Source organism: Arthrobacter rhizophilus (assembly GCF_026241105.1).
GTDB lineage: Bacteria > Actinomycetota > Actinomycetes > Actinomycetales > Micrococcaceae > Arthrobacter.
Window position 1 is genome coordinate 1 of sequence record NZ_JAPFFT010000009.1, and the last position, 115,343, is coordinate 115,343.

Sequence of the window (115,343 nt, forward strand, 5' to 3'; positions counted from 1 at the left end):
TCGTGAATTTCCTCCTGTGTCCATTCTCGGACACGAAACTCACACAAACACTGGACTTCTACCCGGGGACCCAACCAAATATCTACCGCGTACGAGTAAATACGCGACTTACTATCGGGCCGTCGCCCAGAGGAACCACAAAAGGGCCGTTCCGTCCTGATCCATGAGCAGGACTACGAAGTGACTAGGCTAAGGGAGGCTGGTCGACCGCCCATAGCCATTCATCTACGAGCAATACCAACGGACTTGACGGGTGGACCTGAGCTGCCGCGGAGATCTCGGACAGTGGGCCCTCTTAAAATGGGGGTCTACCGAAAGTAGAGATCAGCATGACCGCATCACGCAAGCGATTTACCCAGGAGTTCAAGGACGAGCTGTGCCGCGAGGTGATCAACACATCCAAGCCGATCAAGGACGTGGCCACCGCGTACGGTGTCGGCCCCGAGACGCTCCGCAATTGGCTGGTCAAGTACCGCGAGGCGAACGGCGGCACGGAGGTGGATCTGACGGTTTCGGAACGGGCACGGCTGAAGGAGCTCGAGCGTGAAGTTCAAGAGCTGCGGGCGGAGACTGCCTTCCTGAAAAAAGCCAGCGCTTACTTCGCGCGGGAGCAGCGGTAGTGAGCAAGTATGAATTCATCGATTCCCAAAAAGCTGAGCCCGCCAATCTGAATTCGGTCGTGAAAATGTGGCGACAGAACAATTTGGCTGAAGAAGGGGAGCATCTCGCAGGTGCAAGTTTCCCACAAACCGTCCGCGGTGTCAGTCTCCTTTGACGAGCCCAACCTTGTTTCGGCCGCCGGGCTGCACGAGCTCGCCGACGAACGGCTGACGGTCCCGACGGATAAGGGCGCGAACGCCGGGCTGAAGGTCGCATCGCTGGTGGCGGGGATGGTTGCCGGCGCGGACAGCATTGATGCCATGGCGCTGCTGCGCCACGGCGGGATGACGCGGCTTTTCACCGCCTGCTACGCGCCCTCCACCCTGGGCTCATTCCTACGGGCCTTCACGTTCGGACACGTCCGGCAACTGGACGCTGTCGCCTCCCGTTTCCTGGCCAACCTTTCGGCCCGGGCACGGCTGCTCGGGACCCCCGGAGCGGAAGACCTGGTGTTCGTCGACGTGGACGACACGATCATCGAGGTCCACGGCTACGCCAAGCAGGGTTCGGGCTACGGGTATTCCGGGATCCGTGGCCTGAACGCGCTGCTGGCCACAGTCTCCACCAAAGACACCGCCCAGGTGATCGCCGCCCAGTGGCTGCGCAAGGGCGCGGCGAACTTGGCCCGCTGCGCCAAACGCCTGATCACCGACGCCTTGTCCACCCTCAAAAGCCTCCAGGCCGAAGGTCACAGCCACGGGCCTGTGCTCTGCCGGTTCGATTCGGCCTTCTACCTCCATGCAGCCTTTTCCGCCGCCCAGGCAGGAGGTGCCGAGGTCTCGGTGACCGTGCGCATGGACCCGGCCGTCAAACGCGCCATCGCCGGGATCCCTGAAACGGCGTGGACAACGATCGAATACACCGACGCGGTCTTCGACGAACCACCAACACCTGGGTATCCCGGGCAGAGGTCGCCGAAACCATGTTCACCGCGTTCAGCTCCCGCAAGAAGAACGAGCAGGTCACCGGCAGGCTGGTGGTGCGCCGCATCCCGGAACTGAACAAGAAAGCCGGTGACGGGCAGGAAACCCTGTTCGACACCCACCGGCACCACGCGTTCTTCACCACCGCGGACGCGAAGGTTCTGGACACCGTCGCGGCGGACAAAACCCACCGCAAACACGCCCAGATCGAGCAGGTCAACGCCGATCTGAAGGACAGTGCTCTGGCTCATATGCCCTCAGGTGTTTTCGCGGCGAACTCGGTCTGGCTCGTTGACGCCGCGGTCATGGCCTACAACCTCACCCGCGCCGCCGGGCTCCTGGCCCCAGGCCCGTTCGGCAAAGGCCAGAACCGGCACGATCCGGGCCAAACTCATCCACGTTCCGGCACGCATCGCCACCAGCGCCCGGAAAATCTGTCTTCACCTGCCCGAATCCTGGCCATGGCAACCACCATGGCAGGCCCTGTTCGAGCACCTCTACCCGCCGCCGCAACCGGCCTGAACCCCCATCAACCCAGCCACACGACGTAACCAGGACCACCAGTGGAACACCCACGGCAGCGAGGCCGGCCACCTCGGCGCGCCCTCAACCCGCAAAACCCCCGAAACCGGATTCAGATCATCCAGCCGGGCAGATCGTTGGATCAAGGCTAAGCGAGGCTAAGCGATCCGCGCTCTTATTAATGCCCAGGGTTTCTCCATCCGCCGGGTGGAGACCCCGAGCAGGTAGCAGGTCGCGACCACGGTCGTGAGGGCGGCCTCGGCCCGGCGGCGGCGTTCGAGCAGCCAGTCCGGAAAATACGAGCCCTGCCGGAGCTTGCGGACGGCGACGTCCGGGGTTCCGGTGCGGGTATCGAAGTCCCTGTGCCGGTAACCGTTGCGGGAGTTGGTGCGGGCCTCCGAACGCGCACCGTATTCGGCGCCGCAGACGCATCGGCCTCGACGCTCATCAGCACGTTGATGAACGGGCTCAGCATGGATCGCATCAGATCCGGAGAAGTCTGCTCGAGTTGCTCGGACAGGGTCGATAACAAGGGGTGCGGTCATCGCGTGGTAACTCCTTGAGAGAAGACTTTGGTCGGTCTTTCCAAGAATCACGCGATGGCCGCCTCACGTTCGGGAACAACACGCCCGGGGCCGGGCCCTTACACCACGCTAATGGGCACTAACTCTCCTTCGACCATAAGTTCGAATACTGGCTACTACCCGCTCCATAGCCTTGTGGTCTCTAGAGAGTGGCCAAGTGAGCGGTCCTGAAACGGGCAACCCTCCTCAATCCGCATCTTCAGTCCGGCAGCGGCAGCAAGCAGACCTGGAGTGAATATCCGATTGTCCGTCGTGATCCCTACCGCTTCAACTACCGACCTCGTGGGCCTGCGCACGCTCCTCCGATTAGGGGCGGATCGAGCGACTCGACGACACGGCCGCCGAGTTCAATAGACATTCGCTGAGCCGCCAAAATTACCTCGTCTGCAATTGGGCCTTGAAGGGTCGCAGCTCGCACCGACGGTCCGCTTACGGCGATGGAGCCAGCCACGCGGCCGTCCGCGCCGAAGTATGGTGCGGCAACACAGCAAATTCCGGGCTCGAAAGCTTCGTTTTCGAATGCAAAGCCTGCTGTTCGCACACTCGAGAGTTCACCCCTCAAAGAGCGAACGCGACGTTCAGCTTGCTGTTCTGATTCATTAGGGTGAAGCGAGTGAAGTATTCCGCGCACATCGCTGTCGCTGAGGAATGCAAGGATCGCTTTCCCCGAGGCTCGTCGATCCTCGGAGCCGGAGAAATCAGATTCAAGCCCGGTTACGCGCAGCGATTGATTGCCGTCGAGGACGCTTTGGATGACTACCCGCTGGCCGATGAGACGCGTCAGATATACGGTCTCTCCGCTGACGCGGTTAACGTGCTCCACGTAAGGGCGAAGGACTCTCGCGTAATCGTTTGCCCGCTCAAGTGCGTTGGTTAGCACTGCCACCTTGGCACCCAATCGAAGTAGACCTTCGTTGTCCTTGGACAGATAGCCCGAGCTCAGGAGCGTACTCACGATGTTGTACGTTGACGAAATGTTGTGACCAAGCTTAGTGGAGAGGTCCTTTGTCGAGGGCGGCACGGCAGCAGTGGCAACGATTTCGAGTACAGCCAACGCCCGTTCGATAGTCTTGAGTCCACCGCTGATTTCCTTTACGCGGGCCGTCATCTTGGCTCCCTTCTCCGCACTCCGCGATCCTACCATCGGACTGATTAGTGCCTCGTCTGCGGGTGTTCCCTCGTAATTTCAATGGCCAGGACCGCATACATTGTGGTTATATGATTATGACATCAGATAGCTGGAACGATGAAGTGGATTGGATATGGCGTCAAAGTCACTCATTACGGGAGCCGCTGGCGGCATCGGCAGGGCGGCGGCCAGTGAATTAGGCCGACGCGGCTACAGCATTGTCGTCGCGGACCTGGACTCGACGGCCTGCGATCTTGTGGTTGCTGAGATCGTTGCGACTGGGGTGGAGGCAGCTGGCGTCCAATTGAACGTCACCGATTCTGTCAGTGCCGAGGCCGCGGTAGCTGAAATGACGTGCTTCATCCCGAAAGTGTCAATATTCCCCGCTGAAACTCTTGGAGTAAAGTTGTTAAACTGCAACACGAGCTCGTATAGCGAGCCCTTTAGGAAGCGCCATTTCACCTCTGGAAGCGCGTCGTGATCATCGGTACCACGAGAACCTGTTTTGTCGTGGCGGACCCCGTCAAGCAACTGCGCACCCCTCAGGGGCTTAATAAGATTTGGGAAGCGGAGGGGCGCGATATCGTCACTGTGCCGGCTCGAGTAGGTGTGCCGCAGCTGCACGATTTCCTGGCAGGAATGCGAGCGAATGCGAGCGTTCTGGGCGCAGTGATAACGGTGCCCCACAAACAGAGCGTCGTGGATTTATGTGATGAACTCGGACCGAATGCGCAAATCGTCGGGGCAGTGAACGTGATTCGTCGAACCGACGAGGGTCGCCTTATTGGTGAGACTTTTGACGGATTGGGTTTCGTCGCCGGCCTCAGAGCGGAGGGCATCGACCCTGCGGGCCGGAGGGTCGTCCTATTGGGGGCAGGCGGTGCGGCGAGGGCCGTTGGAGTGGCGCTACTTCAGGCTGGAGCAAAGTGCTTAGACGTCAGTAACCGCAAGACTGCGCGCGCTGTCGAGCTGATTGATCTCCTGCTGGCCGAGTTTCCGTCTGCGGACGTGGGCGTGGGGCTTGATCGTATCTCTGATGCAGACCTCATCGTAAACGCCACAGCTGCTGGCATGAGCGCGTCGGACGAGTCGCCTATTTCAAGTAGTGACTTTCCGTCGGGCGGAATAGCCGCAGACGTAGTAATGGACACCCAGCTGACTCCGTTCCTCTTAGCAGCTTCAGTGAAAGGAAATCGCACACACGGAGGTATTCATATGCTGAGCGGCCAAACTCGGCTCCTCTCTCACTACCTGGCCGGTTCTTAAGACTTTCGGAGTCGCTGGCTTCGGCCTTTCGCTGACCCACCCCTCGCCGATCCGACCGTCCCCTCACCGGTTGCAGCCGACCCAGCATCGCCGGCGGCTCCGTTCACCCTCTCGCGACGACTGAGCCCCTGCACACCCGCAGCGGCTCTCCCAGCAGCAAGGAGTAATGACAGATGTTCGAAACAAGAGACAGCTTCTTCATCGGTGGAGGATGGGCCCGCCCCCAGGGAGCGGAGACCATCACGATCATCAATCCGAGTACCGAGGAAACCATCGGCCGGGTGCCGGAAGGCACGGAGGCGGACGTCGACGCAGCCGTCGCCGCTGCCCGACGATCCTTCGAGGACCCAAATGGCTGGGGCGGCTACTCGCCTCAGCAGCGAGGATACGCACTGAACAGGCTCGCCGACGAGCTCGATGCACGGCAGGGCGACATCGCCGCGGCGGTCTCCAGCCAGAACGGCATGCCGATCTCGGTCTCGAGTCAGCTCGAGACGAACTACCCCTCTGCCGTTTTGCGCTACTACGCAGGCCTTGCGGCCAGCTCCGAACCCGATGAGCGCCGCGTCGGGTTCCTGGGGGCGGGCGACACCGTGATCCAACGCAGTCCGATCGGGGTGGTCGCCGCAATCGTGCCCTGGAACTTCCCGCAGGCTCTAACGGCATGGAAGATCGGCCCTGCGCTCGCTGCGGGATGCACGATGGTGCTCAAGCCCTCCCCGGAAACGGTCTTGGACGCCTACCTCCTTGCCGACGCCATCTCGGCGGCAGGTATCCCAGCAGGAACGGTCAACATCGTGCCTGCGGGCCGCGAGGTGGGGGCATACCTCGTCGCCCACCCCGGGGTGGACAAGGTCACGTTCACCGGGTCGACCGCCGCCGGGCGGGCGATCGGCGAGACGTGTGGACGGCTGCTCCGTCCGGTGACCCTCGAGCTCGGCGGCAAGTCGGCGGCACTGTTCCTCGACGATGTCGACCTTGACCTCTCGGTGATCGGGGAGGCCTTGTACTCGGCCCTCCTGCTCAACAACGGACAGACCTGCTTCCTCAACAGCCGCATCCTCGCGCCACGGTCGCGCTACGACGAGGTGGTCGAGGCCATCTCCACGTTGGCCGGTTCGATGGTCATCGGTGACGCCCTCGACCCAGCCACCCAGATCGGTCCGATGAGCACGGCCGCGCATCGCGACCGCGTGGAGGGATTCATCGCGAAGGGCAGGGCGGAGGGGGCCCGTGTGGTGGTCGGCGGAGGCCGACCGGCTGGACAGCCGCGAGGCTGGTTCGTCGAGCCCACCGTCTTCGCGGGTGTCGACAACGCCGCGACGATCGCCCAGGAGGAGATCTTCGGCCCGGTCCTCTCGGTCATCACCTACGACAACGACGACGACGCGGTGCGGATCGCGAACGAGTCCGACTATGGGCTCGGCGGTTCGGTCTGGACCGCCGATTCCGGGCGTGGCCAGGCCATCGCGCGCCGGGTCCGTACCGGCACGATCGGCGTCAACCGCTACCTGCCGGACATGGCCGCTCCGTTCGGAGGGGTCAAGGCGAGCGGTCTCGGTCGCGAACTGGGCCCGGAGGCTCTTGCCGCGCACCAGGAACTTAAGTCGATCTACGTCTGACTACTAACTTCCGGGCCAGAGGGGGCGGCCCTGCCCCCGCCTGGCCCGGATCACCAACCTTTGGAAGACACACATGCTGAATCTGTCGGTCCTGCTCGAGGACTCCGCCCGCAAGTACCCCCACCGCGTTCGCCCTGGTGCTCGGTGACACTCGGCTCACCTATGCCGAAGTTAACGCGACGGCGAACCAGGTGGCCAACCTGCTGGTCGAGCGGGGGGTCCAGCCCGGCGACAAGGTCGCGCTGAGCTGCCCGAACCTGCCCTCGTTCCCGATCGTCTACTACGGCATCCTCAAGGCCGGTGCGGTCGTCGTCCCGCTGAACGTGCTCCTCAAGGGCCGCGAGGTGGCCTACTACCTGAGTGAAGCGGACGTGAAGGCGTACTTCTGCTTCCAGGGCACCCCGGATCTCGCCATCGGCGCGGAAGGATAAGCAGGCTACGAGCGGACGAGGGCTGACGGCAGTCCGGTCGAGCAATTCTTCATGATCATGGCCGATCCTGCCGCGCCCTCGTCGGTCGAAGGCACCGAGACCCTGGGCCAGGCGCTAGCAGGAAAGTCCACGGACTTCGATGCCGTGGTCACCGAGCCCAGCGACACCGCGATCATCCTGTTCACCTCCGGTACCACCGGACGGGCCAAGGGCGCCGAGCTCAGCCACTCGAACACGATGATGAATGTCGTCGCCGCGCAAAAGCTGTTTGCAACTCAGGCCGCCTCCGACACACACGTGGTCGCGCTGCCGTTGTTTGTCCCACACCTTCGGCGCGACCGTGCAGATGCACGCCGGCTTCGCCGCGGCCGCAACCCTGCTCTTGGTTCCGCGCTTCGACGCCCAGCAGGCCATCGAGCTGATGCAGAAGGAGGACGTCAACTTCTTCGCCGGCGTACCGACGATGTGGTGGAGCCTCCTCGGTGCCATGACCGACGGAATCGACGTGGAGCGAATCGCGAACAACCTCCGCGTCGTCGTCTCAGGCGGAGCCAGCCTGCCGGTCGAGATCATCACCCAGGTCAAGGACAAGCTGGGCCTCAACATCCTGGAGGGCTATGGCCTCTCCGAGACCTCACCTTCGCCACCTCCAGCGACCCGGAGCAGAAGCCGCGCCCCGGCTCGATCGGCGTCCCGGTCTGGGGCGTCGAGGTGAAGCTGATCGACGACGCCTGGAACGAGATCACCGCGGTCGGCGAAGACGGGTTCAGCGCGATCGGGGAGATCGCAATCAAGGGCCACAACGTCATGAAGGGGTACTACGGCGACCCGGAGGCGACCGCCGAGGCGATCCGCAGCGGCTGGTTCCGCTCCGGGGACCTGGGCCGCCGCGATGAGGACGGCTTCTACTACGTCGTCGATCGCTCCAAGGACATGATCATCCGCGGCGGCTTCAACGTGTAACCCCGCGAGATCGAGGAAGTACTGATGTCCCACCCTGCTGTCTCCCTGGCCGCGGTCGTGGGTGTCCCGCACGAATCCCACGGCGGAGAGATCAAGGCCTTCGTGATCCTCAGCGCAGGGGCCTCCCTGACGGAGGACGAGCTGGTCGCCTGGGGCAAGGAACAGATGGCCGGGTACAAGTACCCGCGGATCGTCACCTTCGTCGAAAGCCTGCCGATGACGGCCACTGGCAAGATCCTCAAGCGGGAGCTCCGATGAGGTGCCAGCGGGCGACGTGGGAGCGACGCGCGGGGGTGTGCAGATGCGCGTCGTAGTAATCGGAGCCGGGCACAGCGGACTCGTCGCCGCAGCGTACCTGGCGCGTTTCGGCCACGACGTGACGGTACTCGAGGCCACCGACGGCGTCGGAGGCGTTTGTCAGACCGCAGAGGTCATCCCCGGCTTCCGCGGAAACCTCGGGTCCAACACCCCGCACAACTTCGACCCGCTCGTGATCGAGGACCTCGAGCTCGAGCAGCACGGCCTGGACTGGATCGAGCTCGCAGGTCCCTCGAGCATGGTCCTCCTGCCCGACGCCCAGCGCATCATCACCTTCCCGGACCGGGCGGCCAGCGCAGCGGAGTTCGACGCGCTGGGAGAGGGCGAAGCCGAGCGGTACGCCGCGACCATCGCCGAGATCAGCTCCCTGGCCCGCACCCTGGATGTCTCCTTCTATGACCCGCCGCCGACCATGTCGACACTCTTCTCGCGGGTGAAGAACGGTCCGCAAGAGGATCTCCTGGGAAAGATCCTCTTCGGAACCGCGGCCGACATCGCCCGCACGGGGCTTCGTTCCTGGCAGGTACAGGCATCGCTCGCCATGCTCGCTGTCACCGGCAACTTCATCGGACCGAGCACGCCCGGTAGCGGCTACCAGCTGCTGCAGCGGCCCCTGTACAGAGAGTCGTCGGCTGCCCGAAAGCGGCGGTCCAAGGTCCAGCTCACCGCCGAGTTCGCGCGCCGCACACCCCGGGGGGCATGGGTGCACTCACGCAAGCCATCGCGGCATCGGCGGTGGCAGCCGGGGCGCGGATCGTGCTCGAGGCTCCAGTTTCCAGCATCACGCTCAACGACCGAGGGAGTGTCACTGGAGTCGTCACCCACGACGGGCGGGAGTTCCCCGCGCAAGCGGTCATGTCTGCCATCGACCCGGTCACGACCATGCTGAAGCTGATTCCCAGCGAGCATCTCCCCGACGACCAGCGACGCGCGCTCGAGGCCCTGCCGATGGACGGGTGCCTGGGCAAGGTCTACCTCGGACTGGAAGGACTCCCTCAGTTCAAGGCAGCCCGTACCCCGGCCGAGAACGACCTCATGGCGCGGTGCGGGTTCCGAGCCGCCGGTGACATCGCATCCATGGACGACGCGTTCCGCAAGGCCCAGGCCGGCGACTGGTCCGGGACTCCCAGCATCTACGGCCTGACCCAGACCGCGTTCGACGACAGCCTCAACGCGCCAGGGCGACACTTGATGAGCCTGTCGGTCTCCTACGCCCCTCGACATCTCGCCACCGGGGACTGGACCACCGATGACTCCGATGCTTGGGCACGGCACGTGATCGGACACCTGACCCAGCACGTACCGAACCTCCCTGACATCCTGGTCGACTACCGCGTCGCGACGCCGCAAGATCTGGAGTCCACCTTCGGCATCCGAGGAGGCAATGCCCTCCACGGCGACGTCGTCCCCTCCCGCATGTTCCAGTGGCGCCCGTTCGCGGGCGCGTCGGACTACACCACGCCGATCGACGGCCTGTACCTGTGCAGCACCGGCACCTGGCCAGCCAACTACGTCTCGGGCCTGAGCGGCCGCAACGCAGCCATCAAGCTCGACGCGAGAACAGATCTCGCACCACCAGAAATGTCCGCGATGACAAGTGAGAGGCACGACCCATGCTGACGATCGACGCGCTCCAGTTCAGCGTTCCGACCCGGGAACGATTCCAGGAATGGCGCAAGGGCCAGATCGACGCCGTTCACGTGACCATCGCGATCTGGGAGGACTCCACCGAGACGCTCCGCGAGATCGGGAAGTGGCAGGCACGTCTTGCCGACAACGCGGATTTGATCACTCTTGCGCGAACCATGGACGATGTCCACGAGGCACAGCGCACGAATCGGACGGCGGTGATTCTCGGCTTCCAGAACTCCTCGCCCTTCGAAGCCGACCTCGACCTCGTCGAAGGATTCCACGAGGCGGGAGTCCGCATCGCGCAGCTGACCTACAACACGATGAACGCCGCGGGATCGGGATGCTGGGAGGACTCCCACAACGGCCTCTCCCGGACCTTCGGCGTCAACCTGATCCGTGAGATGAACGCCGCCGGCATGGTCGTCGACGTCTCACACAGCAACGAGAAGACCTGCTTCGATGCGCTCGAGGCGTCCTCCAAGCCGGTCGCGATCACCCACGCCAATCCCATCGACGCCGTCGGCAATGACGTCGAGCTCGCGGTCAGGAACAAGTCACTGCCGTTGCTCAAGGCCCTTGCGCAGCAAGGTGGGGTGGTCGGCTTGAGCATGTACCCACGGATCGCACCCAACGGGATCAACTGCTCGCTCGACGACTTCTGCGACATGGTCGAGTGGACGGTCGAGAACATCGGAGTCGACCACGTCGGCTTTGGCTCAGACTTCTACATCGGTCAGGACGACGAGGAGATCCTCTGGTGGCGTCAAGGCCGTTGGAGCCGCACCTCGATGTGCCTTCCCGAGACGTCTCTCCGGCATGATGGAGCGTGGGCATCTTTGCGGCCACGCGCGTCCCTGCCTCGCAGTATGCGGAAAGCGTTCATATTTGCCGCGCCGGCCATCTTCGCCGGATGGGCGACAGGCGGCTTATACCTCTCACTTGGGCCTGTAATCGTAGCAACCCAATTCCATGAAGGTTCTCATCTTGCCCGCGCCCTGGTAATCGCGTTGCTGGCCGGGTCCGGTGCTGTAGCCGGATACTTGATGCGCAACCGTGCGGGGCGCTCCATTACCCTCTATGGCACGACTTCCATTGCCATCGGAAGTGCTCTGGCGATTGGGGCGATAGTCACCGGATCACTGTGGATGTACTACCTTGCAGTGATGGTCACGGGCACTGGCTTCGGCACCGCCTTTTCAGGCGCCTTGCGATCTCTCCTGCCGCTCATTCAGCCTGGTGAGCGCGCCCAAGCACTCGCGGCGGTGTTCGTAGTGAGCTACAGCGCTTTCAGCGTGCCGGCTGTCGTGGCAGGTCTACTGGCGTCTCCACTCGGGCTCTTTGCCACCGCATGTTGGTACGCGGCGATCGTAGCGCTCCTAGCCACCACCGCAGCGCTGCTTCGCCAATTCGGAACCCGAGACTGAACACCGCCGCGTACACTCCCAGCACGTCAACTGGTCGGCTCGGAAGCGCTCCCGGCGGGGGCACGTCTGCCGATTCGTCGTCTATTGGACGAAGAGCACCATCGAGATTGAGTCCTGCCATGCGGTGTGCACGCCCGCTCTGCGGTCGCATGCGCGAGCAGAATCCTGAGGATCAGGAGTATGGGCTCAGGCCGGAAGACGTTCTACGCACCGAGGGCTCTGGCATCAGCGAGTAGGCAAGAGTAGCGTCGATTGCAGAATTTGGAGGCGACTGCAGCAGCATGACCTAAGGGGCTGGTGCCAGTTTCTTGAAGGCCAGGAAGGGGCCGGGATGGTTGGATGGAATGCTGACACGGCGGCCGGGCCCCTGGGGGCCGGGGCGGTCACTTTGGTGGAGGGATCGTCTTTTTGTATCTCCCTGGCGAACGGGGACATCCATCCCGAACATCCGCACGGTCTTTTCGTCCTTGACACCCGGATCATGTCCGGCTGGAACCTGACTATCAACGGCCAGCCGCTGGAGCCCCTCGCCGCGGAGACCAAGGAGCCGTACCGCGCACTGTTCGCCAGCCGTGTTGCCCGTACTGACGGGTATTCAGACAGCCCGCTACTCGTGGAACGGCTGCGCGAAGTGGGGGCCGGCATCCAGGAGCAGGTCACGGTACGGAACTATGGCCTGGAGTCGGCCGAATGCGTGATCTCCCTGACGGTTGAGGCGGATTTCGCGGACCTTTTCGAGGTCAAGGAGGCGCGGATCCAGAGGCGCTGGGACGAGACCCGCCACGTGGACGGCGATGTGCTGAGCATCCGCGCGCTCTGGCAGGATGTCCGGAAGGGCGTCACCGTCCAGGCCTCCGGAGCCGACATTACGCCGGAGGCCCTGACGTACCGGGTGACCGTTCCGCCGCACGGGCAGTGGAGCACGGTCCTCACGGTCGTGCCCGGGACTGAGGGAGCCGATGCCGCGTCGTTTGTCCACGCTGACGGCGGCGGCTTGTCCCCGCGGGACCGGCGCCGGCAGGAGTGGGTTGCCAGGATCCCGGTGCTGCAGATGGGCAACCGGTCCATCGAACGGACCCTGCGGCGCAGCTACGACGACCTGGGGGCCCTGCGCATCGAAGACCCCGACCATCCGGACCGGATCGTGGTGGCCGCCGGGGCGCCCTGGTTCATGACCCTGTTCGGCCGGGACTCGCTTTGGGCCTCGCAGATGGCGCTGCCGGTGGATCCGTCCCTGGCGCTGGGCACGCTGCAGACCTTGGCCGACCGTCAGGGCACCGTGGTGGATCCGATGAGCGAGGAGGAGCCGGGCAAGATCCTGCATGAGGTTCGGCTCGATGTCTCTAGCGGGCTGTCGCTGGGCGGCAAATCCGCCTACTACGGCAGCGTCGACGCCACCCCGCTGTTCTTGGCGCTGCTCGGATCGGTCAGCCGTTGGGGATTCGCCAAGGAGGCCATCGCCGCGCTTCTGCCCCACGCGGACCGGGCGCTGGCGTGGATCCGGGACTACGGGGACAAGGACGGCGACGGGTTCGTCGAATACCAGCGCCTCAACGACCAGGGCCTGATCAACCAGGGCTGGAAGGACTCCTGGGACGGGATCAATTTCGCCGACGGCACCCTGGCGGAACCGCCAATCGCGCTGTGCGAGGTCCAGGCCTATGTGTACCACGCGTACATGGCGCGCGCGTGGCTGGCGTACGACGCCGGTGACACAGCGCTGGCGGACGAGCTCACCGACCGGGCGGCGCAGTTGAAGAAACAGTTCAATGAGCAGTTCTGGATGCCCGGGCGCGGGTACTACGCCGTGGCCCTGGACCGCGACAAACGCCAGGTCGATGCGTGCGCGTCCAACATGGGCCACTGCCTGTGGTTCGGGCTCATCGACGAGGACAAGGCCCCGCTGGTGGCCGAACGGCTGATGTCCCCGGAAATGTTCAGCGGCTGGGGCGTGCGTACCCTGGCCAGCGACATGGGCGCTTACAACCCAGCCAGCTATCACAACGGTTCCGTCTGGCCGCATGACAACGCGATCATCGCAGCGGGACTCCTTCGCTACGGGTTCGTGGAGCAGGCACAGCGGATCGCCACAGCCCTGCTGGAGGCGGCCGAATTTTCGGAAGGACGGCTGCCGGAGCTGTTCTGCGGCTTCGGCCGCGACCAGTTCGCCGCACCGGTGCCCTACCCGACGGCATGCTCGCCGCAGGCTTGGGCCGCGACCACACCGATCATGCTGGTGACGAGTCTGATGCGCTACGACACCCATGTTTCCCGCGGAAGCCTCTGGATGGATCCAGTCCTCCCGGCATCCTACGGCGACCTGCACATCACCAACGCCCCCATGGCCGGGGGCCGGATCACCATCGACATCACCGGTTCCACTGCGACCGTCCAGGGGCTGCCCGAAGGCATGGTGTTCCACCGCGGGCACCGGACATGGATGACGGAACTGGTGGAGCAGGCCGCACGGCGCGGAAAGACTTAGAGAGGGGCCAGCCGCAGTCGGCTCTTCTTCCGTCCTGCAAGTCTCATGGCGGCCAGATTGCCGACGAGGAAGCGACGATCACCAGCAGGGGAATGAAGCGGTGTTTCCTGTACTAGGCCGCATGCAAGACAAGGTAGCGAGGGTCCTGATCTCTTGAAGTGCCCAGACCTGTGAACCGCAGAGGTATCTGGCACGTTTTTTACACCGCTATTTGGCCATGTCGTTGCCGGATTGCCGGATTTCTGGCTGTGACAGGTTTGAGTGGCCACACCCCAGCGTTGGAATCATCGATTTGTTTCCAATGGTGGAGAGCAAGGATGACGGCACGCGTGGAGGTACTTGCGGCGATTCGTAGCCTCCTCGGACATTGGGTTCGCGGCATGAGCGTCTTACCTGAGGCTCAGTACGAGCTTCCCGAGATGTTTTCTGGATTCGAGGTGGCGGTGTGCCTCGACGATTTCCGTCAGGGGATAGATGGAGTCGATTATCGGGCAGATCTGGTGCCTGTCGATCAATTCGAGCATCTGTCCGAAATCATCCGGGCTTCCAAGTGTCGTACCGAGAACCGATACGTGTCCCCAATAGAGGTCCGGGATGTCGATCGCGGCTGTGCTTCCCCCGGATGAGCCGAACACGGCAATCCGTCCTCCTGGTTTCAGACATGCCATGGCGTCGCGCAGGTTGGCGCCGGCACCGTTGATGATGACGTCCACACCGCCGCCGGTGGCTTCGAGTACCTGCTGGACCCAGTCGGGGTCTGTGTAGAGAAATCCCTTATCCACACCGATGGCACGGACAGAGTCGAGCTTGTCCTGACTCGATGACGTCGCCAGCACACGGGCTTCAGCGGCGGCAGCGAACATAATGGCGAACGTCGAGACGCCGCTGCCGGCGCCAATGACCAACACGGTCTCACCCGGCTGCAACTTGGCCCGTTTGAAGAGTGCCCGGTACGCGGTGAGCCCCGCGCAGGGAAGCGCCGCCGCTTCCGCCCACGAGAGGTGTTGGGGCATGGGGAACAGGTTTTCGACGGGAACTGCAACAAGTTGGGCGTAGGTTCCGTCTGTACTGTCACCGAGGATTGAGAAATCCCTTCCGGGTGCTGCTGCATTTCTTCCCCAATTCAGCCCTGGGAAGATGACAGTCTTCTCTCCCGTATCCTGGCGGATTCCGGCCCCGTCGAGGCCGAGAATGCTGGGGGTTGTGAACCCCCGGCCGGTTTGCCGGACGAGGACGTCGTGCCAGTTTAAGGCGCTGGCGTGAAGTTCGACGATTACCTCGCCCGGTCCGGGTTCCGGATCGGGCACTGTTTCGACGGAAAATTGTTCCGGACCGCCCCAAGTACGTATGACTGCTGCTTTCACTGGTTTTCTTCCATCTTCCTTTTTATGGACAAATATTGCGCTAAGGCCGTGCGTGATGCTTGGCTCCCCCGGTACGGTGATTGGGCCATGAGGCAGTGGGTGCACTTTGCGGTCGTTTTCCGTCAACCTGGGCAGGGTTTTCGCCCAGCCCAAGTCGTCTATAGAGATCCACTGCTCGGTCACCTTGTCGGCCCATTCCTGCCCGTCATTTAAGGTGGCGAGCAGGTCAGGGGGAGCTACGGTTCCCGCCCAGGGCCCAGACGTTTCCGTCGATGCTCGCATGAAGCATCTCGACGAGTTGGGGGTCTTGATCCAATCCCAATACACGTGTTGAGAGCAGCTCTGTCATGTCATCGACGATTTGTGGACCCATTTCTTGCAGCTTGCGCCCTACTTGCGCCACGAGTTCGCGCATCTGCTCATCGCCATCCAAAATCCTGGTGTGGTCAAGATGTGGAGAGCTCCTTCTTCGCCGGGGCACGGTGAGTCAAGTACCGGAGCGCGCGCTGCGCCGAGTTGTATCCGCCCATGCCGTGAATGCCGTGCCCGGGCGGCGTTGCTGCGGAGCACAGGTAGACGCCGGGTACGCCGGTATCGTAGGGATGGGCGCTCAGCTTGGGGCCGAGGAGAAACTGCAGTGGTGATTTGGCGCCGGTGAGAATATCGCCGCCAACGAAGTTCGGATTCTCGGCCGAGGTCTGCGCCGGAGTGCGCGCGCTCAGCCCGACGATCCGGCCCCGGAACCCGGGAGCGAAGCGCTCGATCTGGGCGATGATGTGCTCTGTCGCGTCCCCCGTGTAGCCGTTCGGCACATGCGCATAGGCGTAGATCGGAACGATCGAGCCGTTCGCTCGACCAGGGTCAGCGACGGCCTGCTGCCCGACAAGCACAAAGGGCCGCTCTGGCATGTGCCCGGAGGCTACCTGTCGCTCGGTTGCGATGATCTCCGCAGAGTTGCCCCCGAGGTGCACGGTGCCTGCAAGGCCTACTTCAGGGTCTCGCCACGGCACGCCCCCGTCCACCGCGAAGTCGATCTTGAACGTAGCGGGCCCGGACCGGAACTTCCGGTACGCGCGCCGGTCACTCTGCGGCTGTTGCTCGGCCAGTATGCCTGCCGCGGCATGCGGGTGGACATCGAGAATAGTGATGTCCGTGGGCGGGAGGTCGTACAGCCGATTGATGCGCTGCCCGGTCTCGAACCGAACCCCCTGCGCCCGAAGCATGCTGATGTGCGCTTCAGTGAAGCGGCCAGTGCCGCCCTCGACCACGGGCCAGCCCACGGCGTGACCGGCGATGATGATCCCGGCACCGATGCCCGTGACCAGGGGCAGAGTGAGCGGCTGGAGGGCGTGCGCTGCCACACCCATGAAGAGCGAGCGCGCCCGCTCATCCCTGAACCACCGTGCAACGAGCGCGGGTGGTGGGCCGGCGACGGCGCCCATTCGCGCGAGCAATAGCGGGTGCTTCGGGATCCGGAGCAACGGCGACATGATGACTGGAGAGAGTCGGTCGAAGGACCGCGATAGCGACCCAAACGCGGCCTCCCATTTCCCCCCGTCTCGCCCCAACCCCGCGGCCGTATCCGCAATCGACCTGTGGAGAAGCCCGGGCTCGCCGGAATCGAGCGGGTGCGCGGCATCGATGGGCGCGTAGGCCCAACGGACCCCCATCTCTTCCAGATCGAGCGTCTGAAAGAACGGGGATCCGGGAGCCATCGGGTGCACCGCTGCGCAGTGATCCTGCACAAGCCCGGCGATGGGTGACTCGGTTGAACGGGCGCCCCCGCCCAACTGATCCGCGGCCTCAACAACGGTGACTTCGACGCCGGCGCGAACCAGCACGGTTGCGGCTGCGAGCCCGTTGGGCCCGCTCCCGACGACGATCGCACTCGTCATCGAGCCACTCCCTCCGCGGGCGCTTCGGCCTCGAGCACGATCTGCGCTAACGCTGCGGTGGTCGCTCCGGGCTCGACCAACTCTTCGAGTGGCTGGGGAACTGCATCTGGCCCAACAATATCGGTCGCGGTGAACTGCAGCTTGTCGAAGTCTGGCGAGCGCCAGGTCACGGTGAGGGGAATGGGCCCGTTCGGCAGCCAGGGCTGCTCCGCGACCGAATCTTTCACCTGCCATCTTCCCCGCTCAACGATGCCCAGTGCGGCATCGATCAGTTTGTATTCCTGGTAGCCGTGCCAGAGCGCTTCAGACTCCACCCACGCCACGATGAACTCCCCGGGCTCGAACTGCGCCTCTTCCTGGATCGCGGCGATGAGTTCTTCGTTGTGGAAATGTCCCTCGCCGAAGTTGAAGCCGATCATCGCATTACAGGCGAATTCTGCCTCGCGGATGCGTCGGTGGTCGATATCAGGCACCTCCTTCAACAGCAGCGAAAATAGTCCACGTGCTTGGCTGTGAAGTGAGCGCCAGCCGAGGGACATCTCGAGGAAGGCCTCTGCCAGTGGATAGGGCAGCCCCATCGCCTGGATTTGATCAATCTGATCCTTCGTGGGGCGGTACACCCGGTGAAGCTTCTTCTCGGCGTCCGGGTGGATAGCCCAGAGTGCGGTGGCCCAGTTACCGCCGTATTGCCTGAGCGAGGCGAGAAACGAGACCTTGTCGGGGCGAATGCTCCCGAAGATCACGAGGATCACGAGGATCAGTGGAATCGCGATGACCGCGAAAGGCATCCACGGCTCCGACATGTCGAACGCACTAAACCCGGCAGAGTTCGGGTAGCCGATGAAGAAGATCACCGCGCAAATCGCGAACAACAGGTTCCACTCTAGCGGCACTGCGACCGGGAACGTCGAGATGATGAAGAAGCAGAAGCCGACCATGAGCAGCGTCGCGAGGGTCACCGTCGTCTGGCCTCCGAGCGCGGTGCCGACGACGAAGAGCATCGTGAGGGGTGCTGTAGTTCGACGATCGTTCCGAGCACGTGCGAGAAGAAGTGAGCCAGGTGGCCTGGTATCCAGTCGGATTTAGGCTCGGACGTCCCAAAGAAGCACATCGGAGTCTTTTTCGTAGGCTTTGCCGTCTGGAAAACTGACCAGTTCGAATTGTTGGCCCCAAGGGGAAAGAAAGTAAACCCATCGCTTGCCATAGCTAGGGCCCTTGCTGCTTGTGGACTCCCCCAAAACACGAATTCCGCAGGACACAAGGTAGGTGATCGCTGCGTCCAGGTCGGTGACGTACAAGGCCAGATGGAATCCCCCAACATCACTGTTCAAAGGAAGTTTCATTTGCTGGTTCGGGGCCTCATAGTGGAAGACCTCGTAGTTGGAACCATTTCCGCACCTGTAGAAGCGAGCTTCCCGCATCACAGCCTCAGGGTGAATATTCAGGTGTCGCTTCATCCAATCTCCCTCGGGCAGAAACGGTCCGAAGGAGTAGACGTATTCACAGCCAAGCACGTCAACGAAAAACCGATGAGCCTCTTCGATGTCAGGAACAGTGAAACCAATATGGTCCGTCCCCAGAAGCCCTGGTAGCCCTGCGCTGGTCTTGCCTCCAACTTTCTGTAGGGGCGTGACTTTTTCCGTAGAAGATTCCGTTTTTGACATGGGTGGTCCTAATCTCGTTGCGGGTTGCACTACCGCTACCTACCGGTTGATGCATGTGTTCGTTGATGATGCCAAGACAAAAGCTGCCAGCACCAACGACCAGCTGGGCACGACTTGCTAGTATGCCCTGACTGGGCGTTGCGTTCCTCGCTCTGTGCGACCAGGCGGTCTCCGGTGTTACTTTCCTCCCTGTGATACTTCCTTCAACCAGACTCGTCAACACGCCTGATGTAGCACATAGGATCCAATGTACCCGACTCATGGGCCAGCAGGCACCTTCTGGTGGCGCTTTCCCAAGCTTTGGATCCATATAAGGGGATGAGTCTCGGCGTCCCAACTAGCGCAGGCGTCGCAGATCAACGCGATTTGTCCCGGCGTCAACACCGGCGGCGGGCCGCCGCGCCCAGACCCGCGCACCCGCACCGTGGACCGGCGCCGTCCGTGTCGGCGAGCCAGGTGCTCCAATAGCGGCTTGTACCGGCTGCCGCCGCGGTGAGCGATCCGATGCAGGTCCCGGCCCACATCCACACCGTTAAGCAGATGGTAGTCATAGCACGACATCACCGCGCCGAGCCGAGATCGTAGACTCGGCGAATCGGGCCGGGCGCTGCTCGATCGAGGCGACCCTTGGCTCATCCCCGCGGCCCAGCACCGTCCAGGTACGTCCTCCCTCGGGCAAGTTGAGCCGCTGTACCCGAAACGATTCGACTGCTTCGATACCAACCGTCATGCCCCGTTACATTGCCACCCCAGATAGACCGTACGCAGCAGACACGCCGGACAGGAAAAAAGCTTCTTACCCTCCGTTACGTACGGGGATAAACAAACCCCGGATAAGAATTCGGAATAACAGCGAGGCGCTGTTCAAAAGCCTGAAATACGGTCCAGAATTCCCGGAACGCTTCGCCTCAGTCCACGACGCCCGGACATTCATCAACGGTTTCGTGGACTGTTACAACCATCACCACACACACTCCGGAATCGGCTTCCACACGCCCGCAAACGTCCACCACGGCCACGCTGCCAGCGTAACCAAAAAACGCTCAGCAACGCTCGCTGCCGCCCGGGCGAAACACCCCGTACGCTTCGCTACCACCATCGACCCCAAAACCCAGGACCGGCGTGGATCAACCAACCCAAGGAAATCACCGAACAGTCAGCCGCCTAGTACGAAAATAGATGGTGGGTCAGGCTGCTGCTGGAGTGAGAGTGACGTCAAATCCGAGGGATTTGAGCTGTCGGAGGGCCCTGGCTTTGGCTTGTTGCGGGTCCCGTTTGAGGTAATAGTCGGCGCCCGGGTCTTGGTAAACCTCGCCGTTGACGAGCATGTGCCAAGTGGCAGTAAGAATAACGTGCTCGATCGCGACAACAGCCTTGATCGGGCCACGACGGGCAGCGATTCGTTTGTATTTGACGCTGAGGTAAGTATCTTTGCTGCGGGCCGCTGACATGGCAGCGATACCAAGGGCTGCCTTCAAGTGCTTGTTACCGGGCATGGTTTTGGTGGATTTGACCCGGCCAGCGGACTCGTTGGAACCGGGGCAAACGCCGGCCCAGGATGCCAAATGTGCAGCCGTGGGAAAGACACTCATGTCCGCGCCGGTTTCGGCAATGATCACATCAGCGACCAAAACCGAGACTCCCGGGATCGAGGTCAACGCTTCACGGGCTGGACGAAAGGGTGCCATCACCGTGCCAATGCGCTCAGTGAGCGCATCAATGGCCTTGGTGTGTTGGTCGATTTGGTCCAGATGCAGGCGGACAATGAACGCGTGATGGTCGCTGAACCGTCCGGTGAGGGCCTCAACGAGCTGAGGGATCTTTGGTCTCATCCGGCGCTGGGCGAATTGCGCCAAAACTTGGGGATCGCGCTCTCCTAGGATGAGGGCTTCGAGCATCGCCCTGGAAGAGGCCCCCGTGAGATCACTGACGATGGCCGAAAGCTTGAGGCCGGAGCTCTCAAGGAACTTCTCGAGCCGCTGGATTTCCCTAGTCCGGTCGCCGACGGCGATCGCGCGGGAGCGGGTCAAATCTCGCAGTTCGCGAATGGGTTCGGGCGGAACGAACGAAGGGCGCAAAAGGCCATGCGCTGCAAGCTGGGCCAGCCATGCTGCGTCTGAAACGTCGGTTTTACGCCCGGGAAGGTTCTTGGCATGCCTGGCGTTGACCAGCATCACCGGCAACGTCGCTTCCAACACGTAGTAGAACGCCTTCCAATAGTCGCTCGTGGCTTCCATCACCACGGTGCTGACGTGCTGCTCTTCAAGAAAGCCCTTTAGCTCCAGGATTTGGTTTGTGGTCGCACCCCAGGTGGTGACCGTGGAGATGTATTCGCCCCGCGCATTGCCGGGAGACCGAACACACACCTTCGCGTCGCGCTTGGAGATATCTATCCCCACAGATCGCTCATGGACGATATCCATTTGATCCGACCTTCCAACGTCATTCAACCGATATGAATGTTCGCTGCGGGAAGGGCAGGGAGAAAATCAGGAATCTAGCACCCGTGCTCGAAGGCAACAATCCACGGTTCCCGTGGAAGCCCTCCACACCACGCTAACTCGCAGGCTCAAACACGGCACCAAGGAGGCATCGGCGTCGACCGCAGCGAACATCACAATCCTTCACCGGCCACGACCACTGCACAAGAACGCGGGAGCTGCGGCCAACCACAAATTTTCAATCCCCACGGCGCGGCAGCGTCCCTGGACCGCTAACTCCCGTTGGTACCGTTCAGCTTGAAAACTCCGGTATCGCCCGTCGCATAACGAACGTGCAACATATCTGCTCACATGATCGAACAGGCATCCATCCCTCCACGGTGCACAAGTGCTTTCCAGGTGCGGGTTGGCCCGGCTGTTTTGGCTGAAGCGAGCAGGGGTGGCAGATGCCGTCTTCGGTGGTGACGGCGTCGGAGCCGAGGAACGCCCGGTCAAAGCTCATACGCTCCAGGGTTGCCTTGGCCCCAGGGGGTCCGACGAAGCTCTGGCTGACGCTGCGCAGCTTCCACCAAGCAGTCCACCTCGATGCCCTCGCACTCGGCGATTTCCTGCATGGTCTTGATGCCCGGCCTCATCACGGACAGCTTCTCGAGGCCGTCGCAGACGCAAGCAAAGGCCGCCCGCGCGGACTGACAGCGCCAAATTTGGACATTCCGGACTTCAGCTTTGACAGCTTTGGATCCAAAAAGAACCTACAGTGGGTAGGGCGCGGCACTGCAGGCACTTGCAACGACTAATTGGATCCATTAGCATTTCTATTTATGAGGTCTAAATCACACGGGTCGCAGCGCCGCGGCGATCTCGCCGTGGTCGAAGGTCCATCTACACCACGAGGCCGGGAGCGACCCCCCCCGAGCTGGTGACCATGTTCTCCGAGTCCGGACTGGAACTCTACGAGAAGTACTGCGGCAAGCTGATCGGCTACTACACTGCCGAAAGCGGAACCCTCAACTAGGCCGTCATGCTATGGGCGTATCGAGATGTCACCGATCGCGAGCAACGACGCGCCCGCCTTGTAGAAGACCCGGCACGGCAGGACTATCTCGAGCGAAGCCTGCCAATGATCCAGCAACAGGAGAGCCGCATTCTCCGACCCACGGCGTTCTCCCGACCCTCGCCTTCGAGGACTAGACCGGATCTTTCCGCTCACCACCAGCATTCCCTAAAGTACCGTATTACGACAGAAAGCATCTGAGATGGTTGTGGTCCTTGTTCATGGCAGTCCCGAGGTCTCGTTGATCTGGGATCCGCTGGTGGAGTCGCTTGGCGCGCTCAGGCACCCCGAGCCGATTCGCCTCTCTCCTCCGGGCTTTGGAGCGGAGTCAGGTCCGGAGTGGACCTCGACAGTTCAGGAATACCGCGACTGGCTCATAACCGAACTAACGCGGATCAGCGACCTCGGGTTCGGCCCCATCGATCTTGTAGGACACGACTGGGGTGGTGGACATACAGTCAACGCGGTCGCGCTTCGCCCCGACTTGGTGCGCAGTTGGTGTTCCGACTCGATCGGCCTCTTCGACCCGGACTATTTATGGCACGAACGGGCGCTGCGCGTGCAGGACCCGCTCGAAGGTGACATCTGGCTCAAAGACCTCCTGCACAGGACGACAGCTGAACGCGCAGCCGAGCACGTTTCGCGCGGCATGGCACCCGCCATTGCGCAACGGATCGCTGCGGCCATGAATGACAATATGACGCTCAACATGCTTCGGCTGTATCGGGATGCCGCACAACCAACCATGCGTGACCTCGGTCATCACCTCGAGGCGTGCGCGTTGCGGCCCGGGCTCGTAATCGTCGCGGGTCAGGACGGCGTCGTCGGTACGCACGAGCAGCGACGGCGTACTGCCACGCGAGCCGGAGCGCAGATCGCCGAGTTCCCCGACCTCGGCCACTGGTGGATGACGCAGGATCCAGACGCTGGCGCGGAGGTCCTATCCCATTTCTGGGCATCGCTGCCGTAGGCCATCACTCAGACCCGGGGAGCCTCGCCCCCCCACCATTCGAACGAAGGAGTTCCACATGGAATCGCAAGTATCCTACATCGCAGCAACACCACCGGTCCAGAAGAGCGACACCCGGCGCAGAGCCACCGCTGCCGCCCTCGCGGGTACCGTCGTCGAGTACTACGACTATTAGTAAGGAGCCATATCATGAAGAGGAATCGGCAGCCGCCAGTGGCTGCTATCACGGGGGGGGCCTCCGGCATCGGTCTGGAATTTGCCAGACGCTGGATTGCCGGCGGGGGATCAGCAGTGTTGCTGGATCTTTCGCAACCGACCCTTGACATTGCAATTGCAGAACTCGACTACAAGGCGCGCGGTGTCGTGGTTGACGTCACGGATAACGCCAGCGTCCTTGCCGGATATCGAAGCATAGGCGAGATCGAAGGACGCTTGGATGCTGTCGTGAACTCGGCCGGGATAGCCCGGCCGGGACCGAGTAGTAACGTAAGCGACGAAGACTTCACGCTTATGCTCGACATCCATATCACCGGCACAATGCGATCCTGCCGGGCCGCTTATCCGCTACTGAGGGATTCAGGTGGCGGAACCATCGTTAATCTGGCATCGGTCGCCGCTATCAGCGGGATGCCTGGGCGGGCCAGTTACACTACGGCCAAGGCTGGCATTGCGGGGCTGACGAGAACACTGGCGGTAGAGTGGGCGCCAGAAGGGATCCGTGTCAATGCAGTCGGACCTGGGTATGTGCGCACGGCGATGACTGACTCATTGGTGGCTGAGGGCAAGCTCGACGACGCACCGATCAAGGCCCGGACCCCTTTGGGTCGTTTCGCCGAACCGGCCGAAATCGCCGAGGCCATATACTTTCTGTCCACTCCCTCGTCGTCTTACGTCAGCGGGCACCTGCTGATGGTGGATGGGGGGATGACGGTGGACGGGAATTGGTTTCAATGATTTGACTTCTCAGGAAGGTGTGACGCTTACAGGCGCGGCTGGTGGAAGTGGGTACTAAGTGCTGCGTTTTCGCAGCACTTAGTACCCACTGCTGATGGACTTGCAGGAGCCGCGCTACTGAGACGCCATCAACTCCAAGCTGAACGCCACAACCTGGGCGAGATATCGAGCGGTGCTGAATTGGTTTGCACCAGCCACCGCAATTGGACTTGATCATCAGTTGGCATTTAGTTGATTCTTCCGTCGAAGCTGATGGCGAAGGCATTCAGGGCCGGCTTCTATCGTGTAGCCCATCGTGCTCTGCCTTTGCCTGTCGGGTCCAGTGCCCGGGTGGCCAGGTAAAGGCATTTCAGGGCGGCCTGCTCGGTGGGGAAGTGCCCCCTGGCCCTGACCGCTCGCCGGTAGCGGGCGTTGACGGATTCGATGGCGTTGGTGCTGCAGATAACCCGCCGGATTTCGACGTCGTAGTCCAAGAAGGGCACGAACTCGCTCCAAGCGTTTTCCCACAACCGGGTGATCGCCGGGTACTGCCGGCCCCATTTGGTCGAGAAATCGACGAAGCGTTCCTTTGCTGCCGCCTCCGAGGGTGCCGTGTAGACCGGGCGAAGGTCCCGGGACATCTCGTCCCAGTACTGCCGGGCGGCGTAGCGGAAGGTGTTGCGGATCAGGTGCACGTTATGCCGACGTCGGCATAACGTGCATTATGCCGACCTTCGGATTATGCCGATGTGGCTGCGGGATCCTTTGCGGGACAGGGGTCTGACGCTGGCGAGGTCGGCATAATCAGAGCCCTTCGAGCCAGGCGATGAGCCTGTCGGGTGGCTGGTATCGGCCCGCCCGGCCCGTGGGTGGTTTGGTTCTGGCCAGTGCCTTCTCCTTGAGTTCGAGGTCTGCGTGCAGGTAGATCTGCGTGGTGTCGACGCTCTCGTGACCGAGCCATAGCTCGATCACGCTGGTGTCGACGCCGGCGTGCAGGAGCCGCATGGCGCAGGTGTGCCGGAGCACGTGTGCTGTGATCGTTTTGCCGTGCAGCGATGGGCAGGCGGCGGCCGCTGTGCTGGCGTAGTGCGCGATTCGGTGCTCGGTTGCATCGCGGCTGAGCTTCGCGCCGCGGAGGGTCGTGAACAGGGGCTTGTCGGGATCGCTGTGCTGTTCGTTGATCCAGCCGCGGAGGACAGTGATGGTGCCACTGGTCAGCGGAGTGATCCGGTCTTTGCGCCCTTTGCCGTGGCAAGCGACGTGCGCGCCGGTGCCAAGGTGCACGTCAGCGCGGGTGAGCCCGGTGATTTCGGAGATCCGTAGCTCGGTCTGAACGGCGAGCAGCAGCAGCGCGTGGTCGCGTCTGCCGGTCCGGGTGGTTTGGTCGCAGGCGGCGAGAAGCGCATTGATCTCGGTCTCTTTCAGGTAAGTGATCAGGGCCCGGTCAAAGCGTTTTGGCGGGATTGCCAGTACCCGGGCGATGCTGGCGGCGTGCTCGGGGTGGGCCAGGGCGGCGAACCGGAACAAGGAGTGGATCGCGGCCAGGCGAGCGTTGCGGGTGCGGATGCTGTTGCCCCGCTCTTGCTCGAGGTGATCGAGGAAGCCGGCGATCAACGGTGCGTCGAGATCGGATAGATCCAGTGCTGACGGGGTGAGTCTTGTCTGTGCCGAGGCGTATCCGAGCAGCAGCCGCAGGGTGTCGCGGTAGGCGGCAAGTGTGTGTGCGCTGGCGTTCCGCTGCCGGATAAGGCGGTCGGTGAAGAACGCTTCCAAGGTCGGGGCGAGGGCGCTCATGGCCGGCCTGCTGACTGGTCGGCGAGGTATGCGTCGAGGCGTTGCCCGGCGACGGCCATAAGCTCCGGTGATGCGGATAGATCCCAGTAGGTGCTGGCCGGATGGACGTGGCCCATCCAGGTGGACAGCAGCGTCAGTTGGGTCTGCCCGTCCTGGCCTGCTGCATAGGCGTCGAGCATCGACCGGACGGCGAAGGAATGCCGCAGGTCGTGGATGCGGGGCCGGCATGATCCGGATCGCGGTCGCAGGCCGGCGAGATGGGCCAACTGCTTGAACGTGTGGTGGACATTGCAGTAGATCAGTCTGGTTCCCGCCGTGGACACGAGCAGAGCCGACGTCCCGAAGAAGTTCACCTCCTGCCGTTTCAGCGGTCGACCGAAGCAGCCGATCACCAAAGCAACTGATTCCGGAAGTCCTCCCTTATGGCCTTCGCCGAGGTCCAACACTATTTACGACAGGAATACGCCACCATGAAGACAACCCCTGAAAATCCTCATATCGCCACCCGCTACAGGCCACCAACGGCACCTCCTAAGCCCAAAGGTCCTTACTATTCCCCCCAGGATGTCCGGGCCGGGTGGCCAGGCGTTATTGCTAGGACAGCTGTTGGTTTGATTTTGGTCGTCCTGCCGCCATCTGCAGAGACGGCTTTGATCACTGCTGTCATTGGGGCGACGTTCGACTTGACGCAGCCCCAGGCTATCGCCACGTCAGCTCTAATAAGTCTTGCTATTTTGAGTCTGGCTTTTCTCTCCGGTCGGAGCTACCGGGCGCGGAAGGACCACGATGGAGGGCATGCCAAGTGGCTGACCCTCGCGCTCGGTTGGGCTCTGGCCGGTATCGCAATGTTCATAATCCGATACAACGCGCACCTGTGGTCGGCAGTCGCCCTGAAAACTTCGTCACCTCGCGGTGCCCAGCCGCAGGCCACCATCGAGAGCGTCGCCGCCGCTGGCGATCACAACTTGGCGTACATCTTTCTCCTGCTGCACTGTGGCTTCGGGATCATCGCGTGGTACGAAGGCAGTATTCTGTTCAACCCCATAGTCTTCGCTCATCTGCGTACTAGCAGGAAAATTGACAAGGCGCGTAGCGCCATCGCCAACACCGCCGGTCTTCTGAACCATGTAACCGAGAATCTGGAATCTGCCCGCGGCGCCTTGGCAGAACAGCCCGCGCGACTGATGGCCGCCGAAATTGATGTCGCAAATTATGCCCGCTACTTGCACGAGCTGGCCCGAACTCGTATTGCCTCGCTGCTTGGAACTGTTGTGGTGTCCGCGATGGGGCGAAATGAACCCAAGACACGGCCCATCACAGCATCCCCACTCGAGAAGACCTGAAATCGGCTCCGGCCAGTTGATGCGATCGGTCGGTCTTCTCGAGGGAACTCGCCGCCTACTAAAGCTCGCTCACCATTCTGTGGCGCCGTGCCGGCCACTGGTGCCCTGGCGGTTGTGTGCAACCGGTCAGGTGGGTCCCGTCGTCCACAGGTGTGCGGGAAAAGCCCGAAGGATTTAGCTTTTGCCGTGCCCCTGTGGGCGAGTGGCTGCTACGCCGATGCCTTCTTGGCCGGGGCGTCCAGGCCGAAGCTGCGCAGGTCTGAGTCGGTCCAGTCGGCGCGGAGGGCTGCCTGGTAGTCCTTGGCGTACTTTTGTTCCGCGGCGGCAAGCAGTTGGGCTGCTTCGGCGAGTTCGACGCCGCTCGCGGCGGCGGTTTTCACTGCGTTGACTTTGACGTCGCGGGCGGCGTCGATTTTTGCGGCGGCTTTGGCGGCGATGTCGTTGATGTCCATGCACCGACTCTAACCGTTCCGCTGCCCGCAGGCCGGGAGGGGTTTTCCGGTGGGTCGCACCCGGGGTCCGAAAACCCTCGAAGGCAACCGTCCGGAGCAAGCTATACATTTACACGGGTGTAAATGGCGTGTCGCTCACACGCCTGCGGCGGTTTGCTTGGCACACTCGTTGGTGTGGTCCCCGGTTCGGGGTCGCTGCGCTGGGCTTTCAAAGGGACGGGGGAGTGCGTGACTGAGCAGAACGAGTCCCGTCCGCGCCTGTCCAAACGCCGCCGTGAGAATTCGCCGGCGGGGACGAAGAAGCGCCGCGAGGTGTGGGTCACCGTGGAAGAGGAGGCCGCACTCGTTGCGAGGGCGGAACGCGAGAAGGTCACCGTCCCGAACCTGTTGATTTCAACAGCGCTGTCGGATCACTCGGAGTCACCGACGGAGCGCCGCGCGATTGCTGCGGAACTGATGTCATTGCACAATTTGTTGGCGCGTTCTTCGAACAACATCAACCAGCTCGCGCGTAAGGCGAACGCCACGGGCGAGTACCCCGCCGAAGCCCGCGAAGCTCTGAACCACCTGCGTTCGGTGGCAATGCGGATAGATGACGCCATTGACGGATTGATGTAGCCGATGATTCCGAACATCACCCGCGGTTCGCGTATGGGCGGGCTCATGGTTTACCTGGCATCGACCGACGCGAACAAGACCAAGAACGCCCACACCGACCCGCACCTTGTAGCAGGCGATGCGGCCATCATGGCGTGGTACGACGACGGTGTGCTGGACCGTGACGATGCCCTGGCGATCGCGAAGCATCTGGACCGGCCGCGCAAGATGTTCGGTGTCACGGTGCAGATCAAAGACCTACAGTGGAACGCGGCGAAGAAGGAACGCGTGCACGTCGGGTACAAGGACGCCAGCGTGTGGCACTGCTCGCTGAGCCTGCGCGCCGAAGAGGGCGCTTTGACGGACCAACAGTGGGGCGATATCGCCAACGACTTCATGGACTCCATGGGCTTCACCGAAACCAGCGGCAAGGCACGGTGCCGATGGGCCGCGGTGAACCACGGCACGTCCGAGAACGGCAACCACCACATCCACCTTGCAGTTTCTCTCGTCCGCGAGGACGGCACCAAAGCGTCCACCCATGGTGACTACAAGCGTGCACAGGAAACCTGCCGTGAGCTGGAGGTCAAGTACGGTCTGGAGCAGCTCTCCACGTTGCACGCTACCCGCGGCTATGACCGTGCCGAGAAGGCCACGGCCGTCCGGGATGACCGCGAAATGCACCGGGCGTCCCTGGCACGGAAGGTTCGCGCTAGCGCCAGCGCCTCCGCGACCGAAGCGGAGTTCGTCCGCCGGGCCCGGGACACCGGCCTGCTGGTGCGCCCGCGTTACGCGAAGAACACCCTCGACGTCATTGTCGGGTACTCCGTGGCCGAACGCCCGGCCCCGGGGGAGCGGCCTATTTGGTTCGGGGGCGGGACCCTGGCCTCTGACCTGAAACTCGGTGCGCTCCGTGAAGAATGGCCCGACGCCCCGCACCTGGCAACGGAAGCCGCGGCGGAATGGAACGCGGCGGCCCGGAACAAACGCGCGGTCTCGCGGACCGGCCCTGAGAACGCTACGCCGCCGGCGGAAGCGTGGGTGGAATACACCCGCAGCGCAGCCGCCCTGGCTGACCAGCTACGCAGCATTCCACGGGATGACCACGCGACGTGGGCGAAGGCCGCACGGGAAGTCTCCGGTGCGTTCGCGGCATGGTCGTACCGGCTTGAACCGACGCCCGGGCCGCTGGCGGCCACCGCCGCCGAGCTGTCCCGCACCGCGCAGCTGCGTGCACCACGCCAGCACGGCAAGCCGGGCGCCCTGCCGTCGATTGCGGGAACCGCCATGTTGTTCATGGCCGCGTCGAGTAAGAACAAGACGGCAGCGCAAACGGCACTGATGGTGCAGCTGATCAACACCGCTTTCGCCGTGTATGAAATGCACGCCCAGTCCGGGCGGGCCCGTGAGGCCCAGCGCATCCGGTCCGTGGTCGAGGAACGGCTGGCGCCGTTCACCGCCACCATGCCGAAGCCGGTTTTGGTGGGCGTCGGGCAGCAGCCGGCCGCCGAGGCCGGAGTGCCGCCCAGGGCGATCGATATCGCCCGGCGCGGCATGGTCCCCCTTCGTCCGGGATCAGCAGTACCCACGACGCCCACGCCGGCGACACCGGCGAAGACTTCCCAGCCCGTCCGGCGCGACTCCGGGCCGGGACTGGACCGATAACCACCACTAACACCAACTGCAAGGGGAACAGGCATGAGTGAATCAGATGGAATGGATGACGTCCTGGACGGCGGTCTGCGGCAGTCGCTGATGATCGCCTCACGCATTGCCGAGACACTGGCACGCCGACGCCAGGAGAGCCGGCGACAACAGGAACACCAGGACAGCCAGACAGCCCACGAAGCCCGGGCACGCCTCGCCGCCGAACGCAGCGCCGCGCACGCGGCGCTGGCAACCGTGGAGAAGGACCAGTGGTGGGACAAGGCGCAGCCGAGCGATATCGCCACGGCACACGCCGTCGCCGAAGGGTGGAAGGGCCACGACCCGGCCGCACTGGCAGCCTCGGAGACGATCCGTCGGGAAGTCCTCACCCGATACGGAATCGACACCCACGACGTCGGCGCGGACGCCGCCTACCTGGGATCAGGGATACAGGCCATCACAACGGAAAAGGCCCGGCAGGACGAGCTGGCCCGCAGCCAGGAAGAGACGCGCAAAGCAGCCGTGGAACACGAGAAGGCCATAGGCCTGCTCGCAGCGGCCCGCGCCGAAGAGCTCCGCGCACAGGCCGCCACACTGGCCCCGGAAATGGAACGCCACCAAGTCCCTGTCGAGTACCTGGCAAACCCCGAACTGGCCAGGGCACTGCAGACCGCCCACAACGCGAAGACCTCAAAGGCACTGGAAGCAGCGAACGCTGCCGTGCAGGAACGACTGTTCCTGATCGGCAAGGACGGCATGAACGGACCCGACCTTGACCAGCTGCGGAAGGAAACCACCGCCAACGTCAACGGCGCCAGCAACTCCCACTTCGAGGATCCCGCGTTCGTCAAGGCCGCCAAGGACATGCACGAAGCCAGACTCCTGGCCGAAGGAGGATTCCAAGGCTCCCCATGGATGACCGTGGAACAGCGGTACGAACGCGCCGAGAAGGAACTCTTCACCCGCATTGAAGGCGTCGGCCGCGAGATCGAGAACCGCGTCACCGGCAACGACAGCACCCGGCTGAAGGACCAAGGCCTGAAAGCGGAGAGCACCTCTGCCGCCGGCTACGGCTCGGCCGAACACCACGAGAAATTCGCCGAATCGCTCGCCACCACCGGCGCGAATGAAACCCAGATACGCGGACGCCTCGCCGCAGCCCGCAGCGAAGGCACCCACCCCAGCACAGCCGTAACCATGGGCAACGGCGCCTCCAAAGCCAGGAAGTCCCGCACAGGGACAGCCGTGGGTTCCGAAAGAGGTAAGGGCGGTCCCAGCCGCTAAGTCGACAGGCGAGGTGCCGTCATGTCGGTTGCGATCGATAGGATCGAACCCATGACTGACGCCCGCGACCTCGCCCTTCCTGCCGGCTACACCGACCTCCTCGGCGAGCTCAAGAACCGGGTCCGGGCTGCCCGCACCCAGGCAATCCGGACCGTCAACACGGAGCTCATCGCACTGTACTGGTCCATCGGGAAGACCATCCTGGAACGCCAAGCAACTGAAGGATGGGGGAGCGGGGTCATCGGAAGGCTGGCCGAAGACCTGGGGGCTGAGTTCCCGGACATGAAGGGCCTGTCGCGGTCAAACCTGCAGTACATGCGCAGCTTCGCCGAGGCCTGGCCGGCATTCGACCTAAATGTCCCACAGCCTGTGGGACATTTGCCGTGGGGCCATATCCGCACCATTCTCGACAAACGGCTCGACCCGCCGGCAAGGGATTGGTATGCCGCCTCTGCGGTCCAGTACGGCTGGTCCCGTAACGTGCTCATGAACATGATCATGAACAACACGCTGGAACGTACAGGGGCTGCGCCCTCGAACTTCGTGCAACACCTCGCCGCACCAGACTCAGAGCTCGCCCAGCAGATAGCCAAAGACCCCTACAACTTCGAATTCCTCGGACTCTCAGGTGAAGTCGCCGAACGCGACCTCGAAAACGCCCTTACCAGCAGAATCACGGAAACGCTCCGCGAACTGGGCCCGGGCTTCGCATTCGTCGGCCGTCAAGTGCACTTCGACGTCGACGGGGACGACTTCTACGTCGATCTGCTGTTCTTCCACATCGAACAATCCCGCTACGTCGTCATCGAACTTAAGACCGGCAAGTTCCAGCCCGAGTTTGCCGGAAAGCTCAATTTCTACGTGGCGCTTGTCGATGACCTCCTTCGCCGTGAGCATCACAATGAAACGATCGGCATCCTGATCTGCGGCACCAAGAATGACCGCAGCGTCAGATACAGCCTCGGCCGTTCCACCTCACCGATGGCTGTGGCTGCTTACACCTACGACAAGCTTCCTTCAGCGGAGCAGCAGGTTCTCCCCGACGAAGGACATATTGTGGCAGCACTCGAGTGGGCGGAGTCCGCACTCGACGGTGAAGATACGCGCTGACTTCTCGATAACGCCAGCGCCATGGCGCTTGACCTGCCTGCAATGTCGTCCGGGAACGCGGAGAAGACCGTTCGGGGCCTCGGCGTGAGCGGCGAGCTTTGAGAGATTCCGGTTCAGATGCATAGGCTCGTGGCATGAGGGTTGCAAAGACCGACACCATCGCCGGACTGCCGGCCGAGTTGGCCCGCTCGATTGTCCGCAAATTCAGAAGCCGCGAGATGGTCGCCGAGGCTGTAGCCGACCTGCTCGAAGGGACCGGATTCGAACAAGAAGTCGTCCTCGCGCAACTGGAAACCTCCGGGTACATGGAAAAGCTCCGGATCGACACCGACGGCGACGTCTGGTGGGACTCGACCATCCAGGGCAATGCCTTGGCGATGGCAAGCTTCGGCAAACCGATCAGCAGAACAACCGCAGACCGCCTGGTGACTATGCATGTCCCGAATGATCGCCCGCTGGCCCTTGTGTAGTCCGCCAGCGCCGTCCGGCCTGTGATCCATCTGCCATACGTGAGCGCAATATCGACGTCGCCGAGCGGATCGATGTCCGGGCTGAGGTAGCTTCCAATGACCCTGAGCGTGTTGATGAACAGGGGTTTGCCTAGATCGCCATTGTAGCCCTGGGCCCGTTCCGACAAGCCGGATACCAGGTTGAGTGTGTGGTGCGTGGTGGCGCGACCACGAAGACCACCACATGTCCGTCCTGCTCTCAACAGATGGGCCGTTCAAGAGCTGCACCCCGGACGACGGCCACCGCTCCAAACTCGCCCCTCTACCCTGCGAGGAACCGCCCGCAGGTTTCTTCCCACGAAAACTACGACGAACCGCACGACGGGCCCAACTGGCAGGAGAGCGGGCTCCATGGGCAGGGTCGGCGCGCGCCGGACAACGCCGAGATGGAATTGTCCTTCTCAATGCTTGCAGAAGAATGTCCTTGGTAAAACGGATGCTCTCCGGAAACTACCAGTGGGTGCAGGGCCAGAGGTTAAAAGGTTGCCTCATGAGACGAGCAGAGCTCCTGGCCTTGAGCCATTGGTCCCTTAGAGCATGGCCTGCCTGCTACAGACTGATCCCCAGCAGGGCTTCGACGGCGGCCTTCACCAAGGCCTGATCTGTCATGCTGACCGGTTCACCGCCGTCATTCGCCCTCGGCAATGCGCTAGCCATGGCAAGCTTTGGCAAGCCCATCAGCAGGAAGACTGCCGAGCGGCTGGTCGGAGGACTGGTGGATCGTGCCCGTGAATACAACGCCGACGGCCGTAGGGCTCTGTACATTGACCGGATCCGAATCATCGGCAGCTACCTCCGGCAGGATGTCGACCCTCTGGGTGATGTCGACGTCGAACTCACCTACGGACGGCGCATCAGCGATCCCCGAGCAGTCAGGGAGTACACGCGGGCCAGCGGCCGAAACTTCGCTTCCTACATGCTCCATTGTTATTGGTTGCTCGAAATTCACTCCACCTCGTGAGTTCCGTGCCGAAACGGTGAATTATACACGTTATTGTCCAACTTAGATATATTTTTGCACTTTTCTTAATCAAAAAGTTGCGCTACGCTCACCATCAGTCAGCTCGTCGATTACGACGTAAAAGGGGCCGAAACGGGCCTTCGGACGATGGAGAATCAGTGGAAAAGAACTGCAGTGTTGAGGACTGCGGCCCGGCAGAACGTCTAACTCGTGGCATGTGCGGCAAGCATTACCAACGCTTCATGAAGACCGGCCGTGTGGAATTGGTTGAGAAGAAACGATGCTCGGCTCCCGGGATCAGTCTTCGTCGATCCTTTCCCGCACTGGCCAACGAGTGGCATCCGACGCTAAACGGGGACCTCACGCCTGACTGGGTATCAGCGGGCTCGTCGCAGAAAGTCTGGTGGCTCGGCGAATGCGGCCATCCCTGGGAGGCGACCATCTCCAGCCGCGCGCTCCAGCCGCGCGACCGGTTGCGGGTGCCCCTATTGCGGAAATCGTAAAGTTGGCTATGGCAATGATTTGGCGAGCCAGTTCCCCGAGATCGCGGCGACCTGGCACCCATACTTGAATGGTGACCGGACACCGTCGTCTGTCGCCCCATACTCCAATTCAAAGGCCTGGTGGCTCGGCGATTGCAGCCATCCTTGGGAGGCCGTGGTGGCGAACCGCACCAGGCTCAGCTCCGGGTGCCCTTACTGCGCGAATCAGAGGGTGGGCTACGGCAACGATCTCGCTACGCGTTTTCCTGAGCTGAGCAAGGAATGGCACCCGACGAGGAACGGTGACATCACGCCCAGCCAAGTGACGTCGGGGGCCAGAAGCAACGTGTGGTGGCTCTGCAGCAGCGGCCACGAGTGGCGGGCGATGGTGTTCAAGCGGTCCAGCGGTGCCGCCTGCGAGAAGTGCAAGCTGGTGGGCTTGTCCGAGCTCGAGATCGGCTTGTACGCAGAACTCAAGGCCGTCCTCGGCGAACACCTGGCCCCGGTCAAGCACGACTACAGGATCGAGACGGCCGGCGGAGTGAAGGTTCGGGTGGATGTCATTGTTGGCACCATCGCCGTCGAATTCGACGGCTCTTACTGGCACGAAGGCAAGGAAGACAGGGACCGGGAGAAGACCGACCAGCTACAGGAGCTTGGATACAGGGTCATCCGGGTTCGCGAGCACCCGCTTGAGGCCCTCTCCCCTCAGGACGCGCTGGTGCGACGCGCACCGACAGGCCACGAAGTCGCGACGGCCGCACTCGAAAAGATGCTGACATGTGGTCTTATCGAGGACGCCGCGGCAGAGTCCGCACGGGGATACATCCTCAACGGAGTCGCCGTCGCAGAAGCCGAAGCAAAAGGAATTATTGCTGCGCTACGGCTCCGAGAGTACGGGGAGCTGTCGCTGGACGAGAAATTCCCTGCGGTGGCAGGCGAATGGCACCCGCAGTTGAACGGAGATCTAACGCCAGCCCAGGTGATGGCGCACTCAGGAAAGCCGGCATGGTGGCTCTGCCCCGCCGGCCACGCCTACGAAGCAGTTATCGGGCAAAGAACAGGCCGCGGCAACGGGTGCGGACAATGCTCCGGGCGCTACGTCACCCCGGCGACCTCTCTTGCCGTCATCCGCCCCGACCTGGCCGATCAATGGCATCCCACACTCAACGGTGAGCTGACGCCGGAGGACGTTTTGCCACACTCAGGCCAGACCGTCTGGTGGCTATGCGCCGAAGGGCATGCCACGCAGGACAAGGTGAGGGACCGGGCCAAGGGGATGGTCTGTCAGGAATGCCCGAAATCACGCCGCCGGGCAGAAACATCACTCGCGGCGCGCTTCCCGGAATTGGCGTCGCAGTGGCACCCAACCTTGAACGGCGAACTGACGCCGGAGGACGTGCGCCCGTATCTGAACCAGTTGGTGTGGTGGCTGTGTCCTAACGGCCACTCCACGCAGGACACATTGACGGCCCGATCTCGAGGAAGAGTATGTCAACAACCGAAAGTAGAAAGACATGTCCGTCCGCACCATCACCGGAAACCTGGCCGCCGACCCCGAGGTCGTGTGGGCCGAAAGCATCCAGATCACCAAGCTTCGCGTCATCGAAAACATGGGTGGTACCCACCGGGCAAGTGGCAGGCCGACGACACCCTGACAACCCACTTCATCGAGGCCCGGTTCGAGCTGGGCGAGAACGCGGCTGCATTCCTGCACAAGGGCGGCGCGGTGATCGTTACCGGGCGAGAGCACACGTCAAGTTGGGGGCGACTCTAACAAGCAGTATGGGCGCGTCATCGACGCCGACAGCATCGGCGCGGACCTCGCTCGAGCGACGGTCACCATCAGTCGCAACACCCGCGACGACCAGCAGTAGCCAACCCCGCGACACGGGCCGAGGCACTTAGAGCCGCCCCGGCCCGTGTCGGTGATCCCAGAGAAGGTAAGAGATGACATCTCCGGCTCTGGCCGCCCCCGTGCTCGCGATCACGGCCGTGGCGCGTTCGTGCCGCTTTCCGCCGCCCCTGCTGGGCCCGCCCGCACGTCGAACGGCGTCACCGATGTCCGCTCAGCTCGTGACGTCGTAGACGAGCTTCCGCACGCCGTTGTCTAGACGGCGTGGTCGGTCACGGCGACCTTGTCTCGCACGCTCATGTGAGAGTCAATCGCTGCTGTAGAGGCTGCCGCGAGTGTGAGAAGCACAGAGGGCCTTGGTGCAGCCTCCTGTGCGCCCGAACCCCGATCACAACGCCTGATGGACGGGCATTTGGTCCGGGAGGATCACTGGGGGTCCAAGAACTGCAGAATTGCGGGGATGACGAGATCGGGCAGCTCGAGGATGGGACTGTGGCCGTGCTTGTGTCGCAGGAGGACAGCGTGAGGGATGCCATCGAACATCTCGTCAGACCAGGACGGAGGGCGGCCGATGTCCTCCGTCCCCGAGACGATCAGAGCCGGTGCTGCGATGGACGGGAGCAGTTCGAGGCAACCCTCGCGCTCGAACACGCCTCGTACCGCGTGTGCGAGCGCCGGCGAGAGCGCGGCAATGCGGCCTCTCCACAAGGTGTGGATGTCTTCTCGTTCGGTTTGCGCCAGCGTGCTCTCCCCGAACATGATTGTCATTACGCCGTCTACGATCTCGGGCGTGAAACCGTCGCGTTCGATGCGGTCTGGCAAGTCGAAAAAATTGCCGAGATCTTTTTGGGACTGCTCTCGCGCTGACGAGCCGAGGAGCACGAGCTTCTCGACCGCTTGCGGTCTGCGCGCAGCGATGCGGATGGCGACGTCGCCCCCCATGGATTGACCGACAAGGGAGTATCGCGTGAGCCCGAGTTGATCGAGAGACTGGAGTACGTCGTCTGTCACGTCATCCATGCTGATTGTGCCAGTCGCTTCATTGACCCGCGAGACCTGACCAAGCAGCTCGGGCGCAATGATATCGAGGCGGCCTTGGGCGGCATCCGCGAGGCCATCGAACATCCGAGGGTCGAGGAAGAGAGAGTGGAGACATACCACGGGGGCAGGAGTATGGAGTGACATCGAAGAACATCCTTGTTGTTCGTGCAGCATCAGGTGGCTGCGGTGGTATCTCGCGCAGTTCTGCGCGAGACAGGGTCTCGTAGATCGCTAGCGGGCTCCTCGCGCTATGCTATGCCCGTGTACTGGACGGTGAGGTACTCGTCTATTCCCTCGCTCCCGCCTTCACGCCCAAGCCCCGACTGCTTGACTCCGCCGAAGGGTGCCGCGGGGTTGGAGATCGCGCCCAGATTGACGCCGAGCATTCCGGTCTCGAGAGCCTCCCCCACTCGGAGGGCGCGCTCGAGGTCGCGGGTGAAGACGTATGCTGCCAACCCATACTCCGTGTCATTCGCCAGGGTCACGGCCTCGCTATCGGTTCGGAAGGTCTGAATGGGGGCGACGGGTCCGAAGATTTCCTCCCGGAGGATTCGCGCGGATCGGTGTATGTCGACGAGCACCGTAGGCGGGTAGAAGTGCCCGGGCCCATTCGGGACGACACCGCCTGTAAGGGCGCGTGCCCCTTTCGCCATCGCATCATCGACGAGAGAAGCCACCTTGGCGCGACTGCGTTCGTCGATCATTGGACCGATGGTCGTGTCAGGATCCAACCCCGGGCCGATGATCGCCGCGGCCATGCGAGCGGCGAGACTCTCGGAAAAGCGCTCTGCGACGCTCTCATGGACGAGGAAGCGATTGGCAGCCGTGCAGGCCTCCCCCATGTTGCGGAGTTTGGCCGTCATTGCGCCGGCCACAGCGGTATCGATATCGGCGTCTTCGAAAACGATGAACGGCGCGTTTCCACCGAGCTCCATCGAGGTGCGCAACACCTGCTCGGAGGCGCGGCTGAGGAGATGCCGGCCGACACGTGTCGAACCGGTGAAGGAAACTTTCCGCAACCGCGGGTCGGTGAGTAGTGGATCAGTGACGGCACCCGGGTCTGTGCTCGTGATGAGGTTCAACACCCCCGGCGGCAGCCCCGCTTCCATCAGGATCGAAGCGAACGCCAGGGCGGTGAGGGGGGTGAGCTCGGCGGGCTTTAGAACCATCGTGCACCCTGCTGCGATTGCAGGGGCGATCTTCCGAGTCGCCATCGCGAGCGGAAAGTTCCACGGAGTGATGAGGAGGCACGGGCCGACCGGCTTACGCCGTACGAGGAGGCGTGAGCCACCGTCTGGCGATGCTGAGAACCGTCCGGTCACGCGGTCGGCTTCCGAGGCGTACCAGCGCAAGAATTCCGCGCCGTACGCCACTTCACCTCGAGATTCGGTGAGCGGCTTGCCCATCTCGAGAGTGATGAGGGCGGCCAGGTGCTCTCGACGTTCGTTTACAAGCTCGAACGCTCTCCGCAGGATCTCGCTGCGTTCGCGCGACGGAGTGGCAGCCCAATCGCGTTGCGCCCTGTCCGCGGCGTCCATGGCTGCGAGTGCATCCGAGGCGTCAGCGTCGGCAACACGGGTGAGGATCTTCTCCGTTGAGGGGTCGTGGACGGCGAAGGTGGCACCCGTCGAGGCCGCTCTCCAGATGCCGTCGATTAGCAGGTTGGTCGGTACGAGCTTGAGGTGTGCCGCAGCCACGCCCTGGTCGTTATGGGGAGGGGATGCCTCCCAGGAGTGCTGTTGCATCATTGGCCGTCCTCCTCACAGCGTCGATATATCCCTTTTTGTTCCTGCGCATACGCGTTGTTGGTGTCGAGATACCAATTGCGCCGTACACTCGACCGTCCGCCGAAAAGATCGGCGCCCCCACGCTGGATGTCTCGACCCCTAGGCCCTGGTCGTCGAGAGACCAGCCACTGACACGGATTTTTTCGAGCTCCTGCTCTAACTCGGTCGCTGTGTGCGACGCGTCGGCTTCGGTCATAGACGCGAAGATCGGGGCGAGCATCTCGGTTCGCTCCGACGGATCGAGGTGGGCGAGGACCGCCTTGCCGGATGATCTGAGGTGTTCGTTGCCTGATAGCCCGACGAACAGGCCGCTTACGCGAAGCCGTTGCGAACTCTCTATCAATGCCTCGAGGATCACCCGGTTTCCCTTGCGGAGTGACAACCAGGCGGTCTCCGAGGTCTGTTCTGCGAGGGTGGATGCGAGCGTCATCAGGCCCTCTCGCGCATTGAAGCGCTGCTGATATGCGCGAAACAGGTCGCCCACCCTGCTGCCGAGCGTCAACGTGAGATCGGGCTGCCGTTCGATGTACCCGCGTGCGACCAACGTGCGCAGTAGGTGATAGCTCGTCGTGATGTTTAGGTCTAATTCGTTCGCCACGGTTTGAATGGTCGGAGCTTGATCCGCGGAGGCGACGAACTCCATGAAGGACAGTGCCCTGTCCACGGTTTGCAGGGTTTGCTGGCCGGACACCTTTGCAGACGATTTCACTAAGTGAAATTATCACGCGTCGAGGCCCTCGCGAGATGCGAGCGGCAGATTCAGCTGGCCCTCCCGAGTATCCCACGCTCGCACGGGGGCGTAGGCGTCGGGGTCTACGATTACGTCCAGCACGGTCGGAGAATTGGAGGCCAGTGCGGTTTTCAGCGCGTCGCTCAACTCGGAGGGGTCGGTTATTCTGACGCCGACTGCCCCGCTCGCTTGTGCGATTGCGGCGTGATCCACGGGGGCGAACTCTATGGCCGTCGTCGTCGTTCCGAAGGCGTAGTTTTCCGCGTGACGCTGAAAGCCCAAGATCGAGTTATTGAGGATGATCACGACTACGGGGAGCCCTTCGCGGACGGCCGTCTCCAGCTCAGACCAGACATGCGCGAAACCTCCGTCGCCGACCACCGCGATAACCCTCGAGTTCGGCGAGGCGAGCTTCGCACCGAGCGCGAGCGGCAGGCCCCACCCCAAGCCGGCGAGGCCTCGGGGGACGAGGAAACGCTGGCCGGCGGTTCGAGCCGTGAGGTAGCCCGTGACCCAGATGGAGGCGTAACTGGCGTCGGCGACGACGATATCGTCGGGGCGTACGAGACGATCCAGTTCTTTGAGGACACGCTCTGGTGCGATCGGCGATGCCGTTGAGGTGGCTGCCGCGTCGATCTGCTGGGCGTGCAATCGGCGTCCCGCCTCTATCGAGGCGGCCAGGCTGGATGCAGCGTCGGCTCGGTCGTCGAGGTCAAGCTCGGAGAGTCTCTCGGTCAACTCCCGGAGGGTAGACCGCACATCCCCCACGAGGCGCAGGGCCTCGTAGTTTCGTCCGATCTCAAGGGGGTCGATGTCGATGTGGATGTACCGCGCCTCGGGATCTGTGAGCGTCCACGCATCCGTGCCGTTTTCGTTGGTGCGGGTCCCGATCAAGAGGACGACATCAGCATCCTGAATGAGAGGGAGGAGGTGGTGCGCTGGCCCGTTGCGGCCTGTGATGTTGGCAGCCACCCCCACCGAGAGCGGATTTGTCTCATCGACGGCGCCTTTGCCCATGTTGGTGGTGGCGACCGGGAGGTGGCCGATGCGTTGCAGCTCGGCCAGCTCCAGTGTCGCGCCGGAGATGTGCACCCCACCGCCAGCGATCACGATGGGTGAGCGTGCGGAGGCGAGGAGCTGCGCCGCCTCCTCGATTACCTCGCGAGAGGGTCGCGGACGGTCAAGGGGGAATGTACCGAGGTCGTCTGTCCGGCCGAAGCGTGATTCTTCCGCGGGCAGATCCAGAACATCTTTCGGGACGAGCAGAACGACAGGACCGGGGCGGCCGCTATTTGCTGCAGTGATCGCCATGTCGACGTAGTCGACCGCTCGAGCTGGGTCGTCAATCCGGCGTGTCCATTTGGAGACTCCCGAGAAGAGGCTCACGTGGTCGAGTTCCTGGAAGGCGTTACGGTCTCGATTTGCAGCCGGGACCTCCTGGACGAACACCACCATCGGGATCGACGCCTTCATGGCCTCTGCCATCGGTGCGACGAAGAGCGTCGCCGCCGGCCCGTTCTGGGCAGCGACCACGCCGACGCGGCCCGAGATGCGCGAGAACCCATCCGCCATAACACCACCAGCGTTCTCCGTGCGGTAGAAGATCTGGCGGATTCCGATTCGCTCGGCCGCGAGCAACAGGGCAGTCGGGTTGCTCTGACCAAAAATAGTGGTGATTCCGTGCCTTTTCAGGGCGGATGCGATGGCGTCAGCGACGGTGCTGCTCACGACGGGCTCCCATTCTGTTCGCGAAGTGGCTATCAAAGTGTGAACCGAATCTACGCGGCCAACTCGTGATTTGCAAATATTGATACTGGTTTCACTATCTGATAAAGTTCGAGGCGCGTCAGAGTTGACGCGCTCAGACCCCGTAGGAGATAACAATGAAGTTCTTCCGACCGAGAATCACAGCTGCCTTCGTCGCCCTGGTCGCCGGATCGTTCGCCCTGAACGCATGCTCGGCCGGATCCACTGCCAGTAGCTCTTCCACGCATAAGAGCTACTCCGTCGGTCTTGTCTCGTTCTCTCAGGCCAGCATCGCGAGCAATGAGTTCATCACCGGCTTCCAAGAGGTTGCTGATAAGAACGGGTGGAAGACGACTCTCATCGACGCTCAAGGCGCACCCGATAAAGCGATCGCGGCCATTCAGAATCTCGTGGAGAAGAAGGTCGACGCGATCTACTACACCGTGTTTCCTGCCAACGCCATGGCAGCGGGGGTGCTAGCGGCCAAGGCCGCGGGTATCCCGGTCGCCAACGTCGGCGGCGGCCTTGGCGCCGGCGTGCAAGGAACCTGGGACTTCGGATACGCGGAGGGCCAGGCGAGCATGAAGGAGGTAATGGCTGACCTTCCGAAGGGGGGAAATCTCCTCGCTCTCGGGTATGACCTAGGGGGCCCGTGCGGAGCGCGCGACCAGGCGATGAAAAAAGCCACTGCAGGAACGGGCATTCACGTGACGTTCCAGCAGGTCACTGTCCCGGGACAGGTGCAGAGTGGTCAGCAGTTCGCTCAAGCATGGTTGGCGGCCCATCCCGCGTCGGATGGACCCAACGTCATCTGGGCCTGCTTCGACGACCCTGCGCAGGGTGCCATCGCCGCGGTGAAGGCGGCGGGGCGAACTGACGTGGCCGTGCATGGCCTCGACGGCCCGCCCGCGAACCTGCGAGCCATACAGAAGGGCGATCAGGCAAGCACCGTCTGGATCGACGCTCACGGTGCCGGACGCATCGCCGCTGAAACCGTGCCGCAACTTCTGGCGAACGGCGTGGATGGGCAGAAGACAATCGACGAAGTGGCTCCTTTCACGGTCGTTACAAAACAGAACGTGGACGCGTTCCTATCCAAGCACCCCGAAGCTCTAAACCAGTGAGCGCCGCCTCTCGCTCAGCGGTGGACGCTCCAGCCGCGGTTCAAGCAACGAGCCTGTGCAAGTCCTTCGGAGGGGTACCCGCCCTTCGCGATGCCTCCCTCACCCTTCGACCGGGAACGGTTCATGCACTCGTCGGCGCCAATGGTGCGGGCAAGTCGACATTCGTGAAAATTCTCGCCGGGCTTGAGAAGCCCGACGCGGGTGAGGTTAAGGTTCGGGGTGAGCGAGTAATCATCGCTACCCCCGACCGTGCTCGGCAGCTCGGACTCAACTTCATCCACCAGGAACTGAACCTGGTGCCGAGATTCACCGTGCTCCAAAACATGGCACTTGGATACTCTTTGCCGACGCGCGCGGGGCTCGTCTCCTGGTCGGCGGTTCGCCGACGCGCGCGATCGGTACTGGCCCGATTCGACTCCTCGCTGTCTCTCGACGCTGACGTCTCCACACTGTCAGTGAGCGACCGATGGATGACTTCCCTCGGCCGGTCGCTCATGCACGAGCCGCAGGCCATCGCGATGGACGAGCCCACTGCCTCATTCACCGTCGAGGAGGCCGAGCGCCTCTACGGCGTCATCCACACCCTGACCTCGTCCGGGGTAGGGGTCCTCTACATCTCACATCGCCTCGACGAGGTACTCGAGCTTTCAGATGAAATCACGGTCTTTCGCAATGGCGAAGTCGTCGGACGGCACCATCGCGGCGACCTCGATCGGACTGAACTCACGGAGTCGATCGTCGGGCGACGCGTCCGAGACCTTCGCCACTACCAATCGGAAGCCATCGGGATTAGCTCCGATCATCACCCGGCGGAAGCCCACCCGCCAGTACTTTCCGCCCAGAACCTCAAGGCGGGGAAGCGAGTCGTGAACGCCACCTTCGATCTTCGACGAGGGGAAATTCTTGGAATTGCTGGACTGGTCGGATCTGGACGCACAGAGCTCGCACGAGCCCTCGCGGGGGCCGACCCGCTCACTTCGGGCTCGATGCTTCTCGATGGGCGCACTTACTCGCCGCACAGTCCGCGCGACGCCATCGCCCGTGGTGTAGCGCTCGTACCCGAAGAACGTCGATCCGAAGCCCTCGTACTCGACGAGAGCATCGACTTCAACATCAATCTCGCGACCATGCGCCAGAACCGGATGCGGCGATGGGCGCCGCTTCTCAGCCCCTCACGCGCGCGAAGCGCCGCCAGGGAATACGTCGACTCACTGTCCATCAAGAGCGCCTCCACCAAACAAGACGTTGCGCACCTCAGCGGTGGGAACCAGCAGAAGGTGGTGCTCGCCCGCTTTCTACGGACTAATCCACGAGTGCTCATCCTGGACGAACCGACGGTCGGAGTGGACGTGGGCGCCCGAGCCGAAATCTATGAGCTCGTGAAATCGCAGACGTCCCGCGGGACGGCAGTGCTGCTGATCTCGAGCGATTTCGAGGAGCTGGAGATCTGCGACCGGGTCGCGGTAATGCGTGAAGGGCGCATCACGACAATCCTTCCCGCCAATAAGGCGGGCACCAACACATTGACCGCGCTCTGCTACCACCATGAGGAGGAGCAATGACCACCGTCCATAACAAGACACTCAGCGAGAAGTCTCACAAGCGCCGTGATTTTGACCCTTGGAGTCTCATCGCCCGATACGGCGCAATCGCGCTGCTAATCGCGATGATCGTCGTGTTCGCGACTACGCTGCCAGCCTTCGCTACCTTCGGCAACGCCGTCAACATTCTGGACCAGATCGCGTTGCCCGCGGTGGTGGCAATGGGACTCACGATCGTGCTCTCGACAGGCGAGTTCGATCTGAGCGTCGGCTATCAAACAAGTCTGGCCGGCGTGATCTGCGTAGGCCTGATGCAGAACCAGGGGTGGCCGATACCGCTGGCGCTCGCTGCCACAATCTTGGCGATGGCGGCCATCGGAGCGGTGAACGGGCTGCTCGTGGCCTACTTCGGAATTCCTTCCCTAGTTGCCACTCTTGGAGTCGGGACCGTCGTGGTGGGACTTAACTTCGCCTACACCAAAGGTGTGCCCATCAGCCTCAGCGACCCCACGGCCTTTGTGAACCTTTCGCTTGGACGCCTCCTGGGGCTCCCACTCCCCGTCTTTCTGATGTTGGGCGTCGCGGTTGTGCTGTGGGTCATGTTGAACCGCACCTCCGTCGGTCTTTCTGCGCAGGCCGTGGGTGGCAATGCTGAGGCAGCGAGATTGTCCGGCATCCCGGTCAAACGCGTTCGCTTGCTCGTGTTCATCATCGCTTCGCTGTGTTGCGCCGTCGCGGGCTTCTTCCTCGCGTCGCGAACCGGCGGCGGTTCAACGAACGCCGGTGACGGTTTTCTGCTGAGCGCCTTCGCGGCGGCGTTCTTCGGCTCGGCTGTGCTCCGCGACGGCAAGTTCCACATCGTGGGCACGCTGATCGGCGTACTCACCGTCGGAGTGGCCTTCAATGCCATGGCGATCGCCGGGTCCGACACGTCTCTCCAGTACCTCTTCCAGGGAGCATTGCTCATCGTGGGCGTCGGGGTCGGAGTACTCGCCCGCCGCCGGAGTCTGGCATGAGTGAATCCGCCAACCTCATCTACATCGCAAAGGACATCCCGTGACCACGATCCCCACCGCGGCCGGCAACATTGACAGCTCAGAACTTGGTCGCACCCTCGTGCATGAACACATCTTCACCTTGGGGGAGGAGTACCGCGTCAACTATCAGTCCGGCTGGAATGAGGAGGAGATGATCGAGAGAGCGATCAACGATCTGTCACATCTCGCTGATCTCGGTATCGACACAATTCTTGACCCGACTGTCCTCGGCCTCGGGCGCTACATTCCGCGAATTGCCAAGATTGCTCGGAGTACCCGCCTCAATATCGTCGTCGCCACAGGCCTCTACACTTTCAACGACGTCCCCATGCAATTCCACTACAGGGGCCCGGGCCTGCTGTTCGACGAGCCCGAGCCGCTCGTGCGAATGTTTGTTACCGACCTCACCGAGGGCATCGCCGAAACCGGCATCCGCGCCGCTTTCCTGAAGTGCGCCATCGATCAGCCTGGTTTGACCCCCGGCGTCGAGCGAGCAATGCGCGCAGTCGCCCGTGCCGCCGTCGAGACGGGTGCGCCCATCACCGTGCACACCAACGCCGCGGAGCGCACGGGGCTCATCGCGGTTGATGTTCTCCGCCAGGAAGGAGTCGACTTGACGAAGGTCATCATCGGCCATTCAGGTGATTCCACCGACCTGGACTACCTGTCGCGGCTCGCCGACGCAGGGACCCTGCTGGGGCTGGATCGATTCGGCGTAGATGCGATGGCGTCTTTCGAAGATAGGGTCAGCACCCTCGTCTCTCTCCTCGAGCGCGGGTACGCGTCCAGCATCGTGATCTCGCATGATGCGTCTTGCTTCATCGATTTCTTCGACGCGGCAGCCAAGCGAAGCGTCATGCCGAACTGGAACTACCGGCATATCAGCGAAGACGTACTCCCTGAACTTCGCCGGCGCGGTGTGACCGAATCGCAACTCAGAACAATTCTCGTGGATAACCCGCGGAGGTATTTCGAATGAACAGTCTCGACCGGGCATGTTTCGACTCCTTAGAAACCCGCGAAGGGTCGGGAGAGAAGTCTGGCCTGATGCAAATCGGTTTCGTCGTTGAAGATCGAGAACGCACGATGCGCGACTTATCCGCCATGCTCGGTGCCGGGCCGTGGTTTCTCTCACCCCACCCGTATCCCGAACCGCCGCTCACCGAATACCGCGGAGTACCAGTGCTTCTGGGGGCAAAGTTTGCTCTTAGCTACGCCGGCGACCTAATGATCGAGCTCATCGAACCGCAGCCCGGATCCAAAACAGTGTTCTCGGACGCCCTGGCCGCGAACGGAACCAGCCTCCATCACTTCGCCTTCGGAACAACGAACTTCGACGCTACAGTCGCGACGCTGGAGCGAGATGGCCGCGCTCCGATTTTTCGCAGCACGACCGCGCGCGGAGCTCGCATCGCGATGAGTGAGTCGGCCGCATGGAACGGCGCTCTCGAAGAGCACATCGAGCTTACGACCGAGAGCGTCGCATACTACGAGAGTATGCGTCAGGCAGCTCGGACGTGGAACGGCTGCGACCTCATCGCGACCTGACTTCGCTCATGCGACGAGGATTCGCCCGGCGGTCTGTCGGAAATGCCGCCCGAGAGAGGCGGCAGTTCGCGTGTCCAGGCAGCGGACAACGACGGAGTCAGATCGTGCGTGTTCGACGCCCTGACGAGAGAGGCTTCTGCGCCGACGCGATGACGGTACGCCGAGTCGAGGACCTCGAACCGGTGCTTCGCTGGCTGGCCGACGGTCTCCTGGTAATCGCCGCGAAGATTTGCATCCGATGGCTGAGCGTGTTGGCTGCACGAGACGTTCAAGTGGCACTGACTGACGACCCAAGTTCGCGGATGAGGGTCCCGGAATTCGGGAAGTCGTAGGGTGAGTGCGTGGCGCGCAGGTTGCAGGTGGTCGTAGACGAGTTGGCCGATCGTCTTGCGCGTTCGGTTGCGATTGATGATCCGGATCTGACCCCGCTCCTGGCCAGTCGTCACTTCAACGATACTGATGAGCTTCGCCTGCGCAGCCTCGTGCACCGCCAGCACACAGCTGAGGTTGTGCAGCATTTCCGAGACGCTGGGATCGGCCAGCTCGCTGCTCCCACCCATATCGAGGGGAGAGAAGATCTAGGGTTCTCGTCGCGACTGTGTGTTCCGTTGAGGTACCGGGGCGAGCTGGTGGGATTGTTGTTCCTTGTCGACACGGCGCCTATCGAGTCGGTGGAGATGTCGATCATCTGTTAGCGGCCATGAAAAACTGCCCACAGGCGGCCAGTTCGGTGCCGGTGGCGGCCACGAGGTTTGCCAGGTTACGGACATCAAAGATGCCCACAGACGGCCAGCCGAAACACACTCGGTGAGGGCGGGAAACCCCGCGAAATCACCCGGCGCCGCTACCATCGTCCGACGACCTCGAGCGAATACTCGAGCCGGGGAGAGCGCGAAGACCTAAGTTGTGTCCCCCAATTGGCGTGGCCGGATCGCACCCATGGAGCGCGCGACATGCAGTGACAGTGCGATGCTTCCTGGCCCGGACCGCAGAGGCTGGTCCGAGTCGACCGATGGTTGGGAATTCCCGGGCAATATGCCGCAGGCACAAGCAAAACAATGAATTGCGATACGAAAGGCATCTCCATGGGAGAACATACAGATTGGAAGGATTTGGCAGGCAGGCAGGTCCAGGTTCAGAAAGAAGGCCGAACTATCCGGACCGGGTATGTCAAGGACGTAGCCGTTACTGCGGACGCTCTCTGGCTGGAAGCCTACGGCGCCGAACCTCGAACCCTGTATGAAAAAGCGCAGGGCTATACCGCCCTACCCGTCCGACCCGGCGAAGCGAGCCCGTCATGAACATGCAGGATGTGGAACCCATCGAAATCAAGGTCCACGACAGGGCCTCCATGGACCGCAGCATCACTGCGGCGGTCGACCGGATGATCGAGAGCGCCAGGCGGCAACGGACGCACGGCATCCTAGTGACCCGGCTCGGAGACGGGCACTTCGTCGTCGGCCTCAGCAAGACAGTCCCCTTTGGCTACACGGATCAACTCGATTCCCGACGCCAAACCGCATGACGGTCTGCGGACGCTGTTCCCGCCCTTCCATCCGGTCGGGCCCAAGAGATACCTGGGAGAAACGCCCTGGGGCCCATCCCGTTCGTTAACGCGGTTACACGGGCGTGTAGACATCTCGGTCGATACGCTACGGCCCTGCCGAACACTTGAAGACCTGTCGGAAACCACGCACGGCGCTCCTCCGGCCGTGCCGCAGATCATGGCGCCTGGCTCAAGAGCGTCCTGCCCACAGGCGGCCACCACGACCGTCAATTGGTGACCACCGGCGGACAACCGACGTGGCCACCAGCGGGCAGGCCTCTGGCCACATGTGGGCAATTCCTAATGGCCGCTGACAATCATCGAGAGCTATGTCGGTGATATCGCACGGCTGCTGTACCGCGAGGCCGATGATGCACGGTCACGGCAGGCGCCAGTCGAGCAGGTGGTGCGGCATTTGCTGCTCGGAGATCCCGGCGACGTGGCGGATGCGGTGCGCGATCTGCGTCACCGGTCGCTTCTGCCGGTGAGCGCATGGTGCAGGGTGCTGCTGGTGCGCGCCGTCCCTGAGTCGCCGATCGACGGGGACGGCCTGTTGGCTCTCATGCGTCGCGCCGGACTCCGCATCCACAGGACGCTTCTGGGGGCGGTCCTCCCAGAGATACCTACGCGGACGACTACGTCGAGGCTGCCAACGCCGCCGGCGCCCTCACCATCGGGATCGGCGACAACGGCAACGAGATCGGCGACAACGGCAACGAGATCGGATTCGGCAACATCGCCAAACACGCGGACCCGCTCACCCCGCACGGCGTCCAGGTCGACGGAGGGTTCTTCGCCTACACCGCAGTCGACCACCTTTTGCCGGCGTCGGTATCCAACCTTGGCTGTTACATCCTCGCCGCCGCCCTCGCGATCGTCGAGCATCGCTCAGAACTAGCCATGAGCGGTGAGGATGTGCTCCACTGGTCGACCGTGGGTCTCGACGCCGGCCTGCGCAGCGGTGGAGTGGATGATCCGCACTTCCGCGGCGATGATGGCATCCCGCTACGGTACGTCGCGGCTCATGCCGAACTCATGGCCGGAATCGTGCACCAAGCGCTCCTCGGGCCCGGCTGGATTGCCTCCGCATCGCACTGATTCCGCGCACGGAGTTGTTTGTCATAACGAATCCGAAATCACCCAAATTGGCCAACGCCAAAGAGTCGTCTGTCTGCTAGTAACAAATTATCGCTGACCGTTGCGGCGACTTTCTAAGTTCCAAGACCGCCTGTTGCGGCAATTGATCAGTTCTTAGCAGAGCCGATCGCGCTCAGCTCGCCTCTCGAGAATCCGCGGAAGCGCAGATGCTTAAAACCCTTGTCAAAACCCATTCTGCGCTGAACCCCACTTCGTGGGGTTTCGGACGTTTGGCGAGGTCATGACAAGACCAGAATTTCGCCGATAACGGATATTATGTAAAGTAGTTCTCTGCGTATCTCATCAGATGAATCATTCGGGCCCTTGTCCGGTCTCAACATAGTTGTCAGTTTTCTCATCTAATCGGTCAGCCTGCGGGATTGTGCCTGTTGTCTCATCTAACGTGTCAGCGTGGTGTAGGTGGACTGAGGTCATTGCCGGTGAACGCGACCGTTTCGGGGCGGGCATGCTCCTGAAACGCGAAACTGCCAGGTCAAGTGGCACAGATTCACGACTATGCGTGCCAAATCGATCGGCATTCTCCCACGTTGGCGCTGCCAGAATAACTGTCAGTGGACACGCAATAACGAGCGTCGTACGAAGGCGCCCGGCTGGCAAATTGCAGGAGTCTGGATCGCGGCGGCCGCACTCCTTTTATCTGTGCTCAGGGCATTTGTCGACCTCTGGCCACTGGCACCAGGACCCACCTACGCAGGCGCCGGGTGACCGCAAGGTGACCATGATCCCACCCAACGAAAAGAGCGGGCAGGATCTCTCCCGCCCGCTCCCTTTCAGCGCACCTAGCCCTTGCACGCTCCGTAAGAAACGCCCTGGGTCAGATCGACTTTGAAACCGAATTCCCTCTTGAGCGCCCAATTTCCGATCAGCGCCAAGAAGTTCCCGATGTCGTTGCACGTGAACCGATGCCCGGAGCCGGATACCCACCCGGACTTGGCATCGACCTTCCAGTTGCGACTGGAACCACCACACCCCACATGGACCTGGTATTGACCACCCCGGTTCAAGGTAAACCGGAAGTCCGCCTGGCTGAGACCGCCCAAGACGATCGGCATACTCCAGCTTGCCCAACCGGACGCGCTCGACTGTGCCTGGATCCAGACGCCCTCCACCGTGCTGTTGATGCAGGTAACCCGGCCCGTGATAGTTGTCGCGCCGGCCGCATCGGCCCCGCTCACCCCTGCCCCGACAACAAGTCCCGTCGCAATCACACCAGCGGTAGCGAGCATTCGCAGACGATGCATACTCCCCCTTTCGACCCCGCCGCCCAGTCGCGGCTTAGGTCAGCTTCGCGGTAAAAGCGGGCGAAGGTCAATGCTCTTCACACAGATTTCACAGCAGTAATCCTTGGAGGCTCAATTGCGTCGACGGCCTCACGGTCACTGCGCCGTCTACGCATTTTCCGGGGCAGATACTTCTGCTTACCGAAAGGCTCTACGCGTGGCTTCCAGCACCGAGCGCATCCGGGTGAAACTGCCCGCGAACTTCGACCCAGCGCGGCATATGGCCCAGGTGACGAAGAAGATCGGCGAGATGCACGGCGACGGGTCCGAGATCGACTCAATCGAGTCGGCCGTCCTCCCCGACGGCACGCAAGGACTTGTGGCCGTGGCCACCCGCCAGGTCGCCATCGCATCGGTCAGCCACATCGAGGAGTCCTCCAAGACGAAGGAGGCCCGGCTCTCCCGGTCCGTGAAGCCCTCCGACGACCACAAGATGGCCGTGAAATTGGCTTGGTTAGGTCCCCAGGTGGAAGTCCAGTGTTTGTGTGAGTTTCGTGTCCGAGAATGGACACAGGAGGAAATTCACGAATCATGGCACGCAGACACACCCCGGAACAGGTCATCGCCAAAGGTCCGGCAGGGCCAGAAGATGCTCAATGACGGGCGCCCGATGGTCGAGGTCATCAAGGAGCTCCAGGTCACCGAGACGACCTGGTATCGCTGGCTGAACCAGCACGGGTCCGAGAAGAACGCTGAGGCGTCCAAGCGGACCAAGGAGCTGGAGAAGGAGAACGTCCGGCTCAAGCGGCCGTTGGCGGAGAAGGAACTGGCCATCGACATCCTGAACGAGGTGGCTAAGGGAAAATTCTGAGCCCCGAACCCGCCGTCGTGCCGTGCGCATGCGGTGGAGAAGTTCGGGGCGTCCAAGCGTTTCGCCTGCGCGATGCTGGGTCAGAACCGGTCCGCGTTCCGCAAGAAAAAACCAGACATGGGCTTTGAAGAAATGCAGTTCCGCGCAGCATTGCGCGCCGTCGCCGGGAAGCACCCTTCTTGGGGCTGGCGGAAGGTGCGCTGGCATCTGCTGGCCCAGCCCGAGTGGGACGGCGTAGCGCTGAACCGGAAGCGGGTGCGCCGGGTCTCCGCACCTGGTGCCACTGCGTCGGGCACGAACGTTTTCGTCCTCGGCGTGACCCCCGCAGAACGCTGCCGCCTCACGTATCTCTCGGATGGGTGACAGGGATAGCCTGCTCCAGACCGCTGTGAACGGAGGATTGACAAAACGATCAACGCACCTATTCGCTCACCGGATGATTGATGGTGTCGATTCTCAGGTCGGCATCACGTCAACTGCCTTTGGCCATTTGGGTCGTGGCGGCTCATGACTTGGCGCCGCCTTCAGCTCCCCCGATGTCGAACTCGTCGACAGAGGCTACTTTCTCCTGAATCCAATCTCAGCGATGTTGTATGCATAGTCCGCGACGGGCGGGCCAGCTTCTATGAATTGCTCCGATTCAACGCGACTGAGAACCGTCCGACAACTTCTAGGCGAACATGACTCACAACATGGAGACTGGGCACAGGATGCGGTGGAGATCAGCTAGTGCATCGGAGCCGAGGGCACTGAGCGGTGAGAATTTGACGACACTTTCGACGACGGCTTCTCTAGCGAGGCGTCCAGCTGGCGTGAGTTGCACGATTCGTTGGCGACGGTCGGTGACGGACGTGGTCCGGAGGATAAGCCCACCAGACTCGAGCTGGTCGCAGAGAAATGTGAGGTTGGGTGGTGTGCATCGGGTACGTTCGGCGACGACGCCCATCGGCGGTGGCGGATCCGCCGGGTCGATGGCCCACAGGACGTAGGCGGTATTGAACGTCAGGCCATGTTTCTCGAGCGTCGGCGAGGCGGCCTGGGTCGTGCGTAAAGTCACGTCGTAGACAGCTAGCACCGCATCCGCCAAAGCCTTAGGATCAACTGCCATACGGCAATCGTATCCCTGATGCTTCAAGACTAGAAATAACCTGCTACATTTGTGCTTCCAGACTTGAAGTAAAGGTGACGCGCGATGGAGATCCAACGCCTCGACGGAGCAACAATCGCCGTAACTGGTGCGACATCCGGCATTGGCTACTTCATTGCCGAGGGCCTTGCCCATCTCGGCGCTAGCGTTATCATCGCGGGGCGTTCCATCGAACGTGGACGGATTGCCGTAGCGCAGCTCCCACAACCACAAGCTCACCGATTTGTCCTTCTCGACCTCTCGGACATCGACTCCGTCCGCAACACTGGCGACCATCTCGGTTCGCTCGAGCGGCTGGACGGGCTAGTCATGAACGCTGGGCTGATCGCCGCACCCCGCACCTACCAGACAGGCCCGTTTGGAGTCGAGTCCACCGTCGCGGTGAACGTTCTCTCGCATATGGAACTTCTGCGTCTCTCGCTTCCCGCCCTGACTGCGGCATCAAATGCTCGCGTCGTTAGCGTTGGAAGCATGCTCACCCGTCGCATCCCGTTTGATCGTGACAATTGGCTCGCTCAACAGTCCTATCACCCTCGAGTCGCCTACGCGATGTCTCGCCACGCGGCTGAAATACTCGGCTTCGAACTGGGGCTACGGCTGGCGGCGTCTGGCTCGACTATCGAATCTGTCGTCACACACCCGGGCGGGGCGATCGACGCCCTCAGCCCCGACCGGCCTGGCATCAACGAACGCTCAGTCATCACCCGAACCGCCGCGCAGGCCCTGGGGCCGCTCTTCAGATCCATGGTCCAAGGCAAGGAATCCGCCGCGCAGCCCGCCGTAACCGCTATGGCTGCCAGTTCGCTGCCAGCAGGCGCATATATCGGACCCCGACGCGTAGCCACGGGAGAACCTATCCTCTCAAACCCCGTCCACACGAGTCGGGATCCGGCACTCGGGACCTGGCTCTGGGGGCAAACACAAAAACTTCTCGGATCGACCCTCCTGACGCTATAAATCGGCCTGGGCACCCACGTCTCCGAGGTTGAAGGGCACGTCGGCCGGGACGTCTTCGCGGCTCAGGTAGTTCGGAGCCATGGCTGCAACGTGGACGGCAACGTCGTGAGCTGCAGTAGCAGCGGTGTCGCCCTCGCCCTCAACGGCGAACAGGACGCCGATCTGGGCCGGGAGGTCCTTGGCGGTCCTGTGCAGGTAAGCGTCAACCGTGCCGCCTTCAACGCGGGCGATGCAGCGGACAACAACCTTGTCGCCGAGAGCGGCACCCACTTCGACGACAACCTCGGAGAGGGGCTTGCCGTCGACGTCGATGGCCAGCAGGGTCTCGAGGTCGGCAGCGCCGGACTCGACGGCCTATTGGACGTTATGTAAAGTAATAGCCTGCGTATTGCATCAGATGCATCATTTTCGGCTCAAGGAACTGCCTGCGGCCGCGGCAGCCCTACTAGTTCTGGCTGTCAGCCTACGCTCTCAAAGCGACCCAAAATCCGCTGACACCATACTCAATTCGTCGGGTGCTCGCACAACAATCTAAGACGATCTTCCCTACAAGTCGGTTAATTGGATTCCGACTCCGGGAGCAAAATACTAGTTCACGCCCAGTCCCTGGGCGGCCTGATTTCCATATTGGAATCCCTGTATGTAGCCATCGACCGCTGAGGCCAGATGCAATATGTAGGAAGCACTGATGACGAGTCCGGTCCCTGGGACTTGAGGGTTGTCAGCGCCATAATTGACGCCGAGAAGCCCGCCGGATTTCGTCAAGAGAGGCCCTCCTGACTCGCCTCTCTGGGAAGGCGGGTCGATGTACAGCATCAGATTATCCCCAGACGAGGCTCCACGAAGCGTGTAATTCTGAGTGTTGATCTTTGGCCATTCGCGGCAGCCTGCAATGGATACTTCTTCTCCCCCGCACGTAGTAACCAATGCTGGTAACTGGAAGACCTCAGCATCAGTTACCTTTAGATGCTCGCTAGTAAGCGGAATCAGGATCAAGTCGAGAAGAATCCCGGGTTCGGTCGTAGTCCGTCCGTACTTGAAGATCGGCGTTCGGAGTCCGTCGGCACCTGTAGCAAAAAGAGGCACGGTTGCCAGCAGGTTCCTCTCCTCATCATGGAGGTTCAAAGCGTCCGCCCAAGTGGGCCACGTGTCGGACTGGCTTTCGGTTCCTGTCGCGACATGCGCAGCGGTCGTTAGGTACACCTGCCCGGCGACTTGGACGAAGAACGCCGTTCCACCCATGGTCCCTTTGCCGTTAGGCAGGGCAGCGGAGACGGGAATTACCCGGTTGTTGAAGTTCACCATGTGAACATACACCGCGACCCGAGTTTGCGTCGCACCTGATGGTCTAGTCGACCTTCCAACAACAAAAGATCACCACCAAGTCTAAAGTCGTCCGAATTTCGAAGGCGAACCTAGAAACAATTAGGGGTGGCTTGTGAAAAAGTGAAATATCCAACGCTAAGCCGTTTCCGCCGGGATTTTTCCTGAGCGTTTACGATGGACCTCATGACTCACCCGGGCGCTTCGTGGGACCTCAGGACAATACGTTCCTGGCAACATCCGTTGATCTGGATTGACGGCCGTCGTAGCTTCGAGACTGGTTGGCCGCCAGGCGCAGTCTGCGAGCAGTGCGAGGCCGTTCCGGAGAACGGCCAAAGAGGCTACGTTGGGCCCACCCCTCCGGAATCAGGGGACATTACGTACCCAAGATCTGATGTCCGGTACGTGTGCATCTCGTGTGCCAGAGGGAAATTTGGCCTGGTTCCTGACGAACTCACAGGACATATCTGCAGCCAAAACTGTCGAGACGGTCTGTGCGTCGATGCGACTATTCAGCCCCGAGGCGTTCTCGGCCGGCTAACCACGGTCGAGCGCATCGCGCGCCTCAAAGAGGACTACGCGCCGCGCGGGTGGAGAGTAGTTGGCGCCGAACCGGACCCAAGAGGTCCAGTGACAGTTACCGGCGAAAGCTGGGCAATCGGGATCGTGCCGGCTAAAGAAGGCATCTGGCCCCGCTGAATGAGGTCGGGACATTCATCTCGAGAACGCATCACAAACGATCGTTCGCAAGACACCGCTTGAGATCCTTCCCGGACCAAGGTGTGAACTGCATCGGTAAATGGCGGGGTTTTCGCAGCGGAAAATGGCGGGGTTTTCGCAGCGGAAAATGGCGCCTCCGCTTGGCCGACGTTCCAACGCCACACCGCCTCCGAGTGGACCGACGAGTCGGCGATCACCTCTTCGAGCAGCGCGCAGAGCGCTGACTCCTTGTCGGCGAAGTGCAGGTAGAACGCTCCTTGCGATCGCCCGCGCGCTTGACGAGGTCGGCAACTGCAGCCCGGGGGTAGCCATTCTCGGCGAATATCGACCTGGCGGCATCCAGCAGGCGTCGTCGCGTCTCGATTTGACGCTCCCTCTTCGTCGGCATGGCTCTCAGCCAAGCCGCGCGTGATGCGCCGAGGTCACACTGCGTGATAGAGCGGAAGATCTTCGTTTCTTCTGTGACCACTTAGAACTAGCGCGGCTCTTGCGTATCTCGACGGGCACATATATCGTTAACGCGAATCAACCCGCGTTAGATGCGCGGTTCTCGAGGAGGAGAAGCCGTGGACCTAGGACTAACCGATCGCGTGGCCCTTGTCACCGGAGCTTCTAGCGGCATCGGCGAAGCGGTCGCCCTCGCACTCGCCGCCGAGGGTTGCAGAGTCGTCGGCACCGACATCACGGCCGAGGGCATCAACCGACTTGTGTCGCAGGACTCCGATCGTTTTGGCGCGGTCGTTGCCGATCTCGCGACTGAGGACGGGCCTAGGGCTGCCGTCGCTCATACGATCGAGCGCTTCGGTCAGATTGACATTCTCGTCTGCGCGGGGGGAATTTTCGGCAATGCCCGTGGCGGCGTTTTCGCCGCTGATGCCGGCGTGAGCGCGAGTGAGATCTCCGCGGTCGACTGGGATCGCACCCTCAAGGTCAACCTGCGCGGATCGTTCCTCGCCGCCCAGGCTGCCATTCCTTACATGTCCGCGAGGGGCTGGGGCCGCGTCATTCTGATCGGTTCGGTCTCCGGTCAGATGGGCGGCTTTGGGGCTGGTGCTGACTATGCCGCGTCGAAGGCCGCCCTCGGCGGCATGGCTCGGTCGATGGCATTAACCGCTGGCCCCTCCGGCGTCACCGTCAACTACGTCAACCCCGGCATGATCGAGACCCCGATGCTGGCAGGCAATCACAGTTCCGCCTCAACCGCCAAAATCGCACGACAAGCCGCAATGCGCCGCCTAGGACAGCGTGGCGAGCTCGCTGCCGTGATCGCCATGCTCGCCTCTGATCAGGCCGGCTACATCACCGGAACCCACCTCGACGTCAACGGAGGCTATTACTTTGGTTGAAGCTCAGAATCCGCTCGACGGTTTCATGCTCGCTCGAGACGACTTCGCATACGTCGGCACTGATTTGCAACGTCCTGAGTGCATTCTCGCCGAGCCCGATGGCACCATTTGGGCCGCGGATGCCCGGGGTGGCGTAATGAAGATCGTGCCCGGTGGCGAGCAACAGCTGATCACTCAGGTGAATTCAGCTGGCACTGTCGCAGACGAGAATGATACCTCCCGCTGGATCGACGGAACCTTACCCAACGGCCTCGCATTCGACCGTGACGGCAATTTCATCGTCGCCAATTTTGGTACCGATCGGCTCGAGCTGATGACTCGCGACGGGGTGACGACCCCCGTTTTTGAGACTCTTGACGGCAAGCCGATCGGTAAGGTCAACTTCGTCTGCCGCGACAGCAAAGACCGGGTCTGGGTAACGGTGTCGACACAGGTGCACGACTGGGGCACCACAATGAACCCCGACACCGCGGACGGACAACTCCTTTTATATGCGGACGGCCACCTCCGTGTGGTCGCCGACGGCCTCCGATTCACCAACGAGTGCAAGCTCGACGCGGCGGAGGAGTACATCTACGTCGTGCAGACCTGCGGTCGAAATATTCTCAGGTTTCGCATTGAACTGGACGGAAGTCTCTCCGATCGCGAGGTATACGGTCCAAACGACCACGGCCGATTCATCGACGGAATCGCCTTCGACACATTCGGAAACCTCTGGGGTACGTACATCTTCACAGACGGCATTTTTGCGGTCACGCCTGACCGAGACGTGCGCGTCATCTTCGAAGATTCCACCCCAGAGGAGATCGAACGTTTCGATGAGCGCTTCCAGGGGGGCACCGTCGATATGGAGCTGATGCTCTCTCTGGGCGGCCCCGTAGCGCCATGGTGCGCATCGATTACCTTCGGCGGCCCGAACCTGAAAACGGTCTACGTCGGGAGCCTGCGGGCGACAACAATTCCCCATTTTCAGTCTCCCGTGGCGGGACTGCCGCTTGTGCACTGGACAGAGAGGTAACAGACAATGCGTTGGGCAACATTTACAACCGCAACTGAGCCACAGCCATTGGTCGGACTGGTCGTGGACGGAATCATCCACGCATTACCGCCGACCATGACGTTGATCGACGTGATCGCCAACGGAGATGAGGGGCAAGCGACCGCGGCGGAGCGAGCGCTGCGAGACCCTTCCGGCATCTTCCCAGTCGAGGAGATCACCCTGCTCGCGCCGATTCCTCGACCGCCGTCCGTGCGTGACTTCATGGCGTTCGAGAACCATTACGTGACGTCAATGGCCGCGCTGGGAGTGCCGACGAATCCTCTCTACTACCGACAGCCGGTCTTCTACTTCAGCAACCCGGCCGCAGTTCAGGGGCCTACCCAGGATGTTCGGGTCGCGCCCGGGAGCACCTCCTACGACTACGAACTCGAGGTCGCTGTCGTGATCGGCAAGGCAGGAAGCAACATTCATCCGGACGACGCCGAAGACCATATCGCCGGATACACGATCCTGTCAGACTGGAGCGCCCGCGATCTGCAGGAGGACGAATTGACCTTCCAGATCGGCCTAGCAAAGGGAAAAGACACCGCAACCAGTATTGGCCCCTACCTCGTTTCCAAGGATGAGCTTGCGCCATTCAAATCGGAGCGGGGTTTCAACCTTGCGATGACTGCGACCGTGAACGGCAAGCAGTACAGCAGTGGCGACTGGTCGACCATTTACTGGTCGTTCGCCGACATGATCGCATACGCATCCCGGGGCACGACGCTGGTGCCCGGTGACATCATCGGCTCGGGAACAGTAGGCACCGGCTGCATCATCGAGCTGTCCCGGGTTCACGGGACGGCTAAGTATCCCTATCTGGTCGAGAGTGACGTAGTGGAGCTGACGGTCGCTGAACTCGGATCCATTCGGGCTACGGTGACTGCCGCTGACGAACTGATCTCGCTGCGAGGCGGCTCGCGATGAAGCCGGAAAAGATCTTGCTTCGCGCCGGCGCCTTGGCGCCCACGATCGCCGTTCAACCAAGTGCGACTCTTATCGACGCCATCGCGCCACTCGGCATGGTGACTGGACACTTCTCAGACTGGAGAGCGAAACAATGGTAGACAAAACAGGAGTTGCAATAGTTGGCTCCGGCAACATCGGTACCGATCTGATGTTCAAGATCATCCGCGGCTCAGAGTCGCTTCGGGTCGCCGCAATGGTTGGCATCGATCCGGAATCCGACGGGCTCGCCCGCGCAGCGCGCCTCGGCATCCCAATCACTTCGGAAGGGGTGAAAGGCCTTATCGAGATGCCCGAATTCGCGGGCGTCAGCATCATTCTCGATGCGACAAGCGCCGGAGCACACCTCGCGAACGCCAAACTTGTTGAGCCCTATCACCGTCGGCTGATAGATCTCACGCCGGCCGCGATCGGCCCGTTCGTCATTCCGGCCGTGAACCTCAACGATCATCTCGATGCACCGAACATCAACATGGTGACGTGCGGCGGCCAGGCAACCATCCCCATCGTCGCTGCCATCTCTCGAGTCACTCCGGTGGTCTACGCAGAGATCGTGGCCTCCGTATCGTCCCGCTCGGCTGGGCCAGGAACACGAGCGAACATCGACGAATTCACCGAAACCACTACACATGCCATAGAACAAGTAGGCAAAGCCCAAAGAGGAAAAGCGATCATCATCCTGAATCCCGCCGACCCACCACTGATCATGCGCGACACGGTCTACGCGCTGATTGGAAACGCCGACCACGACGCTGTGCGAGCATCAATCCACGAAATGATTAGCGAGGTCGCCACCTATGTTCCGGGATATCGGCGCGTTCAGGAGGTACAATTCACGCCCATTGAACGAAATGACGTAGAGACTTTACTGCCCAACGGGTCTGCCGCAGTGGACACGAAAGTAACTGTATTTCTCGAAGTCGAAGGGGCCGCACACTACTTGCCCGCGTTCGCCGGCAACCTCGACATCATGACGTCAGCGGCAATGCGCGTCGCCGAAAAGATCGCGAAACAAAGTCAGGTCGTCGCAGCATGAACACCACAACCGATATTTACCTGCAAGACGTTACCCTGCGCGACGGAATGCACGCGCTCCGACACCGAATTACACCCGAACGCGTCGGCCGCATCGCGAAGGCCCTCGATGCCGCCGGAGTTGCCGCCATCGAAATCAGTCACGGAGATGGGCTTGCCGGCTCAAGCCTGAACTACGGGCCAGGGTCGAACACCGACTGGGAATGGATCGAAACGGTCGTGCAGAACGTAAAAAACGCCGTTGTAACCACACTTCTCCTGCCAGGCCTAGGAACCATCGTTGACCTCCGCCGCGCATTCGACCTTGGCGTGCGATCGGTTCGGGTCGCCACGCACTGCACCGAGGCCGACGTCGCGAAACAACACATCAGCGTTGCACGGGATCTCGGGATGGACGTATCCGGGTTTCTGATGATGTCGCACATGCTCGCCCCTGCCGAACTCGCCGAACAAGCCAAGCTGATGGAGTCATACGGTGCGCACTGCGTGTACACCACAGACTCCGCCGGCCGGCTCACAACGGAGGATGTGCGTGAACGCATCAGGGCATACCAAGACGTATTGGATTCAGACACACAGATCGGAATTCACGCTCACGAAAACCTCTCTCTAGCGGTGGCGAATTCCGTCGCTGCGGTAGAAGAAGGCGCCTATCGCGTAGATGCCTCACTCGCGGGGCACGGCGCGGCCGCCGGCAACACCCCCATCGAAGCCTTCGTTGCAGTGGCAAATCTTCGAGGCTGGACCACCGGCGCTGATCTCTTCGCCCTCGAAGACGCGGCCGACGATCTGGTTCGACCACTGCAAGACCGCCCTGTACGAGTCGATCGCGAAACATTGACCATCGGCTACGCCGGCGTCTACGGCAGCTTCCTCCGTCACGCCGAAATAGCTGCGTCGAACTACGGCGTCGATGCCCGCGACATCCTGATCGAAGCAGGCCGCCGAAAACTCGTCGGCGGCCAAGAAGACATGCTGACCGACATCGCCCTCACCCTCCAAGCGCAACAGCACTGATGGGCGGCGACCGTTCGTTTCGCGAAGACAGTCGCGTTAGATAGTATGTAAGAGTGAAGACTGCATCCTCGCTGCCCCGATCTGCCCGTCCGGGTGGTCGTACGGCACGGACCGCGTCCGCCGTACACGAAGCCGTTTTGACACTCATCGCAGAACGCGGTCGCGATGGATTGACGATGAAGGAGATCGCGGCGACATCGGGCGTACATGAGGCGACTCTCTATCGCCGGTGGCGCGACGTCGACACCGTGATTCTCGATGCCGCGACAGCGAGGATCATTCGCGATTTGCCCATTCCGGATACTGGCTCGATCCGTGGTGATCTTCTCGGGTGGGTGTCGGCCGCGTCCGCTGATCTCGCCCGACCCGGTGGATTGGCGCTTTTCGAAGCGCTAATCCGTGCTGATGTCAGGGGACAGGGTGGCGATGTCGACACCGTCAGGCGACGCGAACTAGCTCAGCTTTACCGCGAGCACCGTTCCGTGCAGCTGCAGAATGCGATCGATCGCGCGCGCAGTCGGGGAGAGGTCGTGCCCGAGGTAGAAGTCCTGCTCGACCGCATTATGGGCCCGATCTACGCGCGAGCCGTGTTGGGGTACCGCCGTCTCGACGTCGCCCTGGTGGACCTTGTCGAGAGCGCGTTGCGCATCAACGGCCGCTAAGTCGCTCATCTGTCCTCCGGCCTGTGGCCTGAAAGGGTGGCCGGCCAGTCATCTGCCGGTGGCGACGCTCCCATGAGTCAGTGCGAACGCGATCTCGAGGGCCAGGCTCTTTCGATCCCCGACTTCGCGCGGCTCAAGATCTCCCGCGGCGAAAGATGGTCGGGGATCGACCCGGCGATTTTGGGGTCCGAGAGCAACTCGATGTCAAACCAGCCGGAGTAGCCAGCGCTGTCGAGAGCGTTCAGAATCACGTCGAAGCGAATCACACCGTCACCCGGAATGCTCCTGTTCATCCCGGTGTCGACGCCACGTGGGGCGTCTCCGAGCTGAACGATTGTGAAGAGAGAGGAATACGATTCGATATCTGCGAGCAAAGTCGGAGATTCGAAGTGGTGCCAGACGTCGAATACGATCCCGACGTTGGGTACCCCGATCTCGTCGATGAGGTCTGCCGCCTCATCAACCGACGAGATGATTGATGCGTCGGGCGCGAAGCTGGCGCGGATCGGCTCGATGCCGACAAGTGCTCCTACCTCCGCAGCGGCCGCACACACCCGACGATATCCCTCGACAACGATACGCCGCTGCTCGGAGTCCTCCAGCGATCCGTCGACTCCGGTCAGAGTGATGAACTGAGATGGCCGGAAACGCTCGAAACGGGTGATAGAGGCGATCATCTCGTCGAGACGAACCTGCGGATCTTGGGATCCTCCGAAGAATTCGCTCGGCAGGATGCTGGGGGTCTCTGGCACGCAGAGTGTGGCCTGTATATCTGCGGCCGTGAGGAGTTCCGCAAACTCCTCATCCCGGCCGTATTCGAGCTTCTGCGCCTCCACTCCCAGACCGCGCACACCGACATCACGGCAGGCTTCAACGTCGTCCTCAAAGGTCGAGCCCTTGAACGTCATCTGGTTCACCGAAAGTCGACTATCCAGTCGAGCATCCCTGGGGCGACGTTGCTCATCCAGTTCTTGCATCTCAAGCATTCCTTCTCTGGTCGCATGGCACCCACCCGCGCGCACGCTCCGGGACGAGTGACACCACGCCGTAGTGGCTGATAACGATTTGACTGCAAACGCGAAACTTCTTGCATTCAGTGGAAGTCTGCGTCACAGTTTTCATTATAGCAATTTGTCTCGCGTTTAGCTCAACGTCAGTCCAATGGAGGAAAAGTTGATGGAACAGCCTCAGCGCCCCGAATCGAGTGCCTTGCACGAACTCGATCTGGTAGCCGATTTGGTGGCCGAATGGGATGTACCGATTCCAATGCGCGACGGTGTGGTGCTGCGAGCGGACGTGTTCCGGCCGGTTGGTGACGCCCCGTCACCCGTCCTCCTCAGCTATGGCGGGTATGGCAAGAATTTGCCGATACAGGTCGCATATCCGGCTGCGTGGAGGATTCTGCTCAAGCAGCGACCCGAGGTTCTCGTGGGTTCGTCGGGGCAGCTGATGTCGTGGGAGCTGCCCGATCCGGAACGATGGATACCACTTGGATACACCCTGGTTCGCGTCGATGCGAGGGGAACCGGACGGTCACCCGGCGTCATGGACAATATGTCATCGCCCGAAGCCGATGACATCTACGACGCCGTGGAGTGGGCCGCGGCGCAGTCGTGGTCGACCGGCAAGATAGGGCTGACCGGGGTCTCCTACATGGCGATCGTCCAGTGGACCGCCGCATCTCGCAACCCCCCTCATCTCTCGGCCATCTGTCCATGGGAAGGCGCCTCGGACTGGTACCGAGACGTGTCACGACACGGAGGGATCCTCAGCGATTTCGCGAGCAGCTGGTACCAGGGCCAGCCGCTCAAGATCCAGCATGGGACTGGGCCGAGGGGGTGGCGCAACCCGTTCACAGGTGAGCCCGCCGCAGGCGCGGAAGAGCTGAGCGACGAAGCCCTAGTGCGCAACCGTCAAGATCTTTCGATAGGGATGCGGGAGCAAGAGTTCGACGGTGACTATTATCGCGCTCGCTCCGGGCGCTTTGACGACATCAAGGTGCCGCTACTGTCCGCGGGTAACTGGGGGGGTCAAGGGATGCACTTACGTGGGAACGTCGAGGGTTTCACGAACGCAGCTTCAAAGCACAAGTGGTTGGAGATTCACGGAGGCAACCACTGGACCCGGTTCTATAGCGACGAAGGCGTCGAGCTACAGCGACGCTTTTTCGACTTCTTCTTGAAAGGCGAGGGCGACTGGGGCAATGAACCGCCCGTTCTCCTCCAGATTCGGCATCCCGGTGAGATCTTCGTGGCTCGCAAGGAGCAAGAGTGGCCTCTGGCTCGGACGGAGTGGACGCCCTTTTATCTCAACCCCGCCGATTCGATGATCGGGGTCACACTACCAACTGCTGACACGACCGCGACGTTCGATGCGCTCGGCCAGGGTCTCGATCTGCGCACAAAGCCATTCCGAGAGACAACCGAGATCACAGGGCCTCTTGCTTGTCACCTGTGGGTATCGTCATCGGGTACGGACGCTGATCTCTTCGTCGTCGTGCGTCTTTTCGATCCCGACGGAATCGAAGCGTTCTTCGAGGGTTCCGTCGACACTCGGGTGCCGCTGACCCAGGGATGGCTACGCGCATCCCACCGCGAACTCGATATCCAACTCTCTCGCCCGGACCGTCCTTATCATTCGCACGCACGGGCATTGCCGCTGACGCCGGGTGAACCTGTGGAATTGGCCATCGAGGTATGGCCCACGTCAATCGTCGTGCCTACCGGTTACAGCCTCGGTCTAACGGTGCTCGGCCGCGACTTCGATCACGGTCGACGAGACGCAGAAGAAGGGATGATGGCGATCGAGTCGACCGGCGTCGGGCCCTTCACTCATCGTGACCCCGAGGATCGTGCCGCGGGCACGCTCGAGAACCTGCGAATCACCGTGCATTCGAGTGCGGAGCACCCGTCATACCTGCTTGTTCCCATCATCCCCGGGGGTGAGGCATGAGCGGCGCCAATCTTTGCCAACCAACTTTCCAAAGGAGTGTTTTGTGATCAAGCATGTGATGCTTTTCTGGTTCAAGAGCGGGACAGAACAATCAGACAAAGACCAAGTTCTCAACGGAATCACGAACTTCGTCGAGATTCCCGCGGTCCAGCAGGTGGCGTTGGAGGAGAACACGACTTTTCCGGACTCGTCAGCACCCTTCACTCATACCGCCATCCTCACCTTCCTCGACGAGGAAGGCAGAGATGCCTTCTTCGTCGATGACCGACACCGGTCGCTCCGTGAGTGGGCGCTGAAGTTTTTCGGCGACTTGAAGACCATGAGCGTTCGGGACGACGCCGAGCTCGAACGACTCGCCGCTATCCTCCGCACGGCGGAAGATCAACGGCAGCCGGTCCGCCCATTGACTGAGCAGCTGCCGGGGTTTTCCGTGAAAGACGCCTACCGGGTGCAGCAGCTCAATGTCATTCGAAAAGTCCGCGCGGGCGGGGTGGTCGTCGGTCAGAAAGTCGGACTAACGGCCGTCGTCATGCAGCAACAGTTGGGCGTAGACGAGCCGGATTACGGCGTTCTATTCGCCGACATGATGGTCGCCGACGGCGAGCCTATGCCGATCTCGGCGATGATTCAACCTCGGGTCGAGGCCGAGGTCGCTTTCATCATGAAGCATGATCTCCGCGGTCCTGGAGTGACCGACGACGACGCGTTGGCCGCGGTAGAAGGAGCTATTCCGGTCATAGAGGTAATCGACAGTCGTATCTCCGACTGGAAGATCAAACTGCCCGACACCGTCGCGGACAACGCCTCGTGTGCAAGGGTTGTCCGCGGCTCGAGAGTGACTCCAGTGGACGCACTCGATCTTGCGGGAATTGAACTAAGCCTGTCAGTCGACGGTGTCGTCGTTTCCACCGGGGTTGGCGCTGCGGTGCTAGGCAACCCGATCCGCGGCGTCGTATGGCTCGCGAACAAACTCGGCGAGCTGGGCGGCTCTCTCAAAGCCGGCGATCTCGTGCTCGCGGGCGCCTTGCACGCCTCTCTGCCGGTGACCGCTGGGGCGGTGGTCCGAGCCGAATTTACAGAGATCGGCACCGTGACGGCCGCGTTTTCCGACTGACTGGGCACCGTTGGCGTTGACCCCAACAGCTTTTAGACAACGAACGAATTCGAGTCGAGGAGGACACGATGCAGAAAACAGAGGGTGGTGCGGTCTCGCGCCTTCCAGTAGATCGGCTGCAGTCGAGCCTGAGCATTCGCGGGCTCACTAAAACCTACCCCGGCACGCGTGCACTTGACCATATCGATTTGAATTTTGCAGCAGGTCGAATTCATGCGGTAGTCGGCGGAAACGGTTCAGGAAAATCAACCCTGATCAAGATTTTGGCCGGCGTCCTCCGGGCCGACACTGGTGCGCTCACGATAGGAACCGACGAGTTTGATCTGAGCGGGTTCGATGCGGCGTCGTCGAGGAACGCGGGAGTGAGGGTAGTTCACCAAGATCTCGGAGTCTTCCCCATACTTTCCGTCGCTGAGAATATTGCACTCGGCTCCGGTTACCCCACTACGGCACTCGGACTTGTGGGGTGGCGTAGCTTGCGGAAGCGCGCGGCAACCGTTTTGGATTCGTTTCAGATCGATGTGGACCCCGGTACTCCGATGCAGTCGCTTCGCTTGGCCGTACAAACTCGAATCGCAATCGCTCGGGCACTTCAGAGTCAGGACAACGCTTCGTCAAAGGTTTTGGTTCTGGATGAACCCACGGCGGCACTCCCAACACACGAGGCCAATGAGTTGCTTGGAACGCTCCGTGGCTTCGCCGATATGGGCCTGACAATCATTTACGTCAGCCACCGCCTCGATGAGATTCTCGATCACACCGACGACGCGTCGGTTATCAGAGATGGAAGCCTCGTCGGGACGGAAACGACTCCCTCCTGGACCGAAGAGAAGTTGATCTCGGCGATGATCGGGAAGGCGCCGATAGCGCGTAAGCCGCGCGCTCAGACGCAAATGAACCGCGGAAATCTACTTGAGATACGCGGGTTAGAGACTGGACCGCTCAAACACCTGGACCTTACCGTTGCGAAGGGCGAAATCGTGGGAATCGCCGGCCTGACGGGTTCGGGACGAAGCTCATTACTGAGAACAATTTTCGGCGTGACCAAGCCAGCTGGCGGACAAATAAGTTTTGACGGGCAGAAGATTCATGCCAATTCTCCCGAACGCGCCGCGAATCGCGGGATCGCTATGGTTCCGGAAAACAGAGCGGTCGAGGCGGCCTTCGCAGATTTGCCTATCCGAGACAATCTCCTCATTACGAGATTGCCAGAGTTTGCTCCTCCAGGCCGAATTCTTCGCGCCGGCCTCATAGAAAAGGAGGCCAGTGCGCTAGTGGCCCGCTTTGCAATCAAGGCTGTCTCTACAGCATCCACGCTTTCGACATTGTCGGGAGGGAATCAACAAAAAGTAATTATGGCTCGGTGGCTGTCGCGCGAACCAAAGCTTCTACTGCTTGATGAGCCCACCCAGGGCGTTGATATCAACTCCCGGAACGAAATTCACGAACAGATTCGTGAGGCCGTTAACGGAGGGGCCGCTGCAATCGTCGTCTCCTCCGACTTCGATGAGCTTGCACTCTTAGCAGATCGCGTTTTGGTGATTCGGGGTGGGCACGTCAGAGCGGAACTGGCGGAGCAGGACCTCACAGTAGAGCGGATCACCCAGCTGGCCACCTTCGACGAGCAGAGCGGAACACGCAAATGACAGCAACAAGAACGCACAAGGCACCTTCGACCCAAACAGGACGGCTCCGTGCAAATGGTTGGGCGCTCCGCGTTCTGGAGCGATACGCACTTGTGCTGCTGATCATTATTATGATCATCATCTTTTCGACCGACCCGGCCTCGTCAAGGGTGTTCCTCAGCGCTCCTAACATCAATTCGATTCTCGCAAATCAGTCTGTAACCGGCATATTGTCGCTCGCAATGCTCGTGACTCTCGTCGCAGGCTTCTTTGACCTTTCCGCGGCCGCAGTAACAGGGGTCGCAAGCGTCATAGTCGCCTCCTTTACCGGAGCTCACGTTGGAAATCCCGTTTTGGCCGTGGCAATCGCCATCTGCGTCGGCGCCGCAATCGGCGCGCTAACGGGTTTCCTGATCGCGAAGGTGCGACTCGACTCGTTCATCATCACCCTCGGCTTATATATCCTGCTGGGCGGAGTGCTTGTCTGGTACACGCAAGGACAAACACTCCCGACTGGCTCCTCGTTCAGCGACATCTCGTCGATCAAAATCTTCGGAATTCCCAGTCCATTCATTCTCCTCATCATCGTCGGCATTCTTGTTTGGCTATTCCTTCAGCACACCCCGTTCGGACGGTACCTCGAAGCGATCGGGTCGAACTCAAACGCCGCCAGGCTCGTCGGAATCAACGTCGACCGAATTGTTTGGCTCAGTTTCATTCTTAGCGGTGCGCTGGCTGCCCTAGCGGGTTGCCTTCTGGCATCTAGGAACGGCGGGGGGGACGCCACGACAGGTTCCTCCTATTTGTTTCCTGCTTTCGCGGCCCTGTTTCTTGGAGCGACCGCGATCAGGCCTGGGCGTTTTAACGTGTGGGGCACCATCATCGGCGTATTTTTCCTAGCCATTGCAGTTAGCGGGCTCACCCTAATCGGGGCTTCAACCTGGGTTCAGCCTGTTTTCAACGGCGCCTCGCTGGTCTTGGCTGTCATCTTGTCAACGTTTGCCGCTCGAGCTCGATCACGAAGGGTGGTGCGACCGGCAGACACAAAGAGCTAACTCAACCCACCAAAATCCCAGCTTGGAGAAATAATGAACAAAGTCGTTCGAAACTTAGCGATCGGAGCGTCACTATGCGCTGCGATCGCCCTAACGGGGTGCAGCTCTCCCGCCGCGCCGCAAGCGTCCTCCGCGTCTTCCGTCACTATGCCCACCCTTTCCGAAATGATGACTGGCACGACAACCGCACCCCCAACGACAGGACCCGCGGCCCAGAAGGGCAAAAACGTCTACTTCGTGTCGTGTGGGCAGTCCGCAGGCGGCTGCTCCGATCCAGCAGCAGGCGCAGTGGCAGCCGGAAAGGCTTTGGGCTGGAATGTCACCGTTGAAGACGGAGCCTTTAACGTCGGCGGTGCCTACAACACAGCGATTCGGCAAGCCATCGCCGCAAAACCTGATGGAATTATTCTCGAAGCTATCGACTGCTCATCGGTTCGACCTGCACTACAAGAGGCGAAAGATGCAAACATACCGGTCGTTGGCTTTTCGTCTTTCGACTGCGACGAGGATGGGAGCGGCGATAGTGGAATGTTTGCCTACAAGATCATCCCTAATGCCGTCGATAAAACGGCCGCGGATTTCAACCAACGGTTTGGGCGGTACCAGGCTGCCTATCTGATCGGCAAAACGGCATCCCCTACGAATGTGCTCTGGCTCAACGAGACCGACAACATTCCTGTGATGGATAACATCAACACAGGTTTTCATGACGCGATGAGCACCTGCTCGGCATGCAAGGTCACCGATGTGAATTTCACGGAAAACAACTTCGCAGCTGTAGGTCCGGCGCTCACATCCGCTATCCTTCAAAATCCTCACGCAAATGCTCTAGCACCAGGATATGACACGCCATATTCGTTCGGTGCTGCGAAGGCGCTGTCCGAAAGTGGTGCGGCCGACCGGCTCACGGTAATGGCAGGGCAAGGGACCAGTGTTGGCATGGACATGCTACGCAACGGCCAGGCGGCAGCTGCAGTTCCTTGGGACGCTACGTATGGTGGCTGGATGACTATGGACACTCTCAACCGATTCTTCGCCGGACAGCCACAGGTTGCCGAGGGCTGGGGATTTCAGCTCGTGCAGGATGCGTCTGGTGCGCAGCCCGGCAAAGGATGGGCCACGACGATCGACTACCAAGCGGACTACACCAAAGTGTGGGATCAGTAGGAAGCCGCTGGGTCGAAATAACTTGACCGCAGCATGCGGGTTCGCAATGGCTCTTTCGCGAACCTGCATGCTGCGGTCTTGGTAGGAAGAGGATTCACGACCAAGCCCGTGCTGTCACTCTGAGGCACAACGTCAACACGCCCCACGTCGAATCAACCGATCGCACCGTGAGGGTCCACTAGCTCCGCACGTTGACAAATTTCATGCCATGAACTAACGAAAGGTGCAGCGATGAGCACACAGACGACCGGTACGATCGCAGTCTTCGGCGCGACGGGGCAACTGGGCGGGGCGGTGGTCGACGCGCTGCTGGACCACAAGGCTCTGGTGCGGGCCCTGGTCCGCAACCCGCAGTCCGACAAGGCTCAGGCGCTGGCCGTCCGCGGCGTCGAGCTGGCGGCCATCCGGACCGACGACCCGGCGTCTTTGGCCGCCGCGCTGACGACGGTTGAGGCGTTCTACTTCATGACCCCGGAGGCGAACAACCTCGAAGAGGTCGAGATGGAGATCCGTATCGGCACCGCGCTCGTCGACGCGGCGGTCGCGGCACACGTCCCGCACGTTGTGTTCAGCTCGGTCTTCGGCGCGGACCGGGAGTCGGGTGTGCCGCACCATGACTCGAAGCACTCGATCGAGGAGCACCTGAGGAAGTCCGGCCTCAGGGCCGCGATGGTTCGCCCGACCATCTTCATGGAGGTGATGGCACCGAGACTGGAGCACGGAGAGATCGTGCTGAGGCTGCCGCTGCCGGAGGACGCCGCCGTGAAGATGATCTCGGTCAGCGACGTCGGCCGGGTCGCCGCCGCGCTCTTGCTCGTCACCGCGGAGGCGCCCGGCGGAGCCGTCGAGCTCGTCGGCGACGAGCTGACGGGCCCTCAGATCGCCGCGGCGTTCGGCGTGCGCGCGGGGCTCCCGGCACGTTACGAGGCCCTCCCGTTGAGCGTGCTTCCCAGCGACCTCGACAGGGCCATGTTCCGCCAGTTCGCGAAGTGGGCGGAATACCCGTCGGATCTCGCGGTGGTGCGGGCGATCGAGCCAGCCACCCTGGACCTGGCCGAGTGGATCCGATCCACCGGATGGACCGCGCCCACAAACGTGGCTGGTACCTGACCTCCGGCCGCGAAGAACACACATTCGTTTACTCGCGTCTCTTGAGGCGCCAGGAATCCTCTTCGAAAGGCGACGCCCATGTTGGCCGATCGCTTCCCACGTCTCCCCCACCTTGCGCGCGTCCTCCATGACGTACCAGCGCCGTTCGACAAGTGCACCGACCGTGCCGCATTCGAGGCCAGCGCTTCAAGGTGGGACAACGTGATTATCCATGCGTCAAGAATGCCTGGCGCCATCCGCCGCAGCGCTGGAAACCAGCGCTGCCACTCTGCCCACCTCCACCGCTGCATGGAGACCCAGGGTCCTGTGTGCGGCCGTTGGCGATGGGCAGAGTGGCAGCGGCCGCGGGCAAGTCACGGTCGACACCGAACCTTCCGGAACGGGCAGGTCATCGGTCGGCCTCGACACGGCAACCCGCCACGGATGTTCCCGTTCGTCGTCTAGGGCGTGTCTCCTAAAGCGGCTAGCCAGATGCTGACTGCCCGGAGAACGGCTCCACCGCGATACGTGAGTGCGAGTTTGTCGTAGCGGGTGGCCAGGCCTCGCCATTGCTTGAAGGTATTGAAGTTCCGTTCGACGACGTTGCGGCCCTTGTAGTCCTCTTTGTCAAAGAGCGGCGGCCGGCCTCCGACCGAACCGCGTCGTTTCCGATGGCCGATTTGATCGGCTGGTTCCGGGATGACCGCGGCGATCCAGCGTCCTCGCAGAAGACTCCGGATCGCCCGGGATGAATAGGCTTTGTCTCCGCGCACACGGTCCGGGCGGGTCCGCGGCCTTCCCGGACCTGCCCGATTGATCTTCAGATGGTCGATCAAATGCGGGAACATGGGCGCATCTCCGCCCTGCCCCGGCGCGACCAGCAGCACCAAAGGCCGGCCCTTGCCGTCAACCAGGGCATGGATTTTCGTGCTCAATCCGCCGCGGGAACGGCCAATCGCATGATCATCCGGTTCAGCAAACAGATTCATGTAATTCGACGGGGCCCCCTGTGGCGCGGGGAAGGTTCGTGCCGTGCTGGTGGGCACGGTTCACCGTCGAGTCAACCGAGACCGACCAATCCACTTCACCCCGGGCATCCGCCACCGTCAGCAGCCCGGCAAGGATCCTGTCCCACGTACCATCGCCGCTATAACGGCGGTGCCGCTTCCAAATCGTCTGCCACGGACCGAACTCCGCGGGAACATCGCGCCAGGCGATCCCACACCGATACCGGTAAATGATGCCCTCCACGACCCTGCGATCGTCACGGAACGGACGACCACGCCGCCCCAGAGACGACGGCAACAACGGCTGAATGCGGGCCCACTGCCCATCAGTCAAAACAGAAGTACGAGACACCCATCAAGCATCCCGGACCACCACTCCAGGATTTAGGAGACACGCCCTAGGCGGCGAGGGAGACGAGCTCACCTTTGCCGGGCAGGATGAGATGGAGGTGGAGGGTTTTCAGTGTCACGTCTGCGGTTTGCTTTTGGATGGATGGGATGAAGTCGCCGAGGGCGGCCTGCCTGAGTATCTGCGTCTCGACTCATCGGAATCCGCGTAGATGCTCTCTGGGCCGCAGGATACAAAAAGGGCCTCGGATTTTGACTGGGCTTTCGCCCTCCTAGCTGTCACCCGCAAGATATCGGTAATGAGTTGCCACGGACACGCCTACGGCATCGGCAATCTCCTTGGGAGACATATTGCCCCTCTGCGTCCAGTTCCTTTGCCCTTGATCTTGGTGCTGTCAAAGAGTTTGGGACCGTGGGTAAGCTGACGCCATACCGTCTGATGTTCTAGACCGGTCCTCGGTCCGAGGACCGAAGCAATAAGCCGTTGGAGTCCGAAGAAGCCGCCCGTCCTGACCTTCTTTGGAAGGTGAGTGGCCCACACGCCGGCGACACGCCGCCGACCAGGCAGCTTCGAATTCAAAAAAAGGGTCAGGATGGCCACGCTCACAGGCCCATCCAGGGCCTGTCCCTAGTTGAGCGCGATCACCAGCATCTGAGTGGTGCCCGGGATGCAGGTCTGCAGGATTGCCCGCGGGAAACCGCCGAATACGGCGGCCACGTTGTTGGTTGTCCCGCCTTGGGGCACCTGGCCGCGCGCAGTCACTGTGTACGTGCCGTAACCGGGGATGCTCACCGTCTCGCCAACGCCGATGCCCGAGAAGCGTGCCCACCCTCCGCAGAAATCATGCTCGGTAATGAACAGTGAGTAAGCGTCCGTCGGTGTGAAGTGGATGGGGCCAATGCAACTGTCCACGGCGGCCTGCCCGCCTGAACCTGCAACGTAGATTGTCCGCACCGCCGGTGCGGGCGCCGGAGCTTGCGCGGCTACAGGTGCGGGAGCAGGGGCGGCGGGGGCCGCGACGGCAACCGGCGGTCCTGTCAGCTTCAATACCTCGCCGGGCACGATGATGGAATAGGCGCTGAGTCCGTTGGCCGCAAGCATCGCGTTGACGTCGACCCCGAACCTGGCGGCTATCGAGCCTACGGTGTCGCCGCTGGCGACCGGGTAAGTGTTCGTGTCAGGAGCAGGAGCAGGAGCAGGAGCAGGAGCAGGAGCAGGAGCGGGAGCGGGGGCTGGGGCTGGGGCTGGGGCGGGCGGCGCTGCGACAGTGGCCGGCGCCTGTGACTGTGCCGGAGCTGGCGTGGTGACCGGAGTGGGGCTCGCTGCCGGCGTCGGATTGGCTGCGGCCGGTGAAGGGGCGGCAATCACGGCTCCCGAGCCGATGCTCGGGGCAGCCGTGGCGCTTGTGCCTGCCGGTGTCAGTACCCGTGAGTAGCTTTGGGTCATGACGGCCGCCAGCACGACCGCAGCCACGATTGCCCAGGTAGCGATTGATGCCTTGTATCTGGTGATGGTTCTCACTCCGGCGGATATCAGGGCGAAGACGCTGCCTCCGCTGACCCCGCTATGCCTGTACTCCTGTTGAAACATCTCAAAATCCCCGTAATTCATCGTTTCTGGGCCGGCCGGTTGGTTGAACCGGGAAGTGATACGCAGGCGCAGGGGGCGGCGCTTGTTGAGACCCTCTTGCTTAAATGCGCAGCACGGAGGAATCCCTCAATCCATCTGCTTGGATAAATCCATCAAAGGGATGTATGAACCCGTTCTGATAAATCCATCAATAAGATTTATGAAAGAGATATTTCCTTTTTCCTGCTGCAGGTTATTTGAGTGTAGAAATAGGGATTTCGCTTCACACGAGTGGGTGCCACTCGCTTTATTTCCCCGATCCCCGCACAACACTCGCAAGCCTGATTAGGTGGTGGTGGCGGCCGCGTGCGGGGGCCGCATCCCTCTCCTTGAGGGGCTCGGGCGCATCTAGAAACTAAGTTTGCTTAGCATTTAGTAGTCGTATTTATTCCCCGGGAATTTGGTGGGAAGAATCGCGTGCTGGCGCGCAAATTATGGATCCGATAATCTTTCGCGGAGTTTATCCACCATCGCGGGGGAGGGCTTGACCGTTGCGACAGAATAGGACCATGAGTCGAATCGCAATTATTGGCGGCCATGGCAAGGTGGCCTTGCAACTGTCCCGCATCCTGAGCAACGAAGGTCACGCGGTCACATCGTTCATCCGCAATCCGGAACACGCGCCGGACGTCGCGGCGACCGGCGCTGCCCCGGTGGTCCTCGACGTCGAAAATTCGACGACGGCGGAGTTCGCCTCGGCGCTAGACGGCCACGACGCTGTGGTGTGGTCCGCCGGGGCTGGCGGAGGCAATCCGCAACGCACCTATGCCGTAGACAGGGACGGGGCCATCCGCTCGATGGATGCCGCCACGCAGACTGGCGTGGCGCGGTATGTCATGGTGTCCTACTTCGGTGCCGGACCCAGCCACGGCGTTCCCGAGGACAATAGCTTCTACGCCTACGCAGAAGCCAAGGCGGCAGCGGACGAATACCTGCGTGCGACCGATCTCGACTGGACGATTCTGGGCCCCGGAGGGCTGACCAACAATCCAGGGTCGGCGCTCATTGAGGTGGATCCCACGGACCCGGGTACCGGGACGGCGACCTCCCGGGCCAACGTTGCCTTGGTGGCTGCCGCGGTCCTGGAACTGCCCGAGACGGTTCGCCGCACCATTGAGTTCAGGGATGGCTCCGTTCCTGTGGTGGACGCCCTGACGGCATCCTGACGGCATCCTGGCTGCGCCCAGCCGGGATATGTTTGTACGGCTAGTCCGGGGCGTGCCGGGGACGCTGCCATTACGACGTCTGGGGAAAACGGGAACATGGACCAGTTGGCTCTCATTGTCGGATTGCTGCTTGCAACGGTCTTGGCCGTGGGGTTGGGGGACCGCTTGCGGCTCCCGTATCCCGTGCTGATGCTGCTGCTGGCGGCGGCGATGGCCTTCATTCCGGGCTTCCCCGACTTTGAGCTTTCACCCGAATTGATCCTGCCGATCTTCCTTCCGCCTTTGCTGTTCGCGACCGCCCAGAAGAGTTCCTGGGCCGTATTCCGGGTCCGCTGGCGGACGCTGCTGCTCATGGCCGTGGCGCTCGTGGTGGTGTCGACGGCGGTGGTTGCCGGAGCGGCGTGGCTCATGATTCCGGGTATCGGCATTCCCGCGGCGATCGCACTGGGGGCCATGGTGGCTCCGCCGGATCCGGTGGCCGTTGAATCCGTCGCCGGCCGCGTCCACATGCCGCGCAGGCTCATTACCGTGCTGCAGAGCGAGGGCTTGTTCAACGACGCCGCCGCTATCGTGATCTTCCAGGCCGCAGTGGCGGCGACCGTTTCCGGCACGAAGATGGGGGCCGGCGTCGTCCTCCAATTCATCATCGGAGCCGCGCTGGCCGTCATTGTCGGCATCGCCATGGGCTGGTTGACGAGGCTGATCACAAAGCTCGTCACCTCGATGGTGGCGCGCAGCGCAGTCACACTGGTGATTCCCTTTGCCGCCTACATCCTGGCCGAAGAGTTGCACGCCTCGGGTGTGATCGCCGTCGTCGTCACCGCGCTCGAGACACAGCGGCACGCGCGGTCCCAGGACGCCGCCGAGCGTGTCACGCGCACTGCCTTCTGGGATGTGGTGGAACTCCTGGCCACGGGCCTGGCGTTCGGGCTGGTGGGGCTGGAGATCCGGCATGTGATCCGGGACGAAGGCGCGGCCATTTTCGGCATGATCGGCACGGCGGTGGTGGTGTGCGTGCTGGTATTTGTTGTCCGTTTCGCTTGGCTTGGGCTTTTGGCGATCTCGGCCCGCAAGCGGAAGAACCTGCTGCAGCCGACGTCACCCAAGGAAGTTTTGATCCTCACCTGGTGCGGCATGCGCGGCCTCGCTACTCTTGCCCTCGCGCTGGCGCTGCCGCTCACCATTGCCGACGGCAGCGACTTCCCTGCCCGGCACGAGATCCTGGTTATCGCGTGCGCGGTGCTGTTGGCCACCTTGGTCCTGCCTGGACTCACGCTTCCGTGGCTCATGCGCGTGCTCAAGGCTTCGGAGGACGGTTCGCACGAAAAGGATGCCGCGCGCCTTTTGGCCAAGCGAGCCCAGACTGCGGCCATCGCTGCGCTCAAGGAGCACGATCTGATGAAGGAGCTGCCGGCGGACAAGGTGGCCCTGGTCAAGGAAAAGATGACCCGCCTGCACGCCGAGCTCCTGGACGGGACACTGAAGAATGAGTCCGACGCCGAAAAGCGCCAACGCGGCAGGGAACTGGCCATAGCGGTTCAGACCATCGCGCTGGATGCCGCACGCCAGGAAGTGGTCGCCGCGCGGAGCGAGCCTGGCATGGATCCCGAGGTGGCGGACCGAGTGCTGCGCCAGCTGGACCTCCGCACCATGGCGATGCCGGACTGACGGCTGCACAAGAACGGGCGGCATAACCCGCCCAAAATGGCTACACGCGCCGCAAATCCAGGTCCAAGGAGTTCTTTTCCACGTGATCCAAGGCGTGGCGCACCGCGCCGATTCCCACAATCGCATCGCCCAATGGAGAAGCAGCGAGCCGCGGGGGAGTGGCCGTGTACGCGGCCAGCTTCCGGGCGGTCGGCTCAAGAAGGACCGACGCCGAATCTGCCACGGCGCCGCCGATCACCACGAGTTCGGGGTTGAGCATGATGGCCATCGTGGAGACCACCCTGGCCAGCCGGTCCGAGAGCCGGTCCAGGATGCCCAGCGCCACTTTGTCGCCCAGGGCGGCGGCGGCGAAGACGTGTTGCGCAGTGATCTCACGGGTACCCGCCGTCCGCAGCGTGGTTTTCGACTCTCCCGCCAAGGCTTCCGTTGCCCACAATCTGGCCAGCGCGGCGAGACCGTCGGCCGAGCCCACTCCCTCCACCATATCCAAGTAGGCCATTTCGCCTGCGCCTCCACGGCTGCCATGGAGCAGCCTGCCTGATTCGACCAGGCCTGCACCAAAACGCTCGCCGGCCAAGAGCACGGCGAGGTCTTGGACGCCGCTTCCGGCTCCCCGCCAACATTCGCCCAGTGCCGCAAGGTTTGCGTCGTTCTCCAGTAGTACCGCCCAGCCGTGCAGATCGTGCAGCGCTTTCTTCAGTCCGACGTCGAATAGGCTCCAGAACGGCTGGCTGACGAGGATATTTCCGTCCCGGTCCACCGGGGCGGCAAGCCCGACTGTCACCGCGAGGACTTTCTCCGGCGGCACGCCGGCAGCCTCGAGAGCCAGCAGTGCCGTCTCGCTAATGACGCGTATCCGTTCTTGCGCCTCGATCTCTTGGGCCCGGAAGGGCTTGCTGGCCCGACCCGTGGTGTTTCCGCGCAGATCGGCCACCACCACTGTGGTCTTGAGGACGCCGACGTCGATCCCCAAGACGCAGCCGGCGCTTTCGTCGAGCTCGAAGCGACGTGCGGGGCGGCCCTTCTGGTAAGTGCCGAAGTCGCGCTGGTTTTCCAGTTCCCTGATCCAGCCCCGGGCCATGAGGTCAACGCACACGGAAATGGTGGTGGCACGGGTCAGCCCTGTGGCTTCCATCAGCTCCGAGACGGTCACTGCGTTGGAGGAACGGATGACTGCGAGCACGCTGGCCGCATTGACCCGGCGCAGCATCTGCGGAGTGGCCGTCGCGATTTCGGGCATCCCTGTTGACCTCCTGTAGACATCTGTCACATAATACTTGAAGCACTAAATTTAGATTCTAAATAAACACTTCAACAATCGCGTCGACACAGAACAGGAATCCCTTTGCCCTCCACCGCCGCCTTGGCAACTCTCTCCGACTCCGAGCGCATGGCCGATCCCAACTGGTGGCGCCAAGCGGCCGTGTACCAGATCTACCCGCGCAGTTTTTCCGATGCGAACGGCGACGGCCTGGGTGATATCAAAGGCATTACCGCCAAGGTGCCGTACTTGAAGGCACTGGGGATCGACGCCGTCTGGTTGAGCCCGTTCTACCCCTCGGCCCTGGCTGACGGCGGCTACGACGTGGACGACTACCGCAACGTTGACCCGAAGCTGGGCACGCTGGCCGACTTTGATGAGATGGCGGCCGCGCTGCACGCTGCGGGCATCAAATTGATCGCGGACATCGTCCCAAACCACTCCTCGGACCGGCACGAATGGTTCAAGGAGGCGCTGGCTTCCCCCAAGGGCTCGGCTGCCCGTGAACGCTACATCTTCCGCGACGGCCTCGGCGAGAACGGCGAACTGCCCCCGGCGGACTGGGACTCGATCTTCGGTGGCCCGGCCTGGGAGCGCATCACCGAACCGGACGGTACACCCGGACAGTGGTACATGCACATCTTCACCAAGGAGCAGCCGGACTTCAACTGGGACAACCCAGAGGTCCGCGAGGACTTCCTGAAGACCCTGCGCTTCTGGTCCGACCGTGGCGTGGACGGCTTCCGCATCGACGTCGCCCATGCCCTCACGAAGGACCTGCCGGAGGTGCTGCCCTCGAAGACCGAGTTGCCCAAGGAAGGCGACAACGCCTTGGGCGCCCACCCTTTCTGGGACCGCGACGAGGTGCACGAGATCTATTCCGAGTGGCGCAAGCTCTTCAATGAGTACAACCCGCCGCGCACCGCCGTGGCCGAAGCCTGGGTGCACGCCGACCGCCGCGCCCGCTACGCCAGCCCTGACGGACTGGGCCAGGCCTTCAACTTCGACCTCCTCAAGGCCGATTTCGACGCCGCCCAATTCCGCAGCATCATCACCAAGAACCTTGCCGAGGCTGCAGCGTCCGGCGCCTCCTCCACGTGGGTCTTCTCAAACCATGACGTGGTCCGCCACGCTACCCGCTACGGCTTGCCCCAGGGCGGCGGCCGCGACGGCGAGGGCCAGGACGGCAAGGGATGGCTGCTCGACGGCGGTCTGGCCGTCGACGTCGACGCCGAGCTCGGCTTGCGCCGTGCCCGCGCCGCGTCGCTGCTGATGTTCGCCCTGCCGGGCTCCGCATACTTGTATCAGGGCGAAGAGCTTGGCCTGCAGGAAGTCGGCGACATCGTGGATTCCGAGCGCCAGGACCCGGCGTTCTTCCGTAACCCGGGCGTGGATGTTGGCCGTGATGGCTGCCGTGTGCCGCTCCCGTGGACCAGTGAAGGTTCTTCCTTCGGCTTCGGCGACGGACATGCCCACTTGCCGCAGCCTGAATGGTTCGCCGGCTACGCCGTGGAGGCGCAGGACAAGGTTCCGGGCTCCACGCTGGAGCTGTACCGCAAGGCCTTGGAGCTGCGGTCGGAGCTGCAGGCGGCAGAGGACCTAGAATGGATTCCTTCCAGCAACGAGTCGGTGCTGCACTTCGTGCGGCCCAACGGCTGGCAATCGGTGACGAACTTCGGCACGGAGCCCGTGGCACTTCCGGAGGGCACCGTCGTCGTGAGCAGCGCACCGCTCGACGGCGGCAAGCTCCCGGCAAACACGACCGCTTGGATCGTCTGACCCCTGACCGCTGACCCAACTAGCTCGCAGTTAACGTCGTTTTGAAGGCTCAAAACGACAACAACTGCGAGCTAGTTGCATGTGAAAGAGTTGGAAAATGACTGCAACGAATGAAACTGCAAACAGCCGGCTCATCTACGGCTGCATGGGCCTTGGCGGGCCCTGGGAAGGCAACGAGTACGGTAGCGCCTACGTTGATCAGGCCGCGGAAGCGATCGACGCAGCGATGCGGATCGGGATCACGCTGTTCGACCACGCCGACATCTACCGCAGCGGCAAGTCCGAGGCCGTGTTCGGCGACGTGCTGGCCCGGACCTCAGGGCTGCGTGAAAAGATCCAGCTGCAGACCAAGTGCGGAATTCGGCTCAGCCAGCCAGGAGTCCAAGGACACTACGATCTGAGCAAGGGCGCCATCCTGGAACGGGTCAACGGAAGCCTTCAACGGCTGAGGACCGATTACGTCGACGTGCTGCTCCTCCACCGCCCGGACCCCCTGATGGAACCCGCAGAGGTGGCGTCCGCCGTCGGGCAGCTCATGGCGGAAGGCAAGGTCCGGCAGCTTGGGGTGTCCAACATGTCCGGAGCCCAGATCGCCTTCCTCCAGGACAGGCTGGAGACCCCCATCATCGCCAACCAGTTGGAGATGAGTCTTCACCGGCGCGCCTGGCTCGAGAGCACCGTCCTGGTCAACCATGACGACGCCCTCGGCTACGGTTTCCCGCACGGCACCTTGGAGCACTGCGTCAGCCACGGGATTGAGCTGCAGGCCTACGGCTCCCTCGCCCAGGGCCGGTACACGGGTTCGACGCCGGATGCCCCGACTGCCGCCGACACCGAGACTGCCGCGTTGGTCGCCAAGCTTGCGGAAGAGAAGGGTGTTACTCCTGAGGCCGTGCTGCTGGGCTGGCTCATGAAGCACCCTGCCCGCATTTCCCCGGTGTTGGGCAGTTCCAACCCGACGCGGATTGCGGCCTGCGCGGACGCCGTCGCCGTCGCTGCAGCCATGACTCGGGCCGAGTGGTACGGCCTGTGGGTGGCTGCGCGGGGAAAGAGTGTTCCCTAAGCGCGTTAAGCCCAACTAACTCGCAGTTGTTGTCGTTTTGAGGCTTCATAACGACAACAACTGCGAGCTAGTTGGGTTGGTTCTGCCTGTCACAATCGTTTTGTTCGTATTGATGCTCACACCTGCGCCCGATTCTTAGCGTTCCTGGCGGCTGGCCGGATACGGTAGATACATGACGTCTAGCACCGCCGCCGAGTCCATTCGGTCCACCCGCAGAATTCCCGCCGACATTGCCCGCTCCTGGCTCCTCGTGAACGCCATGAAGACGGAACTTTTCGACCAGTCGGCCTCATCGCGCGCGGACGCCATCATCCTTGACATCGAAGACGCCGTGGACCCGTCCCAGAAGGACATTGCCCGCGGCAACGTCATCAATTGGCTGACCGCCGGTGGCCAGGCCTGGGTCCGGATCAACGACGCCACGAGCCCGTTCTGGGCCGATGACCTCGCCGGTCTGCGTGGCACCCCCGGCCTGTTGGGAGTCATGCTGGCCAAGACCGAGTCCGCGGACCAGGTCACGGAATCCTTCCACCGCATGGACGGCAAGACGCCGGTTGTCGCCCTCGTGGAGTCGGCCCTCGGCATCGAGGAAGCCAACCACATCGCCCGGGCCCAGGGTGCCTTCCGCCTGGCCTTCGGTTCGGGCGACTTCCGCCGGGACACTGGCATGGCCGCCACCCCTGAGGCGATGGCCTACCCCCGGGCCAAGCTGGTTGTCGCCAGCCGTGTGGGCAACCTCCCGGGCCCCATCGACGGCCCGACCGTCGGCACCAACCACCCGATCCTGCGCGAGCAGACCGGGATCACGGTGACCATGGGCATGACCGGCAAGCTCTGCCTGGCCATCGACCAGACCACCGTCATCAACGAGGTCATCAGCCCCACGCCGTCGGACGTCGCCTGGGCAACAGACTTCATGAACGACTTCGAAGCAAACGGCAGGGTCATCCGCGACGGTTCCGACCTCCCTCGACTCGGCCGCGCTGAAAAGATCATGAAACTCGCCGTGGCCTTCGGGGTCCAGCCCTCCCTGTAAGTCGGGAAGCGAGCGTGCTCATGTCGAGACGCTCGCTCACTTATGTCCGGCTTTTTCAGGACGCTCGCTCACAAACAAGCCCAACCGACGGGATCCTCCTGCAGATGATCTGAGCGAGCGTCCGACCACAACCGTTGATATGTGAGCGAGCGTCGGAAGGCCACCGGACGCCGTCGAACGCTACGGTGGACACCTCGACGGCGTTCTGTCGCCGACGGCGCTCCCGTCCACCGACGCTCGCTCACTTTTGTCGGGTTCTGACCAGGCGCTCGCTCACTTTTACCGGATTTTCTCCTGCCGTCCGTGTAAGGGTATCGGGAGCGAGTGACCTAAACTTGGGTGGTGCTGAACGAATTCTGGGCCACGGCCTCCACCACCTACAAGACGCTGGTTTTCAGTGCGATGGGGCTTATCGCCGTCGGAATCATCCTGACGATTGTCGGCAACACCTCACATAACCAAGGCCTTGCGGTAGCCTCGCTGGCCGTGATCGGGCTCGGCCTGGTTCTGCATGTAGTGGGCATGGTGGTCCGCGGGCAGCAGATCCGCAAAGGTTTGAAGAAGAAGTAACCCAGCCACGATCCTGACCGGAGTGTAGCGATGACCGAGCATGCCGTAGTGATCGTCGGAGCAGGTCCCGCAGGGTTGATGTTGGCCGGAGAGTTGGCATTGGCGGGCGTCGACGTCGCTATTGTCGAGCGGCGTGCAAACCAGGATCTCGCCGGCTCACGTGCAGGCGGTTTGCACTCACGCACCATCGAGGTCCTCGATCAGCGTGGAATTGCTGATCGGTTCCTGTCGGAGGGGCAGGCGGCGCAGGTCGCGGGATTCGCCGGGGTCCGCCTGGACATCAGCGACTTTCCCACACGTCACAACTACGGGCTCGGGCTGTGGCAGAACCATATCGAGCGCATACTTGCCGGCTGGGTCGGCGAGTTGGCGGTGCCCATCTATCGCGGACGTGAGGTGACCGGTTTCGCACAGGATGGCACCGGCGTCGACGTCGAGCTGTCCGACGGCCGGCCGTTGCGGGCCGAATACCTCGTCGGGTGCGACGGCGGACGCAGTCTGGTCCGTAAAGTAGCCGGCATCGAGTTCCCGGGATGGGATCCGACCACCAGCGCCCTGATCGCCCAGGTCGAGATGGCCGAGCAGCCGCCACTGGGTGTCCACCCCAATCCTTTCGGAATCCACTCCTTCGGCAAGTTGGAGTACAAGATTCACGACGGCAAGGTGGTCTACCTGGATGGTGGGCCCGTAGGCGTCATGGTGACCGAACAGAACGTCGGACCCGCCACAGAACCGACCCTCCAGGATCTGAGCGATGCACTCATCGCCGTATGCGGGACGGATTACGGGATCCACAGTCCTATCTGGATCTCCAGATTCACCGATATGACCCGGCAGGCCGCGAGCTACCGCGACAGACGAGTCCTTCTCGCCGGCGACGCGGCACACGTGCATGCCCCGGACGGCGGACAGGGCCTCAACACCGGTGTGCAGGACGCGGTGAATCTGGGATGGAAGCTGGCCCAGGTGATCAAGCGGATATCCCCGGAAAGCCTCCTCGATACCTACCATGCCGAGCGTCACCCGGTGGCTGCGCGCGTGCTGCGCAACACAATGGCGAGTGTTGCGCTTCGCCGCCCCGACGAACGCACGAAGGCCGTGGGAGAAACCATCTCCGAGTTGCTGGGCATGGATGAGCCGCGCAGACGATTCGCCGCGATGATGTCGGGCTTGGACATTCACTACGACCTCGGCGAAGGACACCCGCTGCTCGGGCGCCGCATGCCAGATCTCGAACTGGTGACCTCCGATGGCCCGCTGCGGGTCTTCACCCTGCTTCACGAGGCCCGTCCGGTGCTCCTCAACCTCGGTGAGCCAGATGGCGTCGACATCACTCCATGGGCAGATCGGGTTCAGCTGATCGGTGCCACATACCGTGGTGTGTGGGAGCTTCCGGCACTCGGCGCGGTCACTGCTCCGACCGCCGTGTTGGTTCGGCCCGACGGATATGTGGCCTGGGTCGGAGACGGTACCCAGCTGGGCCTCGCCGACGCGCTGGCCACGTGGTTCGGACCGCCTACCGCGGCGTAGTGCGCCGGTTTCGACGATCAGTCTGTTAGGTGGAGACACGTCCCGGGCCGATAGGGTTGGACCATGACATCACATCCGGTTAATCCGAACTTGCTGGGCCGCAGCTACCCTGCCGCAGAGGTGTACGACGTCGGCCGCGAAAAGATCCGGGAGTTCGCCCGGGCCGTGAAAGCCACCCACCCCGCCCACTTCGACGTCGAAGCCGCCAAAGCCCTCGGGCACAGCGACCTCGTCGCCCCGCCGACCTTCGCCATCATCGTTGCCCAGCGGGCCGATGCCCAGCTGATCGAGGACCCCGATTCCGGGATTGACTTCAGCCGCGTGGTCCACGCAGACCAGCGCTTCACGCACCACCGCGCGATTGTTGCCGGAGACCAGTTGCGGGCCGAGCTGCACGTCGACGGCGTCCGCGCCATGGGCGGCGGGGCCATGATCACCACGCGTTCGGAAATCTTCGCTGTCAGCGAGGACAACCAGCGCGAAAGGGTCGCCACCACCACCTCGTCCATCCTGGTCCGCGGAGAGGGACAGTAGCCATGAGCTTGAAACTCGAAGAACTCACCGTCGGGCAGGAAATCGGTACCCGCAGCATCGAGGTCACCCGCCAGGACCTGGTCAAATACGCGGGCGCGTCCGGCGACTTCAACCCGATCCACTGGAACGAATCCTTCGCCACCGGCGTCGAACTTCCCGGAGTCATCGCCCACGGCATGTTCACCATGGGCTCCGCAGTGCAATTGGTGAGCGACTGGGCCGGCGACCCTGCCGCCGTCGTCGACTACCAGACGCGCTTCACCAAACCGGTGCTGGTCGCCGACACCACTGGCACGAGCGAGCCCGGCGCGGTGATTGAGGTTTCCGGCGTGGTGGGAGCGCTCGACGCCGATTCCCGCACCGCCCGCATCGACCTGACCGTCACCTTTGGCGGCCAGAAAGTCCTGATGAAATCCCAGGCCGTCGTGAAGCTCGCTTGAGCAGGCTGCAACAGTCAGCACCACGCGCCACCGCGGCGGAATTGTCGCGGTGGCGCAATGCTGTTGTGGTCGCGTACGGCGCAAGCGGCCTGGCATTCTCTTCCTGGGTGTCCAGGTTGCCGGCGATCCGCGATGGACTGAACCTGACACCTGGCACTGTCGGCCTCCTGTTGATGTGCATGACGGTGGCATCGTTCGTTTCCGTGTCCGCATCCGGAGTGATCGTGATCCGGCTCGGATCACGGTTGACCACCCGGATCGGCGGCGCCATGGTGGGCGTCGGCCTGGCGGTCGCCGGTTTTGGCACGTCCGTGCTGGCAAACCCGGTGGTGGTGGCGGCCGGGCTCATGGTGATAGGCCTCGGCACAGCCAGCTGGAACACGGCATCCAATGTAGAGGGAGCGTCGCTGGAACGCGCGCTTGAACGGCACATCATGCCGCGTCTCCATGGATCCTTCAGCCTGGGCACCGTTGCGGGCGCAGGGCTCGGAGCCTGGGCAGCTGCCGCCGGACTACCGGTCTTTTGGCATTTGGCTGCGGCCGGCCTGGTGGTCGCCGTCTCCGTAGTGACCGCGGCCGCCTGGTTCCGAGCGGACGCCGCGCGCCATTCCACAGGACGAGGTACCGCAAAGGCCTTCAAGCCCGAAAAGCCGGACACGTTTGAAGATCCTTCAACCGGCCCCTTGCCCATCATCCAGCCCGGCAAGCAGAAACCGGCCGAACCGCTGGACAGCAAACGCATGGTGGCCCGGGCATGGCGCGAACGCCGGACCCTCTTGCTCGGCTTGCTCGTCCTGGGGCTCGCCCTGGCAGAAGGCGCAGCGGGGGATTGGGTGGCCTTGGCGTTGGCCGATGGCCATGGTCAATCCGATGCGGCCGGAGCCGTGGGTTATGGAATCTTCGTGACGTTCATGACAGTGGGACGCTTTGCCGGGACGGTGGTCTTGGACCGCTTCGGACGCGTTCCGGTGATGCGTTGGTGTTCGGCCACGGCCGTGGTCGGCCTGGCGTTGTTTGTCTTCTCGCCGGTGCCGTGGCTGGCCTTCGTGGCACTGGCCATCTGGGGGCTCGGTGCCTCCTTGGGCTTCCCGGTGGGCATGTCGGCCGCCGCGGACGATCCAGCGCACGCCGCGGCCCGGGTTTCCGTTGTGTCCACGATTGGCTATGGGGCTTTCCTTTGCGGTCCGCCGCTGTTGGGGTTGCTGGCGGAGCACTTCGGCATCCTGCATTCCTTGCTCGCCGTCCTTGTCCTGCTCGTCGCGAGCTTCTTACTGGCGCCCGTCTCGCGGAAGCGCGCCCCTGAGTCGGCCAGGGCGGGCAATCCCCGCTAGGCTTGTTTGGTGACCCAGACGATGCTCTCCGAACTGACCACGGCCGCCGTTGGTGGCCCTGCCGGCACCTTTGTGGAAGCCCGAACCGAAGAGGAAATCATCGACGCCGTCCGTTCGGCAGATGCGGCCGGCGACAACCTGCTCATCATCGGTGGCGGGTCCAACCTGCTGATCTCCGACGCCGGATACCCAGGCACCGTGCTCAAGATCGCGTCGCAGGGATTCACCGTCAACTCGGAGGATAGTTGCGGAGGAGTCTCTGTGGTGGTCCAGGCGGGGCACAATTGGGACGCCCTCGTGGAGCACTCCGTGTTGCACGCGTGGTCCGGGCTGGAAGCCCTCTCAGGCATCCCCGGCGCCACGGGTGCCACTCCCGTGCAGAACGTGGGCGCCTACGGTGCAGATGTCTCCCAGACCATCGCGGCCGTCCGTACCTGGGACCGCGAACGCAACGCCGTGCAAACCTTCACCAACTCAGAGCTCAAGTTCGGCTACCGGGACTCCATCCTCAAACAGACCACTGCCGAGGGCTCACCCCGTTACGTGGTGTTGACGGTTGAATTCCAGCTGCCGCTCGGACGCATGAGCGCCCCCATCCGGTACGCAGAGCTGGCCCGGTCCCTCGGGGTTGAGGCAGGGAAGCGCGCATACTCCAACGATGTCCGGCGTGAAGTCCTGCGTCTGCGTGCCTCCAAGGGCATGGTCCTCGACGCTTCGGACAGGGACACGTATTCCACCGGTTCCTTTTTCACCAACCCGATTGTTTCGGCCGCGGCGGCTACATCTTTGCCTGACGGGGCGCCGCAGTACCCGGCTGGAAACGATGGCCTCGTGAAGCTGTCGGCAGCTTGGCTGATCGACCACGCCGGCTTCGGCAAAGGCTTCGGGCTCGACCCCGCGAGCGTGTCCGGCGGACGTGCCTCGCTCTCCACCAAACACACCCTGGCCATCACCAACAGGGGAGGGGCGAGCGCAGAGGACCTGATCGCGATCGCGCGCGAGGTGCGCCGCGGCGTCGTCGAGCGCTTTGGCATTGAACTGCATCCGGAGCCGCTACTGATCGGTTTGACCCTTTAGGGCCTGCGAGGAAGCTCTCAGCGCTTTCCGGTCGGAAGCACCTTGTTGAGCAACAGGAACGTCAGTCCGCAGCTTGCCGCCCCCAAAAGGAAGATCTGGCTGAACGCTATGCTCTGCGGCGACGGGCCGCCGGGCGAAATCCAGCCCGCGGCAGCGAAGCCTATAACGCCGAGCAGCATGACCACGGCGGCAAACAGGAAGCTGCGCACCTGATCTGCGGCGCCTGCCTGGAACCCCGATTCGGGATCGTCAGCCGGCTCGCCCGACGACGGCTGGCACGCGGCGGCAAGGCCGAGGAAGAGGGCTGCGGCGCCGGTGGCGGCGAGGCCCACCTCTTGGACGGTCTGCATGGATGGCGACAATCGCACTCCAGCACCGACGGCTATGGCCAGTCCGCAGACAAGCCCGACGGCGGCAGCGCACCAGCCTGCGGCCGCTAACCGCCGGCTGAGCGGCCGCAGCAGCGGACCCAAATCACCGAACAGCATTCCTTCAGAGTAGGAGAGGCTGCTGGAAGGCTCCTGTGAGCGGGATGGAAGTTCCTCGTGCCGTTATTGCGGACCGAAGCTGTCCGCCGTGCGTCCTATGATGGGGCCATGATAGCTTCGGCGAAGATCCGCGTCACCCCCAAAATCATGGGTAGGCTGCGCCTGGCCAGCCAGGGTTTGCTCGGTGGATTCAGCAGCGTGGAGGAATGCGTGTCCCGGATGGGCGCCATGCAGGCTCAAGACCTCGCCTCGGGGTTCTGGGCGGTGGGGCAGCGAGTCCCCGGTTCCGGCCTCTCGAATGTGTTGGAAGCGCTGGAGAACGGCACAGTGGTCCGGTCCTGGCCCATGCGGGGCACGCTGCACCTGGTTCCACCGCGGGACTTGCGCTGGATCCTTGCCATCACTACGGATCGGTCCATGCGTTCAGTTGCCGCACGGCACCGGGAACTCGGCATCGAAGAGGCCGACGTTGCCACGTGCCGGGATCTTGTCCTTGACCGCGTGGCTGGCAGTCCAGGCGCCACACGCGAGGAACTTTTCAAGATCTTCGAATCCGCAGGCCAAGTGACCACCGCCCAACGCGGCATCCATTTGCTCTGGATTCTGTGCCAGAACGCATGGCTGGTCCAGGGACCTCCGGCGGGCACCGCAGGTAAAGCGCTCGGGCAGCAACTGTTCGTGGCCTTCGATGAGTGGATTCCGGAATCCAGGGCGTTGGGTCGTGAAGAGGGGATTGCCGAGTTCCTGCTGAGGTACTTACGCAGTCACGGACCTGCCACGCTCCTCGATTTCGCGTGGTGGACGCAGATCCCCAAAGCCGACGTCCGGGCAGCCCATGAAGCTATTCGCGGTCAACTTGTTGAGTTGGTCTTCCGGGGAACGTCCTATTGGCTGTCGCCCGAGACGGCAGCACTGCTCGACGACGGCGTTCCGGGCTCGCGCAAGCTCCTCGCCTTGCCCGGATTCGATGAATTCCTGCTGGGGTATACGGACCGCAGCCTTGTCCTGCCCCCGGAGCATTCCCAGAAGGTCGTCCCGGGCGGCAATGGTGTTTTCAAGCGGATGATCGTATCCGGCGGCGAAGTGGTGGGCACCTGGTCCCGCAGCGGCACCGGCCGGACCGCCGTCGTCGTGCCCGAACCGTTCGCCACTGAAGGCCTGGCTCCGGCGGCCAGGCGTTCCTTTGAGCTCCAGGCGGCGAAGTACCTGAGGTTCATGGAGAGTTGAGCGCACTCAACTGTCCCCACCGCCACCCTCGCCTCGCAAGCTCGGCCAGGGAACCCTGGCGGCGTGGGCCCAGCAGTTGATGTCGTTATGAGCGCACAAAACGACATCAACTGCGAGTCAGTTGATGAAAGTAGGAGTCCTAGAGGGTGCCGGTAGCGATCTTCAGCATGCGGCGCAGCGGCTCGGCTGCACCCCAGAGGAGCTGATCGCCCACGGTGAAGGCGCTGATGTACTCGGGGCCCATCTCGAGCTTGCGGATACGGCCTACAGGGATCTCCAGGGTGCCTGAGGCAGCGACCGGGGTGAGGTCCGACATGGAGGCTTCCTTGGTGTTAGGCACCACTTTGGCCCATTCGTTGTCAGCGTCCAGGAGCCTTTCGATTTCAGCGACGGACAGGTCCTCGCGCAACTTGAGCGTCAGTGCCTGGGAGTGGGAGCGCATGGCGCCGATACGGACACAGAGGCCATCCATGACCACATAGTCCCTGCCGGTGCCGTTGCCAGTGCCGAGGATCTTGTTGGTTTCCACCCCGGCCTTCCACTCTTCCTTGGACTGTCCGTTGCCGAGGTCGGCGTCGATCCACGGGATCAGGGAGCCGGCCAACGGCACGCCGAACTGGGTAGCGTCGACGCCGGAGCGCTGGGTAGCCAGCACCTTGCGGTCGATTTCGAGAATCGCCGAGGCGGGATCATCCAGTTCGCTACTGACTTCGTTGTTGAGGGTGCCGAACTGGTTGAGCAGTTCGCGCATGTGGCGGGCACCGCCGCCTGAGGCTGCCTGGTAGGTCATGGAGGTACCCCATTCGACCAGGTTGTTCTTGAATAGGCCGCCGAGGCCCATGAGCATGCAGGAGACGGTGCAGTTGCCGCCGATGTAGTCCTTCACGCCGCCGGACAGGCCTGCGTCGATGACGTCGCGGTTGATGGGGTCCAGGACAATGATGGAGTCGTCGTTCATTCGCAGCGTGGACGCGGCGTCGATCCAAAGCCCGTCCCAGCCGCGGCTGCGCAGCTCGCTGTGGACTTGCTTGGTGTAGTCGCCGCCCTGGGCGGTGACAATAATCGGCAGCTTGGCAAGCGTCTCAATATCGAACGCGTTCTCGAGTTTGCCTGCGCCATCAGCAAATGACGGCGCGGCACCCCCAGCGTTCGAGGTGGAGAAAAATACCGGGTTGATGTTGGCGAAGTCGCCCTCTTCCTGCATGCGGTGCATCAGGACGGAGCCGACCATGCCACGCCAACCGACCAGTCCAACGGACGGATTAGCTGCTGTAGTCATTGGACTAGTCTAGACTTTCGCGGCTCCCGGCTCCTGTCGGTTACGTCACGACCCGACTGACTGGCAGCAGGTGTCGTTTTGACGCCTCGAAACGACAACTAGTGCGAGTTACTTGGGCGAGTTGTCGGGTTCTTCCAGGAGGGCCGCCTTCCGGGCGCGCAGGGCGTAGAAGGCGCCAAAGGCGAAGACCTGGGTTACCACCACCAGGACGACAATCCCCAGGATCTTGTTGCCACCCAGGATCATGGTGAGGCCGAGGATCGCGGACAGCAGCGCGAACAGTGGCAACAACATGTAGCCAAGCACGAACAAGGTCTCAGGTTTTTTCAGCATTCTCAGTCTTCCGTCCGGCGCCATGTGGCGATCCGGTAGTTGGTACCGTTCTTGGAGGTGAGCCAGCCTTCTGCAGGCTGCGTCGACTCAAGATTCCAGGCCCCGTCGAACTCCGGCGCGAAAGTGTCGCCGTCGATGTCGGAATCGATGACCGTGACGACGGCGACATTCGCGATGTCCATGGACTGCCGGTAAATTTCGCCGCCACCAATGATCCAGACATTCTGGCCACCTGGTGCGAACTGGGACTCGAGCAAGGCGGCGTCAAGAGAGGAGACGACGACGGCGCCACTTGCGTCGGGCGAGTCCGACCAGCCCTGTTGCCGGGTCACCACGATATTGGTCCGGCCGGGCAAGGGGCGGTACTTCGTGGGGAACGACTCCCAGGTTTTGCGGCCCATGATGACCGGATGTCCTGTTGTCAGCGTGCTGAAGTGCTTCAGATCTTCGGGGACGTGCCAGGGCATGGTCCCGCCCTTGCCGATCACGCCGCTGGCTGTTTGCGCCCACACGAGGCCGATGTCCGTCATCGCTTCCCCGGCCTCCTCGGAGGAAGGCGTCTCCGCGGGGGGCGTTTCCTGGGTGCTCATACGGCCACAGGCGCTTTGATGGAGGGGTGGTGGCGGTACCCGACTACCTCGAAGTCCTCGAAGGTGTAGTCGAAGATTGAGTCCGGCTTGCGGTTGAAACGCAGTTTCGGATACTCGTAGGGCTCCCGGGAGAGTTGCTCCGTGACTTGCTCCACGTGGTTGTCATAGACGTGGACATCCCCGCCGGTCCAGACGAAGTCGCCGGGCTCAAGGCCCAACTGCTGGGCCACCATGCAGGTCAGCAATGCATAGGAAGCGATGTTGAAGGGGACCCCAAGGAACATGTCAGCCGAGCGCTGGTACAGCTGGCAGGACAACTTGCCGTCGGCAACATAGAACTGGAAGAACGCGTGGCACGGCGGCAAGGCCATGTCCTTGATTTCGGAAACATTCCAGGCCGAGACGATGTGGCGGCGGGAATCAGGGTTGGCTGCCAGGCCCTTCATGAGCTCGGCGATCTGGTCGATGTGCGCGCCATCGGGGGTCGGCCAGCTGCGCCACTGCACGCCGTAGACCGGGCCGAGTTCGCCGTCGGCGTCTGCCCATTCATCCCAAATGGTGACGCCTTGTTCCTGGAGCCACTTGACATTGGATTCGCCGCGGAGGAACCACAGAAGCTCCAGCGCGAGCGATTTGAAGTGCACACGCTTGGTGGTCATGAGCGGGAAACCCTCGCTCAGATCGAAGCGCAACTGGCGGCCGAAAACGCTCCGCGTGCCGGTGCCCGTGCGGTCCGACTTGTGCGTGCCGTTGGCCATGACGTCGCGCAGGAGGTCTTCATATGGGGTTGGGATGCTCACGCACCCAGCTTACTGGAGTCAGTCGTCGAAGGGCTTGATCTGCTCCACGGCCACAACGCGCTGGCCGTTTCCACGGGCCACGTAGCACACGATCATCTCACCGGGGACCAAATACGGATCCTGGACAGGCAGGAACTCGTGAAGTTCCGGGCCCATGCGCTCGCCGAGCTTCTTCAAAATGGTGGGCAGCGCCGGCCTGTGGGTACACAAGGCAACCGCGCGCTGCTTGTCGAACAAGCCCTCGACGACGGCTGACGTCTTCTTCGGGCTCCGCTGGTGATTGTGCTCCGTCAGGGCCTCCACAAGTTTCACCTTGGCTCCGGCCGCCTTGGCGTACGGCGCGATGGTGGATACGCACCTTGCCCACGGACTGCTCACGATCCGGAGGGGCTTCCACACGCCCAGAAGCCGCTCTACCGCCAGCGCCTGCCGCAGGCCTGTGGCCGCCAGGGGCCTGCTGCCTTCGGCTTTGGTCCAGGAAGACCGTGGCTTGGCCTTGGCATGCCGCACCAGAATCAGCGGCCACGTCTCCAACTCGGCGTTCAAGTGGGCCTTTGCCAGCGCCTGCAGCGGGCTCACATCGGTGGGGTTGCTCAAAAACCGGGCAGCCTTGTCCGGCGCGGCCCACATGTAGGCGTCCACTTCCTCGCCATCCGGCTTGACGACGGAGCCGTTGACTTGTGTGGCCCAGTAGTGCACCACTTTCAGTCCCGCTGCCACGTGGTAGTGCGTTGGCGGCAAAGGGATTCCGAGGGCGGCATCGAGGCCGATTTCTTCCCGGATCTCGCGGACGGCGCATTCCGGGATGGTTTCCCCGGCGTCGAGCTTCCCTTTGGGCCAGGACCAATCGTCATACTTGGGCCGATGGATCAGCAGGACCTCAAGGGATCCCTTGGTGACGCGCCAAGGAATCGCGCCGGCCGCCGTGACGGCGATCGGCTCCCCGGGATAATCGGTTTGATCCGCAATGGGTGTGTCGCTCTTCAACTTTTTCTCTGCCTACCGCCGGGCAACTGCACGTTGGCGGGACCGTGAGGCAAGCAACCAGGACTGAATGTCCAATAGCGGTGTGCCGTCTTCGGCCTGGTGGAACCTGGTCCAGTGACCTTCGTTGTCGAGATGCCAACTTGCCGTGCCCGGGTCCATGTATCGGCGCAGAAGGTCCATGACCTCGGCTGTGTCTTCGCGGTTGGAGAGCTGCACCAAGGCTTCGACCCGACGGTCGAGGTTACGGTGCATCATGTCGGCGGAGCCGATGTAGACCACGGGGTCGTTGGCATTCGCGAAGGCAAACACGCGTGAGTGCTCCAGGAAGCGGCCCAGGACGGAACGAACCGTGATGTTTTCGCTCAGTCCAGGCACTCCGGGGCGCAGCGAGCATATGCCACGGACAATGACATCGACCTTTACCCCGGCCTGCGATGCGCGGTAGAGGGCGTCGATGGTGGCTTCGTCCACCATCGAGTTGACCTTGATCTGGACCTTGGCAGCGATTCCTGCGCGGGCGTTGCGGATCTCGGTCTCGATCCTGTCGATCAGCCCCGACCGTACCGAGCGCGGCGCCACGAGAAGCCGCTTGAACGTGGACTTAGGAGCGTATCCGGAGAGCTGGTTGAAGAGCTTGGACAGGTCCTCGCCCACCTGCTCGTTCGAGGTCAGCAGGCCCAGGTCCTCGTAGTAGCGGGCCGTGCGCGGGTGGTAGTTGCCCGTTCCGATGTGGCAGTAGCGGCGCAGTCCATCCACTTCCTGGCGGACGACGAGGGACAGCTTGCAGTGCGTCTTGAGTCCCACGATGCCGTACACAACGTGCACGCCGGCCTGCTCCAACTTGCGGGCCCAGGAGATGTTGGCCTGCTCGTCGAATCGGGCCTTGATCTCTACGAGTGCCAGGACCTGCTTGCCGGCCTCGGCGGCGTCGATCAGGGCGTCAACGATAGGCGAGTCTCCGGAGGTGCGGTACAGGGTCTGCTTGATGGCCTGGACCTTGGGGTCGGCGGCTGCCTGCTCCAGGAAGGCCTGGACCGACGTCGAGAACGAGTCGTACGGGTGGTGCAGCAGGATGTCGCGGCGGCGCATGGCCGCGAAGACGTTGGCGGCCTTGGACGTCTCGGATTCGTTCAAGTACCGCGAGGTGTGGGGCACGTGCTTCGGGTAGTGAAGGTCGGCGCGGTCGATTCCACCGATGACCGAAAGTCCACGGAGGTCCAGGGGCGCGGGAACGGAGTAGACCTCGGATTCCTCGACGCCGAGTTCCCGCACCAGGAGCGCGCGGATGTTCGGGTTGATATCCGTGGTGACCTCGAGCCGGACGGGCGGGCCGAAGCGGCGGCGCAGCAATTCCTTCTCAAGAGCCTGCAGGAGGTTCTCGGCGTCGTCTTCTTCAACCTCAACGTCCTCGTTGCGGGTGACGCGGAAGCTGTGGTGCTCCATGACTTCCATGCCGGGGAACAGCTTGTCCAGGTGAACCGCAATAACCTCTTCGAGGGCGATGAAGCGTGCCACCCGGCCCGGGACGGCGCCGGCCCGAGGGCCATCGATCGAGACAAGGCGGGGCAGCTGGTCCGGAACCTTGACCCGGGCGAACAGTTCCTTGTCGCTGACGGGGTTGCGGACAATCACTGCCAAGTTCAGGGAAAGGCCGGAAATGTAGGGGAACGGGTGGGCGGGATCGACGGCGAGGGGGGTGAGGATCGGGAAGACCTTCTCGCCGAACATGATGCTCAAGCGCTGCTGCGCTTCGTCGTCAAGCTCGTCCCAGCGCATCAGGTGGATGTGCTCGTAGGCCAAAGCGGGGCGGATCTGCTCGGCAAACACCCTGGCATGCCGTTCTTGCAGCTTGTGGGCGGCCTCGCCGATCTGCTCGAGGACTTCGATGGGGCTCAACCCGGCGGGGGAGGGCACCGCGAGCCCGGTGGCGATGCGGCGCTTCAGGCCCGCAACGCGCACCATGAAGAATTCATCCAGGTTTGAGGCAAAGATCGAGAGGAAGTTGACACGCTCCAGCAGGAAAAGATCCGGGTCCTCGGCGAGTTCAAGAACGCGCGAGTTGAAGGCAAGCCAGCTGAGTTCGCGGTCCAGGAAGCGGTCGGGGGTAATGTCGCCTTCCGGTTCCAGGGAAGGGGCAAATTCCGGAATGTCGATGCGGTCCTGAGTGGCCCGCGCCGCCGGGACTTCGGAAGAACCGAAGCGCGGAGGCAAGGTTGCGCCCTTGACATCGGTTCTGGTCATTCCGACCGGGTCCGGATTCATCAGGCTCTCCTTCGTTCAGCGCGGGGGTCTGCTTCAACCCTACAAGGATTCCACGTGCCGGAATCCTAGATGTCCTAACCTTTCAGATGCGCCTTGGTTTCTGGCTACTTCCGGGCCAACGGCGCATACATGACATCGACGTCCCAGCGCACGAAGCCCAGCTTCTGGTAAAGGGCAACCGCGGCGGTGTTGTCGGCATCCACGTACAACATCACGGAGTGAAGTTCGTGGCTCTGGAGGTGCCTGATCCCGGCGACAGTGAGCGCCTTGCCAAGCCCCAAGCCTTGGGCCGCGGGCGTCACACCTACTACATAGACCTCTCCGATCGCCGGATGGGGTCCTTGCCGTGGGTGCACCTTGGTCCAGTGAAAGCCGAGCAATTCCCCGGCTGTGTTCACGGCCAGCAGGAAGCCCTCGGGGTCAAACCAGTCCTCAGCCATGCGGGCGTCGAGGTCGGCCCTGGTCAGGGAGCCCTGCTCGGGATGATGCGCAAAAGCTGCCCTGTTGGCAGCCAGCCAGGCGGACTCATCCTGCCCCGGCACAAAGGCGCGCAGCGAGACTCCCTCGGGCAGGCCGGCGTCGGGCAGTTCCGCCGTGGAGGACATAAGCCGCATCTTCCACAGTTCACGCACCGGACCGTAGCCGTAGCGGGCGGCGAGGTCCGCCGCGGCCTCATGGTTTCCGTGGGACCAGGCGTTCAGCCATGAAAGCCCGCGGCCATCGCGGAGCGCGTCCAACAGCCTGCCGGCGACTCCCTGGTTGCGGTAACTGGGGTGAACGGCCATTTCCAGGACCCCGGTCCCGTCGTCCGCTTCAACGACGACGGCGATTCCCGCCAGATCCTGGCCGCTTGCGGGATCGGACTGCTCGTCCGGGGCATACAGGGCCAGCGTGAGCAACGAGTGGTCACCGGCGTCGGCTCCACGCAGCATGACCAAGGTTTGTTCGGACAAAGGGGGATTGCCGTCCGACTCCTCCGCGGCTGCGGCGAGAGACTTGATGTCTCTCAACAACTCGCGATCCGAGGCGCCTTTGACGACGAGGACGGGCCAGTTCTCCGGGTGCGCAGGGCTCATGTTGCAAGGCTATACGTCCGTGGCCGGTTTGGCGGGATGGATTTTGCGGGCACTCCCTCGGCCGTGTAAGGTCTATAACTCGTCCGGCTTTGAGAAGCTGGAAGCGAGGGGGATCCACCAGTGGGGTGGCCGCGATACGTTCGACCCGTATGTCCTCCACTCAAGCTGACAACCGGCGCAAGCCGGGAACAGTCGGCAAACGAAAGGCCCGGACTCAGTGAGTCCGGGCCTTTCTTTTGCTGGGGAAACTCAGGCTTCAGTGAGTTCATCTTCTTGCAAACGGACCAGTGTCAGCCGATAACCAACGTTGCGTACCGTGCTGATCAGGTTTTCGTGGTCCACGCCCAGCTTTGCACGCAGGCGCCTCACGTGGACGTCCACGGTGCGGGTGCCTCCGTAGTAGTCGTAGCCCCATACTTCCGTGAGGAGCTGCTGGCGCGTGAAGACCCTGCCCGGGTGCTGCGCCAGATACTTTAAGAGCTCGAATTCCTTGAAGGTCAGGTTGAGCGGCTGTCCGTTCACCCGTGCTGTGTAGCTCGCTTCGTCAATCACGACGCCGGCCGCACGGATTTCGGTGTTGGTTTCCTCTTCGCCGGGGACTGCGCGCGCCATGGCCAGGCGGATCCGGGCCTCGACTTCGGCCGGCCCCGCAGAATCGAGGACGATGTCATCCACGGACCATGCAGAGGAGACGGCAGCCATGCCGCCTTCAGTGAGGATCAGGATGAGGGGGGCGCTCAGGCCCGTGGCCTTGAGCAATTGGGTCAAGGAGCGGGCCCCGACAAGGTCCTTGCGGGCATCAAGGAAAACGACGTCGGTGGGATCGGTTTCGAGCAGTGCCGTCGGTTCTGCCGGAAGGATGTGGACCCGGTGGTTCAAGAGTTCCAAGGCAGGCAGGATGTCTACCGACGACCCGGTGCTGTTCGTCAGGAGCAGGATGTGCGACATAGTTCCTCCAATGGGCGGTCCGCGCATCATCGGGCGTCTGAACCGGGTTTCCACCGGCCGGTAGCTGCTCAAGGGGCGAGGTTCCGTTGTAACGGAAGCGTTGCAACAAGAAGCGCTGTTGACAACCGAGTATACCTAAAGGCCCCTCCAACGTCAGGGATTCGTGACACCTTCAACCCCTGTTTGCGACATATTTCGGCCGCATAAGGCAGGATTGGCAAGAGGTTGGTCGCAACCTGGAACGAAATGGGGGCCCGCGGGGACCCCATGAGGTCGAGGGCACAGCGAGGTCGAGGACACAGTGAGGTCAGGGGCACAGTGAAGTCTTGGAGTATCGGGGTGGTCGGCCTCGTGGCCCTCGCGGTTATCGTGGCCAGCACATACGGTCCCCCGGAAGGATTGGTGAGCGTCGGAATCGCGGCGGCGGCCGCCGTCGGCATCGGATGGCCCCATTTTCTAGCGGTTCCCGCCAAAAAGACCCTGGCCGCGGTGATCGGGCTGAGCGGTGCCGCTTCAGCCTTGGCCGCCGGTTTCATTACGGCGCCCGGCTTCCTCGACGCGACTCCCGCCTTCATTGCGGCCGGTGTGATCGCCGTGTTCGTCGTGCAACTGATCCGTGGAACGGGTCAAGCCCAGCGGCTTGAATCCACCCTCGGCAGTTGCGCAGGCGTGTTGTTGAGCTGCCTCGGAGCAGGCTGGATCGCGGGTTCACGGTTCAACGGGATCAAGGAAATGGTGCTGGTTGCCGGCCTCAGTGCCGCCGTTGCCCTTCTCGCCGGACTCCTGCGCTGGCCGGACCGGGTCGTGGCGCCTTTGGGCATCGTCGCGGCCGGATTGGTGGCTCCGTTGGCCGGCCTGGTGTTCTCGAATATTTCGATTGTGCCCGCGATCGTCGTTGGCGTCGTCATCGGCTCGATCTTGGTCAGTTTCCGCCGGATGGTCACGCTGCGGCTCGGCCGCCTGAACTTCCCGGCCGTCCTGGGAATGGGCGTCGCGCCCGTCTGGGCGGTTGGTGCCTTGTGCTACTTCATCGACAAACTACTCATCTACTAACAGTTAGGATGGCATCATGTCCGTACTTGCATTTGAAATCTTCTTCCTTGTCCTCCTCGGCTTGGCAAGCCTCTCGATGGCGTGGTTTGCCGGTTTTGTCGTTTACCGTCTCTTCAAGGGCCAGAAGTAGAGCTCCGACCGCTTTTGATCAACTTGTACCTTCTGGTCCACTGAGGTAGTTGCTGTGCCCATCGAAATCCCTTCAGACCTGACACCCGAACTGGTACCCCTTTCCTGGCTCATTGGTGAGTGGGAAGGCCTGGGACGGCTTGGAAGCGGCGACGAAGACTCGGATCATTTCATCCAGCACGTCTCCTTCACGCACCACGGCCTGCCTTACCTGGAGTACCGCGCCGAAAGCTGGCTCAGCGACGAGGACGGCACCAAGCTGCGGCCCCTGACGGTGGAGACCGGCTTCTGGGCGCTGGAGCGGAAAATGATTGACGCCGACGGCGGTCCGGGCCTGATCCCCGCGGATATTGTCCCGGCGTTGAAGACTGCCGACGACGTCGAGGCCCACCGGAACGCTGACGGCGGGTTCGATATCTCGGTCTCGATCGCCCACCCCGGCGGCATCAGCGAGCTCTACTACGGCCAGATCAAGGGGCCGCAGATCCAGATGAGCACAGACATGGTGATGCGTGGCGGCCACTCCAAGGAATACACTGCGGCCACACGCATTTTCGGTCTGGTAGACGGCAACCTGCTGTGGCGCTGGGATGTGTCTATTCCGGGGAAGTCGCTCGAGGCCCATGCTTCGGCTTTTCTGAACAAGCTCTCCTAGGAGAGCCGGTTCGCTAGCTTCAAGTCTCATTGAGCTTCAAGGTCCACCGAAAAAAGGTCTCACCGAACGTCCCGTTTCGCAGCTCGATCCAACAAAGGAGCAGCACGTGAACGAAGCAGCAAAACCTGCCAGCTATGACGATCTCAAGGCTGTGTTCTTCAACGGGACGCTCAAGCCATCCCCACAGGTGAGCAATACCGACGGCCTGATATCCATCAGCCGGGGCATCATGGAGAAGCAGGGCGTCAGCACGCGGGTGATCCGCACGGTGGACCACGACATTGCCGCCGGAGTGTATCCCGACATGCGCGAACACGGCTGGGCCACGGACGAATGGCCGGAACTTTATCCGGCGGTGCTGGAAGCCGACATCGTGGTGGTGGCCGGCCCCATCTGGCTCGGCGACAACTCCTCCCAGACCAAGAAGCTCATCGAACGTCTCTACGCCCATTCGGGCCAGCTCAACAGCAAAGGCCAGTGGGCCTACTATCCGAAAGTCGGCGGCTGCCTGATTACCGGCAACGAGGACGGCATCAAACATTGCGCCATGAACGTCCTGTACAGCCTTCAGCATGTCGGTTTCACCATTCCGCCACAGGCTGATGCCGGCTGGATCGGCGCCGTCGGTCCTGGCCCAAGCTACCTCGACGAAGGATCCGGCGGCCCTGAGAGCGACTTCACCAACCGGAACACCACGTTCATGACCTGGAACCTGCTCCACTACGCGCGGATGCTCAAGGACGCGGGTGGGATTCCCGCCTACGGCAACCTCCCGGAGGAGTGGAAAGCCGGCACACGCTTCGATTTTGAAAACCCGGAATACCGCTGAGCCCCAAGGACTTCTACTACATATGACTTACAAGAGCCCCCTATTGTCGCGCCCCGGAGCTGTAGAAGGCGGCGGCGAGGACTCCGGCGTCGCGGCCCATTACGGCGAGCCTCTGCGGGAGCAGCGCGCGCTGGCCGCCGGCACCGCCGTCGTCGATCTTTCCTATCGCGGGGTTGTCACGGTCACCGGACCGGACCGTCTCAGCTGGCTCAACACGCTGTCCTCGCAGCAACTGACTAGCCTTCAGCCTGGCGTCTCAAGTGAGCTGCTGCTCCTCACCATCCAGGGCCGCATCGAGTTTGATGCCCGCGTGGTGGACGACGGCGAAACCACCTGGCTGTTGGTCGAAGCCGCCGAGGCTGCCCCGCTGGCCGAGTGGCTCAACAAAATGCGATTCATGTTGCGGGTCGAAGTGGCTGACGTATCGGCCGATTGGGCCGTCGTCGGTTCCACCAAGGCCGTCGACGCCTGGTCCGGACGGCTCGTTTGGGAAGACCCGTGGCCGCATATCGGCGTCGGCGGCTATTCCTACAGCGTGGTGGAGGAAAGCTCCCATCCCGGCCTTGAGCGTCCCTGGTTCGAGTACCTCATTCCCGCGGGCGAGCTAGAAGCGGCCGTTGAAGGCATGGCCCTCGCTGGCTCGTTGGCCGCGGAGGCGCTCCGCATTGCCGCCTGGCGTCCACGCCTCGGCGCGGAGACGGACGAGAAGACCATCCCGCACGAGCTCGATCTCCTGCGGACATCGGTCCATTTGAACAAGGGCTGCTACAAGGGGCAGGAAACCATCGCCCGCGTCCACAACCTGGGACACCCGCCCCGGCGGCTTGTCTTCCTGCAACTGGACGGCTCGCAGCACACCCTCCCGGCGGCAGGCAGCGTCGTATTTGCCGGGGAACGCAAGGTGGGTACGCTGACTTCCGTGGCCCAGCACTTCGAAATGGGAGCAGTCGGGCTCGCGCTCATCAAGCGGTCTGTGGATCCGCATGAAGTACTGACAGTCCTGGATGGTGAGGAACCCTACCCGGCCGCCCAGGAAGTAATCGTTGCGCCCGACGCCGGACAGGTGGTGGGACGCCAAACCGGATTCCTGAAGGGACCCCACCGATGAGCGAAACAACGGGCGCTGAAGCCCAAGCAACGGGTGCCGATGACGAGGCCATTGCCTTGGCGCATACGTTGCTCGATGCCGCCCGGGAGGGCAACTCCGAGCTCTTGCGCAGCTACCTCAATGCCGGTGCGCCGGCTGGAATGAGCAACGCCGCGGGTGATTCACTCCTGATGCTGGCGGCGTACCACGGCCACCCTGAGACCGTTCAGCTTCTGCTCTACCATGGTGCCGACGCGAACGCCGCGAACGACCGCGGCCAGACCCCGCTGGCAGGCGCAGTTTTCAAGGGTTACACGGAAGTAGCCCGGGTGCTCATTGACGCCGGAGCAGATCCCGACGCCGGAGTCCCCACAGCGCGCGACGCCGCAAGGATGTTTGCCCGCACGGAGATTCTCGCACTGCTCGGATAGGCCAGGGATGGCCGGTCAGCAGGCCGGCACAGGGCAGCAGGGTCTTGCTTGCGCTTGTTGGCTGTCTCGTGGCGGCCGCTTTGCGATCTATTATTCCATGTGGAATAGTTGTTGTGGAATAGTTCGCACGGAGGATGAAAAATGGCACGAGCCGCACTGACTCCACTTGGGGTCGCTGCACTTGCACTCCTTGTCGAGGCTCCCATGCACCCTTACGAGATGTACCAACTCCTGATGGCGCGCCACGAGGATCGCCTGGTCAAGGTGCGGCCGGGGACGCTCTACCACGCAGTGGGGCGCCTGGAAGATAGTGGCTTCGTGGAGGCGACTGGTATTGACCGCGCCGGCAACCGGCCCGAGCGCACAACCTACCGGATCACCGGAGCTGGCCGGGAGGCGTTGACCGAGCGCCTCCAGGGCATGCTGGCGGAACCCGTGAACGAATACCCGAGCTTCCCGCATGCGATAGCCGAGGCACACAACCTGCCCTCCGGCGTCGTGCTCGAACTCCTGGACCACCGGGTAGCGAACCTGCAAGACCAACTCGACTTCCTGCTTCGTGGTGAAGAAGCAGTCGCCGCCAAGGGCGTCGAGCCGAAGTTCTGGATCGATATCAAGTACCAACAGTCAATGCTGCGTACGGAAATCGACTGGATCCGCGGCTTCCAGGATGATCTCCGCAGCGGGCAGTTGCCATGGTAGCTGCCCCTCCAACGCACCATCTTGCAAGAAATTCAGCACAGTCAAAGGAATCCCATGGAAAACGTAACTAAACCGTGGCCGGCACTGTGGTCCCTCGTGGTCGGGTTCTTCATGATCCTGATCGACACCACCATCGTTTCCGTGGCAAACCCGCGGATCATGGAGGGCCTCCACACCGATATCAACGCCGTCATCTGGGTGACGAGCGCCTACCTCCTCGCATACGCGGTGCCGTTGCTGATCACCGGCAGGCTCGGTGACCGCTTCGGGCCCAAGAACCTGTACCTGATCGGCCTTGTCGTCTTCACCCTTGCTTCGCTGTGGTGCGGGCTTTCAGGCGACATCGGCACGCTGATCATGGCCAGGGTGGTTCAGGGCATCGGCGCAGCCATGATGACTCCTCAAACCATGGCCGTCATCACCCGGATCTTCCCGCCGGACCGCCGGGGCGCAGCCATGGGCCTCTGGGGAGCCACAGCCGGCATGGCAATCCTCGTGGGCCCGATCCTCGGCGGCGTGCTGGTTGACGGCCTCGGCTGGCAGTGGATCTTCTTCGTCAACGTTCCCATCGGCATCGTCGCGTTTGTCCTCGTGACCCGCCTGGTCCCGAAGCTGACCACGCACAGCCACAAGTTCGACGTCGTGGGTGTGCTGCTGTCCGCCGCCGGCATGTTCCTGCTGGTCTTCGGCATACAAGAGGGCCAGAGCTACAAGTGGGGCACTGTTACCGGAGCCATTACGGTGTGGGGCCTGATCATCACGGGCCTTGTTGTCCTGGCCGCGTTTGTCCTGTGGCAGTGGCTGCTTGAGCGACGCGGCGGCGAGCCCTTGCTGCCCCTGGGACTGTTCAAGGACCGCAACTTCTCGCTGGGCAACACCACCATCATGGCGGTGGGCTTCACCATCACTGCGTTCCCGCTCCCCACGATCTTCTACTACCAAGTGGTCCGCGGACTGACTCCCACGCAGTCAGCGTTGCTCATGATCCCCATGGCCGTGATCTCCGGTGCGCTGGCACCTTTCGTTGGCAAGCTGATCGACCGGATCAACCCGCGGTGGTTCGCCGCATTCGGCCTCGTCTGCCTGTCCGGGGCACTCTTCTGGACCTCGACGCTCTTGAAGCCGGACACCCCCATCTGGATGTTCCTGCTGCCCAGCGCCCTCCAGGGTGTGGCCAACGGTTTCATTTGGGGCCCGGTCTCCAACGCCACCACCCGCAACCTCCCGCCCCGCTCGGCGGGTGCCGGTTCCGGTGTCTTCAACACGACGCGCCAGATCGGTGCGGTACTGGGATCGGCCGCGATTGCCGCCCTGATCCAGTCCCGGCTCGCAGCCGAGCTGCCGGCGGCTCCTCCAGGCGCAGCCCCGGCCGGCGAGGGTGGATTCACCGGCAAGTTGCCTGAATTCCTGCATGACGGCTTCTCGACGGCGATGAGCCAGTCGGTCTTGCTGCCCGCCTTCGCGATTCTGCTGGGCGCAGTAGCAGCGTTGTTGTTCGGCAAACCTAAAGCCGTCCAGGGTTGGGGTTCCCCGGCGGGTGTTGCCGATGTCAAGCCTGAGACCGTTTCGCAGGACGGCAGCCAGGGCAGCCGTTAGCCCGCGCGAACTGGCAGAAGGTGCCCTTAAATGCGATTTTGGGGGCATCTTCTGCCAAATCGCGGCCGATCGAGAGCGTTAGCGAAGCAGCACGGAAGTCTGGATACCGCCGTCGACGAATCCCAGCCTTCGCGCCAAGGCCAGCGACCCCCGGTTGTCCAGCGCCGTTCGCCACTGCAGCGTCAGGCCGGAGGCGAGGGCCTCGTGGGCCGCGATCGAGGCGGCCAAAGTCCCCAGCCCTTGACGCCGCAATTCCGGCGGCACCAGGACTCCCATATCTGCGAGGATCCCCTGCCATTCGGCGTAGGCTCCGCAAGCCACGGGCTTGCGGCCCGGATCGTTGCCATCCATCACCGTGAAATGGTGCTCCATCCTTGAAAGGTGGACTTCATTGACGTCGTCCGGAGGGCATCTGCCCTCCAACTCGATCGCCTCGGGATGGCCGTGGGACACAGTGACTTCGCCGCCAGGTTGGAAGAGGGGAAGGTCGTCGGCGAAGAGCAACGCGGATGTTCCGAGGCCATGGCCCCCTTGCTCGCGGCTGAGTCCCAACAACGCGGAATGCTCGCTCAGCTGTTCGTCCGAGAGCTCGACGGCGGCAGCCGCCGCCCATGCCGGAGCCACCAGGGCGGAGCGGCCAAAGAGCCGCACGAAGGTGATGGATTCAGCGTTCTCGTCTTCCATGACCAACCGCTCCCCGGTGCGGGCCGCAGGCGAGCCAGGGACGAAACTGAAGGCTTCGTCGTTGAACCCTAAATGCCGGGCCCAGGCCAGCAGCACAATTTCGGCCGATCCCGCATCAAGTTCCATGACATCGAGTCTAGGCAGTTCCACGAAAGGAAAGGGCAAGCAGGCACCGCCTGCTTGCCCTTTCCGGATCCGGTCTAGCCGAACAGGACCGCGGCCTCGTCGTAGCGGTTCTGCGGAACGGTCTTGAGCTTGCCCAGGGCAGCTTCGAAACCCACGTGCTCGATGTCCGTGCCTTTCAGGGCCACCATGGTTCCCCAGCGCCCTTCCACCACGGAATCAATGGCTGCCATCCCCAAACGGGTGGCCAGAACGCGGTCAAACGCGGACGGGACGCCGCCGCGCTGGATGTGGCCCAGGATCGTGGCGCGGGTTTCGATCCCGGTCCGGGCTTCGATTTCCGGAGCTAGCTGGTCCGCGATGCCGCCCAGGCGGGGCCGGCCGAAAGTATCCAGTCCGCGCTCGGAGTGCGGGGAATCCATATGGTCGGGAACAAAGCCTTCGGCAACAACAATCAAGGGTGCGCGGCCACGATCGTGGGCCTCCTGGACCCACTCCGTGATCTGCTCGATGCTGACCTTCTGCTCGGGGATCAAAATAGCGTGAGCGCCTGCAGCCATGCCCGCGTGCAGGGCGATCCAGCCCACGTGGCGGCCCATGACCTCAGCGATCATGCAGCGGTGGTGCGATTCTCCGGTGGTGCGCAACCGGTCGATGGCCTCCGTGGCGATCTGGACAGCGGTATCGAACCCGAAGGTGTAGTCGGTGGCGTCGAGGTCGTTGTCCACAGTCTTGGGAACGCCAACGATTTTCAACCCGGCATCGGTGAGGCGCTTCGCGGCGGCCAGGGTGCCTTCGCCGCCGATGGCAATGATGGCGTCGATGCCGAGGCGGTCCATGTGGGCCTTGATGACATCCGGGCCGCCGCCGTTCTCGAACGGGTTGGTGCGGGACGTACCGAGGATTGTTCCACCCTGCTTGGCGATACCGCGGACCATGGTGCGGGGAATGTCGATGACGTCGCCCTCCACAACGCCTCGCCAACCGTCCCGGAAACCGACGAATTCCTGGCCGTGAATGGCAATTCCCTTGAGGACGGCGCCACGGATAACCGCGTTGAGTCCGGGGCAGTCGCCACCGCTGGTAAGGATTCCAATTTTCATGAGGGCTCAAATCCTGGCTAGGAGGTATACGTGTAGAGCGCCACGCTGAGCTCACAACGATTGTAGGCGGCAATGTGGGGTGGGACACAAACCATGACCAGCGCGGGGATGAGACTTTTGAAACAGTGTGGAAATCTCGCCCAAGAGCCGAGCTTAAGGACCGGGTAAACGACCAGCGCCCCGCCAGAGTGGCGGAGCGCTGGCGTGAACCCGGCTAGCCCAGTGAATCCTCTGGGCCGGGCTGGTCTATTTCTTGCCTTGCGAACGTTGGTTGAGGAAAGTTTCCAGCGCAATGACGCCGCTCTGGTTGGGAAGCAGCAGCCACGCCACTACGTAGATCACCACGGCGGGCCCGGGTAGAAGGCAGAAGAGAAGGTAGCCAACGCGTACGTAGGCCACGTCCACATTCAGTTTGGCGGCGATGCCGCCGCAAACCCCTCCGAGCCAACGCTGTGGACCGCGCTTCAGGCCGATGCCCCGTACGATGCTGAAGAACTTGTTCATGGCTAGAGCCTTCCCTGTTGTGGCCGCTTTGTCACGTGCTGGTTGCTACTGATGGTCGGTATCGGTGGCCCGGGAGCGGGAGCCGGAGCCGGACCCGTTGCCCTTTCGCGAGCGGGCCGACAAAAGGCCGCCGATCACGAGTGCCGCGCCGGCCCCGATCATGAGCCCGATTAGCACAAAGTTGCCGTTCAGGGCCACGAGGCCGAGCTTCGAAATGATGATCAAGGCTGCGAGTGCCAAGACGATCAATCCCCAGACCACGGTGCCAACCTTGGCGCCGGCAGTTTGCGCTACGGGCTCAGATGCTGACTGGCCGGTTTCAAATGCCCGCGTAGGTTCGTGCGCGCTCATGTCAGTTTCCTTCCTGGACGGTGACGTTACTGAAGGTGCCGTTGAGCTTGACGACCAGCTTGGCGCCGGGCTTGTCAGTGTTGAAGCTGTCCCGGGTACCGCCGTTGCTTTGGGTGACGGCGCTGCCGTCCTGCTTGAGGTTTGCGAAGGTCATGTCCGCTTGGACTTCCACCGGCACGTTCGCCGGGATGAGGAGTTTGATGTTGCTGGCGGTCACGTCCATCGGAACCACGACGTCGGAGCCCAGCGGTGCGCTCAGGTTTAGCTTGGTCAAGTCAACGGTCCCATTGGCTCCCGTAATGTCGAAGCCTTTGCGGGCATCGTCGATGCTCACGGGATTCCATTGACCATTCTGGAGACGGAAGTGGTCGGCATTGGGTGCGACGTTGAAGATGCCCCCGATCACCAGCGCCGCGATGGCAAGGACTCCGAGCAGTCCCGACGTGCGGCCGCGAAGCCCGGCAACCAGGATTCCGAGGCCGAGGACTCCGGCGCCCGTGGCCCAAACCACCGCGTTGGCGGCGTCGCCGAGGTGGATGACGTAGCCGGCGTCGAGCAGCTTGAGCGTTCCTCCGGCCAGCAGGGCCGCCCCCGCGGAGACGGCTACGATAGCCGCGCCCGGTCCCTGCCGCTTCGGCCGCTGGGGCCGGTTGGATCCGCCACCCGGCGGGTACGGCCCCGCAGGATTGAAGGGGCCAGAAGGAGTAGCGGGTCCGCCGGTCCCGTAGGTGCCAGCCCCGTACTGTCCGGTGTTGGGGGGCGCGGAATAACCAGCGCCCGACGGCGGCACCGTGCCCGACGGCGGCACCGTGCCCGACGCCGATACAGCGCCGTACCCGTGCATGCCGCTTTCATATGAGGTGCCCTGCGCTGCGCCGTAGCTGCCGCCCGGGGTGCCGACCCTGCCTGGGGTGCCCGGAGCAGGTGCATTGTGTTGGGTTCCCATGGCTCGTGCTCCGTTGCGGAATTTATTGCGCTGGACCAGGAAGTAGATCAGGTAGATGACGCCGCCTACCCAGAACAGCGTCCAGAAGAGCCCCGGAAGGCCGTTCCAACCCCATCCCCAGAATCCGCGGCCGAGGCCTGGCAATCCGATGATGGTGGTGATCAGGGCACCGGTCATGCCTGCAGACCACCGGCCTGCCCCCGCTTCCTGGGCGTGGATGCGGCCATCGGGTTCGGGTAGGAGGGCCCAGGCGATGCCGTAGAGCAGGATGCCGATGCCGGCGAAGACGGTCAGGACGATGAAGATGCCGCGGACGATCAAGGGATCGATGCCGAAGCGGTGGGCGATGCCGCTGGCCACGCCGCCCATCCATCGGTCCTGGCCGCGGCTGATGCCTCGGCTTCGGATCCAGGTGAAAAAGTTCTGTGGGGGTGCGGGCACTGCGTAGTACGGTGCGCCGAATCCACTACCACCGGCGCTGCCGGCGCTTGGCCGGACGGGTTCTTCCGGCGAGCCGGTTTCCCCGGCTTGCTTGGATTCCTCGGGTTGCCCGGGATCCGCTGGGTGTGCGGATTCCTCTGGATTCATGCTGTTCGGATTCATACTTCGATCTTGCCGTCCGGCGACCTTCCGTTCTATTAGGGGATACCCTGAACGTTCCCTGAGTGGCCCCCTGAGATGCCCTGCTTCCAGCGTCGAAGGCCTTGATCCGTGTTTGGATGGATTCATGACAATCGCCACCCAACGCCCGCCGCTGGTCCGCAGCAGCGACCGCATCATTGCGGGGGTGTGCATCGGCCTGGCCGACCACTTGGGCTGGCCCGTGAAGTACGTCCGGCTCGGGATGGTCCTCGCTTCGTTTGCCGGCGGTGCCGGCCTGGCTTTCTACGCTTGGCTTTGGGTTATGGTGCCTACGGCCGATGAGAGCGCCCGCCGCAATAGCCGCCGCCCGGCGTCGCCCATTGCTCCCGCGGTGAGCCTGCCTCCGTTCGCGGGCCCCGCGCCAGCCGCGGGGGCAGCGCCGGCGCCCAGTTGGACTCCGCCTGCGTGGGCTCAAGGAGTCCCCAACGGTGTCAACGTAAGGGCGCCCGACGTCGGCGCGCAGCCGCTGCCGCAGTCCAGCCCTGCTCCCGTATTCGCTTCCTGGTTCAGGGTTCGGCGCATCCAGTACGGGAAAGAGATCCTGCTGGGGGCAGGTCTCCTTCTCGTGGCTGCGATCCTCATCGCCCGGCAGTTCGGCGTCGAGGTCCCCCTCGGCACCCTGATCCCGGCTGCAGCCATTCTTGGTGGCGCGGCGATCGCGTGGATGCAACTGGATGAGACGCGCAGGGCCGGACTGGTGGACAAGACGAAGGCGGACCAAGCCGGCGGGTGGGTCCGCCTCGCTGCAGGACTCGCGCTGGTGGTTGCTGGAGTGTTGGTGATGGTGTCCGGTTCAGGCTCGTGGGAGCAGACCTGGCTCGCGCTGCTGGCTTCGATCGCGGTGTTGGGTGGCGTTGCCCTGGTGCTGCTGCCGTGGGGCCTGAAATTCTGGAAGGACCTTGAAACCGAGCGTGCAGGACGCGTGCGGGAGACCGAGCGGGCCGAGATCGCAGCCCATCTGCACGACTCGGTGCTGCAGACGCTTGCCTTGATCCAGCGTCGTGCCGGTTCCGAGCAAGACGTGATCCGCCTGGCACGTGCCCAGGAGCGTGAACTTCGCACGTGGCTGTACAGGGACTCGGCCAAGGACTCGGGACTCCTGGCAGAGCGGATTGCTGCAGCCGCAGCCGAGGTGGAGGACGCGCATGGGCACGCGGTGGACGTTGTCAGCGTAGGGGACGCGGCCATGACGGACAGGCACGAAGCCCTCGTTCTGGCGGCCCGGGAGGCCATGCACAATGCGGCCCGGCATGGCGGCGGAGCCGTGTCCGTCTATCTCGAGAGCTCGGACACGGGCAGCGAGGTTTTCGTCAGGGATCGAGGTCCGGGCTTTGACCCGGATGCCGTCCCGGAAGATCGGCTTGGCGTCAAAGAATCAATCATCGGCCGGATGAAACGTCACGGAGGTACCGCAGTCATCAGCAGCAGCTCAGAGGGCACCGAGGTCCGCCTGAAGCTGCCCGTCGAGTACGCCGACAAAGCAGAGAACCGAAACGGAGAGACCAGAACATGAACGGCCCTGCAGAACAATTTCGGCCAGAACAGTCACAGCGGACGGTCCGGGTAGTGATCGTGGACGATCATGCCATTTTCCGTTCCGGCCTCAAGGCCGATCTCGATTCCAGGATCGAGGTGGTGGGCGAAGCGGGAACCGTGGAGCAAGCCATCGCCGTCATTGCCGAGGCTCATCCGGAAGTGGTCCTGCTTGACGTTCACTTGCCCGGTGGCCTTGGCGGCGGCGGGCGGGAGGTCATTAGCGCGTCCGCCCCGTTGCGGGGGAGTACCAGTTTCCTGGCCCTGAGCGTGTCCGACGCCGCCGAGGACGTGGTTGCCGTCATCCGGGCCGGGGCACGCGGCTACGTTACCAAGACCATTTCCGGCCTGGAGATCTCCGACGCCGTGATCCGCGTGGCCGACGGCGACGCGGTCTTCTCGCCGCGGCTGGCAGGTTTTGTGTTGGATGCGTTCGGGACTTCACCTGCGGAGATCGCCGACGACGAACTGGACCGCCTCTCCGCCAGGGAACTGGAAGTCATGCGCCTCATCGCGCGAGGCTACAGCTACAAGGAGGTTGCCAAGGAACTGTTCATTTCGATCAAGACCGTGGAAACCCATGTCTCCGCGGTGCTGCGCAAGCTCCAGCTCTCCAGCCGCCACGAACTGACGAAATGGGCCGCCCAGCGCCGCCTCCTCTGACGCTCGCTCAAACCCAAACGCTCGCTCACCTGTGGTGCCTTAAACCCGGACGCTCGCTCACCTGTGGTGACTTAAACCCGAACGCTCGCTCACCTTTATCTCAAGGTGAGCGAGCGTTTGTGCAGGCGAAAGGCTACTTGGCCTGGCCGAGGAACTCCTGCAGGCGTCGAACGCCCTCGGCGAGGTCCTCGTCACCCAGGGCGTAGGACAAGCGCACGTAACCTGAGGGGCCGAAAGCCTCGCCCGGAACGACTGCGACTTCAACTTCGTCGAGGATCAGCGACGCAAGCTCCGCAGATGTTGATGGACGGACAGGACCATTCGACGTCGGGAATTCCTTACCCAGCAGCCCGCGGACGTCGGCGTACACGTAGAAGGCGCCAGCCGGCGTCGGGCATTCCACACCCTCGATCGCGTTCAGTCCAGCGACAATCGCCTTCCGGCGGCGGTCGAAGGCAATCTTCATCTCGTCGACGGCGGTCAGCGGACCGGAGACTGCGGCCAGGGCCGCGATCTGCATGATGTTTGAAACGTTCGACGTCGAGTGCGACTGGAGGTTTGTGGCGGCCTTGATGACATCGGCCGGGCCGATCATCCATCCGACGCGCCATCCGGTCATCGCATAAGTCTTGGCCACACCGTTGAGGATTACCACCTTGTCGCCGAGCTCGGGGGCGGCGGTGGCAATCGAGGTGAAGGGCACGCCGTCGTAGGTCAGGTGCTCATAGATTTCGTCGGTGACGACCCAGAGGCCCTTGGCCGCCGCCCATTTTCCGATCTCTGCCACCTGTTCGGCGCTGTAGACGGCACCGGTGGGGTTGGACGGGGAGACGAAAAGCAGGATCTTCGTCTTGTCCGTGACCGCGGCCTCAAGCTGCTCCACGGTGACGAGGTAACCCTGCTCCGGGCCGGCGAAGACCTCAACAGGCACGCCTCCGGCCAAGCGGATTGCCTCCGGGTAGGTAGTCCAGAAAGGCGTGGGGATGATGACCTCGTCGCCCGGGTCAACAAGTGTGGCGAAGGTGTTGTAGACAGCCTGCTTGCCGCCATTGGTGACCATCACCTGGGAAGCGTCGACTTTGTAGCCGGAATCACGGAACGTCTTTTCCGCAATGGCCTGCTTCAGTTCCGGCAGACCAGCTGCGGGGGAGTAGCGGTGGTACTTCGGTTGGGCGGCGGCTTCGACGGCGGCCTTCACGATGTAGTCGGGTGTCGGGAAGTCAGGCTCCCCGGCGCCGAAGCCAATCACGGGACGACCCGCTGCCTTGAGCGCCTTGGCCTTGGCGTCAACGGCAAGGGTGGCGGATTCGGCGATGGCGGAAATTCGCTGTGAAATGCGGGCGGCAGGTATTCCGGCAGACATTAAAACACCGTTCTTCGCTGGCAGCTCATGAGCTGGATGGTGGGATTCGACGGAATCTACTTTATGCTGTTCTGCGGAGCTATCAGGCTAACAGCGGGAAAGTGACAGTTAAGGCTGATCACACGAGCGGGACGGCCTGAACACTCCGGAAATGACCCGGTTCGACTATCGCGACGTTGTTGCGTAGACTGGTTCACCGGTGTTGAAAAACATCACAATGGTTCGCGCCCCAGACTGGGTCCGGAATCTCCTGCTCCCAGGGGGTCCTAGGCTTCGATGGACTGCGGCCAAATATGGATTCGTTCCATAGGGTAGTGGCGCAATTGGTAGCGCAGCGGTCTCCAAAACCGCAGGTTGCAGGTTCGAGTCCTGTCTGCCCTGCGCAGGCTGTTCCGGGGTTCTCCTTGGAACAAGCGCAGCAACCATGGCTCTGATCAGAGTCGGGTCAACGACGTTTGCATAGAATGAGTGAGGATCAGGTGACCGAAACAGCTGCGAGCAGCTCGAAGGGCCGCCCTGCCAAGAAGTCCGATTCCGGCCTCTTCGCTCGAATTGCACTTTTTGTCCGCCAGGTAATTGGTGAGCTCAAGAAGGTCGTTGCCCCCACCCGTAAGGAACTGGTCAACTACACGCTCGTGGTGCTGGTGTTCGTGGCCATCATGATGCTTGTCGTCACCATCCTGGACCTGGCTTTCGGTACGGGAATCAAATGGGTTTTCGGCGCTACTGGCACCACGAACCACTAGGCGGATCAGTCCGTAAACCACGTGGAATTCCCGGAAAATCAGGGGATTTCACAGGGTTTGCGGAATTGAGCCATTTAAATAGGCATGTTAGGCAATGAGGAAGCAGGAGACCAAGTGTCTGAGCAGGAGCTCGAGGTAACTGAGACTGAGCTGGATGGGCCGGCTGAAAGTACGGACCACGCCGCGGCTGACGCCACGGAAGGGTCCGAGGTCGATTCTGCTGCGCCCGAAACTGCCGACGTCGACGACGCCGACCAGGATGAGTCCGACGCCGACGAGTCTTCCGACGACGCCGACCAGGATGAGTCCGACGCCGACGCCGACGAGTCTTCCGACGACGCCGACGCCCTGGCCGCCGCTGCAGCTGTAGCGCCCGCCGACCCCGCTGACGAGTTCAAGGCCAAGCTTCGCCGCCAGGAAGGTGACTGGTACGTCATCCACTCCTACGCCGGCTACGAAAACCGCGTCAAGGCCAACCTTGAGACCCGCATCCAGACCCTGGACATGGAAGATTACATCTTCGAAATCCAGGTGCCCATGGAGGAAGTGGTCGAGATCAAGAACGCCCAGCGTAAGATCATCAACCGCGTGCGCATTCCGGGTTACGTCCTCGTCCGCATGGACCTGACTGACGCATCCTGGGGCGCCGTTCGCCACACCCCGGGGGTCACCGGCTTCGTGGGTAACGCCCACAACCCCGTCCCTCTTCGCCTCGACGAGGTCTTCTCCATGCTGGCTCCGGTCTTCGAAGAGCAGCAGGCCGAGAAGGGCAAGCCGGTCAACAAGCAGCACCAGACCCCGGTGGACATCGACTTCGAGGTCGGAGAGTCGGTCATCGTCAAGGAAGGTCCGTTCGAGACCCTTCCCGCAACGATCTCCGAGATCAAGATGGATTCCCAGACGCTTGTGGTTCTGGTGTCGATCTTCGAACGCGAAACCCCGGTTACGCTCGCATTCAACCAGGTCTCCAAGATCTAGTTGATCCCAGAATTTCGCCCCGTGGTTGCCGGCTTAGCAGCCACGGAGCGGTCGGTCGCCTTGCCATGGCGGCCACAAACCTGAGGCACGCTCCTGTGTCCTAGGAAGTTATTGAGAGAAGGACCTACATTGGCTCCCAAGAAGAAGGTCACCGGCCTCATCAAGCTGCAGATCCAGGCAGGTGCCGCCAACCCGGCCCCGCCAATCGGTCCTGCGCTTGGCCAGCACGGTGTCAACATCATGGAATTCTGCAAGGCGTACAACGCTGCGACGGAAGCCCAGCGCGGAAACGTTATCCCGGTTGAAATCACGGTCTACGAAGACCGCTCCTTCACCTTCATCACCAAGACCCCGCCGGCTGCAGAGCTCATCAAGAAAGCTGCAGGGGTTGCCAAGGGTTCGGCCACGCCGCACACCGTCAAGGTTGCCAAGCTGACCCAGGCACAGGTTAACGAGATCGCCACCACCAAGATGGAAGACCTCAACGCCACCAGCCTTGAGGGTGCTGCCAAGATCATCGCCGGCACCGCACGCTCCATGGGCATCACCGTCGAATAGTCGAGGAATGAACGGACGGTGAGGGCTGAGGAACGAAGCACTCGCCGGAAGTGAGTCCCGCGGATTTTCGACAAATAGATACCGTCGAAGGCCGATACCAGCCTTCAACCGCCGGAAACCGGCACCATTGAAATATTGAAAATGTTGGAGATCCACGCCGGATTTCCAACTGTGGCAGGGCCCAGCGCGGTCCGCAGACCACAACTGCACAAGGAGAATAAGCAGCATGGCAAAGCGCAGCAAAGCATATGAGGCAGCCGTAGCCAAGATCGAGGCAGACAAGTTCTACGCCCCGTTCGAAGCCATCAAGCTCGCCAAGGACACCAACCCGTCCAAGTTCGACGCCACCGTTGAGGTTGCTTTCCGTTTGGGCGTTGACCCGCGTAAGGCCGACCAGATGGTCCGCGGCACCGTCAACCTGCCGCACGGCACGGGTAAGACTGCCCGCGTCCTGGTTTTCGCAACGGGCGACAAGGCCGAAGCAGCAATCGCTGCAGGCGCCGACTTCGTTGGTTCCGATGACCTGATCGAAAAGATCGCAGCAGGCTGGACCGACTTCGACGCCGCAGTGGCAACCCCTGACCTCATGGGCAAGGTTGGCCGCCTCGGTAAGGTCCTCGGCCCGCGTAACCTCATGCCGAACCCGAAGACCGGTACCGTGACCGCAGACGTCACCAAGGCTGTCAACGACATCAAGGGTGGCAAGATCGACTTCCGCGTCGACAAGCACTCGAACCTGCACTTCATCATCGGCAAGGTTTCCTTCGACGAGCTGAAGCTGGCCGAGAACTACGCAGCCGCTCTGGAAGAGGTGCTTCGCCTGAAGCCGTCCGCTTCCAAGGGCCGCTACATCCAGAAGGCTACAGTCGCCACCACGTTCGGCCCGGGCATCTCCGTTGACCCGAACGTCACCAAGGTTCTCACCGAGGCGTAAGCCACAGGGAGCATCGACTCTGAAAGGACCGTCCGGCAATCGCCGGGCGGTCCTTTCGTTTGTCCGCTTGGGGAGCTGCCTTCGCGGCATGGTGAAGCGTACGACGGCGGCCGGCGCCTCCCGGCGTCAGGCACCTATCGCGGCTGGCGGCCGCTGATTAGGCTGAGGACATGACAGGCCAGCCCCCGGACTTCAGCATCCATGAGTTCCATCTGCCGGAGTCCTTGGAAAGGCGGGATGGCGAGGAGTTCCGGGAACTCTCGTCCGCGATGGACGCAATGGTGATGGAAACTTGGGGAAACTTGGAAAGGGCATCGTCGGCGCCGGTCTGGCTTGCTGGATGGCGCGACACCCCCTACGAGGTATCCAGGAACTTTCTTGCGCGGGTTGACGGAGGCATCGTTGGCTACGCTTCCTGCCACG

The 115,343-nt window shown here is 62.4% G+C and carries 106 protein-coding genes, 1 tRNA gene and 11 pseudogenes (1 of these 118 running past the window's edge); 78 read left to right on the forward strand and 40 right to left on the reverse strand.

From position 1 onward, the window contains the following. Positions 1–329 precede the first annotated feature (329 nt). Positions 330–718: pseudogene (locus tag OOZ51_RS09390) on the forward strand (transposase); the annotation flags it as partial. A gap of 13 nt (positions 719–731) precedes the next feature. Continuing rightward, positions 732–2,105 (forward strand): annotated as a pseudogene (locus OOZ51_RS09395) (IS1380 family transposase). Between the two features lie 191 nt (positions 2,106–2,296). Here OOZ51_RS09395 and OOZ51_RS09400 read toward each other — a convergent pair. Beyond that, positions 2,297–2,650, reverse strand: a pseudogene (locus OOZ51_RS09400) (transposase); the annotation flags it as partial. A gap of 310 nt (positions 2,651–2,960) precedes the next feature. Continuing rightward, positions 2,961–3,797 (reverse strand): IclR family transcriptional regulator, encoded by an 837-nt coding sequence (locus tag OOZ51_RS09405; RefSeq protein ID WP_265979135.1) that lies wholly within the window; start codon positions 3,795–3,797, stop codon positions 2,961–2,963. 154 nt (positions 3,798–3,951) lie between these two features. On the opposite strand from OOZ51_RS09405, the gene OOZ51_RS22495 reads away from it, so the two are divergent. From OOZ51_RS22495 to OOZ51_RS09420, 4 genes are all read left to right on the forward strand, one after another. Further along, entirely contained in the window at positions 3,952–4,299 is a 348-nt protein-coding gene (locus tag OOZ51_RS22495) for an SDR family NAD(P)-dependent oxidoreductase (protein ID WP_416346367.1), read from the forward strand. Then, positions 4,296–5,084, forward strand: coding sequence for a shikimate dehydrogenase family protein (locus tag OOZ51_RS09410; RefSeq protein ID WP_265979137.1), 789 nt, complete (start codon positions 4,296–4,298; stop codon positions 5,082–5,084). Before OOZ51_RS22495 ends, OOZ51_RS09410 begins: the two co-directional genes overlap by 4 nt. Positions 5,085–5,257: 173 nt before the next feature. Beyond that, positions 5,258–6,706 (forward strand): aldehyde dehydrogenase, encoded by a 1,449-nt coding sequence (locus OOZ51_RS09415; protein ID WP_265979139.1) that lies wholly within the window; start codon positions 5,258–5,260, stop codon positions 6,704–6,706. Positions 6,707–6,843: 137 nt separating this feature from the next. Continuing rightward, positions 6,844–7,137 carry an AMP-binding protein gene (locus tag OOZ51_RS09420; protein WP_265979140.1) on the forward strand — a complete coding sequence of 98 codons (294 nt, stop codon included), beginning with the start codon at positions 6,844–6,846 and terminating at the stop codon, positions 7,135–7,137. A 5-nt stretch (positions 7,138–7,142) separates the two neighbouring features. Here the strand turns inward: OOZ51_RS09420 and OOZ51_RS09425 are convergent, their stop codons facing one another. After that, positions 7,143–7,322 carry a hypothetical protein gene (locus tag OOZ51_RS09425; RefSeq protein WP_265979377.1) on the reverse strand — a complete coding sequence of 60 codons (180 nt, stop codon included), beginning with the start codon at positions 7,320–7,322 and terminating at the stop codon, positions 7,143–7,145. Here OOZ51_RS09425 and OOZ51_RS09430 point away from each other — a divergent pair. The 8 genes and pseudogenes from OOZ51_RS09430 to OOZ51_RS09465 all read left to right on the forward strand — a co-directional run. Then, positions 7,282–7,389: pseudogene (locus tag OOZ51_RS09430) on the forward strand (AMP-binding protein); the annotation flags it as partial. The gene OOZ51_RS09425 and the pseudogene OOZ51_RS09430 overlap by 41 nt on opposite strands. Before the next feature lie 94 nt (positions 7,390–7,483). Continuing rightward, on the forward strand, positions 7,484–7,852 hold the full coding sequence (locus OOZ51_RS09435; protein ID WP_265979370.1) for an AMP-binding protein: 369 nt from the start codon (positions 7,484–7,486) through the stop codon (positions 7,850–7,852). Beyond that, complete coding sequence (locus OOZ51_RS09440) at positions 7,849–8,100, forward strand: hypothetical protein (RefSeq protein ID WP_323054728.1); 252 nt, start codon at positions 7,849–7,851, stop codon at positions 8,098–8,100. Before OOZ51_RS09435 ends, OOZ51_RS09440 begins: the two co-directional genes overlap by 4 nt. A 24-nt stretch (positions 8,101–8,124) precedes the next feature. Continuing rightward, entirely contained in the window at positions 8,125–8,358 is a 234-nt protein-coding gene (locus OOZ51_RS09445; protein ID WP_265979141.1) for an AMP-binding enzyme, read from the forward strand. Between the two features lie 43 nt (positions 8,359–8,401). Then, positions 8,402–8,572: pseudogene (locus OOZ51_RS09450) on the forward strand (FAD-dependent oxidoreductase); the annotation flags it as partial. 545 nt (positions 8,573–9,117) lie between these two features. Continuing rightward, positions 9,118–10,038 carry a phytoene desaturase family protein gene (locus OOZ51_RS09455; protein ID WP_265979142.1) on the forward strand — a complete coding sequence of 307 codons (921 nt, stop codon included), beginning with the start codon at positions 9,118–9,120 and terminating at the stop codon, positions 10,036–10,038. Beyond that, a complete protein-coding gene (locus tag OOZ51_RS09460; protein WP_265979143.1) occupies positions 10,032–11,474 on the forward strand; it encodes a membrane dipeptidase in 1,443 nt (480 codons plus the stop codon). The genes OOZ51_RS09455 and OOZ51_RS09460 overlap by 7 nt, the downstream gene beginning before the upstream one ends. A 331-nt stretch (positions 11,475–11,805) precedes the next feature. After that, complete coding sequence (locus OOZ51_RS09465; RefSeq protein WP_265979144.1) at positions 11,806–13,959, forward strand: amylo-alpha-1,6-glucosidase; 2,154 nt, start codon at positions 11,806–11,808, stop codon at positions 13,957–13,959. A gap of 389 nt (positions 13,960–14,348) precedes the next feature. Here OOZ51_RS09465 and OOZ51_RS09470 read toward each other — a convergent pair whose 3' ends face one another. The 4 genes from OOZ51_RS09470 to OOZ51_RS09485 form a co-directional block, all read right to left on the reverse strand. Then, the gene (locus OOZ51_RS09470) at positions 14,349–15,323 is read right to left on the reverse strand and encodes a quinone oxidoreductase family protein (protein ID WP_265979145.1); all 975 of its coding nucleotides are present in this window, start codon (positions 15,321–15,323) and stop codon (positions 14,349–14,351) included. A 446-nt stretch (positions 15,324–15,769) separates the two neighbouring features. Continuing rightward, entirely contained in the window at positions 15,770–17,218 is a 1,449-nt protein-coding gene (locus tag OOZ51_RS09475) for a phytoene desaturase family protein (protein ID WP_265979147.1), read from the reverse strand. Beyond that, a complete protein-coding gene (locus OOZ51_RS09480; protein WP_265979148.1) occupies positions 17,215–18,219 on the reverse strand; it encodes a DUF3556 domain-containing protein in 1,005 nt (334 codons plus the stop codon). Before OOZ51_RS09480 ends, OOZ51_RS09475 begins: the two co-directional genes overlap by 4 nt. 81 nt (positions 18,220–18,300) lie before the next feature. Then, positions 18,301–18,882, reverse strand: a complete 582-nt coding sequence (locus tag OOZ51_RS09485) for a VOC family protein (protein WP_265979150.1) — start codon at positions 18,880–18,882, stop codon at positions 18,301–18,303. Positions 18,883–19,703: 821 nt separating this feature from the next. Here OOZ51_RS09485 and OOZ51_RS09490 point away from each other — a divergent pair. Further along, a pseudogene (locus tag OOZ51_RS09490) lies at positions 19,704–20,050 on the forward strand (integrase core domain-containing protein); the annotation flags it as partial. 19 nt (positions 20,051–20,069) lie between these two features. Here the strand turns inward: OOZ51_RS09490 and OOZ51_RS09495 are convergent. Continuing rightward, positions 20,070–21,305 (reverse strand): IS110 family RNA-guided transposase, encoded by a 1,236-nt coding sequence (locus OOZ51_RS09495; RefSeq protein ID WP_265979151.1) that lies wholly within the window; start codon positions 21,303–21,305, stop codon positions 20,070–20,072. 509 nt (positions 21,306–21,814) lie between these two features. Then, a complete protein-coding gene (locus OOZ51_RS09500) occupies positions 21,815–21,961 on the reverse strand; it encodes a hypothetical protein (RefSeq protein WP_323054722.1) in 147 nt (48 codons plus the stop codon). Between the two features lie 383 nt (positions 21,962–22,344). Between OOZ51_RS09500 and OOZ51_RS22500 the strand changes: the two genes are divergently transcribed. From OOZ51_RS22500 to OOZ51_RS09510, 3 genes are all read left to right on the forward strand, one after another. Further along, positions 22,345–22,578: an NIPSNAP family protein gene (locus OOZ51_RS22500; RefSeq protein WP_416346368.1), complete on the forward strand. Its 234-nt coding sequence runs from the start codon at positions 22,345–22,347 to the stop codon at positions 22,576–22,578. 1 nt (position 22,579) lies between these two features. After that, a complete protein-coding gene (locus OOZ51_RS09505; protein WP_265979153.1) occupies positions 22,580–23,347 on the forward strand; it encodes an alpha/beta fold hydrolase in 768 nt (255 codons plus the stop codon). A 189-nt stretch (positions 23,348–23,536) separates the two neighbouring features. Beyond that, positions 23,537–24,301, forward strand: coding sequence for an SDR family NAD(P)-dependent oxidoreductase (locus OOZ51_RS09510; protein WP_265979155.1), 765 nt, complete (start codon positions 23,537–23,539; stop codon positions 24,299–24,301). Between the two features lie 278 nt (positions 24,302–24,579). On the opposite strand, the pseudogene OOZ51_RS09515 reads toward OOZ51_RS09510, so the two are convergent. From OOZ51_RS09515 to OOZ51_RS09525, 3 genes and pseudogenes are all read right to left on the reverse strand, one after another. Further along, positions 24,580–24,975, reverse strand: a pseudogene (locus OOZ51_RS09515) (transposase); the annotation flags it as partial. 109 nt (positions 24,976–25,084) lie between these two features. After that, positions 25,085–26,074: a tyrosine-type recombinase/integrase gene (locus OOZ51_RS09520; RefSeq protein ID WP_265979156.1), complete on the reverse strand. Its 990-nt coding sequence runs from the start codon at positions 26,072–26,074 to the stop codon at positions 25,085–25,087. Beyond that, positions 26,071–26,520: a site-specific integrase gene (locus OOZ51_RS09525; protein ID WP_265979158.1), complete on the reverse strand. Its 450-nt coding sequence runs from the start codon at positions 26,518–26,520 to the stop codon at positions 26,071–26,073. The genes OOZ51_RS09520 and OOZ51_RS09525 overlap by 4 nt, the downstream gene beginning before the upstream one ends. 24 nt (positions 26,521–26,544) lie before the next feature. Here OOZ51_RS09525 and OOZ51_RS09530 point away from each other — a divergent pair, with 24 nt between their 5' ends. Then, positions 26,545–27,417, forward strand: a complete 873-nt coding sequence (locus tag OOZ51_RS09530) for a hypothetical protein (protein ID WP_265979160.1) — start codon at positions 26,545–26,547, stop codon at positions 27,415–27,417. Positions 27,418–27,626: 209 nt separating this feature from the next. On the opposite strand, the gene OOZ51_RS09535 is transcribed toward OOZ51_RS09530, so the two are convergent. Then, positions 27,627–27,869 (reverse strand): hypothetical protein, encoded by a 243-nt coding sequence (locus tag OOZ51_RS09535; protein ID WP_265979161.1) that lies wholly within the window; start codon positions 27,867–27,869, stop codon positions 27,627–27,629. A gap of 228 nt (positions 27,870–28,097) precedes the next feature. Here OOZ51_RS09535 and OOZ51_RS09540 point away from each other — a divergent pair, with 228 nt between their 5' ends. The 9 genes and pseudogenes from OOZ51_RS09540 (at position 28,098) to OOZ51_RS09575 (ending at position 36,236) form a co-directional block, all read left to right on the forward strand. Next, positions 28,098–28,487 carry a plasmid mobilization protein gene (locus tag OOZ51_RS09540; RefSeq protein ID WP_265979162.1) on the forward strand — a complete coding sequence of 130 codons (390 nt, stop codon included), beginning with the start codon at positions 28,098–28,100 and terminating at the stop codon, positions 28,485–28,487. Positions 28,488–28,490: 3 nt separating this feature from the next. Beyond that, entirely contained in the window at positions 28,491–30,131 is a 1,641-nt protein-coding gene (locus tag OOZ51_RS09545; protein WP_265979164.1) for a relaxase/mobilization nuclease domain-containing protein, read from the forward strand. A 33-nt stretch (positions 30,132–30,164) separates the two neighbouring features. Then, a complete protein-coding gene (locus tag OOZ51_RS09550) occupies positions 30,165–31,397 on the forward strand; it encodes a hypothetical protein (protein WP_265979166.1) in 1,233 nt (410 codons plus the stop codon). Positions 31,398–31,448: 51 nt separating this feature from the next. Then, positions 31,449–32,507: a PDDEXK nuclease domain-containing protein gene (locus OOZ51_RS09555; RefSeq protein ID WP_265979168.1), complete on the forward strand. Its 1,059-nt coding sequence runs from the start codon at positions 31,449–31,451 to the stop codon at positions 32,505–32,507. 134 nt (positions 32,508–32,641) lie between these two features. Further along, positions 32,642–32,977 carry a hypothetical protein gene (locus OOZ51_RS09560; protein ID WP_265979169.1) on the forward strand — a complete coding sequence of 112 codons (336 nt, stop codon included), beginning with the start codon at positions 32,642–32,644 and terminating at the stop codon, positions 32,975–32,977. 184 nt (positions 32,978–33,161) lie between these two features. Next, positions 33,162–33,287 (forward strand): annotated as a pseudogene (locus tag OOZ51_RS22505) (DUF4913 domain-containing protein); the annotation flags it as partial. A gap of 384 nt (positions 33,288–33,671) precedes the next feature. Continuing rightward, positions 33,672–33,977 carry a hypothetical protein gene (locus OOZ51_RS09565; RefSeq protein WP_265979170.1) on the forward strand — a complete coding sequence of 102 codons (306 nt, stop codon included), beginning with the start codon at positions 33,672–33,674 and terminating at the stop codon, positions 33,975–33,977. 158 nt (positions 33,978–34,135) lie between these two features. Continuing rightward, the gene (locus OOZ51_RS09570) at positions 34,136–34,480 is read left to right on the forward strand and encodes a zinc-ribbon domain-containing protein (protein WP_265979171.1); all 345 of its coding nucleotides are present in this window, start codon (positions 34,136–34,138) and stop codon (positions 34,478–34,480) included. A gap of 19 nt (positions 34,481–34,499) precedes the next feature. Continuing rightward, complete coding sequence (locus tag OOZ51_RS09575) at positions 34,500–36,236, forward strand: zinc-ribbon domain-containing protein (protein WP_265979172.1); 1,737 nt, start codon at positions 34,500–34,502, stop codon at positions 36,234–36,236. 504 nt (positions 36,237–36,740) lie between these two features. Here OOZ51_RS09575 and OOZ51_RS09580 read toward each other — a convergent pair. The 4 genes from OOZ51_RS09580 to OOZ51_RS09595 all read right to left on the reverse strand — a co-directional run bounded on the left by OOZ51_RS09580 (position 36,741) and on the right by OOZ51_RS09595 (position 41,600). Next, entirely contained in the window at positions 36,741–37,499 is a 759-nt protein-coding gene (locus OOZ51_RS09580) for an alpha/beta fold hydrolase (RefSeq protein ID WP_265979173.1), read from the reverse strand. A 104-nt stretch (positions 37,500–37,603) separates the two neighbouring features. Beyond that, a complete protein-coding gene (locus tag OOZ51_RS09585; RefSeq protein ID WP_265979174.1) occupies positions 37,604–39,103 on the reverse strand; it encodes an NAD-dependent succinate-semialdehyde dehydrogenase in 1,500 nt (499 codons plus the stop codon). Next, complete coding sequence (locus OOZ51_RS09590; RefSeq protein WP_265979175.1) at positions 39,063–39,851, reverse strand: IclR family transcriptional regulator; 789 nt, start codon at positions 39,849–39,851, stop codon at positions 39,063–39,065. Before OOZ51_RS09590 ends, OOZ51_RS09585 begins: the two co-directional genes overlap by 41 nt. A 12-nt stretch (positions 39,852–39,863) precedes the next feature. Further along, a complete protein-coding gene (locus OOZ51_RS09595) occupies positions 39,864–41,600 on the reverse strand; it encodes an acetolactate synthase catalytic subunit (protein ID WP_265979176.1) in 1,737 nt (578 codons plus the stop codon). Positions 41,601–41,755: 155 nt separating this feature from the next. Between OOZ51_RS09595 and OOZ51_RS09600 the strand changes: the two genes are divergently transcribed. The 9 genes and pseudogenes from OOZ51_RS09600 to OOZ51_RS09640 all read left to right on the forward strand — a co-directional run bounded on the left by OOZ51_RS09600 (position 41,756) and on the right by OOZ51_RS09640 (position 49,512). Continuing rightward, positions 41,756–42,742: a sugar ABC transporter substrate-binding protein gene (locus OOZ51_RS09600; RefSeq protein WP_265979178.1), complete on the forward strand. Its 987-nt coding sequence runs from the start codon at positions 41,756–41,758 to the stop codon at positions 42,740–42,742. Then, positions 42,739–44,304, forward strand: coding sequence for a sugar ABC transporter ATP-binding protein (locus tag OOZ51_RS09605; RefSeq protein ID WP_265979179.1), 1,566 nt, complete (start codon positions 42,739–42,741; stop codon positions 44,302–44,304). The genes OOZ51_RS09600 and OOZ51_RS09605 overlap by 4 nt, the downstream gene beginning before the upstream one ends. Next, on the forward strand, positions 44,301–45,299 hold the full coding sequence (locus tag OOZ51_RS09610) for an ABC transporter permease (protein ID WP_265979180.1): 999 nt from the start codon (positions 44,301–44,303) through the stop codon (positions 45,297–45,299). The genes OOZ51_RS09605 and OOZ51_RS09610 overlap by 4 nt, the downstream gene beginning before the upstream one ends. A gap of 40 nt (positions 45,300–45,339) precedes the next feature. Next, positions 45,340–46,299 carry a phosphotriesterase family protein gene (locus tag OOZ51_RS09615; RefSeq protein ID WP_265979181.1) on the forward strand — a complete coding sequence of 320 codons (960 nt, stop codon included), beginning with the start codon at positions 45,340–45,342 and terminating at the stop codon, positions 46,297–46,299. Then, entirely contained in the window at positions 46,296–46,868 is a 573-nt protein-coding gene (locus tag OOZ51_RS09620) for a VOC family protein (protein ID WP_265979183.1), read from the forward strand. The genes OOZ51_RS09615 and OOZ51_RS09620 overlap by 4 nt, the downstream gene beginning before the upstream one ends. Positions 46,869–47,209: 341 nt before the next feature. After that, on the forward strand, positions 47,210–47,563 hold the full coding sequence (locus OOZ51_RS09625; protein WP_265979185.1) for a hypothetical protein: 354 nt from the start codon (positions 47,210–47,212) through the stop codon (positions 47,561–47,563). A gap of 602 nt (positions 47,564–48,165) precedes the next feature. Further along, on the forward strand, positions 48,166–48,393 hold the full coding sequence (locus OOZ51_RS09630; protein ID WP_265979186.1) for a hypothetical protein: 228 nt from the start codon (positions 48,166–48,168) through the stop codon (positions 48,391–48,393). Between the two features lie 699 nt (positions 48,394–49,092). Continuing rightward, positions 49,093–49,266 (forward strand): annotated as a pseudogene (locus OOZ51_RS22510) (glutamate cyclase domain-containing protein); the annotation flags it as partial. A 48-nt stretch (positions 49,267–49,314) separates the two neighbouring features. After that, positions 49,315–49,512: a hypothetical protein gene (locus tag OOZ51_RS09640; RefSeq protein WP_265979189.1), complete on the forward strand. Its 198-nt coding sequence runs from the start codon at positions 49,315–49,317 to the stop codon at positions 49,510–49,512. Between the two features lie 839 nt (positions 49,513–50,351). Here the strand turns inward: OOZ51_RS09640 and OOZ51_RS09645 are convergent. Further along, on the reverse strand, positions 50,352–50,813 hold the full coding sequence (locus OOZ51_RS09645) for a hypothetical protein (protein ID WP_265979191.1): 462 nt from the start codon (positions 50,811–50,813) through the stop codon (positions 50,352–50,354). Between the two features lie 570 nt (positions 50,814–51,383). Between OOZ51_RS09645 and OOZ51_RS09650 the strand changes: the two are divergent. Next, positions 51,384–51,930, forward strand: a pseudogene (locus tag OOZ51_RS09650) (transposase); the annotation flags it as partial. A gap of 418 nt (positions 51,931–52,348) precedes the next feature. Here OOZ51_RS09650 and OOZ51_RS09655 read toward each other — a convergent pair. After that, complete coding sequence (locus tag OOZ51_RS09655; RefSeq protein WP_265979193.1) at positions 52,349–52,771, reverse strand: MarR family winged helix-turn-helix transcriptional regulator; 423 nt, start codon at positions 52,769–52,771, stop codon at positions 52,349–52,351. 84 nt (positions 52,772–52,855) lie between these two features. On the opposite strand from OOZ51_RS09655, the gene OOZ51_RS09660 reads away from it, so the two are divergent. Further along, entirely contained in the window at positions 52,856–53,767 is a 912-nt protein-coding gene (locus OOZ51_RS09660) for an SDR family NAD(P)-dependent oxidoreductase (RefSeq protein ID WP_265979195.1), read from the forward strand. Between the two features lie 36 nt (positions 53,768–53,803). Here OOZ51_RS09660 and OOZ51_RS09665 read toward each other — a convergent pair. Continuing rightward, positions 53,804–54,121: pseudogene (locus OOZ51_RS09665) on the reverse strand (translation elongation factor Ts); the annotation flags it as partial. Between the two features lie 234 nt (positions 54,122–54,355). Next, positions 54,356–55,072: a hypothetical protein gene (locus tag OOZ51_RS09670; protein WP_265979196.1), complete on the reverse strand. Its 717-nt coding sequence runs from the start codon at positions 55,070–55,072 to the stop codon at positions 54,356–54,358. Positions 55,073–56,376: 1,304 nt separating this feature from the next. Between OOZ51_RS09670 and OOZ51_RS09675 the strand changes: the two genes are divergently transcribed. From OOZ51_RS09675 to OOZ51_RS09700, 6 genes are all read left to right on the forward strand, one after another. Then, positions 56,377–57,156, forward strand: a complete 780-nt coding sequence (locus OOZ51_RS09675; protein WP_265979197.1) for an SDR family NAD(P)-dependent oxidoreductase — start codon at positions 56,377–56,379, stop codon at positions 57,154–57,156. Next, the gene (locus tag OOZ51_RS09680; RefSeq protein ID WP_265979198.1) at positions 57,149–58,174 is read left to right on the forward strand and encodes an SMP-30/gluconolactonase/LRE family protein; all 1,026 of its coding nucleotides are present in this window, start codon (positions 57,149–57,151) and stop codon (positions 58,172–58,174) included. The genes OOZ51_RS09675 and OOZ51_RS09680 overlap by 8 nt, the downstream gene beginning before the upstream one ends. 63 nt (positions 58,175–58,237) lie before the next feature. Beyond that, positions 58,238–59,125 carry a fumarylacetoacetate hydrolase family protein gene (locus tag OOZ51_RS09685; RefSeq protein WP_265979199.1) on the forward strand — a complete coding sequence of 296 codons (888 nt, stop codon included), beginning with the start codon at positions 58,238–58,240 and terminating at the stop codon, positions 59,123–59,125. Positions 59,126–59,258: 133 nt separating this feature from the next. Then, positions 59,259–60,200 (forward strand): acetaldehyde dehydrogenase (acetylating), encoded by a 942-nt coding sequence (locus OOZ51_RS09690; RefSeq protein WP_265979200.1) that lies wholly within the window; start codon positions 59,259–59,261, stop codon positions 60,198–60,200. Continuing rightward, entirely contained in the window at positions 60,197–61,216 is a 1,020-nt protein-coding gene (gene dmpG, locus OOZ51_RS09695; protein WP_265979201.1) for a 4-hydroxy-2-oxovalerate aldolase, read from the forward strand. Before OOZ51_RS09690 ends, dmpG begins: the two co-directional genes overlap by 4 nt. Positions 61,217–61,269: 53 nt before the next feature. After that, positions 61,270–61,878, forward strand: coding sequence for a TetR/AcrR family transcriptional regulator (locus tag OOZ51_RS09700; protein WP_265979203.1), 609 nt, complete (start codon positions 61,270–61,272; stop codon positions 61,876–61,878). A 77-nt stretch (positions 61,879–61,955) separates the two neighbouring features. Here OOZ51_RS09700 and OOZ51_RS09705 read toward each other — a convergent pair whose 3' ends face one another. Beyond that, complete coding sequence (locus tag OOZ51_RS09705) at positions 61,956–62,855, reverse strand: sugar phosphate isomerase/epimerase family protein (protein ID WP_265979206.1); 900 nt, start codon at positions 62,853–62,855, stop codon at positions 61,956–61,958. A 199-nt stretch (positions 62,856–63,054) separates the two neighbouring features. On the opposite strand from OOZ51_RS09705, the gene OOZ51_RS09710 reads away from it, so the two are divergent. The 6 genes from OOZ51_RS09710 to OOZ51_RS09735 all read left to right on the forward strand — a co-directional run bounded on the left by OOZ51_RS09710 (position 63,055) and on the right by OOZ51_RS09735 (position 70,901). After that, positions 63,055–64,830, forward strand: a complete 1,776-nt coding sequence (locus OOZ51_RS09710) for a CocE/NonD family hydrolase (protein ID WP_265979207.1) — start codon at positions 63,055–63,057, stop codon at positions 64,828–64,830. 43 nt (positions 64,831–64,873) lie between these two features. After that, positions 64,874–65,944, forward strand: coding sequence for a fumarylacetoacetate hydrolase family protein (locus OOZ51_RS09715; RefSeq protein ID WP_265979209.1), 1,071 nt, complete (start codon positions 64,874–64,876; stop codon positions 65,942–65,944). A 68-nt stretch (positions 65,945–66,012) separates the two neighbouring features. Next, a complete protein-coding gene (locus OOZ51_RS09720; RefSeq protein WP_265979210.1) occupies positions 66,013–67,590 on the forward strand; it encodes a sugar ABC transporter ATP-binding protein in 1,578 nt (525 codons plus the stop codon). A gap of 92 nt (positions 67,591–67,682) precedes the next feature. After that, positions 67,683–68,624, forward strand: a complete 942-nt coding sequence (locus OOZ51_RS09725) for an ABC transporter permease (protein ID WP_265979212.1) — start codon at positions 67,683–67,685, stop codon at positions 68,622–68,624. A 168-nt stretch (positions 68,625–68,792) separates the two neighbouring features. Further along, the gene (locus OOZ51_RS09730; protein WP_265979372.1) at positions 68,793–69,791 is read left to right on the forward strand and encodes a sugar ABC transporter substrate-binding protein; all 999 of its coding nucleotides are present in this window, start codon (positions 68,793–68,795) and stop codon (positions 69,789–69,791) included. A gap of 231 nt (positions 69,792–70,022) precedes the next feature. Beyond that, positions 70,023–70,901 carry an NmrA/HSCARG family protein gene (locus OOZ51_RS09735; RefSeq protein WP_265979214.1) on the forward strand — a complete coding sequence of 293 codons (879 nt, stop codon included), beginning with the start codon at positions 70,023–70,025 and terminating at the stop codon, positions 70,899–70,901. Between the two features lie 440 nt (positions 70,902–71,341). Here the strand turns inward: OOZ51_RS09735 and OOZ51_RS09740 are convergent. After that, positions 71,342–72,239 (reverse strand): IS5 family transposase gene (locus OOZ51_RS09740; protein ID WP_265979215.1). Its coding sequence is split into 2 segments (ribosomal slippage): positions 71,342–71,887 and positions 71,889–72,239, totalling 897 coding nucleotides; the frame shifts between segments, so codons are not numbered across the junction. Positions 72,240–72,863: 624 nt separating this feature from the next. Next, positions 72,864–73,826 (reverse strand): LysM peptidoglycan-binding domain-containing protein, encoded by a 963-nt coding sequence (locus OOZ51_RS09745; protein WP_265979216.1) that lies wholly within the window; start codon positions 73,824–73,826, stop codon positions 72,864–72,866. A gap of 548 nt (positions 73,827–74,374) precedes the next feature. Here OOZ51_RS09745 and OOZ51_RS09750 point away from each other — a divergent pair. After that, on the forward strand, positions 74,375–75,031 hold the full coding sequence (locus OOZ51_RS09750) for an SDR family oxidoreductase (protein WP_265979218.1): 657 nt from the start codon (positions 74,375–74,377) through the stop codon (positions 75,029–75,031). A 96-nt stretch (positions 75,032–75,127) separates the two neighbouring features. Then, the gene (locus OOZ51_RS09755; protein ID WP_265979219.1) at positions 75,128–76,699 is read left to right on the forward strand and encodes a Na+/H+ antiporter; all 1,572 of its coding nucleotides are present in this window, start codon (positions 75,128–75,130) and stop codon (positions 76,697–76,699) included. Between the two features lie 40 nt (positions 76,700–76,739). Here OOZ51_RS09755 and OOZ51_RS09760 read toward each other — a convergent pair whose 3' ends face one another. Continuing rightward, positions 76,740–77,939, reverse strand: coding sequence for an ROK family transcriptional regulator (locus tag OOZ51_RS09760; RefSeq protein WP_265979221.1), 1,200 nt, complete (start codon positions 77,937–77,939; stop codon positions 76,740–76,742). A gap of 105 nt (positions 77,940–78,044) precedes the next feature. On the opposite strand from OOZ51_RS09760, the gene OOZ51_RS09765 reads away from it, so the two are divergent. From OOZ51_RS09765 to OOZ51_RS09805, 9 genes are all read left to right on the forward strand, one after another. Then, entirely contained in the window at positions 78,045–79,739 is a 1,695-nt protein-coding gene (locus OOZ51_RS09765; RefSeq protein ID WP_265979223.1) for a glycoside hydrolase family 13 protein, read from the forward strand. Positions 79,740–79,836: 97 nt separating this feature from the next. Next, a complete protein-coding gene (locus OOZ51_RS09770) occupies positions 79,837–80,802 on the forward strand; it encodes an aldo/keto reductase (protein ID WP_265979225.1) in 966 nt (321 codons plus the stop codon). Positions 80,803–80,974: 172 nt separating this feature from the next. Further along, positions 80,975–81,838, forward strand: a complete 864-nt coding sequence (locus OOZ51_RS09775; protein ID WP_265979227.1) for an HpcH/HpaI aldolase/citrate lyase family protein — start codon at positions 80,975–80,977, stop codon at positions 81,836–81,838. A gap of 342 nt (positions 81,839–82,180) precedes the next feature. Then, the gene (locus tag OOZ51_RS09780; RefSeq protein WP_265979229.1) at positions 82,181–82,408 is read left to right on the forward strand and encodes a DUF3188 domain-containing protein; all 228 of its coding nucleotides are present in this window, start codon (positions 82,181–82,183) and stop codon (positions 82,406–82,408) included. Between the two features lie 30 nt (positions 82,409–82,438). Further along, positions 82,439–83,938, forward strand: coding sequence for an FAD-dependent monooxygenase (locus tag OOZ51_RS09785; protein ID WP_265979231.1), 1,500 nt, complete (start codon positions 82,439–82,441; stop codon positions 83,936–83,938). Positions 83,939–84,001: 63 nt separating this feature from the next. Next, positions 84,002–84,472 carry an FAS1-like dehydratase domain-containing protein gene (locus OOZ51_RS09790; RefSeq protein WP_265979233.1) on the forward strand — a complete coding sequence of 157 codons (471 nt, stop codon included), beginning with the start codon at positions 84,002–84,004 and terminating at the stop codon, positions 84,470–84,472. Between the two features lie 2 nt (positions 84,473–84,474). After that, positions 84,475–84,912 (forward strand): MaoC family dehydratase, encoded by a 438-nt coding sequence (locus OOZ51_RS09795; protein ID WP_265979235.1) that lies wholly within the window; start codon positions 84,475–84,477, stop codon positions 84,910–84,912. Continuing rightward, entirely contained in the window at positions 84,909–86,243 is a 1,335-nt protein-coding gene (locus tag OOZ51_RS09800) for an MFS transporter (protein WP_265979237.1), read from the forward strand. Before OOZ51_RS09795 ends, OOZ51_RS09800 begins: the two co-directional genes overlap by 4 nt. A 9-nt stretch (positions 86,244–86,252) precedes the next feature. Further along, positions 86,253–87,320, forward strand: a complete 1,068-nt coding sequence (locus tag OOZ51_RS09805; RefSeq protein ID WP_265979239.1) for a UDP-N-acetylmuramate dehydrogenase — start codon at positions 86,253–86,255, stop codon at positions 87,318–87,320. Between the two features lie 17 nt (positions 87,321–87,337). Here the strand turns inward: OOZ51_RS09805 and OOZ51_RS09810 are convergent, their stop codons facing one another. Beyond that, positions 87,338–87,808, reverse strand: coding sequence for a hypothetical protein (locus OOZ51_RS09810; protein ID WP_265979241.1), 471 nt, complete (start codon positions 87,806–87,808; stop codon positions 87,338–87,340). A gap of 108 nt (positions 87,809–87,916) precedes the next feature. Here OOZ51_RS09810 and OOZ51_RS09815 point away from each other — a divergent pair, with 108 nt between their 5' ends. Then, positions 87,917–89,035 (forward strand): winged helix DNA-binding domain-containing protein, encoded by a 1,119-nt coding sequence (locus tag OOZ51_RS09815; protein WP_265979243.1) that lies wholly within the window; start codon positions 87,917–87,919, stop codon positions 89,033–89,035. A 139-nt stretch (positions 89,036–89,174) separates the two neighbouring features. Here OOZ51_RS09815 and asd read toward each other — a convergent pair whose 3' ends face one another. The 8 genes from asd to OOZ51_RS09855 form a co-directional block, all read right to left on the reverse strand. After that, positions 89,175–90,314 (reverse strand): aspartate-semialdehyde dehydrogenase, encoded by a 1,140-nt coding sequence (gene asd / locus OOZ51_RS09820; protein ID WP_265979245.1) that lies wholly within the window; start codon positions 90,312–90,314, stop codon positions 89,175–89,177. Between the two features lie 108 nt (positions 90,315–90,422). Further along, on the reverse strand, positions 90,423–90,647 hold the full coding sequence (locus OOZ51_RS09825) for an NF038396 family protein (protein ID WP_265979247.1): 225 nt from the start codon (positions 90,645–90,647) through the stop codon (positions 90,423–90,425). Positions 90,648–90,649: 2 nt separating this feature from the next. Further along, positions 90,650–91,237, reverse strand: a complete 588-nt coding sequence (locus OOZ51_RS09830) for a dihydrofolate reductase (protein ID WP_265979249.1) — start codon at positions 91,235–91,237, stop codon at positions 90,650–90,652. Continuing rightward, positions 91,234–92,037, reverse strand: a complete 804-nt coding sequence (locus tag OOZ51_RS09835) for a thymidylate synthase (protein WP_323054725.1) — start codon at positions 92,035–92,037, stop codon at positions 91,234–91,236. Before OOZ51_RS09835 ends, OOZ51_RS09830 begins: the two co-directional genes overlap by 4 nt. Before the next feature lie 18 nt (positions 92,038–92,055). Beyond that, complete coding sequence (locus tag OOZ51_RS09840; protein WP_265979251.1) at positions 92,056–93,024, reverse strand: NUDIX hydrolase; 969 nt, start codon at positions 93,022–93,024, stop codon at positions 92,056–92,058. A gap of 12 nt (positions 93,025–93,036) precedes the next feature. After that, positions 93,037–95,286 (reverse strand): RNA degradosome polyphosphate kinase, encoded by a 2,250-nt coding sequence (locus tag OOZ51_RS09845; protein ID WP_265979253.1) that lies wholly within the window; start codon positions 95,284–95,286, stop codon positions 93,037–93,039. Between the two features lie 104 nt (positions 95,287–95,390). Beyond that, the gene (gene mshD / locus OOZ51_RS09850; RefSeq protein WP_265979256.1) at positions 95,391–96,362 is read right to left on the reverse strand and encodes a mycothiol synthase; all 972 of its coding nucleotides are present in this window, start codon (positions 96,360–96,362) and stop codon (positions 95,391–95,393) included. A gap of 249 nt (positions 96,363–96,611) precedes the next feature. Further along, positions 96,612–97,310: a winged helix-turn-helix transcriptional regulator gene (locus OOZ51_RS09855; protein ID WP_265979258.1), complete on the reverse strand. Its 699-nt coding sequence runs from the start codon at positions 97,308–97,310 to the stop codon at positions 96,612–96,614. 318 nt (positions 97,311–97,628) lie between these two features. On the opposite strand from OOZ51_RS09855, the gene OOZ51_RS09860 reads away from it, so the two are divergent. The 7 genes from OOZ51_RS09860 (at position 97,629) to OOZ51_RS09890 (ending at position 103,792) form a co-directional block, all read left to right on the forward strand. Further along, positions 97,629–98,363 (forward strand): permease, encoded by a 735-nt coding sequence (locus OOZ51_RS09860; protein ID WP_265979260.1) that lies wholly within the window; start codon positions 97,629–97,631, stop codon positions 98,361–98,363. Between the two features lie 184 nt (positions 98,364–98,547). Next, a complete protein-coding gene (locus OOZ51_RS09865) occupies positions 98,548–99,147 on the forward strand; it encodes a nitrobindin family protein (RefSeq protein ID WP_265979262.1) in 600 nt (199 codons plus the stop codon). Between the two features lie 106 nt (positions 99,148–99,253). Further along, positions 99,254–99,976: a flavodoxin family protein gene (locus tag OOZ51_RS09870; protein ID WP_265979264.1), complete on the forward strand. Its 723-nt coding sequence runs from the start codon at positions 99,254–99,256 to the stop codon at positions 99,974–99,976. Positions 99,977–99,998: 22 nt separating this feature from the next. Further along, on the forward strand, positions 99,999–101,084 hold the full coding sequence (ygfZ, locus tag OOZ51_RS09875; RefSeq protein ID WP_265979266.1) for a CAF17-like 4Fe-4S cluster assembly/insertion protein YgfZ: 1,086 nt from the start codon (positions 99,999–100,001) through the stop codon (positions 101,082–101,084). Next, positions 101,081–101,494, forward strand: coding sequence for an ankyrin repeat domain-containing protein (locus tag OOZ51_RS09880; RefSeq protein ID WP_265979268.1), 414 nt, complete (start codon positions 101,081–101,083; stop codon positions 101,492–101,494). Before ygfZ ends, OOZ51_RS09880 begins: the two co-directional genes overlap by 4 nt. A gap of 141 nt (positions 101,495–101,635) precedes the next feature. Further along, positions 101,636–102,196, forward strand: coding sequence for a PadR family transcriptional regulator (locus tag OOZ51_RS09885; RefSeq protein ID WP_265979270.1), 561 nt, complete (start codon positions 101,636–101,638; stop codon positions 102,194–102,196). A gap of 54 nt (positions 102,197–102,250) precedes the next feature. Next, complete coding sequence (locus OOZ51_RS09890; protein ID WP_265979271.1) at positions 102,251–103,792, forward strand: DHA2 family efflux MFS transporter permease subunit; 1,542 nt, start codon at positions 102,251–102,253, stop codon at positions 103,790–103,792. A gap of 78 nt (positions 103,793–103,870) precedes the next feature. Here OOZ51_RS09890 and OOZ51_RS09895 read toward each other — a convergent pair whose 3' ends face one another. The 5 genes from OOZ51_RS09895 to OOZ51_RS09915 form a co-directional block, all read right to left on the reverse strand. Continuing rightward, entirely contained in the window at positions 103,871–104,602 is a 732-nt protein-coding gene (locus tag OOZ51_RS09895; RefSeq protein WP_265979273.1) for a GNAT family N-acetyltransferase, read from the reverse strand. 74 nt (positions 104,603–104,676) lie between these two features. Next, entirely contained in the window at positions 104,677–105,702 is a 1,026-nt protein-coding gene (locus tag OOZ51_RS09900; RefSeq protein WP_265979275.1) for an ATP-dependent 6-phosphofructokinase, read from the reverse strand. Between the two features lie 246 nt (positions 105,703–105,948). Then, positions 105,949–106,206, reverse strand: coding sequence for a PspC domain-containing protein (locus OOZ51_RS09905; protein ID WP_265979277.1), 258 nt, complete (start codon positions 106,204–106,206; stop codon positions 105,949–105,951). 45 nt (positions 106,207–106,251) lie between these two features. Further along, positions 106,252–106,557: a hypothetical protein gene (locus OOZ51_RS09910; protein ID WP_265979279.1), complete on the reverse strand. Its 306-nt coding sequence runs from the start codon at positions 106,555–106,557 to the stop codon at positions 106,252–106,254. A gap of 1 nt (position 106,558) precedes the next feature. Beyond that, positions 106,559–108,106 (reverse strand): PspC domain-containing protein, encoded by a 1,548-nt coding sequence (locus tag OOZ51_RS09915; protein WP_265979281.1) that lies wholly within the window; start codon positions 108,104–108,106, stop codon positions 106,559–106,561. A gap of 124 nt (positions 108,107–108,230) precedes the next feature. Here OOZ51_RS09915 and OOZ51_RS09920 point away from each other — a divergent pair, with 124 nt between their 5' ends. Continuing rightward, entirely contained in the window at positions 108,231–109,658 is a 1,428-nt protein-coding gene (locus tag OOZ51_RS09920; RefSeq protein WP_265979283.1) for an ATP-binding protein, read from the forward strand. Then, positions 109,655–110,341 (forward strand): LuxR C-terminal-related transcriptional regulator, encoded by a 687-nt coding sequence (locus OOZ51_RS09925; RefSeq protein WP_265979284.1) that lies wholly within the window; start codon positions 109,655–109,657, stop codon positions 110,339–110,341. Before OOZ51_RS09920 ends, OOZ51_RS09925 begins: the two co-directional genes overlap by 4 nt. A gap of 133 nt (positions 110,342–110,474) precedes the next feature. Here the strand turns inward: OOZ51_RS09925 and OOZ51_RS09930 are convergent, their stop codons facing one another. Then, a complete protein-coding gene (locus OOZ51_RS09930) occupies positions 110,475–111,704 on the reverse strand; it encodes a pyridoxal phosphate-dependent aminotransferase (protein WP_265979285.1) in 1,230 nt (409 codons plus the stop codon). A gap of 308 nt (positions 111,705–112,012) precedes the next feature. On the opposite strand from OOZ51_RS09930, the gene OOZ51_RS09935 reads away from it, so the two are divergent. The 6 genes from OOZ51_RS09935 to OOZ51_RS09960 form a co-directional block, all read left to right on the forward strand. Continuing rightward, positions 112,013–112,085, forward strand: a tRNA-Trp gene (locus tag OOZ51_RS09935). 83 nt (positions 112,086–112,168) lie between these two features. Continuing rightward, positions 112,169–112,450: a preprotein translocase subunit SecE gene (secE, locus tag OOZ51_RS09940; protein WP_265979286.1), complete on the forward strand. Its 282-nt coding sequence runs from the start codon at positions 112,169–112,171 to the stop codon at positions 112,448–112,450. A 114-nt stretch (positions 112,451–112,564) separates the two neighbouring features. Continuing rightward, the gene (nusG, locus tag OOZ51_RS09945) at positions 112,565–113,428 is read left to right on the forward strand and encodes a transcription termination/antitermination protein NusG (RefSeq protein WP_265979287.1); all 864 of its coding nucleotides are present in this window, start codon (positions 112,565–112,567) and stop codon (positions 113,426–113,428) included. A gap of 129 nt (positions 113,429–113,557) precedes the next feature. Next, a complete protein-coding gene (gene rplK, locus OOZ51_RS09950; RefSeq protein ID WP_028265119.1) occupies positions 113,558–113,986 on the forward strand; it encodes a 50S ribosomal protein L11 in 429 nt (142 codons plus the stop codon). A gap of 226 nt (positions 113,987–114,212) precedes the next feature. Then, positions 114,213–114,920, forward strand: coding sequence for a 50S ribosomal protein L1 (rplA, locus tag OOZ51_RS09955; protein WP_234749040.1), 708 nt, complete (start codon positions 114,213–114,215; stop codon positions 114,918–114,920). Between the two features lie 170 nt (positions 114,921–115,090). After that, positions 115,091–115,343: the 5' end (the start) of a GNAT family N-acetyltransferase gene (locus OOZ51_RS09960; protein ID WP_265979289.1), read on the forward strand. It continues 830 nt past the right edge of the window; the window shows 253 of its 1,083 coding nt (coding positions 1–253); it begins with the start codon at positions 115,091–115,093; its stop codon lies off the right edge, out of view.

Excerpts from the sequence above, each read along its gene's own strand:
- OOZ51_RS09405 (WP_265979135.1), bottom strand. The coding sequence starts at position 3,797 with ATGACGGCCCGCGTAAAGGAAATCAGCGGTGGACTCAAGACTATCGAA.
- OOZ51_RS22495 (WP_416346367.1), top strand. The coding sequence starts at position 3,952 with ATGGCGTCAAAGTCACTCATTACGGGAGCCGCTGGCGGCATCGGCAGG.
- OOZ51_RS09415 (WP_265979139.1), top strand. The coding sequence starts at position 5,258 with ATGTTCGAAACAAGAGACAGCTTCTTCATCGGTGGAGGATGGGCCCGC.
- OOZ51_RS09435 (WP_265979370.1), top strand. The coding sequence starts at position 7,484 with ATGCACGCCGGCTTCGCCGCGGCCGCAACCCTGCTCTTGGTTCCGCGC.
- OOZ51_RS09445 (WP_265979141.1), top strand. The coding sequence starts at position 8,125 with ATGTCCCACCCTGCTGTCTCCCTGGCCGCGGTCGTGGGTGTCCCGCAC.
- OOZ51_RS09455 (WP_265979142.1), top strand. The coding sequence starts at position 9,118 with ATGGGTGCACTCACGCAAGCCATCGCGGCATCGGCGGTGGCAGCCGGG.
- OOZ51_RS09460 (WP_265979143.1), top strand. The coding sequence starts at position 10,032 with ATGCTGACGATCGACGCGCTCCAGTTCAGCGTTCCGACCCGGGAACGA.
- OOZ51_RS09465 (WP_265979144.1), top strand. The coding sequence starts at position 11,806 with ATGGTTGGATGGAATGCTGACACGGCGGCCGGGCCCCTGGGGGCCGGG.
- OOZ51_RS09475 (WP_265979147.1), bottom strand. The coding sequence starts at position 17,218 with ATGACGAGTGCGATCGTCGTCGGGAGCGGGCCCAACGGGCTCGCAGCC.
- OOZ51_RS09480 (WP_265979148.1), bottom strand. The coding sequence starts at position 18,219 with ATGCTCTTCGTCGTCGGCACCGCGCTCGGAGGCCAGACGACGGTGACC.
- OOZ51_RS09485 (WP_265979150.1), bottom strand. The coding sequence starts at position 18,882 with ATGTCAAAAACGGAATCTTCTACGGAAAAAGTCACGCCCCTACAGAAA.
- OOZ51_RS09495 (WP_265979151.1), bottom strand. The coding sequence starts at position 21,305 with ATGGATATCGTCCATGAGCGATCTGTGGGGATAGATATCTCCAAGCGC.
- OOZ51_RS22500 (WP_416346368.1), top strand. The coding sequence starts at position 22,345 with ATGCTATGGGCGTATCGAGATGTCACCGATCGCGAGCAACGACGCGCC.
- OOZ51_RS09505 (WP_265979153.1), top strand. The coding sequence starts at position 22,580 with ATGGTTGTGGTCCTTGTTCATGGCAGTCCCGAGGTCTCGTTGATCTGG.
- OOZ51_RS09510 (WP_265979155.1), top strand. The coding sequence starts at position 23,537 with ATGAAGAGGAATCGGCAGCCGCCAGTGGCTGCTATCACGGGGGGGGCC.
- OOZ51_RS09520 (WP_265979156.1), bottom strand. The coding sequence starts at position 26,074 with ATGAGCGCCCTCGCCCCGACCTTGGAAGCGTTCTTCACCGACCGCCTT.
- OOZ51_RS09530 (WP_265979160.1), top strand. The coding sequence starts at position 26,545 with ATGAAGACAACCCCTGAAAATCCTCATATCGCCACCCGCTACAGGCCA.
- OOZ51_RS09535 (WP_265979161.1), bottom strand. The coding sequence starts at position 27,869 with ATGGACATCAACGACATCGCCGCCAAAGCCGCCGCAAAAATCGACGCC.
- OOZ51_RS09545 (WP_265979164.1), top strand. The coding sequence starts at position 28,491 with ATGATTCCGAACATCACCCGCGGTTCGCGTATGGGCGGGCTCATGGTT.
- OOZ51_RS09550 (WP_265979166.1), top strand. The coding sequence starts at position 30,165 with ATGAGTGAATCAGATGGAATGGATGACGTCCTGGACGGCGGTCTGCGG.
- OOZ51_RS09555 (WP_265979168.1), top strand. The coding sequence starts at position 31,449 with ATGACTGACGCCCGCGACCTCGCCCTTCCTGCCGGCTACACCGACCTC.
- OOZ51_RS09560 (WP_265979169.1), top strand. The coding sequence starts at position 32,642 with ATGAGGGTTGCAAAGACCGACACCATCGCCGGACTGCCGGCCGAGTTG.
- OOZ51_RS09565 (WP_265979170.1), top strand. The coding sequence starts at position 33,672 with ATGGCAAGCTTTGGCAAGCCCATCAGCAGGAAGACTGCCGAGCGGCTG.
- OOZ51_RS09580 (WP_265979173.1), bottom strand. The coding sequence starts at position 37,499 with ATGTCACTCCATACTCCTGCCCCCGTGGTATGTCTCCACTCTCTCTTC.
- OOZ51_RS09585 (WP_265979174.1), bottom strand. The coding sequence starts at position 39,103 with ATGATGCAACAGCACTCCTGGGAGGCATCCCCTCCCCATAACGACCAG.
- OOZ51_RS09600 (WP_265979178.1), top strand. The coding sequence starts at position 41,756 with ATGAAGTTCTTCCGACCGAGAATCACAGCTGCCTTCGTCGCCCTGGTC.
- OOZ51_RS09610 (WP_265979180.1), top strand. The coding sequence starts at position 44,301 with ATGACCACCGTCCATAACAAGACACTCAGCGAGAAGTCTCACAAGCGC.
- OOZ51_RS09620 (WP_265979183.1), top strand. The coding sequence starts at position 46,296 with ATGAACAGTCTCGACCGGGCATGTTTCGACTCCTTAGAAACCCGCGAA.
- OOZ51_RS09630 (WP_265979186.1), top strand. The coding sequence starts at position 48,166 with ATGAACATGCAGGATGTGGAACCCATCGAAATCAAGGTCCACGACAGG.
- OOZ51_RS09640 (WP_265979189.1), top strand. The coding sequence starts at position 49,315 with ATGAGCGGTGAGGATGTGCTCCACTGGTCGACCGTGGGTCTCGACGCC.
- OOZ51_RS09645 (WP_265979191.1), bottom strand. The coding sequence starts at position 50,813 with ATGCATCGTCTGCGAATGCTCGCTACCGCTGGTGTGATTGCGACGGGA.
- OOZ51_RS09655 (WP_265979193.1), bottom strand. The coding sequence starts at position 52,771 with ATGGCAGTTGATCCTAAGGCTTTGGCGGATGCGGTGCTAGCTGTCTAC.
- OOZ51_RS09660 (WP_265979195.1), top strand. The coding sequence starts at position 52,856 with ATGGAGATCCAACGCCTCGACGGAGCAACAATCGCCGTAACTGGTGCG.
- OOZ51_RS09670 (WP_265979196.1), bottom strand. The coding sequence starts at position 55,072 with ATGGTGAACTTCAACAACCGGGTAATTCCCGTCTCCGCTGCCCTGCCT.
- OOZ51_RS09690 (WP_265979200.1), top strand. The coding sequence starts at position 59,259 with ATGGTAGACAAAACAGGAGTTGCAATAGTTGGCTCCGGCAACATCGGT.
- dmpG (WP_265979201.1), top strand. The coding sequence starts at position 60,197 with ATGAACACCACAACCGATATTTACCTGCAAGACGTTACCCTGCGCGAC.
- OOZ51_RS09705 (WP_265979206.1), bottom strand. The coding sequence starts at position 62,855 with ATGCAAGAACTGGATGAGCAACGTCGCCCCAGGGATGCTCGACTGGAT.
- OOZ51_RS09710 (WP_265979207.1), top strand. The coding sequence starts at position 63,055 with ATGGAACAGCCTCAGCGCCCCGAATCGAGTGCCTTGCACGAACTCGAT.
- OOZ51_RS09720 (WP_265979210.1), top strand. The coding sequence starts at position 66,013 with ATGCAGAAAACAGAGGGTGGTGCGGTCTCGCGCCTTCCAGTAGATCGG.
- OOZ51_RS09730 (WP_265979372.1), top strand. The coding sequence starts at position 68,793 with ATGACTGGCACGACAACCGCACCCCCAACGACAGGACCCGCGGCCCAG.
- OOZ51_RS09735 (WP_265979214.1), top strand. The coding sequence starts at position 70,023 with ATGAGCACACAGACGACCGGTACGATCGCAGTCTTCGGCGCGACGGGG.
- OOZ51_RS09745 (WP_265979216.1), bottom strand. The coding sequence starts at position 73,826 with ATGTTTCAACAGGAGTACAGGCATAGCGGGGTCAGCGGAGGCAGCGTC.
- OOZ51_RS09750 (WP_265979218.1), top strand. The coding sequence starts at position 74,375 with ATGAGTCGAATCGCAATTATTGGCGGCCATGGCAAGGTGGCCTTGCAA.
- OOZ51_RS09755 (WP_265979219.1), top strand. The coding sequence starts at position 75,128 with ATGGACCAGTTGGCTCTCATTGTCGGATTGCTGCTTGCAACGGTCTTG.
- OOZ51_RS09760 (WP_265979221.1), bottom strand. The coding sequence starts at position 77,939 with ATGCCCGAAATCGCGACGGCCACTCCGCAGATGCTGCGCCGGGTCAAT.
- OOZ51_RS09770 (WP_265979225.1), top strand. The coding sequence starts at position 79,837 with ATGACTGCAACGAATGAAACTGCAAACAGCCGGCTCATCTACGGCTGC.
- OOZ51_RS09775 (WP_265979227.1), top strand. The coding sequence starts at position 80,975 with ATGACGTCTAGCACCGCCGCCGAGTCCATTCGGTCCACCCGCAGAATT.
- OOZ51_RS09785 (WP_265979231.1), top strand. The coding sequence starts at position 82,439 with ATGACCGAGCATGCCGTAGTGATCGTCGGAGCAGGTCCCGCAGGGTTG.
- OOZ51_RS09790 (WP_265979233.1), top strand. The coding sequence starts at position 84,002 with ATGACATCACATCCGGTTAATCCGAACTTGCTGGGCCGCAGCTACCCT.
- OOZ51_RS09795 (WP_265979235.1), top strand. The coding sequence starts at position 84,475 with ATGAGCTTGAAACTCGAAGAACTCACCGTCGGGCAGGAAATCGGTACC.
- OOZ51_RS09810 (WP_265979241.1), bottom strand. The coding sequence starts at position 87,808 with ATGCTGTTCGGTGATTTGGGTCCGCTGCTGCGGCCGCTCAGCCGGCGG.
- OOZ51_RS09815 (WP_265979243.1), top strand. The coding sequence starts at position 87,917 with ATGATAGCTTCGGCGAAGATCCGCGTCACCCCCAAAATCATGGGTAGG.
- asd (WP_265979245.1), bottom strand. The coding sequence starts at position 90,314 with ATGACTACAGCAGCTAATCCGTCCGTTGGACTGGTCGGTTGGCGTGGC.
- OOZ51_RS09825 (WP_265979247.1), bottom strand. The coding sequence starts at position 90,647 with ATGCTGAAAAAACCTGAGACCTTGTTCGTGCTTGGCTACATGTTGTTG.
- OOZ51_RS09830 (WP_265979249.1), bottom strand. The coding sequence starts at position 91,237 with ATGAGCACCCAGGAAACGCCCCCCGCGGAGACGCCTTCCTCCGAGGAG.
- OOZ51_RS09845 (WP_265979253.1), bottom strand. The coding sequence starts at position 95,286 with ATGAATCCGGACCCGGTCGGAATGACCAGAACCGATGTCAAGGGCGCA.
- mshD (WP_265979256.1), bottom strand. The coding sequence starts at position 96,362 with ATGAGCCCTGCGCACCCGGAGAACTGGCCCGTCCTCGTCGTCAAAGGC.
- OOZ51_RS09855 (WP_265979258.1), bottom strand. The coding sequence starts at position 97,310 with ATGTCGCACATCCTGCTCCTGACGAACAGCACCGGGTCGTCGGTAGAC.
- ygfZ (WP_265979266.1), top strand. The coding sequence starts at position 99,999 with ATGACTTACAAGAGCCCCCTATTGTCGCGCCCCGGAGCTGTAGAAGGC.
- OOZ51_RS09880 (WP_265979268.1), top strand. The coding sequence starts at position 101,081 with ATGAGCGAAACAACGGGCGCTGAAGCCCAAGCAACGGGTGCCGATGAC.
- OOZ51_RS09885 (WP_265979270.1), top strand. The coding sequence starts at position 101,636 with ATGGCACGAGCCGCACTGACTCCACTTGGGGTCGCTGCACTTGCACTC.
- OOZ51_RS09890 (WP_265979271.1), top strand. The coding sequence starts at position 102,251 with ATGGAAAACGTAACTAAACCGTGGCCGGCACTGTGGTCCCTCGTGGTC.
- OOZ51_RS09895 (WP_265979273.1), bottom strand. The coding sequence starts at position 104,602 with ATGGAACTTGATGCGGGATCGGCCGAAATTGTGCTGCTGGCCTGGGCC.
- OOZ51_RS09900 (WP_265979275.1), bottom strand. The coding sequence starts at position 105,702 with ATGAAAATTGGAATCCTTACCAGCGGTGGCGACTGCCCCGGACTCAAC.
- OOZ51_RS09905 (WP_265979277.1), bottom strand. The coding sequence starts at position 106,206 with ATGAACAAGTTCTTCAGCATCGTACGGGGCATCGGCCTGAAGCGCGGT.
- OOZ51_RS09910 (WP_265979279.1), bottom strand. The coding sequence starts at position 106,557 with ATGAGCGCGCACGAACCTACGCGGGCATTTGAAACCGGCCAGTCAGCA.
- OOZ51_RS09915 (WP_265979281.1), bottom strand. The coding sequence starts at position 108,106 with ATGAATCCGAACAGCATGAATCCAGAGGAATCCGCACACCCAGCGGAT.
- OOZ51_RS09920 (WP_265979283.1), top strand. The coding sequence starts at position 108,231 with ATGACAATCGCCACCCAACGCCCGCCGCTGGTCCGCAGCAGCGACCGC.
- OOZ51_RS09925 (WP_265979284.1), top strand. The coding sequence starts at position 109,655 with ATGAACGGCCCTGCAGAACAATTTCGGCCAGAACAGTCACAGCGGACG.
- OOZ51_RS09930 (WP_265979285.1), bottom strand. The coding sequence starts at position 111,704 with ATGTCTGCCGGAATACCTGCCGCCCGCATTTCACAGCGAATTTCCGCC.
- secE (WP_265979286.1), top strand. The coding sequence starts at position 112,169 with ATGAGTGAGGATCAGGTGACCGAAACAGCTGCGAGCAGCTCGAAGGGC.
- rplA (WP_234749040.1), top strand. The coding sequence starts at position 114,213 with ATGGCAAAGCGCAGCAAAGCATATGAGGCAGCCGTAGCCAAGATCGAG.